Consider the following 108,750-nt stretch of genomic DNA (forward strand, 5'->3'; position numbering starts at 1 on the left):
AATATCGGACACCAAGCGAGCCGGGTTGCGTTTGCGGGTATATCCTGCCCGCGCTGTCTGGATGTATGAGAAGCGCGTGAAGGGTGGCGCGAAGCGCAAGCACACATTTGGCACCTATTGCACATGGTCCCCCACGGGAAAGCGCGAGGATGGGGCGCTTGGGCTGGCTGAGGCGCGCGCGTTAGCCCTTGAGATAGAGGCCGAGGCCGCGCGGGGGTTTGACCGCGTGTTGGAGGCAAAACAGACGCGCCGGGAACAGGAGCGGGCCGCTGCTACGGCCCAGACGCTGCAAGACGTGCTGGACGCATATGACGAACTGCATCTCTCCAACTTGAAGCGTCAGGGGGAGAGAAAGCGCCAACTTGAGGATGCATTTAGAAAACACCTTCTCCAACCCATCGGGGATCTGACGCGCGCCAACCTACAAAGGCCGATAGATGACAAGGCCAAAGAGGGTAAGTTGTTCATGGCCAACCGGATCAGGGCCGCTCTAAAGCACTTCACGCGCTGGTCTTGGCGGCGGGAGTATCTTGAACAAGACATCGGGGACCGACTGGAGCGGGCGACTAAAGAACAAATCCGGGACCGCGTTCTTAGCCTGGAGGAGGTCCGAGCCATTTGGAAGAAAACCCACGAACTAGGCGATTTATGGGGGCCACCTGTCCGCCTCTTGATGCTGACGGTTCAGCGGCGCACCTCGATCAACAACCTGCGCAAGAGTGAACTGGAGCTTTCAAAAGCTAGATTCAAAAAGGCTGTTTCTCAGGAAAAGAACGACCGTGGACATATCACCCACCTCTCGGCCCCTGCCTTATCCGAGATTGAGGCTTTACTTTTTCACCGCCAACAGATGCTGGACGAAGCCAAAAAGGACAAGAAGTCAGGCAAGTCCCCTGCTACATCCGCTACATCTGCTACATCAGATTTCTTGTTCACAACCACTGGCCGCACTCCAATATCCGGTTGGAGCAAGATGAAGACACGGCTGGATGAGCTTCTTGGTGATGATTTTGAACCTTGGAGATTACACGATTTCAGGACCGCATTTGCGACGCACATGGCCGAGCGCGGCATTTCAGAATCTGTGGTGGATCGAGTGTTAAACCACGCCGCAACCGGCTCAAAGCCAAGCGCCGTGGCCCGGGTATACAATCAGGCCGAACTGCTGGCTGAGCGCGCTGTTGCTTTAGACAAATGGGCAGAACTGGTGACGCAGGAAAGTGCGGATGTAGTAGCGATTGGGGGTGGCAGTGATGTCGGATGAAAACGGTAATTCATACAATCCTGACCTTCGGCTACTAGCCATGGCCAAGCACAACGATTTGGAGCCCCTAGCCGACTACATAGAGCGTGGCGGCACCCTCCATACAGAAACGCGATACTGGCTCGCTGACTTCTTGCGGGGCGAGGTCAGCTTTCCGAACCACAGACCTCGAACACACCAGAGGCGACTTGAGGATTTCAGCATTTGGCGGGCCGTTGAGAAGGAAAAAGCGCTGGCTGGAATTACGACTAACGCCGCGTATGAGGTTGTTGCAGCATTGCGCACTGCGCAAGCACGCGAACAAGACTGCACTCAACCAGAGATAACAAGACAGACTATAAAGAACGCTCATCTTCGGGCGGACAAGGAATTGTCTGAGGCTATACCGGCAGTTAAGAAGTGAAAACTTCCAACCTACTGATAACATTTATTTATTTTTCTGAATAACGCACTCTCAACATGTCGCAACTAACCGCGAGGTGTTGAAAATGAACGCAATCACAGGAGACCGCCTTCTTTCGGTGAAAGATACTGCCGCCATTCTTGGTTGCAGTGTCGCCACCGTTTGGCGCAGGGCAGCAGCCGGGAAAATCCCGCAGCCGGTCAAGTTGGAAGGGACCACCCGTTGGTCTGAATCTGAAATCCAAAATCTTGTTGAGGAAGCCAAGGCGCAGCGCGCCGCCGCTTAAACGAAACCCGCGCCAACGGGCATGTTGGACACGGGAACATTCGTTTTTCAGTCACAGCAAGACTAAGCGAAATTTACCGTGATCCGCCCAAAAGCGCAAGCTTGAGGAACGAGCATGACTTTGATGTATCACTCCGAAAACAAACACCACGACCCGGCCAAACGCTTTGGCGCAGCGCCGGTATTCAACCCCAGCAACGACAACAACCCGCCGCGTGTTCTGCTGCGCGACTGCCCGATTGTGGCGAAGCACTGGTTCGGCGTGAACGTGGAGGCAGTGTAATGACAGAGCAAGTCAATACCCCGACCAAAGAGCCCCGTAACACGCTGTATGTGCAGCGCTGGGCGGACCTGAACACCCTGACCGAACCCGCAGAATACGAGGTAACCAACGACGCGGGCGAAACCCATGTGATCCATGCCGACCGGAACTTGCGCCGTGTGTTGGAGGCGTTGCGCAAGCAACCCATTTACTGCGCTTCGCGCTGCAGGATCAGCCACTATGTAAACCTGTTGCGGCATGAAAAGCGTGTTCAGATCGAAACCGACCGCTACAGCAATGACGCCGCCTCGGGGCGTAAGAGCTACGGCGTGTTTCGCCTGGTGAGCAAGGTTGTTCGGACCCAGCCGGGCGAGGTGTAGCCATGAACGCTGAGACCATCACTTTCAATCTCGGTGGTGTCTGGCGCAATGGACGGGGCTCTGCGCCCTGTCCCGTCTGCCAGCCCGAACGCCGCCGCGACCAAACTGCCCTGTCAATCTCGGAGGCCAGTGGCCGGTTATTGCTGCATTGCTTCAAGAACAACTGCGATTTTCGGGATATTGCCGACGCCGCCAATGTTCCGGCCAGTTCGGCGCGGGTCGATCCCGAGGCGCAGCGCGAGGCTGAACAGAAACGCAAGGAATATGAGGCGAACAAGCTGCGGCAGGCTCAAGGTATCTGGGATGCCTGCCGCCCCATCGAACGCACCAAAGCAGAGTCCTATCTGCGCGGGCGTGGTATCACTTGCGACTTGCCACCGTCTCTGCGCTTTGCGCCGGATATCTTTCACAACCCGTCAACCTCGTGGTGCATGGCAATGGTAGCCCAGACCACAACCGGGGGCATTCACCGGACGTTCTTCGACAAGAAAGGCATCCGCCTGAAGAAAAACGCCAAGATGATGCTGGGGCCGTGTTCGGGCGGCGCTGTGGTGCTGTCACAGGCCGTAGGGCCGCTTGTGGTGTGTGAAGGCATCGAGACCGGCCTATCGCTGCTGTCCGGTCTTTTGGACGGCCCTGCGACTGTCTGGGCCACGCTCAGCACATCGGGAATGAAAGCCGTGCGCCTGCCGGTTCGCCCAACGAGCCTGATTGTTGCGACTGATGGCGATGACGCCGGACGTGAGGCCGGTCACTCATTGGCCAGCCGCGCCAATTCTCTTGGCTGGAAAGTATCGACCATGCCCGCACCTGACGGGCAGGACTGGAATGACGTTTTGCAAGAGGGGGCCAAGGTATGACAGTGATCCAGCCCAAACCATTCATTGAAGAAGGCCCACAACCCTTGCTGCGGGAAATCCCGCGCGGCGTTGAGTATCCTGTAAATGCGCTGGGGCCGCTCAGGGGCGCGGTTCTGGCCGTGCAGCAAGCCACGCAAGCCCCGGCGGCTATCGCGGCACAATCGGCCTTGTCGGTGGCGTCTCTGGCCGTGCAGGCTCATGCTGATGTTGAGACCCTGGCCGGGTATTCACCAACCTCTCTGTATTGCCTGACTGTTGCTCAATCTGGCGAGCGGAAAAGCGGTTGCGATAAGCTGGTCATGAATGGCCTACGCGAGTTTGAGCGCGAACAGACAGCCCAGCACAAAGAAGATATGGCTGATTGGCAGCTCACCCATAAACTATGGGCCGCCAAACGTGACCGGCTGTTGAAAGAAGCGTCTGGTAGCAAGCCAGACAAAGCCGCTGCCGCTGAGGTCGACTTGAAGGCCATGGGGCCAGAACCGCCACAGCCCCTGTCGCCTAAACTGACGGCATCGGAACCCACGATTGAAGGGCTGGTGAAGCTTTACCTTGTGGGCCAGCCCAGCCTCGGGTTGTTCTCTGACGAGGGCGGCGGCTTTCTTGGCGGCCATGCCATGAACAACGATAACCGCATGAAGACAGTCGCCGGGCTGTCTAAGCTCTGGGATGGCGAACCACCTGACAGGGTTCGGGCTGGTGACGGAGCCGTTAGCCTCTACGGGCGCAGGTTGGCGATGCATTTGATGGTTCAGCCGGTCGCAGCACGGCCCCTGCTTTCAGATCCGATTGCATCCGGTCAGGGGTTCTTGGCCCGGTTCCTGATAACAGAACCCATCAGCAATATCGGAGTTCGGCTGAACAGGCCGAACGCGGATGTAGCAGATGTAGCAAAAGTAGCAATGTCCGGGCGTCTGAATCAGCTTTTGACGCACCCGAAACCACTTGATGAAGACAGGCCGCAAGAGCTCAAGCCAAGGGCACTGCCCCTGTCTGCCGCAGCCAAGGACCTGCTGTTTGAATATTACAAGTTCACAGAGGCATCACAGGGCAGCGGTGGTGATTTCGAACATGTCAAATCCTTCGCCTCCAAGTCAGCGGAACAGGCCGCACGGATTGCTGGTGTCTTGACGCTCTGGAGCGATTTGAACGCACACGAGGTCACCGATGATGTCATGACTGATGCAATCGACCTTACACAGTTCTATCTGAATGAGGCCATGAGGCTGGCAGAGACCGCGATGATTACAGAGCGGATCGAGCAAGCGGATTGCCTTCGGAAATGGATTCTGGATGTCTGGCCGGATCATGCCAGCAAACTCGGGCGGGACAGCAACACGATTATGCCGCGTGATGTAGTCGTGTACGGCCCCGGCGCATTCCGTGAAACACCCAAAGCTAAATCCTTGCTGTCTGTCCTGGCAGAGCACCAATGGCTGCATCAGCTTGACCCCGGAACACTTATCGACGGGGCAAATCGTAGCCTTGCTTATCGCATCGTTAGGGGGTGATTCATGACCGCTTTATTCGATACTCGCGCCGCATTGGCAAAAATCAGAAATCAGCAGGGCACCCCTGCTACATCTGCTACTTCTGCTACACAGGGCGTCAAATCCGAGGCTCATGTAGCAGATGTAGCAAAAGTAGCAGCCCCTACCGGCCAAAATGCAAAAAAAGAAGGTGAGCGGAATCCGCACACTTTCGATGCCTCTCAATCACTCCTGCAGCCCCCAAATCAGGGGCCAGTGCCTGACAAGATTGGCGTCGGCGGCAGGCCGGTCACATGGACCGGCAAGGTGGTCAGCCTGGATGACTGGCGGAACCTGCCGGAATGGGAAAGGCACGGGCCGAAGGGGCGGGTGTGGAATGGCAAAACTCGACAGTGGGAGCGGGCAAGATGAGCAGTGATGACAACCGTAAATACGGTGCGAATACGGATGAACGGAACCCGGACGGAACATTTGCAACGGGGAACTCAGGTAGGCCGCGTGGTGCCCGCCACCGGGTTACACGGGCTGTCGAGGAACTACTGGAAGGCCAATCAGAGGCAATCACTCAAAAGGCTGTGGAACTGGCGCTGGAGGGTGACAGCACGGCCCTGCGTCTTTGTTTGGAGCGTATCGCGCCATCCCGAAAGGACGCACCTGTCAACTTCGACCTTCCCCCCATCAAATCCGCTGAGGACGCCTCAGAGGCCGCTCAGGCGGTGCTACAGGCCGTTTCTCAAGGTGATGTCACGCCGCTTGAAGGGGCAACGGTCATGGGGCTGGTGGAGCAGTACAGGCGGGTGCTGGAAACGACCGAGTTGGAACGCCGGATTACAGCATTGGAGGCAGCGAAATGACTGTTGGTAAAACTATCGGGAACCTAGAGGTACGTTTCTTGGAATCCGAGCTTCATTACACTTGGGTACAGGCAGGCCTTTCTGAGCGTGAATTGAAAGCTCTTGAGGAAAATGTTCGGCGCGAACTCGGTTTGCCGGAAAGCGCTCAAATCATTGCGCTTCATCTGAGCGAACCCCCAGATTATCTTCCCTCAATACCACAGAACCGGTCGACATTCGTTTCCGAATCTGCGGCAGAACCACAGGAGAAGACCCTATGAGTTTGAACACAAGACTACGGAAAATAGAACAACACTTTGGTCGTCAATTAGGCGATGATGTTGCGGCTATTATCATATGCTCGGTTGCTCCGAATTACAGTGAGGTTGGGTGTTGTGATCCCAACTATCAGGAAGAACCGGTTCGAACTCCCGTGTTTGCCAACATCCTTAAGGGGCCGCTATCTGGCCAAAAAGTTGTGAGTAAAGAATGCGAATCACTGAATGAGTTCAGCGTCAGAGTGAACCAGATTGTGGAGGGCTTATTATGAGCATTCGAAACCGGATCAAGAAGTTGGAAGGCCAGAACGACAGGTCGGGAACTGGCTTTGTTGTGTTTCAAACCCTGTTCTCCTGCAACAACGTCAGAGCGCACATCATCTGGGGTCGCGGAAGGTCAATTACTGTTGAGCGCGATGAGAATGAGAATCTAACCGTCTATGAAGCAAGGATTGCGAGCTTGAGTAAGTCTCGGTGGGAGCAAGCATTGGAGGGCCAGATATGAGTATCCGCACGCGAGTAGGCAAACTAGAGCAACGCAAGCACGGCGGAAACGCTGAGGTGTTTATCAGCGTCCTGATTTACGAGGCCCCACTCAATGGTGGCGAAGACGAAGAAATCGTCACGGCCCATGTCATGTGGGGGTTGGGCAAAGTCGCGGGCTTCAAACGTGAAGAAGGTGAAAGCACTGAATCTTTCACTGAGCGGATGCATCAAATCGGTCAGTTGTCATGGCCAGAGGCGAAGCAAAAATACGTTCCGGAGCAAAAGCGATGAACATCGGCCGATAGCTCATGCGCCCGCAAAACTGCCATTATCGATCAAATTATGCTAGTTTGATGCAATTATTTCAAATTGTGCCGATTCTACATCGAAAGAAGATAGGACATTATTGCCATGGTAGAAAACAACAATTCACCAAAAGCCACTGATTCTAAATGGGAAGATTTCGTTGCCGTTGAATCTGATGATGTTTCGCAATTGGAAGACAGTGAGGAAAGGGAGGTTCTTCTTTGCAGCAAGCTGCGGATCCTGCCTGCTAGGATACTACTCTCCGCCTCAGATTGCGCCTCTCATTTAGAGGTTGTGGTTCGTTGGACAAGAGCGACGGGCGATGAGGACCGTCGATATAGAATGACACGTAGATATGCTCGAGACCTTAGGTCAGCAGGGGCCAGCAATCCTCGAATTGTATTACAACATGCGGGTTTGGATTGGTCCCACGGTGAGGATGCGCCCGAATCTTCGTTGACTTACTTGGGCTCTAAAAATGATGGGGTTATTTTCTGGCATGAATATCGAAATGACTCTGGCAGGTATCTTGGTCTCCACTGGGAAACTCTGAGAGACGGAAACCGCCGACACGTTTGGGTACAAATCTCTTCACCTAATCAAGTTGTAAGATGTCCGATTGATCCATTTGTCGATCCAACTCTCCCGGGTGAAGTGAGGTTCATTCACATTAAATTTGAAGCTGAGTAATCAGACATGTTAGCAACATCTCTACTCAAGGATCGCGCTTCATTCGATTGAATCTCTAGGGTGGATGTATTGGGCGAGCGCATTACCTGGCGAAGGACGCCCAATCTCCATATCCATGCTGACACCTAGTGCATTAGGGGTCCATTTAGTTCTCGCAGTTCGAGGAATTATTCCTTGCGAGGACCTCAAATCACCAACACTCCTCCCAAGCATCAAAACCTGCTCTTGCAACCTAGATATTTGATTGGACATTTCTGCTATCAATCGGTCTTTTTGGTCACCGCTTCTAGAAAGTTCACTGAAGCCATTGGCAACAGTGACAGGGTTACTAACAGTCACATCGGCCTGAAACGAATTTACCTGATTCATGATCCTTGAAATTGCATCCCGATGCGAATTGGGGTCGTCGTGTACGTACCGAATAATGTTGGTTCCGCCTACATCGAAAGGTGGTGCGGGTTCCCAGTTCGACAACATGATGCACGGCCGCTGAAAGGCGTGCCGGATGCCTAGTTCGTAGAACACATTGGCATTCGACCCCGACAAATCCGCAATTACCAAATCTGCGTTTATAAGCTGCTGTACAATCTCGGTCGTAATGTGAGTTGGCTTGTCGTGCTTGTCCACACGTACTGGTTCGTCATAGTCGAGGTCCGCCAGTGATGGCTTAATGATGTATTCAAGCACACAGTCGGCGCGACGTCTGGTATCGCTTCCTTCATCACCTATGGGAGAGACCACAAAGCAAGTCTTACTTGTCATTTATTCCTACCGCCTATGGCATCAGTACTCGCTTCGAGTGCATCAGATTTTCATTTGGACTACAATCACAGTACAATACAACTGAATTGATGTGAGTTGGATTATCCCATTTTTCTTTGAATGTGCTTTTGCAAGAAAGGACAACATATGAAACGCTATGAGGACAGAGACCACCCAGATTGCTGGATCGAGTGTGAGGGGTCTGGCACAGCAGTATATGCGGATCCACCGGGGCAGTGCTTCACGAGTTGTGGTGAGGAGGGTCTAGCTCGCTGCCTTGGTGAAGCTTTGGATTACATTGTCGGCGGTATGGAGTTCAGACTATCAACCTCAATTCCCTTCTTAGGAATCCATGACATTCTTCAGCTGCGCTTTGAAAACTATGTTGAGTCTGCAGAGTATTATTCCGTACTTGATAGGCTTCAAAGCGCAAAAGATACTCAGCAAGCCGATGCCTTCGAATTCTCAGGGGAAACAACGCTTATCGAATTGCTCAACGATATTGCCGACCACTTTGCAGGTGAGCAATTGGCCGAAGCATAGCAATGGCTTGTTTGCTCAACAGAATCCCACGCGACTGGCGTACAATCAATACTGTTCGCTCATCATTCGTTAGCCAAGCGTTGACTGCTGCGTCGATATCAATTGTTATTTTACCAAAGTCAGGGTTTATCGAGCTAGTTTTTGGAGAAGATTGGCGATATTACGTTTCCCTTATCGGTGCTATAGTGTTCCTTTTGGGTTATTTACTTCCATTTTTTATCGCGACGCCTGAATTTCGTCAGCCGCGTCCGAGAAGTGACTATTTAGAGTATTGGAAGTCCATAGCGACCATTGATTTTTTTAAGAGCCGTCGTCAGTTGATGAAAAAGCTCTCAGATCGACTTGCTGATAATCCCCCACCGGACCTCCCTAAATCTGTGAAGATTAACGCTCAATCCAAATTGAGTGCTGCTACGGCACTCAACCAATATGCCGGGTGGCCCTTGATTCAAGGCGGAATGTATGATGCGGATTTAGAGCTTCGCGCCTATGACCAACATGCCAAGCGTTGTATCGTGTCGTTTCTGCTCTACGCTGGAATAGTGACAATTGTTTCGCCTAACGTGTTGCATTTTATTTATTATCTCGCGTGTCGCGGCGGATGATGAGTGCTCCCAATGTGAACGCAATCATGTTTGCGTCATTAGAGTCCGCTGCATGGCTAACTTCTAGAAGTTTAGGTACGACGCGCCGAACTCGTACCCCCTCATTGAAATCGCTAATCCCCATCAAGGCGCGCCGCATCACACTGCTACATGTGTTAAGTGTTTCAATTGAGGCCCTGCGGTGAATAAACTAGTGACATTCGGACATGCGAATATCTCATTTCTGTTTCTCGCCAATTGTTGGGAAATTCGCGGGGCGACACGCCGAACTAACTAACCCCCTCAAATCCAGTTGGAAAAACCAGAACGTTCTAAAATCAAGACATGCCGCCCACGTTGTCAGGATCGCATTGTGGCAAATTTGTGTCTACGATTCTTTTTGAATCTCACGGTTCGCGATAAGGAAACAAACCGTTTCGATTTATCTGTAAGCATTACGGGAATCCCCCAATTTCGGGGAAATCGCTCAAACGCTAGGTTGTATCTAACGGAACAACACTACCACACCGTATACCCCCTCAAGAAAGAGGGGCTGGCCAAGACCCCCTCATCCAGCCCCTCACCACCTTCACTCTCAATCATTTGTGAGACGGTGGATCTTTCCCCTGCCCCCAGAGCGGAAAGATACAAAACTCTAACAAAGCCCTCGTCTTTTTCAGCCCGCTATAAATGGGGGGGTACACGGCAGGCCAACTGTCAGAAAGCTATCAGTTCCGCGCCATCACACCAGTATAGTCGAATGACGGCTCTGAGCCCAAGTCGGACCTTCAATTTCGGCGTCGCCAAGGCCTATTTCCTTCCGTATTATCATTGATGTAGTCGCAAGCGGCATTGTCCGTCTCACGCGCAGTTTCAGCAATACGAACCCTGTAGTCGTCTCGTAGGGTATTCAGCCTTACGTAATCCGCGTCTGATCCCTTATGTGCAATCTCCCCTCGCACACTCACGAAATCGTTGATGTAATCAGGACCGCAAGACCAACACTCTGTCAAATTGGCCCAGCCTGTGAGCCTTTTGAACAACAAACTAATTGGGTTTGCTTTTGGGGTGTTTAACCCAGTCACAAGCTCTTTTGCATGACTAAGGTAAACAAGTCGCCAGCCTTCTCCCGCCAAATCCAAAGGCTTGAGTTCGTGGGAATGCACCTTCACGTGCTTCGAAAGCTCTTTGCGCACGTCCTTTGGCAAGCCGTTTGGAGCGCGCGCTCTTTCCGCCAAACAGCTTGCAACCTCAACCACAAGTTCTTCGATGTAAAGTTCCCAAGCTGCGCAAAGAAGGAACGTCCCGCTTCTTGTAATGTGCCCAAGCCCATGTCGACCTTGAGCGTTGTGGCTAAGAGCTTGATGACTTTCGATAAGTCGGTCGACATCAGTCAACATTCGGTTTTCAAAATTTTGTAAAGGCGGAAGATGGCATAACCTACGAGTCAATCTCGATTGTTCAAATAAGTTAACATCACATAGAACTGAGCGGCAGGAAAGTCCGCACCGCTGCCGTTAGTCTCGTCGCCAACCATCAATTAGTTCACCAAACGTTCCGCCTGTTTTGCTAAGCTCACCGAATGTGCGGACGACTCGGCAGACCTGAAATGACATGGGCGGAGCTCTTTGCTCTGCAGAACTGGATTGTGAACGGCGTTCCTATCCCAGTTGAGCGTGATCCAAACGCCAAAGACCTATCCATGAGTTGGAACGTCAAACCAACCCAGATGTTGGACGTGGCGTATATCCACGATGACCGCCTAGTGAGCACTACAGCCCGCTGGTGGCTTGTCCCGCACTGGTTCAAGGAAGATGTGAAGGAATGGAAGCCCACCACCTTCAATGCGAAGATAGAAACAGCGCACAAACTGGGTTCGTTCCGGGTCGCGTGGAAGCACAGCAGATGCATTATCCCGGCCAGCTTCTACTATGAATGGACAGGCCCCAAAGGAGCCAAGCAGCCGTGGCTTATCAAGACGGACAGCAACGACCCTTGTATGTACTTTGCGGGCCTCTACAGCCGTCTCTCATCCGGCCTCCACACGTGCACAATCCTAACACGGCCTGCCTTGCATCAAATCGAGCATATCCACGCCAGGTCGCCGGTTATTCTAACCAATGAGAACCTCGTTCCGTGGATGGCTGGAGAGATTGACCACGATGAAGCGCAGGAACTCGGGACTGATTGGGATGGACGGATGCGCTACTACAAGGTTGCCTCGATTGGCCGTGATGATGATGGGCCGGAACTGATTGAAGCAATCGAGGTGTAATGGCCACGCGCAGTAGATCCCCAAAGAAAGCAGCAGACGAAAAGTTTTTTCCCATCAGGGTACGTGTGCAAGTTCCTGAAGAAGGGTTCGGCTATCAATTAGATGAAGTCCACGCTTGGCTAAACACTCATGCTGGTCGTGGACGTTGGGGTTGGAATGCAGATAGTGTACTAACGCGGGGTGCTCGGGATGCGGTGTCGTTCTATCTTTTAGACCCCTCATTGGTTCCTGCATTGATAGAAGAGTTTAGCCTTGAGCTCGCTATTGCGGATAGCGACTTGTGTAGCCAGGGTTCATTTGATGCGAGCAAAGTGCCTGCAAGACAGCAATCTTAGTTGTTGGGGTCTTCTTGGCCGTCTTCGTTTACAACATCGAAGAACAGCCACAATACAACCATCGATCCGAACGGCGACCAACAAAGCGAAATGATCCACCATGGCCAAGGACTATGTCCCCGTGCTCTCGCCATGTCCCCAACAACTGCAAAAATCAGATAGATGACAAACACAAGCAACAGGAGAACGATTAGACCAACAATCGGTTCAAGCAGCACTTGCGAGTCCTCACCTACAATACTTGGCTCGTCTGAGCCGGGATTTAGCCGCTGGTGTCTCAAGATGCCTGTATCTACCACCTGAGTACCTTCGGCAGTCCAGGGCGTGTCCTGAGGCGATTACAGCGGCTCCGATGTCCTGCCCGTCAGCATAGCAAACCCCGACCCATCGGTCGTAGGTGCGTTCACCGTTCAACTTACACTCGATAGATTTGCCGCGAAGATAGTTGACCATCCAGCGTTTGGCATTTTGGCCGGATTGTGATCCAAGTTCAGGCGCGTCGACGCCGTTCAGCCGAACCGGGGTGCCGTCTACAACAATGGTATCAGCATCTCTGACGTGTAACTGAGCCTGCGCTGCGGACGCTATCGTGCCAATCAAGGCGGCGATAAATAATAGGTGGTTCATTGGAAGCCGTAGGAAGTTGAAACTCTTCCCCAATTAGCTATGCACTCACGACATCAACAGCAAGCCGTTTGCACTGAACGAATACTCTTCTTTCTTCCCAATGATAACATGGTCATGAACGACCAAACCCAGAGTTTGGCAGGCACCCAGTATTCGACCCGTCATGTCGATATCGGCTTGGCTGGGAGTGGGATCACCGGATGGATGGTTGTGGATGAGAATTATGGAGCTTGCGTTCAATTCTAGTGCACGTTTAACAATCTCGCGCGGATAAACTGGTACATGGTCGACCGTACCGCGCGCTTGTTCTTCATCGGCTATGAGCACGTTTTTCCTATCCAGAAACATAACACGGAACTGCTCGACCTCACGATGCGCCATGGCGGTTCGGCAGTAGGTGACCAGCGCCTCCCAAGATGACACTACGTCCCGTTTCATAACCTGCGCCTGCGCCATTCTGTGCCCGAAAGCCTCAACAACGCGCAAATGATAATAAACCCAGTCGTTTGCGCCCTCGACTTGCAGAACACGATGCTTTGATGCGGCAATAGCACCGTTCAGGTCTCCGAACTCGGCCAAAAGGCGCTTTGCCAGTGGTTTGACGTCGATCCTGGGGATAGCGTTGAACAGCAGCAGTTCCAGAAGCTCATACTCGGGCATTGGCTGGTGACCACCCTTGAGAAAGCGCTGCCTCAGACGCTCACGATGCCCCCAGTAATGAGGGCGCTTGGCCCCGTCATCCCTTTTGACTAAGCCGCCACCAGCCGCGTTTTTGGGTGACAGGCGGTCCCGATAAACAAATGATGGCGGGTTCGCTGGTTCCACAATTGCATTAGGCGGAGGGATGCGTGCGTCCAAATCCTCTAGACCCTGTAGCGCATCCTCCGAAAAGCCGGTTTGACCATCGAATTTGACCAGCTTTCCAAACCTCTTCTTATCCCCATTAATGACCTGCCTTAGGTGCTCGACCAAATGGCGCTTCATATCTGCACTCGCGTGATGTCCCAATGAGTCGAACATGAGAGGTTCTTGGTTAACGGATGGTAAACGCTGGAGTGTTCAGGTGATGCCGACCACCCTAAGATTACCCTAAGGTTTAGATTGAATGTTGCCGTTTCGTTCTTGCCCTGAGAGGGGTTTTATGATACCTAATTATTGCACGGCCTCAGAAGCCAAAAATCAATACAACCGCAGGAAATGCGGCTTCGTTTGAACTTCTGAGAGGCACGTAAATGCAATCAGCACAAGAAATCGAAAAGGCCCTTAAGCAGAAGGCACAGCGCGTCCTGCCTTCTGATGAACTTGGACAGGACGAATTCGAAGAAATGGCCGGTGAAGCTGCGGCGGGCCTGATCCGCAGCGGCGACGTTCAATACTGGCAACTCCATGGAACGTTCGGAGTCTTCACGCAAAGCACCATTCTGGGTGTCTGGCAATTTGAGGTTCATTTTGATGAGGCCCGACTGGGTGATGATCCTGCAGTTGAGGTCAAATCAGTCCTGACAGCGTTCTGGGATGCAGAGCAGCCCGAGTACATCACAGCGCACACCACTACGGCGTGGCCAGCCGTCTACCTGATGCAGCAATCCGGTTTTCAGAATGTGGGCGTTCTGCCTCTTGCTGATGGACCGCTAATCACTTGGGGGTGGCGCAAATGTCATTGACGCAATCCAAGGCATGCGGAGCCAAACTGCCCGATGGCACTCGGTGCATGGCAACCCCTGTCGAGGGCAAAACACGCTGCCACCGACATGGTGGCACTTCGACAGGGCCGAGAACACCAGAAGGACGGAAACGCAACTCAGACGCGCTCAAAGCGCGCTGGCGGGAAATTCACACAGCATTGGCCAAGGCCCAAGCCAGGGGCCGAACAGATAACGAGGCGCAAACATGATTGGGCAGACAAACAAAAAGCAAACCGGGTTCGTTTTCGGCGGTGACTCCGGAATGAGTTACGAGCAACTGCAGACAAGGCGGCGGATTGCAGAATCCTTAGCGGCCAACATGGGGCGAACACCACGAAACATAGGCGAAGGGCTACACGCCATCGGCGATGCGCTGGCGTATCGCGGCATGATGAACCGGATCGAGAAAGGCGAAGCCCAAGGCAAGGAAACAGCAAAGGGAATGATTGCAAAAGCCCTAAGCGGTCGGGCTTCCCAGTCGCAAGACTTCGGTACCGCACCCGCGCCAACATTTGGCCTTACGTCTCGTACACCCGAGCAAGAAATCGGCGATGATGCTATGGCCGCGCTTGGCAAGGACAATGCCATGTCCAACGAAGGACGTATATTGAAGGGCCTGACAGATAGAGGCTTGCCTGAGCATGTTGCGCAGGGGTTCGTGATGAACTTCAAGGATGAAAGCGGATTGAATCCTGGCATTAACGAGGTAAATCCGATTGTGCCTGGATCGCGTGGCGGGTTTGGTATCGCTCAATGGACGGGGCCGCGCCGCAAGCAGCTTGAGGCGTTCGCAGCCCAGCAAGGTAAGCCGGTATCGGATTTGGATGTTCAGCTAGATTTCCTGATGACTGAGCTTCAGGGGTCGGAGGCCGCAGCAGGGCAAACCATTCTTAGCGCCCGTAATGCGCCAGAGGCGGCAACGGCCATCGTGAACAGTTTCTTGAGGCCCGCAGAAGAACATCGCGCGCGCCGCGTTGCTCAATACGGTGAGGCCACGGCAGAACCGCAACGTTCGGACTTCAGCGCATTCTACGAAGCGCTTTCCAGCCCGTGGATAAGTCAGGAACAGAAAGCCATGCTGATGGCCGAACTTGACGACCGCAGGGCAGCGGATGACCGGGCTTATGACCGCTGGGCGCAAGCAAATGATCCAATGCGTGTATTGCAAATGGAAAAAGCTCATCTTGAGCTTGAGCAGATGCGCAACCCGCAGCCGGGGTTCTCTGTTCTAACGCCTGACCAAGAAGAGCAGTACGGGCTTGATCCGGCTGGTACCTATCAGCAGGGCGCTAATGGCAAAATTTCACAGATTGGCGGCGGCGGCACGAATATCAGTGTCAACACCGGCGGAGAGTTGGACCGCTACCTTTACGGCTCGGACGCGGGATTGCCGACTGGCTGGCGACTGGATCGAACAACTGGTGAGGCAAGTCAAATTCCCGGCGGTCCTGACTTCATCGAAACTCAAGAAAGCGCAGGCAAGGAAGCTAACAAGGACCGTCAGGCAAAATTGAAGCTGGGCACATCGCTTACTTCGATTGGACTGAATCTGGCTGAAATCGAGGATGGTGGATTGCCGGTAACGGGGGCCGTTGGTGACGCTCGGCGGACATGGCTCGGTCAACTTGTCACTGGCTCGGACGCTGTGGATTTCGGTAACCGCACAAACCAGGTCACGGACTCTGCCGCGTTCGCTGAAATCCAGAATATGCGCGATAATAGCCCGACTGGTGGCGCGGTGGGTCAGTTGACCGATAAAGAACGGACTTCAATCGGTAACGCAGTTACGGCGTTGAATAACTCTACGAGCGCCGAGGAATACACCCGAGCGGCCAAGGCTTATCGCGAACTGGCTCTGAACCTTGCGTTTGGCGAGGGCCGGTGGCGAATGCTGTATGATGGATCTTTCGAGGCCGTTCCAGAGGGGGCGACACAGCCGACAATCACGCAGCAGGCCAGCGGAAACGCTCCGCAAGTTGGAACTATCGAGGATGGTTATCGCTTCCTTGGCGGTGATCCGCAGAACCCTGAAAACTGGGAGCAAGTGAACTAATGGCCGGACCATGGGGAAAATACAAAAAGCCTCAAGGGAAACCTTGGGAGAATTACGCCGATAAGGCCGAAGCAGCGCCCAAAGGGGACGGCTCTACAGTCGCCCCCTATGATCCATCTTTGTTTGAACGCGCTATGACTGCCCTACGCCAAAGCGGGATTGTTCCCCGTGCCAATATTCGGGATTTCGAAAGCATCGGCGCAGGCGCTCGGAACGCCGTTGATACCGCCCTGTTTGGATTTGGGGACGAACTCCTGGCGGCAGGAAACACGGCCACGGGGATAGGTGGCGAATTCGGCGATTTCTCAGGCAACCTTGAGCATCAACAGGCGCGCTCAATGGCAGCAGATGTTCACCACCCAACTGCGTCAACCGTTGGCGATGTGGCTGGCCTTGCAACAGGTGTTGCCGGTGTTGGCAAACTCGGGTTGAGCATGGCGGCTAGCGCAAAAACTCCGGGTAAGTTGATTGCTGGCTCGGCTGGCGACGGCTTGCTGTATGGTAGTATTGCCGGTGCTGGTCACACAGATGGTGACTTGTCGGAGCGGGGCATGGGTGCGCTAGAGGGTGGTGCAATTGGCGCTGTCGCGGGTGGCGGCACTATGAGCGTTGCGACCGGAATCCCTGCAACGAAAAACTTTATGGCCCGCCGAGTGGGCAAACCTGCCTCACAGGCGAAAGCGCGCATTGCGCAGGCTCTTTCACCGGACACAGCGGCTAAACTGGATGAACTCGGACCCGATGGCATGCTGATAGACGTTCTGGGCGAACGTGGGCGGGCTCTGGGGCGCTCTGCGGCCAATTCCAGCCCGGAGGCCCGCGAAATGCTGGAAACCGCCTCCAAGGCCCGTATGGCGGGCCAGAGCGACCGTTTGACCGATAGCCTGTTGACTGCGTCCAGGATGGATCAGCCGCAATCCGTTGATGACTTGGTGAGCGCCATTCGCAATCGCACACGACCGAGTATCAATGCCGCTTATGACGAGGCCCGTTCATTGGGGCATGACATCGACATGTCGGCCTTTGATGACTTGTTTCAAAGCGACACTGGGCGCAAAGCTTTGCGAGAGGGTCAGCGTCTCGCGCGGGATCGGATGATTGCAGAGGGCGTCACGGGTGAACCCTCCACGCTGGCGGTTCTGGATGAAGCCAAGAAGGCACTGGACGACATGGCGCGGCCCGCTCTGGGCCAGAGTCAAAACAATCAGCAGTCTATCGCGGGAATGCTGTCCAAACAGGTGCGTCAACGAATTGATAACCTCATGCCTGAGTATGGCGGTGCACGAGAACTGGCCGCAAGCGCTCACAAGCGGGTGGATGCCATCAACATCGGCGCTGAAGGTGCAAAGCCGCGTGTATCGGCGGACTATGCCCGGCGCGCTGAGAAAGCAGCGGTTGCGCACCCTGACGAAGTGGCTCAGGGCTACGCCTCGGGCAAGATAGACGCGTTGCAGAACCGCAGAGACACGCCGGGCGCTGTTGATACCCTGTTTGGCCCACGTCGCCAGCAAGACGCCATGCAAGCCGCTCTGGGGCCAGACGGTGCTAATACTGTACGCACCCAGATTGCCAATGAACGCACCTTTGCAGACACGCACAGAGCTCTTACGGGCAATTCCACGACTGCCCGGCAGTTAATTGAGCAAGGCTTGGTTGGCACAACAGGTGCGGGTGCGGGTTATGCGGTCACTGGGGATTTGCAGGGCGCTGGTGGCGGAGTTGCTGCTGCGCTGCTGGCAAGACGCGGAGGCGCTGCGGCGCTCAATCGAATGAAGGCGGGTAGAGAGGCCAAGGTGGCCACTGTGCTTGCTGAAATGCTGACGAGGTCGGGTGTTCCAGCGCAGGTTCAGAACACAATCACGAAAGCACCGAACAAGATGAAGGAAATGATTGTTCGCGCTTTGATGATGAACGCAACCGGGCCTCAGTTTAGCCCAGAGTAAAGGATATAGGCCCCGTATAGCGCGGGGCCTACAATCCCTATTACCCCAGCAAAACTCAAAGCGCCCCAACCGAGTAATGAAAGCCGACGGTCAGTGTCATTGGCCACAGTCCAAAGTGACCAGCAGATAAACCCGAACACCGACGCAGAGGCCGCAACCACGCAATAGAGTTGGAAAATAGTCAGATCCGCTACAGTCATGCCAATAACATGAGTACCATGGCTCAACCTGTAAAGCCTCAAATTTGATGGTATCAGGATCGGGCGAAATAGTAGCAAGATAAGTCTGTGCCTTGAATTGGCATGCGATAAGATAAACAATGAGTGCAATGAATTTTTTGCAATAGTGCCTGCGTTCTCAGGGGTATCAGATGAGCGACCGTCAAGTCTTGGTTGAACAAGGAGCCGGGATTTGTGCTTGGGGATTAGGGGCGTTAGGTATCACGGTGGGAAACCAATTGGTTGCACCTATCGCGGTAACCGGTGCTGTTATTTATGAAAATCTCACCAACAATCCAAAGTCGCGTTCTAGAGCTGCTGTCAAGCAAGCGTTGAAGGCACTAGAGGATCACCCTGAGATCCCGGAGAGCAGTATTTCCGCCGCTGCTCAACTGTTTAAAGAGCAAGAACGCAAAATCGGCCTAGATGTCGAAACTCTGAAATCAGCAAGCGCACGGAGCAACTTCCCCAACGCACTTTACGAAGCCGTCTTTGCTGGCGTTTCAGTTCCGAAAGACGACTGTGTCGAACAGGTGATCCGTCTAGTATTATCCGCGACGTATGAAGAGATGCGGAAAGAAACGAGTTTTGACACGATTTTCCAGCAAGAAAGCTTGAAGGCAATCGAAGCCCAAATCAGGCACAGTCGCAATGATATAAAGGAGATAAAAGCGTTACAAAAAACTCAAATTCAATTGTTGAAGGATCTGTCTAACCGCGTTGATGGGTTTCCCGAAGCTGTCACTCCAGCTAATCACCTATCACTCGAAGAACTGAAAGCTTTGGCTGCTGCGTTTGATGAACACGCTCTCGACCAGAAACCCGCTCTCGTCGAGTTCCTCACTAAAAAAGCAGAAGATTACCGGAGCTTTAAGACCGAAATCAAAACCATTGGCAAAAATCACAAGCGATTGTCCAAATTAAAGGGCGCTGCTCAAGAAGCGATCGAAAGACTAGATTTCGAGGAGGTAGAAGAGATACTATCCAGTGTCCAGCAAATTGAATTGGAAGAAGCGGCAAGGACCGCTGAGATTCGCGCCAATAATGCATTGCTGAGAGGAAAAGTGCAGCAAGCATTCAATTTGTTGTTGTCTAGCGCGAATAGCTTCGACGCGATTGACCCTAAGGAGCGTATTAAGCGTCTTCTGCATCAGTATTGCGATGTCTTAAGGAACCACGCGCTTCGTTACGGAGGTCCAGGATTACACTACGCCAATAGGTTGGTAACACCATTACTTGATGAAGACAGTGTACTCAACGATGAACAGTTGCACTTGGATGCACTTTGGTGGAACGCGCTTCTTTACTACGAACAAGGAGTAAGAAGCGACGGAGAGGTGGGTATGGAGCTTCTCAGAAATGCTATTTCGCAGTTTCAACAAGCCTTGGTTGCGGCAAAGAACACCGAAGACCACCAGCAAACTGCGCTATTGAGACAAAACCTTGGCAACACCCTGCAGCAACTGGGTGGAAGGTTAAGGGGGGTGGAAGGTGTGCGTCTTTTGGAAAAGGCCGTTGTCACGCATAAAGAGGCACTTGCGGGGCTAGACAAACTGGAACGCGCTCAAGAGTGGGGAAGAGAATGCGTAAATGCCGGGAATACCCTCTTAGTTCTGGCTTCCATGTCCAGTAGTGAAGCCGCAATATCATTGATTTCAGAGGCCATCGACTACCAAAGCAGTGCTTTAATCGTCTTTTCTCCAGAGCAGTTCCCTGAAGACTGGGCGAAGCTTCAGCACAACATCGCGCTCTCTAGAATTTCACAAGCTGCGCAGAGTCAGGGTGCCGCTTCGGTTGCTTACCTCAATATGGCAATAAGCGCGCTTCGATTAAGTTTGGAAATCCGAACAATAGAGAGTCACCCTATAGCCTGCGCAGATTCAAACAAAGGTCTTTCGGAGGCCTACTTTCGATTGAGCGAGCAAGCTAATTCTGAAGACCGGCGTCAACTTCTTGAGGTGGCTCTATCGCATATTGAGGTTGCACATAAAATTTACGATTCTGAAAACCTAAGCTACTATTTCAATCACTCTGTTGATATGCGTGACCGCATCGTTGCAAAACTTGATGCTATTTGAATCTGCTAAACAACACACGAAGAATAGTCCTGAATTAGTTGGTGCTTGGTTCGGAGCCCAGAGGTATTCAATTTCCCGTAGTGCCGCGCGGTAGTCATTTGGGATTCCTGAGTTTTCGGGTTCGACGAAGCAAAGGCAAGAAGTGCGGTATCAAAGTCCTTCCCCCCTTAGATTTCTTTAGCACTGCCGCTGCGGGCCTGATCCAAACCACGCTGGATGGACGGGCTCTGGGATCATTTTCCGTGAGTGCCAACCCGCAGCGACAGGACGCATGTAAGAGTTTCGAATTGAGACGTTAGGGGGAAGAAAACAGCAGCTTGCGTCATATTTTGACCAGCCAGTCAAAAAATCAAGCCATAGTTGACCTTTGCGTCAATCTCTTAATGGTTGCGACTGCAGCAGTGACGCTACGTCAGAATAGTCGCGCTAATTCTAACGCTGACGAAATCGACCGTCAGCTTTGGGAGATTGACGAAAACCTGATGCGGTCGGAACTGACCCCGACACAGATGGCCGAGCATCTGGCGAAGCGAAAGGAACTTTGGGCGGCGCATGCAGTTTCACGACAAGTTGTCGCGAAACTTAAAGGTTGAAGGCCAGAGAGGTTTGCTGGTGACACAACCGCCAATTCTACGGACATGAAAAGGGGGCGTACTCACCACAAGCGCGCCCCAGGGACAGGGAGGAATGTGAAAAAACCTGCGCTCTCAACACAACATGAGCGCTAACTCTTCAACTGTACCCAATATGGCTGATTCCGCAGGGGCGGTCAGTGAAGCGGGTTACACAAGCAAGTGTTCTTTTAAATTCAAGCACATGGCTGATAGAAAGCTGCTAGTTACAGGCTGATTGCCCTGCATACATCCCTACGCCCGCGCCCGCTGCTGTCGCCAGGGTCTTGCCTGTTCCGCCACCGAACCGATTTCCAACCACTCCCCCAAGAGCAGCGCCACCAAGGATACCTGCAGCACAGCGAGCATCATGCTGTACCTGTGCCTGAGTTGGCGTCGTCGGCGCTCCGCATGCAGCCAGGAGCAGTGAAATTCCAAATGCACATGTCAACACTGCTTTGTTCATCTCGATTGCCTCTCAAATTACCAAATGAGTTATCTGAGTAGGTGGCTGGTGGCCGTCCTTTGTACAAGGCTTCAACACCAGTGCGAGTTGAGGTTAACCAAATTTTAACAAAGGAAATACTGGGGCAGTTTCCTTGTGCGGCGACTTAGCCGCTCTCAACAGCGCGATTTTCGTCAGGCCGACCAAATGCTTCATTTTGGGGCTCTCTTAAGAAGCGTCACCCCAACACCATTGGCTGTGTCACCCACATCCAGGAACTGAATGCCTTGGGCTTCAAGAGCTGTTTGAATAGCCTTGATGGCTTTGTCTGCCGGGAATGGTGAGCCTGTACCTTCAGCCCGTTTAACCGTCATTGATGAGACTCCAGCGGCCTCCGAAAGGGTCGCTTGAGAGATATCTAACAGTCCTCGTGCAGCTCGAATTTGCCCGGAAATGAATTTTTGCTCTTGTTCCAATTTAGAACATTTCCTATGTTACTTTTTAGAACAATATCACAACCGGAGGAAACAGCAATGTTTGAACAACGCGCATGCGCGAACAATGCGTCTGTGCCTAAGGCCAGAGACGAAATCGTAACCGACGCGTTGACCCTGAAAGGGCTGACGAGCGCGTTAGATGCCTTGACATGGCAAGGGGTTGAGCATGGGGGATGGGCCAGTGTCGCCGCCCTGATCCGCACCATCAACACACAAGCAATCGAGTTGTCTGACGCCATTGCCCGCCTGCCTGAAGAAGCCTGAAAGGAGCCATCATGATTGACCGCCGTACCTTCATCCAGTCCGCGCCTGTTACAATGGTCGCGTCTGCTTCTTTAGCGGCAGAACCTGACCGAATAGACTACAACGCCGCTGCTGAGCGAGTGCGCTATTTTGCAGGCATCATTGGCAGGGACGCACCGCAACAGCTGCTTGACATTAACGACGCTCCATCGCTCGAATTGCTGACCTTCTGTGACGAAACCGGCATGTCACTGGATTGGGTCTTTCTGGGCGACCTGAAACCGATGGTGCTTGCCACCTATCGCGACCGCACCGGTGCACCTGCTGACGGGACACCGATTGAGGCACTGTACGCGCGTTGGGAAAAGGCAAACGCGAAATACAACCGCCTTGCCGACGAGGGCGAAGCCCTGCTCAAAGCAGCCCATGCTGCTGGCAACCCCGATGCTAATTTGAATGACCGGGACCATGAACGCAGGTTTGTCGATCCGGCCTATCTCGCGATGGTGGAAATTGAGACCCAAATAATGGAGCAGCCCATTGAAGGCCCGCGCGACTTAGCCGTGAAAGTGGTTATCGCCCTGCGCGTCGAAGGTGCCCACGACGACGAGCAATACCGCACCTTGAACACAGACGCGCTGCGCCTTCTGAGCGTCTGAGATATGAAAGGGGGGAGAAATGCCGGACTTTCCAACAAACCTAACCGACATGAATGAGAAGCCCATCTCTGACAACTTGGTTGATGAAATCATTGAGCGGATGAGCGAGCTTGATGTCGAAGACTCTGCGCTAATGGCGTTGAAAATCTATGCGCTGCATCGAAATGATGAAAAGCTTAACGAAGGCCTAGACAACTATGCTCTCACGCCCAGGCAGGACAAAGACGATGTGTCATGCGAAATCGATTTTGACTTGCTCGCACGTTTGAAGTCGATATGCGGCGAGAACGAAGTATTGAACTGGGGCCGCGTGATTTGTCATAGCGCTATGCGCGGCGACGAACGTCGTGTCGAAGCAATTCAGGGTTTGATGCGTTGCCGGGTTGCAAACTGAGGCTGCGCAGCACTGGGCGCGGGACTACCTGCGCCCGTTTTCTTTTGTGAGATTTGATATGAGTTGTTACAGCGTCAATCGGCATTGGTCCGACCAGTTCTTGCCCGAGATAAAGAGCATCATCGGCAGTCACATCCTACAGGCTGCGCCAGATCCGCTGGACCACTTTCAGGCCACCGACTTGTTGATGTTGGACGCCAAGGACATGCGCATTGCCGCCAGGGTCAGGCGGCACGGATATGCTGCCAGATACCCGCATCAGTTCACCATTAGGGCCAAACTGCCAACTGGCGCTGAGACCGAGCTATCCAAGATTGTAAACGGACACGGAGACTGGATGTTCTACGGCCATGCGGGGCCTGACGGGCAAACCATCTTGAATTGGTGGTTGATTGACCTACGAGCGTTCAGAGCAGCGCTGATACGGCACAGGACAACAGGTGCTCGGCTTCTCATGGGCGACAAACGCAATGCAGACGGTACGTGTTTCAAGTGGTTCGACATTCGGTCGTTTCCGAAGGAGCCGCCATTAGTTGTGGCCAAGAGCATAGGCAATCCAAACTGACTGCCCCAGCCCAACAGGAAGCCGCCCCTTGGACCGGGAGATTTCGTTGTTATTAAACTCCGCTGTTATGGCTACGTTAAGCCTTGTAGTTCTACAATGAGGAGTAGAGAGCTGGCTGATACCCGAACCATAAGTTTGCTAACGCTTTTACCCGCGTTAATGACATTGGCAGGATGCCACGGCGATAATTCTCAGGCTCAGTGGGAATCCGGTACGAGCAGAGCCCCGTCATCCACGCCCACATCGATACCTGAAAAGCCTGTTTCCATCGGTATGACGAGGGCTGAAGTTCTTGAGATTCTTGGACCTCCCAAAGAAACTGAAAAGGCAACCATTCGCCCGGCCATATGTGATTTTTTTGCGATAAATGACGGCGGTTCCGAAAGACATCTAATAGTCTTTTACTTAGACGAAATCGCCAAGAGCGTGGTCTGGACATCTCCCCAAGGCTGTTACCTCATCATTGAGTAAGTGCTTCTGAGCGGACAAAGCGCATTCGAACCGCTGCATAGTCGGGAACAGCACAATCACGCCATACTGCCTGGACATGGACGATGTGAACGAACACCATCGTGAACTAAGCTGAATGCCCCAGCTTGCAGCCGGTCCAGCAACGGGTCAGTTATTTCGTCAAGGACCTTTTGTTGACGGTGTATAAAAGTGAACCCCGGACTATCTAACTTGGAGCTTGGTGATTTTGTGAAACTGATTTTAACCTATGAGGGTGAACTCCCTTCCCTCCAAAACAAAAAAGGCAAAAGGGGCAACGAGAGGCTACATGCCATCCGACAGCAGTTTCACCCGCAATTAAAAGAACATTGGCAAACGGACAAGTTCCTCAGCAAATGGGCAATAAGCCCAGTTTCCTTTGAACTTCAGCACCCACAGCTCCCAAGACCAGTCTTAAAGACTTCGACTAACGACAAACCTGTTCCTATGGTCGAGTTGTTGCCCGAAGCATACAAGGCCGGTGGATTTAGATTTTTGCCGTTGGTTCGCGATAAACTGCATCTCCACTGCTCGTTGGACATTTTGTTTCTCAGACGCGATCCACCGGGCTCTATCACTAATCATGGTGATATTGATAACCGGATCAAAACACTTATCGATGCCCTCCGATTGCCTGACATAAACCAACTGTCTGACGGAATGAAGCCTGAGAGCAGCGAAGACCCGTTTTATGTACTGATGGAAGACGATACGCTTCTGACGCGGCTGAACGTCGAAACGCAAAGACTGCTGACACCCGCAACTTCCCCCAATGACAAGTCAGTGAAACTCGTAATTCATGCTGAGGTAAAACCGTTCTACTACACGATGACGAGCCTTTCATTCGGGTGACTTGAACAGACCGTTGTTCGCCCCTTCCAGCCTGCAGTAAAGAATCGGCGTTTTTGATGGTTTCTGATGGATGCCGATACGTCGTCACCAAGTTAGGCGCTGTTTCCCGGAGAAGGGCCTTAGGGCAGATTAGGTGCAAAAACTGTGTGCCTTGTCCCCCATATGTCCCCCAACGCAGATATTGCAGCGCAGATACGGGCGAGAAATACCTTGCAAGTCATTGATTTTGAAGTGGTGCCCCCACACGGACTCGAACCGCGGACCTACTGATTACAAATCAGTTGCTCTACCAGCTGAGCTATAGGGGCACTCATAACTTTGCCTTGTGATCATGCGAGATCCATTCTTGTCTACGGATCAAGCCAATCGCGCGGCTATGTTACAAAGTTCAGGCGCAACTTGGGATACAATTCTTGATGTTCCTTAGGCCGCGCCTGACTGGATGAGCAGGCATATATGGCAAAATTTTCAAGCTCGCAACCCGCTAATTCACCGGCTCGGAAACTCTGTTCTCCAGCTCTGATTTCCACCTTTCAGGCATCAAGGATGCAAGCGGATCATCCCTGTCAAACCCACATATGTAGAACCAGAAATCCGTTGTTGGCCTATGCCGAAGGGACGCAAGCACGACTGCGTTAGCCTTGGGCGGCAATCCCTACGATCAACAAATTGCGCTTTGTATGAAGGTAGCCAGGAAACCACTAGAACTGGGTTCGATCAGAGCCGTATGACCTCAGACATGGTCTGATGGCCCAGATGATCACTCCCCCGGATATAAAGGATTCACCGGGCGCCTTCTTCCGTCCCAGTCTCCAAGAATCAGGCCATGACCGCTTTCAAATTTTCGACCTATATATTCGCCATATTAGCAATTTGACTGTATTGATCGCAGATTGTAACCCAATCAGCATGACCGCCGGATGGAAGGACATATAACGATGCAGGTGGCCATCCACGCCGGTGCGCACTTCACTGACGAAGGCGGAGTGCTCGGGCTGCTCAAAGCGAACACGCAGGCTATTGGCCAGAACGGGGCAACCTTCTGGGGGCCACGTGCCTACAAGAATACCTTTCGGCCCGCCCTAGGGCCAATTGGCGACCGGCCTCCTGCAGAAGACACAATTGGACGTTTCCAAAACCTGATCCCTAAAGGCCGGTCTCTGGATCGCGGCATACTGTCTTGTGCCGATTATATCGGTGAACCCGCCACTGCCATTATGGATGGGCAATATTACCCGCATGCCGGCAAACGGATCGCGCAGATGGATCAGCTTTTTGCGGACGCATCGGTCGAGCTATTTGTGAGCCTGCGCAATCCCGGAAGCTATATCCCCAAAGTCCTGATGTCCCTCTCCGAGCCCGAGCGGAAACGGGTAATGACGACCACCGATCTCAGCTGCCTGAGCTGGCTGACCATGATCGAAGACCTGCGCGATCTGGCGCCGGAAGTGAACATTACATTGTGGAGCAACGAGGATTCACCCCTGATCTGGGGCGATATCGCGCGTGCTCTGGCCGGATTTCCGGAAAGTGAGCTTTTGACGCAAGAGCACGGCCTGTTGTCGTCGCTCGTCTCCGAGGCGGGGCAGCACGAAATCCGGCAGCTGGAACAACTGAACCTGCCCCCGAATGACCCTCAGATGAAGGCTGGTCTGGCGGCGATCTTTCAGGAATACGCGCTGCCGGACGAAATTGAGGAAGAAGTTGACCTGCCCGGCTGGGATCAGGATGTGGTCAGCGCCTTCACAGAGCTTTACGAACAGGATCTGGCACGATTGCAAACCATGCCAGACATTCGCTTTCTGAAGCCCTGAGAGGATGCGCTACATGCCCAGCGCTTCTTTGTACATCTCCAGAACCGCCTCTTCTTCGGCGATATCATCCTTGTCGCGCTTGCGCAGCGCGATGACTTTGCGCATCACTTTGGTGTCGTAGCCTTTTACCCCCACCTGGCTAGGGTCAGGATTCATAACCAGTAGATGACGACGGCTGCGAGCGCGATGGCCGAGAGGAAGACCTTGGGACACCTGTCGTAGCGGGTTGCCACGCGTCTCCAGTCTTTGAGCCTGCCGAACATGATCTCAATGCGGTTGCGCCGTTTGTATCGGCGCTTGTCGTATTTCACGGTCTTCTTGCGCTGTTTTCGTCCAGGGATGCAGGCGCGTATCCCTTTGTCTTTCAACGCATCTCTGAACCAGTCGGCGTCGTAGCCTCGGTCTCCGAGCAGCCATTCGACCTTTGGCAAACCGCCCAGCAATGCCCGTGCGCCGATATAGTCACTGACCTGTCCGGCGGTGATGAAGAGGTCGAGCGGTCGTCCCTGGCTGTAGCAAATGGCGTGAAGCTTGGTGTTCATACCACCTTTGGTCCGGCCAATCAGGCGACCGCGCCCCCCTTTTTAGCGGCCATGCTGGTCGCTGTTCGATGTGCCTTCAGGTAGGTCGCGTCGATCATGACTGTCTTCTGTTCGCCGTGCTCGGCAGCTAGCCCCACCATCATCCGCGCGAATATGCCCTTTTCGCTCCAGCGCTTCCAACGGCTATAAAGCGTCTTGTGTGGGCCATAGGCTTCAGGAGCGTCGCGCCACCTTAACCCATTGCGGTTGATGAAAATTATCCCGCTCAGAATCCGCCTGTCGTCGACCCTTGGCTTACCGTGCGACTTTGGAAAGTAGGGTTTCAGACGCGCCATCTGTGCGTCGGTCAGCCAGAAAAGATTGCTCATGTCACCGCTCTGTTTTCGGAGCCGTGAATCACGCAGCGCTCGGGAAATCAATGCATCCTGACCCTAGACGTCTCCTCCATCAGATTGTTAACGGAGTACGGCTAATGACCGATGTAGATATCTCAACCTTGATGGAGGTTGCGGCCGGGAAGCACTCTGGTAATCCAGAAATCTTTGTTGTTCAGGATGTAAGCGCGCAAGACCGGAAGGAGGTCAGAAACTTGTTAGCGCGCTTTCGAGACGAAGAGAGACTGATCGGGTTGGGGCTGCAATGCGACGGCGGAGACATAGTTACTCCTCAACAAGCCGAAATTGTCTTGAAGAGTGAGCTTAACGCATTGGAGCGATTGCTGACCCTTGCGAACACCAGTTCTTGAACTTTAAATTCACAAAAAACCAGAACTTCGAGCCAAAGCTTTGACAGTCGCATAAGCAATGACTTTGTGGAAGTTAGGACGATCACATCATTCGAGAACAAGGATGAGGTCTTCATCAACATGGATTGGTACTTCAGCAAGCTTCGCGTGGTCTCGTTTATCGTTGTTAAACCAAACGTCATCTACCGAAACCTAACTCGATCAAGTGCCGTACGCCCAAAAGCTACTATAACAAACTTCGTTTCAACGTGCGAAACAGCTCAAAAGAACATGAGGCAGTCAGTCCAAAAAGCCCGAAGCCGCAATCAAGTCAGCGGTCGCACCACTACAGGCCATGGGCACGTCATAAACAACGGCAAGTCGGCTCAAGGCTTTGACATCAACGTCATGGGGATGAGGCGACAAAGGATCTGTGAAGAAAATCAAAAGATCAATCTGTTCTTCTGCGATCATTGCTCCAATTTGTTGGTCGCCTCCGAGAGGACCGCTCTTTGTTACGTTGATCTGGAGTTGAGAACATCTCTCTTGAATAATGCCGCCTGTCGTCGCTGTAGCAAAAATCTTGTGGCGTTTCAGTTTGGTTTGGTTGTTGAAGACCCACGTGGCAAGAGTCTTCTTCTTCAGATCATGCGCGATCAGAGCAATTTTCTTGGGCTTCGGTTTTGACACGACACCTATTCCTTGAGTTGCGAGGTCAGTTGCGCTCGGCTCTCGATCTCTTTCCAGTTTTTCGAAGCGACCAAGTCTTTGGGAGCAATCCATGAGCCACCAACACACATAACATTATTCAGACTAAGGTAGGATTTTGCTGTTTGCGGAGTGATACCGCCTGTGGGACAGAACATCGCCTTTGGTAATGGTTCACCCAGTGATTTGAGCGCGGCTTGCCCTCCGCTGGCTTCGGCGGGGAAGAATTTCTGTGCCATATAGCCCTTTTCCAACAACGCCATCACCTCGCTTGCGGTGGCGGCGCCGGGCAAGATCGGCAAATCCTCGGCTTCGCACGCAGCCAGTAGGGAATCCGTCGCGCCTGGTGATACTCCGAAGGTCGCACCCGCTTCCTTTGCCGCTCGAACATCCTCGGGTGTTCGCAGAGTTCCCGCACCAACCACCGCACCCTTGATCGTAGCCATCTCAGAAATCGCCGTTAGCGCATCAGCGGTGCGCAAAGTTACTTCAAGCACCCTGAGCCCACCGGCCAAGAGGGCTTGCGCGAGTGGGCCTGCATCTTCCGCGCGCTCAACTTCCAGAACCGGGATAACCGGACATAGCTTCCAGATTTCCACCAATTGCTCGCTTTTTGGCTGGGAATGATGGCTCATAACTTGCCTCCTTCGTGCCGAAGCAATGCAAGCACAGCCTCACGTTTTGGGATCGACTTTGCGGCACCATGGCCTTGAACGGACAAGGCGGCCGCCGAGGCGGCATAGATCGCGGCTTCTGAAACAGTGCGGCCCTCGATCAATTGCGAAAGAAATGTGCCATCGAAGCAGTCTCCGGCGCCGCTCGCATCGACGGCTTGAACCTTCGGCGCAGGAATGTGCCGCACCTCATCCTGAAAGGACACCAGAACACCCTCTTCACCCATGGTCAGTGCAATAATTGATGGACCAAGATCCTTAAAACATCGAATAATGCCGTCCGGCTGCTCCAGACCCGTCAGAACGCGCGCGTCATCGAGGCCAGGTAGCAGAATGTCCACCTTTTTGATGGTTTCCAGAATGACCCGGCGGGCTTGCTGTAACGGCCAGAGTTTTAGTCTTAGATTTGGATCATAAGACACCCGTCCGCCACTGAGTTTTGTTTTCTCAATAGCTTTTTCTGTGGCCGCACGGGTGGTTTGGCTGATCGCCTGGGATATGCCCGAAAGATGGACAATCGGGACATTTTGAAAGACCTCGTCGCGAAGGTGTTCTGGTCCAAGTTGTGATGCAGCCGAACCAGCGCGGCGGTACTCAAATTGGTGCTCGCCGTCGCTATGAGTGATGAGATAGAGACCGGTCTGACCATCAGCCAACGTTTCGACGTAGTCATCATTGACGCCTTCCATACGCCAGAAGTTCCGAATCTCAGAACCGAATGGATCATCACCGAGGAAGGATACAATTGCTGAACGCACGCCCTGCCGCGCGGCCGCAACTGCCACGTTAGAGATGTCGCCTCCAATTCCAGACTGCCATTGACCCGGCCCGACGTTGCTCAGCTCGAACAGTGGTTCTCCGACACAAATGAGATCTATTTCAGCCATTCCAGTGCTCAATGGTTGTTGCGCAAAGAAAACCTGCGCGCGATGTCTTGGTACTCGGGGGCACCTTTCATCACCATGCCTTCCGAAAACTGCGAAACAGTGCTTCGGAAAATTTCCTGCCAAGGTGACTGGCTTTCCGGGACAGGATAGCCGCCGTCTGCTTCAAGTTGCTCGCGTCGTTCGGCAAACTCCTGCGGCGTAAGAAGCGCATTGACCGTTCTTTCACGTAAATTCACACGAATTCGGTCACCGGTTCTTAGAAGTGCAAGGCCACCGCCATCTGCGGCTTCAGGCGACGCATTCAGGATCGAAGCTGATCCCGAAGTGCCCGATTGCCGACCATCTCCGATGCAAGGCAGTGCGCGAATACCCTGCTTTATCAGGTAGCTCGGCGGCCGCATGTTAACCACCTCGGCACCGCCAGGATATCCTTTGGGCCCGGCCCCCCGCATGATCAGAATGCAGTTCGCATCTATACTCAATGCGGGATCGTCTATCTTCGCGTGAAAGTCCTCGGGCCCATCAAACACGATTGCGCTCCCTTCAAAAGCATCGGGGTTTGCCGGATCTGACAGGTATCGCTGACGGAACTCTGCGTCGATAACGGATGTTTTCATCAGCGCACTGTCAAACAGATTGCCTTTGAGGTTCAGAAAGCCTGCGTTGAAAAGCAGAGGGTCGTCTGCGGATCGGATGACATCGCGGTTGGTGGCAGTTTGCCCAGTATAGTTTTGGGCCATGGTTTTTCCGTTCGCGCCCTTTGCCTCTGGGTGCGGAAGCAACCCGGCTTCCAGCAATTCAGAAACGACCGCAGGAACCCCGCCAGCGCGAAAGAAGTCCTCACCCAAATATTCACCGGCGGGCTGCATGTTCACGAGCAATGGGACTTTGAAGCCGAACCGTTCCCAGTCGTCGTTGCTCAACTCAATTCCCAAGTGGCGCGCGATGGCGTTCAGATGAATCGGGGCGTTGGTCGATCCACCTAACGCGGACCCGACCACAATTGCGTTTTCAAAGGCCTCACGCGTCATAATATCACTGGGACGGATATCTTCACGGACCATTTCGACGATACGTAAGCCAGTGGCATAGGCCATCTGTCCACGCTCTCGGTAGGGCGCCGGAATGGCTGCGGATCCGGGCAGTTGCATCCCCAGCGCTTCAGCAAGGGAATTCATCGTGGACGCCGTGCCCATCGTGTTGCAGTACCCTACGGACGGAGCAGATGCCGCCGCGATTTGCAAAAACCCTTTTGCGTCGATTTCGCCTGCGGCGAACTTTTGCCGCGCCTGCCAAATGACGGTTCCCGATCCCGCTCGCTCGCCTTCATGCCAACCATTCAGCATCGGTCCCACTGAAAACGCGATAGTCGGGATATTGACTGTCGCAGCCGCCATCAACATAGCTGGAGTTGTTTTGTCACATCCGATTGTGAGAACAACGCCGTCTATTGGATAGCCATACAGTGTCTCGACCAGGCTCAGGTAAGCAAGGTTGCGGTCCAGCATCGCCGTTGGCCGCTTGCCCGTTTCCTGAATAGGATGAACCGGAACCTCCAGTACGATCCCACCCGCTGTGCGGATCGCTTCACGCGTGCGGTGCGCCAACTCCAGATGGTGTCGGTTACAAGGAGATAGATCGCTCCCCGTTTGTGCGATGGCGATGATGGGACGATCAGATGTAAGTTCTTCGATTGTTAGCCCGTAGTTCAGGTAGCGCTCAAGATAGAGGGCCGTCATCTCGGGGTCGTCAAGATTGTTGAACCAGTCCTGTGACCGCAGCTTTGTTTTTTTCATTTCATGCCTCACCAGCGACCGGTTACACCGGGGAACGCAATCAGGATCGCCAGCGCCAACACCTGCATTGCGATGAAGGGCAACAAGGAACGGAAAATCTCTCCGAGCGATATTCCCTCGGGCGCGACTGATTTCAGATAGAATGCGGCCGGACCAAACGGTGGAGACAAAAAGCTGACTTGCATATTCATTGCAAAGACCACGCCAAACCAAACCGGATCCAGACCAAGGTCACGCACGATGGGCACAAAGATTGGCATCGTCAGCAAAGCAATCCCGACCCAGTCGAGGAACATGCCCAACACAAACAGGATCAGCATCATCAGCAGTACGATGACCGTAGGGTTCTCCGAGACGCCGACGATAAGTCCCGAAACAAAGTTGATGCCGCCCATCAAGTTGAATACGCCGACCAGAGCGGATGCGCCGATACCGATCCAGACGATCATACCAACGGTCGACAAGGTTTGCAGCGCAGCGCCCTTTAGCAATTCCCACGAAAATTCTCCGCGGATCACAGTAGACAGAGCAACACCGAACACGCCCATTGCCGAGGCTTCAGTAACTGATGCAATCCCTCCATAAATGGACCCGAGAACGACAACGACCACGATAATCGGGAGTATCAGCCCCTTAAGCAGGCGCAGCTTTTCTTTGGTTGAAATTTCATCGGGTTCCGGTACTGGCGCGACTTCGGGGTTGAGATAGGCCCGAACCAGCACATAGGTGATGTAGAAGGATGCCAGCATGAGGCCCGGCAGGAATGATGCAGTAAACAGGTCGCCAATCGAGACACTTGCGGTCAAACCGTAGATGATCAACACGATGGAGGGTGGGATCATTGTCCCAAGCGCTCCACCGGCGCAGCATACGCCGATAGCAAGTCGTTGATCATACCCCAAACGCAGCATTTGCGGCAGCGCCAGAAGGCCCAACAGGACGACTTCGCCACCGATGATGCCTGACATCGCGGCAAGAACAACAGCCACAAGCAATGTTTGGATGGCAACACCACCGCGCAGCCGACCGCCGACCACACGCATCGCGTCAAATAGATCCTTTGCGATGCCTGAGCGGTCCAGGATCGATGCCATCAGCACGAACATTGGCACCGAGACGAAAACAAAGCTGTTTACGAAGCTGAATATTCGCGAGGTGATAAGGGGAACCGCCATTGGGCCGAACCACCCAAGGGCGAAGATCAGGGCAACAAGCAGGGTCACGAACGCCAGCGGCATGCCCGTCAGCAACAACCCTAGCAACATGACGAACATGACTAAAGTTGCCCATTCAATGCCCATGGCCTTGAAGTCTGTGAGCAGTGACAAAAATTCCATGGATCAGCCGTCCTGTTTTCTAAAGTAGTTGAAGGCGAGGACCGCAAACTGGACAGCAAGCAGTATAAGAACGACGAACAGAAAAACTTTTACCAATCCGGCGGTGGGCGGGTCCCAGGCACTGCCGGTTGTTTCGAGCCGGAAATCACCCGCAGGGGTCCAGACGGCCCGGACCACACTCTGCCATGACGCCCAAGCAAAGAACGCACACGCAAAACTGCAAATGAGCGATATTACGACGTCAAAAACCCGGCGTTTCTTTGGACTAATCAGGTCATAGATCAGCACAACCCGAATGTGCGCGTTGCGTGCAGCTACGTAGAGACCGCCAAAGATAAAGGAGCTTGCCGTCAGGAAAATCACGGTCTCATGCGCCCAAATCGTGGGGCTATTGAAGACGTAGCGAAGAAGTACTTCGAGAAAGAGAATTGCTGCGGACGACAGAATTGCGACTCCAAACACAATTCCCAGTGTGTTTACTGCCTTCCCCAGGAACCCCGCTTCGGGAATTGCGCCGGTTGAGCCTGCCCTTTTGGGCGTGTGTTCATCACTTTGATTTGCCATTTCTACCCCTCCCCCAAAGGCGAAAAAAAAGCCCCCGATAAAACCCATCGGGGACGTTATGCTCGATTTTGGCTTTTAGTTCAGCAAACCGTTTTCGTTGAGGTAGGTGGTCAGGGCTTCATAGACCTGCGCGGAAGCTTCCGAAGAACCAGCCGCCGCTTCCCACTCGCCCTTTGCGATTGCGCGGAAGCGCGCGCGTTCCTCGGCCGACCAATCGTGGACGGTTACGCCTGCTTCAGCGGCTTCGGCGACGGCGACGGCATCCCGCTCGGCCAAAGTGCTGACCTGCATCCGCGCGAAGTCAGAGACGCTCTGTTCCAAAGCGGCCTGAATATCGGCAGGCAGCGAGTCCCAGGTGTCTTTGTTTATGCTGACCTCAACCAGCGGCATCGAGTGGAAGCCCGGATACACAGGGTGCGTTGCGATGTCATGCATGCCCTGCTCGTGGTTGGTCGAGAACACAGTGTAGTCGGCCGCGTCGATTACACCTTTGTCGAGCGAGGTGAACACCTCACTGCCCGGCAGATTCACCGGAGCCGCACCGGCCGCTGCGAACACACGTTGCACCATGCCTTCCGGAGCACGCATTTTCAGACCCGCCAGGTCATCCACGCCGTTCAGCGGGACTTTGGACAAAAACGCTTCGAGGCCAGGAGTGGTGGCTCCGATGAAGTGCAGACCATAAGGTTCAAGCAGCGAGTTCATAAGCTCTTTGCCACCGCCGTTCTCCATGAAGTCGAACATTTGTTCTGGGTCTGACCATGCACCAACCGGGTTGGCGATGAGGCCGAACGCCGGCTCTTTGCCTGCAAAGTATGATGTGTCGGTAAAGTGGCCGTCCAGAATTCCGCCCGCCACGGCGTCTTGGGTTTCGGTGTGCGCGACGATTGTGCCGACGGGAAGCAGTTCGATGGCGACCTTTCCACCCGTCCGTTCACTTACATCTTCAGCCCAAGACTGTTGAAGAATGAAGTTCGCATTGCCCGCCGGGTCCGAAGACTGGAAGCGGAAGCTGTAATCCTGAGCCGCGGCCGCTCCGGCCAAAGCTACACCGATCACCGTCAGCGCGGTGAGTTTTGTAATGTGACTACGCATGTTTCCTCCCAAAGATGGTCTAGCGTTTAGATTCGACCGTAAAATGATTGCGCAACCATTCTTGTAATGATTGCGCAATCATTTGTCAACTATTGCAGAGCATACGTTTTCTGTTATGTACTTAAAGCATGAGAAAAACGAAGGAAAAGAGCAATATTACCCTCATTGATGTAGCCAATGCAGCGGGTGTTAGCGCAATCACTGTTTCACGTGTTTTGCGAACACCTCATGTCGTGTCAGCAAGGTCGCGTCAAAAGGTTCAAGCCGCAGTCGACCAGCTGGGGTATGTCCCTGACGCCGCCGCTTCAGCGCTCGCCTCCAACCGTACCGACATCATCGGTCTATTGATCCCATCGCTAACAAACAGCGTGTTTTCAGATGTCATTCGAGGCATATACGACGAAGTTGAGGATAAACCCTATTCCATCCAGATCGGTAATATTCGCTACAGACCGCTTACTGAAGAAAAGCTGATAAGAAGGTTTTTGCGTCAAAAACCAGCGGGCTTAATCGTGTCGGGGTTGGATCAAACCAAGGTGTCCAAAGACCTGTTGCTTGCCGCGAGCTGTCCTGTCGTCCAGATTATGGATTTCGACGAAGACGCTGCGGGCAATATGATTGGGTTTTCTCACTTTCAGGCGGGTGCAGCAGCTGCAAGGCATTTGCGAGATCGCGGTTACGAACGAATTGGCTTTTTGGGTGCGCGAATGGACCCGAGAACGCAACGACGCCTTGCAGGTTTCGAGAAGGAACTGAGCAACAACGCCAGTCTCTTTTCTTCGGATCGAGTCGTTGTCACGTCCGCGTCTTCCTCCGTAACTCTAGGCACCGAACTGTTGAGCGAACTTCTTGCGCGTGCCCCTGATTCAGATGCCATTTTTTGCAACAACGATGACCTTGCCATCGGTGCTTTATTGGAGGCACAGCGACGCGGCATCCGTATTCCGCAAGATCTGGGCATCTGCGGTTTCAATGACCTAGAAATGAGCAAACACCTGAGCCCTGGATTAACTTCAATTTCAACGCCCCGTTATGAGATAGGACGCAAAGCTGTCAGTACGATTGTTGACGCGTTGGAGGCAGAAACGGTCGAGTTGAATACGAAAGTTGACCTCGGTTTTGAGATGGTTTCGCGTGGCTCCACAAACAGAGAGCTCCTTTAAGGGCTATTTTATGCACGCAACACAATTGTATCACCATTGATGCGGCCAACTGTGTTTTGTGGTGGCCTTTTGGATTTAGACGCAGAAGCGAATAGCTGGTTCACCAATAGTCCACCAATGTGCAAATTGGTGCGACCAATGGCAGGTACGAGTCAAAAATCAGCCGATGCCGGCTTTCCAGCGGTTAACTGAAATTTGTGTTTATTGCAGCCTTTGTCAGTTTGGGCTAAGTGTGGCCATTCTACGCAGCAGGCATGATTGGCCGGTGGCAGCCCAAACCAGACATTCAACAGCGATGTTTGTTGATCCCGAGGAGCGGATTGGTCCGTTCATGCAACGATGCTACCAAAAGTGGAAACCGCGCATACAGCCAGTATCCGGGATATGAAAACCTTTCTATTCGGGCAATCCACCAGCAACCATCGCACCAAAATACCGGTCCTGGTCCTCAGTATGCATAAAGGGTGTGTTTCTGTGTGTAGAAACACGGAAGTCCGGCCGGATTTCGAGTAATTTCTTTGCTTCAACCTGTGCATCTTCCAGACGTCCCATTTCAGCAAGAGTTGCGACCAAGATACGGCGCGGAGGAAGCGACTTTGGATAAGTTGAGATACCGGTTTTTGCCAGCAGAATTGCCTGTTTGTAATCTCTGATTAAGAAATGAGAAAGGGCCGCGTTAAAATTGTACCAGCCGGGATAACGCGGGTTGACCTTTTTTGCCTTGTTGTTCCACTCAATCGCTTCGGCTGGCTCACCCATAAGCGACCGTAGAAAGCCCATACCATATAGAACCTCAGGATCATTGGGGTTCTCCCGTATTGCCCGCTGAAATGCCTGGTATGCGAGTTGATGATCGTGGTCAGCAAACAAATGTAGCTGGCCCAAGCGGTGTTGAACGCGATAGTCCGATTGATCCAGTTCTAACGCACGCTGTGCGTGCCTGCGGGCTTTGTTCAGCGCGGTTTCTGGATCGTCCGACCCACCAAAGCGCCAAAGACTAAGGTAGCGACCGCTCAATTCAATATGTGCAGAAAGGTAGTCTGGATCGAGCACTATGGCTCGTTCCAGTAGTTCAATTGCCTCTTGCCGACTCGCAGTATTCAGCAGCTTGCTTTTGGCGACAGCCCTCAGAAAAAGTTCATACGCTTCTAGATCATCGGTTGGCCGTTTCCTAAGCGAAGCGATTTCTTCTTCCTCAACTACAATTTTTAGGGTGGATGCGATTTCCCGAATAAGGTCGGCCTGAGCGGAAAACAATTCTTCGACGCCAACGTCATATTGTTCCGACCATAGAGCGTGCCCCGACTCTGTCTCTATCAGTGTTGAGTTAATCGAAATATTCTCGCCAACGCTCTGAACGCTACCTGACAGAACATATCGCACACCGAGCTCTCGACCTATTTCTCGCGGTTTGGCCAAGCTGTCCGCAAAGGTAATCGAAGTAGAACCAGCAATCACAAATAGCTGTGGAAACTTCGAAAGCTGCGTCGTGATTGCTGCTCCAAAACCTTCTGCCAGATAGCCGACCTCTTCAATTTTTGAGCGGTTCTCAAAGGGCAAAACGACGATGGACGGTTCGTCTGGGATGGCAAGCGCAAACTCCTCTTGTTCGGTCAGGGGTGCCACATCTCTGGATCGCCACCATACGACCGAAACCAGCACCAAACAGATGCATGCTGCACCGATTAGAGTTGGCGCCCACTTGGATATCGTTGGTTTCGTATGCGCAATTGGTTTTGATAAAGCCAAAGCCTTGGCCTTGTCATCCAGAACGATTTCGAAGGCTCGGACTGGTCTCTCTATGTTTTTGACTTCGGTCTCACCCAGATCCTCGAAATTCAGATCCAGCTTGTCCTGTACCTGGTCCCTTACGCTGCGGTGAATGCAAATACCTCCAGGCTCAGCCAAGCCTTCAAGTCGAGCGGCGACATTGACGCCATCACCATAAATGTCTCCATCCTCGGCAATCACATCTCCGATATTGATGCCGATCCGAAACACAATTCGTTCGCTTTCTGGAACGTCCGAATTTCGAGAGAGCATTTCGTTTTGAACAGAAACGGCAAATTTCATTGCCTGTACGGTGCTTTCGAACTCCAGTAGAGCACCATCACCTATCAATTTGATCGTCTTGCCACCATAACTCGCCGCAAAGGGGTCAATGAGTTCAGACCGATGCGACTTTAGTGCTGCCAGCGTCGCTGCCTCATCGCATTCCATCAGTCGCGAGTAGCCCACGACGTCAATACTCAAGATAGTGGTAAGGCGGCGTTCCACTCCCGTTCTCCCCTAGACCCAAGATTATCCATCCTGATCTATTGAATCCATAGTTCTGCTATTCGCCCTATACCAAATCGCATATTTGAGGCGCCGGTCAGGCTTCGACAAAGTCAGATTTTTCATGACGGAGACCAAGCATGGTAACCAATAGACGCTGACACTGTGTGGGCGATGAGGTGGTGCGTGGCGGTGTGGAGTATTCGTCATGCAAGCTTTAAATCTACCCGTCATTCGAGTTGGCCGATCTGCGTGGAACAAAGGTCGGGTTATTGGCCAGAAGCGCCCGCTTTTGCCAAGGCATGTCTGGGCAATACGCGTTCGCTTAAAAATTTCAGAAGATCATAGGAACTTAGCACTCTTCAATTTAGCAATAGATAGTAAGCTCCGTGGTTGCGATCTTGTTCGCCTTAAAGTTGCAGACGTATTTGCCGCTGGACAAGTAAAGGAACGCGCGTCTGTCAACCAAAGCAAGACAAAGATACCCGTTCGTTTTGAAATTAGTAGTGGTACGCGAAACTCGCTTTTGAATTGGCTGAAACAACCTGCGATGAAAAGATCCGAGTACTTGTGGCCAGGGCGTTTTCAGCATCGGCTGCATATTTCTACTCGTCAGTACGCGAGGTTGGTTCAGTCATGGGTCGCTTCGATTGGGCTTGATCCCAGCCAATATGGGACCCATTCAATGCGACGCACAAAAGTGGCGCAGATTTATCGTAGAACAGGTAACTTGCGAGCAGTGCAGCTATTGCTTGGTCACACCAAGATGGACAGTACAGTGCGTTACCTGGGTGTTGACATCGAAGACGCACTCGCCATCGCGGAAGCCACCGAGGTGTGATCCATCAGGCCGCTTTCGAGCGGCCTTTTTTGCGCGAACCCCGAGAGTAGAACTATCAGCCCAAACCGGACCTTCATCGTCGGGCTTTGCAAATCCCGAGAAGCGGACTTTGCCGACCTTCGATTTCGGGCCCTCGCTGACGCAGCATGCTTTCGCAATCGCGGCATGCCCATTACTGCGATGCAGCGTATGTCGCCGAAGCAGCCGTTCGAAGGCGTCGATCTGACTCGAACCGAGACCGCACCTTCGCTGCTGGCAGAGCCGACCATCGAGGAGCGGACGAAGCGGACAACGAAATTGCTCTGGTTAACGGTCTCTCACCAGTGAACCGCCTGATCCAAGATAGATCACCGAATTCCACATCTCTTCCGTCACTTTGCAGTTGCCGGTTCCTCTTCCTTGGTCGTCTGTTGGGCTGAGTCCCCCTGAGGCGGACCTCTTTGGGAAAGTCTGCTTTTCAATGTCGAAAAATATACTCCAAACTGCGTTCATCTTCATTAATACCTCCAGCGGGCTAGGTGCCCTTGAAGACTGCGCGACATTTTTCGTTGGGCGTGAGTGGCGGAACAGCTAAAAAGGGGGCAAATTCACCACTTTGGGAATTTTCCCGATGCCATTTTCGGTTCAGATCGTTGCCACCCCAGAAACCAGCGCCTCCAGCGTGTTTGGCCTGTATGACACTTTGGTGGCCGCAGGGCGGGATTGGGAACACCTGGTGAGCGGTGAGGAGCCTGATCCGGTGTTTGACGTTAGCCTCGTTGGCCCAGACACCGAGGGATTTCGTTGCGGAAGTGGCGTGTGGATCGCGCCAGACAAGACATTTAAGAACGCAGGCGACGCTGATCTTATTGTAGTTCCTGGACTGACAATTTCACCGCACGACCGGTTCGACCCCCAACAACATCCTTGTTTAGCGTGGCTTGCTAAGCGCGACTTGGCCAAGACGCGTATCGTGTCAGCCTGTACAGGGGCGGTTTATTTGGCGGAAATAGGTATTTTGGATGGGGTTGAAGCGACCACACATTGGGCTTGGGAAGGCCTTTTTCGGAGGTTTTATCCGAATGTGCGGCTTCGCATCGACCGTGGTCTTTGCTTTGCTGATGCGTCTCGCGGACCCGTAACGTCGGGTGGGACAACCGGGTGGCAGGAACTCGCTACGTTCCTGATCGCGCATTACGGCGGCACGCAAAGGGCGGTACGGGCAGCAAAAGTCTGGCTTATGGCCAACCGCGGAGAACTTCAGTCACCATTCAGTTCAATGATCACTACGGCACCCCATGCAGACGCCATAATCTCACGGGCTCAATTATGGATTTCTGAAAATTACGCCATCGATAACCCAGTCGCAGAAATGGCTAGACGTTCCGGGTTGCCGCCAACTACGTTTGCACGACGCTTTCGCAAAGCAACGAGTAAGTCACCGCAAGATTACGTTTTGGCGCTGCGTATTGAAGAGGCCCGTCAGTTGCTTGAAACTACCGACTGCTCCGTCGCGGAGGTTGGAGAAGCGGTTGGTTATACTGATACGCCGTCGTTTAGGAGATTGTTCAAGCGAAAGACAGGACTGAACCCTGTCGAACACCGCAAAATGTTCGGCCTATCTCGATTTTCTAGCTACACCTGACGGACGGCGTTCTAGATTGGTATTCCTATTGAATGCTAAGGGCTCGAAGCAGTTATTTGGTGACTTTATGATTAAGGTGTATTGGAGAACTCGGTCGCTGCCGTAGTTATTTCCAACCGGAAAGGAAACAGATTGGCCGATATCTTCCAAGCACTCGATCAATTGGATCGTGAAAGCGTGCAGAAAATCGCGGATCGTCTTGAATTTCGAGGCACCTTTCCTCCGTTTATTGCAATGCGAGAGCGGTATTTCTTTTGAATTCAGATACTTAACAGGGATTGCCAAGGACAACCATGCCACAATCTAGGGCTGCGATGATTGAGGTCTCCGCCCCAGATAGCAATGCTGTGTCTCTCGCCATGGCGTTCGCCAGCCCCACTCACTACTCCATGCGCAATTAGTAAGAGTTTCGGGGCTGGCTCATCGACCCGGCTTTAGGTCATACCAAGCGCTTCTTTGTACATTTCAAGAACGGCTTCTTCCTCGGCGATGTCGTCCTTGTCACGCTTGCGCATGGCGATCAGTTTCGTGAGCACACGAACATCGTAACCTCTGCCACGCGCTTCCGCTTTAACTTCTTTGATCTGATCCGAGAGGTCCTTTTTCTCGATTTCCAGCCGTTCTATCCGCTCTACAAACTGACGAAGTTCACCTGCGGTTACGCGATAGTTTTCTGATTGTGTGTCTTGATCCAAAAACCCGACCCTTTTTTGAGCTGCTTTCCGTTTTGCCCGAAAGCAAAGACTGTGAGTTGTTTATTGCTTTAACACCTAGAGTTGGCGTTAAGTCACATGTGTCCTAGTTAACTATTTGATTTTCCATCATGGTCACACAAAAATGGGGGTAAAAGTAGCCACGCGCCTTGGCTTCGGCCATGACCTCTTTTTGTTGATCGGCAATGTCTTTCTTTTCGGCCTCCAGACGTTCGAACCGTTCTACGAACTGGCGCAGCTCGCCTGCGGTCACGCGATAGTTGGCTGCGGCCTGATCTTCGGTGATGTCTTCCATCTACGTCTCTCCCAAGGGCTGAAATTGAGGTGCCGGATCACCGGGCAGTTTGCCGGATACATCGCTGCCCGTCTGACCGCAAGCTTGCATTCGGTACGGCAGGCTTGTCTGCCGCGCACTGATCCGCTAAGCGCGGTCACAGTTCACAAAGATGGTGATGGAAACCATGTTCGACATGATCGTCTGGGGCGGGGCCGCCCTGTCTCTGGCCGGGTTGCTTGGTCTTGTCTGGTGCATTCTGCGCGTGATGAAGGCGCGCAAATCCGGCCTGTCCGATGACGAATTACGCGCCGCCGTTCAGGCTGTTCTGCCCTGGAACCTTGCGTCTTTGTTCCTGTCCGTCATCGGATTGATGCTGGTCATCCTTGGCATTTCCTTTGGATGACCAACCGGGTCAAACCGGCATATTGTCGAACCGCGCTTCCAGCGCATCCTCAGCCAGCGCAGCATCCAGCCGCCGCAGCCGCGACGGGATCTGAACGCCCCGCGCCCGCATCTTGTCCAGCACCTTGCTGACACTGGGCTGCAGTGCCAGCCGCGTGTCCAGGCATGCACCGTCCAGCTTTTGTTCGAGTCGCTTTGCTTCGGTGTAGAGATCTTGAGCAGTCATTTGCGTCCTCCCACTTAATGCCACTCTGACTGATATACGTAACAGAAATAAGATCAACATGAGACCCGATCGAAGCTTCGCAAATTCTTGCCGAGAGACAGCAGAAAACCGGCGATGCATCGCGCCTCGCTTATAGGATAGGCAAACAAAAAGCGGTTTGCCTTGACAGACATCAATTCGTGATTTGGAACTCGCGTCACATTCGGCTATCAATATATGAAATCATCCCCACGGAGATCCTCATGACGCCCATTGTGAAAGCCTTCTTCGACCCACAGACCTTTACTGTGTCATATGTGGTGCAAGAACCCCAAGGTCAGGCCTGTGCCATTATCGACAGCGTTCTGGATTTCGATCATGCCTCTGGGCGCACCGATACGCATTCGGCGGACCAGATCATTGAGTATGTGCAAGAGCAGGGTCTCAAGGTCGAGTGGCTACTGGAAAGCCATGTCCACGCCGATCATCTGTCTGCCGCGCCCTATCTGCAGGAAAAGCTGGGCGGCAAAATCGGGATTGGCGAGAATATCGTCGTCGTGCAGGACACGTTCGGCAAAGTCTTCAACGAAGGGACCGAGTTCCAGCGCGATGGCAGCCAATTCGACGCGCTGTTTGCCGAAGGGTCCAGCTTTCACATCGGGCAGATGCGTGGGGATGTTCTGCACACGCCCGGTCATACTCCGGCCTGTATGACCTATGTCATCGGCGATGCCGCATTTGTGGGGGACACGCTGTTCATGCCCGATTTCGGCACCGCGCGCTGCGACTTCCCGGGGGGGTCGTCTGCGGATCTGTATGCCTCGATCCAGAAGATCCTGTCGCTGCCGGATGAGACGCGCATCTATGTCGGCCACGATTACAAAGCACCCGGTCGGGATGAATATGCCTGGGAGACCACGGTGGGCGAGCAAAAGGCGCTGAACATCCATATCGGTCAGGGCCGCAGCATCGAGGAATTCGTTGAAATGCGCGATGCCCGCGACGCCACACTGTCGATGCCGCGCCTGATCCTGCCCTCCTTGCAGGTCAATATGCGGGCCGGTCAGATGCCGCCTGCTGATGAAAAGGGCGATATCTTCATGAAAATTCCGGTCAACAAGCTGTAAGACCCAAAGAAAAGAGGAACCGACTATGATGATCGAATGGTTCTGGGGCCTTGCAGGAGGGCTGCTGATCGGCCTGGGTGCCGCCGTCTACCTGCTGTGTAATGGGCGCATCATGGGCGCCAGCGGCATTCTCGGCGGGTTGCTGGAACGCAGCGACCGCAGTGTGATGGCCGAACGGCTGGCGTTTCTGGCCGGGCTGATCGGGATGCCGTTTCTGCTGCGTCCGTTGATCGCACCGCAGACGCAAACTCATCTGACGGGCGATCTGGCCATTGTGATCATGGCCGGGCTGCTGGTGGGCGTGGGGACCCGTATCGCCAATGGCTGCACGTCCGGGCATGGGGTCTGCGGCATATCCCGGTTCTCGTTGCGGGGCATTGTCGCTACCGTGTTCTACATTCTGGCAGGCGGGCTGACGGTCGTCCTGTTTCGCCATACTTTGGGGGTGATCTGATGCGCGGTCTGTTTGCATTTCTCGCCGGATCTCTGTTCGGCACCGGGCTTTTGATTTCGGGCATGACCGACACCACCAAAGTTCAGGGCTGGCTGGACGTCTTCGGCAACTGGGACCCGACCCTGGCCTTCGTCATGGGCGGTGCGATATTGCCGATGCTGGTGGCCTGGCGCCTGACCCGCAAGGGTGCGCCAGTGGTGGGCGGTGCCTTTCCAACGCCGCCCCGGGTCGAACTTGATCGGCGGTTGATCGTCGGCTCGGTGCTGTTCGGCGTCGGCTGGGGATTGGCCGGTCTGTGCCCCGGCCCGGCGATGGCCTCGCTCAGCTATGGCGGAGTTGGCGGGATTGTGTTCCTGAGTGCGATGATTGCGGGCATGTTTGCTGCTCCGAAAGTGGGGGCGCAACTGGACAGGATGGCAAACGCGGCCTAAGCAACTGTCATGGAGATTCGACCGATTACCCCCCGCTATGCCGTCTCGCCTCAGATCACGATCGAGGACGTGCCAGCCATTGCCGAGGCAGGATTTGTCAAGGTGATCTGCAACCGTCCCAATGTCGAGGTACCACCAGATCAGCAATCCGATGCGATCGGTCAGGCCGTGCGTGACGCCGGGATGGAATATGAGGTGCTGGAACTGACACACCAGACGATGACACCGGAAAACGTCGCCCTGCAGCGTGACATGGCCGAGAATTGCAGCGGGCCTGTGCTGGCCTATTGCGCCTCGGGCACAAGGTGTTCGGTGGTCTGGGCATTGGGACAATGCGACCGGCTGAGCACGGACGATATCCTGGATGCGACCAGCAAGGCGGGCTACGCGCTGGATGGCCTGCGCCCGGCGCTGGATCAGATGAGAGGTCAGGGCTGAGGTCCTCAGCCCTCCCCTTCCTCGCCTGAAATACGGGCGAGTTGCGAAATCTCCGAAATCAACTGATCTGAGCCCATCGCCAACATGTCCCCTGCATCGGATGGATGGGCAATATCCAGACCATCCACCGTCTCGACGCTGTTCAATGCGGATTGCGCACTTCCGGTATCATGCAACGCGCCGGTCTGGCTGGCCATAAATGGCTGCGGCTCAACATGGGTCAGAGCCGCAGCCTGATGTTCGTTGATCCGAACGGCCCGCATACCGCCGCATTGCCCCAGCCGCCCAACCGCCAGCCGGCCCCGTTCGATGGTCAGAACCTGAACCTTGTCCAGCTTTGAGCCGGTCAGCCGCAGAACGTCTCCAACCGCCAGCGCGGACAATTCGGTCAATGGCAGAGAGATGCGGGACAGCACGGCCGTCAACTCGGCCCGCATTACCCCGGACGCCTGCTCCAGATTTCGTCCCGCGGGATCCGCTTGCGCGGCCTGCCCGTCGTCAGATGGCGGTGGGTCAGGCAGCACAAAGCAGATCTCGCCTTGCTGCGCCCCGCCGGCCAGTTCAACCGTCAGGTCCGCCACGCGATATCGATCATCCGCCATGGCAAGCGTCAACGCACGTACAGTCTCAGCCCGGGTACTATATTCAAAACCCGGCAGTATTTCCGCATCCACCGGGGCCTCAACAAGCGCGCAGGCACGGCCCATCATATCTTCGAACAGCGGTGCCGCCATCGCCGCATCCGTATCGGTAAAGGCGCGATCAGAGGGTGGGCCAGAAGTCACCATCCCGATTGTCTGCTGCTGAACAATGGCCGAGACACATCCCGGGTCCAAGCATATCGCCGCCGGCCCCGCCTGTGTGGTTGAAAAAACCAACAACAACCAGCCGTCCGGCACCTTATCGGCCAAATCCGCCTGTGCACGGCTGGACTGCTTCGCACCGATCACCGAGAGGGGCAGCCCAAACCCCTCACCCGCAGCCCGTGCCAGACTCAACCGCAGGGCACGCAGAATAGAACGCGGCGGCTCGGCCACACCTTCCTGACCTGCCGAAAGCTTCCGCGCCAAAGCTGTGTTGGCCTGACCTGTCATCGTTCGATTCCGCCATCTGTCGATCTTCAACCCTAGGTGTAGACCGCCGAGCGTTACGAATATCTTTATACGGTCGTTATTGCGCTGCCTGCCGATAGGCCAGCGGCAGGCTGACCCGGAAACCCGCACCGCCCTGCCCCGGCAGATAAGCAACCTCACCCCCGAGGCGCTGCATGATCTCGCGACAGATCGCCAGACCCAGCCCTGCACCGCCCGCCTTGTCAGATCCGACGCGGGCGAATTTCTCGAAAACCATCGATTGCGCCTCAAGCGGGATGCCGCTGCCATTGTCGATGAAATCGATCACCACCTGCCCGCCCACGTCATGAGCGGAAATGGTCAGCACCGGTTCAGCCGCATTGCAATATTTCTGCGCGTTCGAGATCAGGTTGATGAACACCTGCCCCAGTCGATCCAGATCGGTGTGCAGTTGAATGCGTTCGGTCGGTCGCACGCGTTTGACCGCCAGTTTCCGCTCGCCGCCCGCCAGCGCGCTCGACACTGCACGATCCAGAACCTGGCTCAAAGTCGCATCGCCCATGTTCAGACTGACCTGACCACTTTCCAGCACGCTCAGATCCAGAAGGTCATCCAGAAGGCGGGTCAGACGCAGCGCCTCGTCATGAATAATCGCGGCATAGCGGGTCTGCTCCGCATCGCTCAGACCATCGCTGTCGCGCATGATTTCCGAGAACGCGCGGATCGAGGTCATCGGAGTTCGCAATTCGTGACTGACCTGACTGAGAAAGGCATCCTTCTGCATCGAAACCTGAGTCAGTTTCGCATTCGCTTCACGCAATTGCCGGGCGGTGCGGCTGAGCTCGGTCGATTTCGCCTCAAGCTGGCCGGAATATTCAAGCAATTGGGCGGATTCGTCGGCCACCGCCAGCAGGTCCTCGACCGAGACCGAGGCACCGCCAACGATCTGACCGATCATCGCATGCGCGGTTGCCGCACCGACCGAGCCGCTCAACTCACGCTCGAGGCGTTCCAGAAACTGCGGCGTGGGTTCCGGCAGGCGTCCGGGGCGGCCATTCTGGCGTTCGGCCTCGGCCTGAAAGAACTCCTGCGCGGGCAGCGTGCCCAGAATCCGCTGGGTCATGATCATCAGGTCTTCGCTCTGCGCCACCGATCCGCTCCAGCCTCGCGGGGCAACAGAATGATCGAAAACATTGACGAATTGCGCGCCCTGCAGACGCTCAAGGGGGCTGGGGAAACTGAGCATCGAAGCAACGCAGAAGGCAATGGTATTCAACGACAAAGACCACATGACCGTGTGCACCATCGGATCGATTCCTTCGATCCCGAACAGGGCCTGCGGGCGCAGCCAGCCCCAGCCGAAGGGGCCGTTCTCGATCACCGACAAGGGGATCAGCCCACCGCCCATGCCGGGCAGCAGCAGCGTGTATATCCACAGAAGGAACCCGACGCTCAGCCCGACCAGCGCGCCGGTGCGGGTCGCCCCGCGCCAGAACAGACCACCCACGAGCGCAGGCAAAATCTGTGAAATCCCAGCAAAAGCCACCAACCCGATTGACGCCAACGCCGCACCGCCACCGGATAGCCGATAGTAGAAAAAGCCCAGCGCCATGATGACGGCAATCGACACCCGCCGCGCCATCAACACGATTGTCCGCACATCCCCCGAGATCGAGCCCGTGCCCTCTTGGGTATTCAGCCAGATCGGCATGACCACGTGATTTGACACCATGGTCGACAGCGCCATCGCCGTCACGATGACCATCGACGTGGCCGACGAAAAGCCACCAATGAAGGACAGCATCGCCAGCCAGTCATTGCCCTGAGACAGCGGCACCGTCAGCACGAACAAATCCGGGTTCGACCCTTCCGGCAACAGGTCCAGCCCGACCACGGCAATCGGCACCACAAACAGGCTCATCAACAGCAGATACAGCGGAAAGGCCCAGGCTGCGGTGCGCAGATGGCTCTCATCGTCGTTTTCAACGACCATCACCTGAAACATTCGCGGTAGGCAGACGAAGGCCGCTGCCGAAAGGAATATGAACGTGGTCCAGCGCCCCGCATCCACATGCCACTGACCGATTTCCGAGGCATCGATCCGGTCCATCATCGGCCCGATCCCACCGGCAATGCCCCAGACCACGAAGATACCAACCGCCAGCAGGGCAAACAGTTTGACCACCGATTCCAGCGCGATGGCCGTTACAACACCATGGTGCCGCTCATTCGCGTCCAGATTCCGGGTGCCGAACAGGATGGCAAACACCGCCAGCCCCGTGGCCACCCAGAACACGCTGGACCCTTCGCGATACAGACCGGTTGGGTCTGCCTCGGCAAAGATCGAGAAGGACAGCGTGATCGACTGCAACTGCAGCGCGATGTAGGGCGTACCGCCCAGAACGGCCAGAATGGTCACGCAGACCGCCAGCGTATTGGACTTGCCGTAACGAGATGAGATCAGGTCAGCGATTGAGGTCACACGCTGGCTGCGTCCAATCCGCACCAGCTTGCGCAGACCCCACCACCAGCTGACCATCACCAGTGTTGGCCCCAGATAGATGGTTACGAATTCCAGCCCCGACCGTGCGGCGTTTCCGACAGCGCCGTAGAAGGTCCAGGCGGTGCAGTAGATCGACAGCGACAGGGTATAGATCAGCGGTGAACGCAGCCACTTCCCGCCGCCGCGCGCGGCAAGCCGGTCAGCGGCAAAGGCTACACCGAAAAGCAGCACGACATAGCCCAGACAAACCAGAATCAGAACGTTCAGCGTTGCCATGGCTCTGCCTCGGGTTCGGCATTTTCACGCGCCGCCATACGTCTGGCGGCAAATCCGAAGATCAGGCTGATCAGGATCAGAACACCCCAGCACGCGAAGATATAGAACATCGCCGCCGACAGCGGCAGCGCCTCGGCCTCCTGACTGCTATCCGGCCACAGCAATGGCAGCGCCAGCATCGCCGCGCCCAGAAACGGCAGCAGCCGTGCCGCATCGGCCAGCCTGCGCCGGCGATAGCTTTGGCGTTCCAGAAACAGCGACGGCCGAACCGGCGCGGCGGACTCCTTGCCCTCGTCTGGCAGGCTCATGACCGCGAGGCCTGAGCGTGCAGGTCGCGCACCGCCGTCAGAACCTCGGTATTCGAGAACGGTTTGGTCATGAAGCGACTGACCCCGGCCTGTTCGGCCATCTCGCGGTCGCGGGATTGGCCGCGCGCGGTGAGCATCAGAACCGGCAGGCCCCGCATCTCATCGTGCTCGCGCAGATCACGCAAAATATCCATCCCGCTTTTGCCCGGCAGCATCACATCCAGAATGACCAGATCGGGCCGGGCGGCCAAAACTACCTGCACCGCATCCGTACCCTCGGCATGGGTTTCAACCTGCCAGCCCTCGCGCGTCAGCAGAAACCGGATCGCCTCGGTGATGTTGGGCTCATCCTCGATCAACAGAACCTTACGGCTCATATTTGCAATTCCTCCCCATGACCGATCGCACACGCGGCCACCTGTCCCGCCCAGATTAAGCGCTCTGTCTGGAAACTGTCAAAACCCTTCGCTCAGGATCGAAGGTTCGCGGCGGACGTTGCAGTCACGTTTCGGACAGATGCGGCAACTCGCCCCCGCCTGCGCCGAAGACTCGGACGGTTGCATCGTATCTTCGATTGGCAGCACCAACATGGTCGAGCGATACGCCGGCTCCTGCCCGAAAACGGTGACCGGTTGGGGTGTGGCGATGGCAAAGCACTCGAACTCAGCCGCCGTCCTCCCCAGCTGAACCATACGTTTGCGGATCGGCACCAGAGGGCGGTTCAGGGCCGTGAACAACGGCCACAGCGGGCAGGCTTCGCCATGACGTGGCAGCGCAAATCCCGGCGTCGGCTTGTAGAACAACACGCTGCCCGATGCGTCACAAATGACCAGACCCGCCGGGCGCGCCAATGTCCCCTCGGGCAGAAACGCCAACCGTCGCAGCACCGTCGCCAGATCGACGGAAAACGCCGCGGCAAGGGCCAGCGGGTCAGTGCTGGACGCATCCAATGCGGCCTCGACCTGCTCCAGCGGCATGGCCCGCGCATCCACGGCGTAGAGATCCAGCAGCTCGGCGGCAACCGTCCGGGCTGCGGACGATTCCAACTGCTCCAGAGACACATCAACGCTTAGCGCCCCGGCTTCGATTTCCGGGAAGTGAAACCCTTGCTCGGCAAAAAACGCCTCGACCGCATCCAGCGGGACACCTCGCAGGTCGCCCTGCCCCTCGCTGTCGTCCAGATAGGTCACCAACGCCTTGGAGCTTTCAGCCAGCCGTTCCGCATCCTGATGCAGATTGCTGTGAAAGCGGTCGCGCCACGCGGCCTCGATCTCACCGGGCTCGGCCAGAATGGCGGCGGTGGAGCGGATCGCGGCGGCGGTCGACAGCACCTCGTGCATGGATGCTGCCAGGTGCGGGTCGTGGGTCAACCGGTCCGACAGGGTTTCGACGGTGCGCTCAAGCGAAACCACGCGGCGGTGCATCTGCGCCAGAACACCTGACCAGCCGGGGAACCGCCCGGCAAACTCCTCAAGCGCATCCAACTCGGCCTGCTGGCCGACCGCATCCGCCGCCGCCTCGCGCAGCGCGGCGATCAGCGTCGTCTCGATCCCTTGCGTCAGCAGTGACGGCTCGACCGACAGCGCCGAGGCGATATCAACCAGCAGCTTGCCCCCGATGCGGCGGCGATTGTGCTCGATCAGGTTCAGATATGAGGCCGAAATCCCCACCTGCCGCGCCAATTCGGCCTGACGCAACCCCGAAATCTGCCGCCTTTCGCGTATCCGGCTGCCGGTCAGAGTGTCTCGCATCGCCGCTGGACCTTTGAAACTGTCACATCTTTTTGCAGAATTAGTGTATGATTTTTATCAGTTGCATCGGTATTTTCAAAGCTAATTTACAACCTTAACAAATCCCGACGAACGGAGGCGACCAAACCTGCGTCCCTCCCCTTCTCTTTCTGCAAAATACGCGTCACCATAGGTATATGAGCGATCCCGCCTTCGAATATGCCCCCATCGGCCTTGTCGAGTTGGAAAACCGGATTATCCGCCGTTGCAATCTGCAATTCGCGCGGACCTTCGGCGGCGATGAGGCCGACTATCGCAACATGCCCCTGCTGCACCTTTACCCATCGGTCGCCGACTGGGAGCGGATCGGTGCGCGCAGCCTGCAGGTGATGCGCGATACCGGCTATTACACCGACGAACGGGTCATGCGCCGCCGCGATGGAGATCTGTTCTGGTGCCGCGCACGCGGGCGGTCGCTGACACCCGATGATCCCTTCCGCCACGGAATCTGGAGCTTCTCGGACATATCCGAAGAACGCCCGCTGGTCGAACTGACGGCGCGCGAGCGCGAAGTGGCGATCCTGTCCTGCCGGGGCCTGTCGGCCAAGGAGATCGGCGCTGAACTGGGGCTGAGCTATCGCACGATCGAGGCCTACCGTGCCCGGTTGCTGGAAAAATTCGGTGCCCGGAAACTACCCGAACTGGTGGCCAAACTGTCAGGGACGCCTTTGTAAGCGCCAGCGCGTTCGAAACCGACCGCGAAACCCCCGGATTTTCAGGGTGAAACGACGCTTTTCATGGCGGTCCGCTTAGCATATAACCCAGCGTAATCAAACCAAGCCCGCGAAAACAGACGGGCATAGGGGAACCTTCGAGGACACTCATGACAGATACCAAACACGAAGCGGATGTGGCGTTCATCAAGGCACTGGCCGAATTGCTGCGCGAGAACGATCTGACCGAGCTGCAGGTCAAACGCGAATATGGCGAGGAAGACAGCCTGAATGTCCGCGTCAGCCGTATGTCGCAGACCGTCGCTGCCCCGGTTCAGGTTGCGGTTCCGGCTGCAGCACCCGCTGCGCCTGCCGCAGCACCTGCACCGGCCGCCGCCGAGGCGCCCGCAGCAGTGGATGATCCCGCCAGCCACCCCGGCGCGGTCACCTCGCCCATGGTCGGCACCGTCTACATGCAGCCCGAACCGGGCGCGCCCGCGTTTATCAGTGTCGGGGCCTCAGTCTCGGAAGGTGACACGCTGCTGATCGTCGAGGCGATGAAGACCATGAACCACATCCACGCGCCCAAATCGGGCACCATCAAACGCATTCTGGTCGGCGATGGCGACGCTGTGGAGTTCGGCACGCCTCTGGTCATCGTTGAGTAAGGCGGGCCCATGTTCGACAAAATCCTGATTGCCAACCGAGGCGAGATTGCCCTGCGCGTGATCCGCGCCGCGCGCGAGATGGGTATCAAGACGGTTGCCGTGCATTCGACCGCCGACAGCGACGCGATGCATGTGCGCATGGCCGACGAATCGGTCTGCATCGGCCCGCCGCCCAGCCCGCAAAGCTATCTGTCGGTGCCCGCGATCATCTCGGCCTGCGAAATCACCGGCGCACAGGCGATCCACCCCGGCTATGGCTTTCTGTCAGAGAATGCCGAGTTCGTGCAGATCGTCGAGGACCACGGCATCACCTTCATCGGCCCCACCGCCGAACATATCCGCGTGATGGGCGACAAGATCACCGCGAAGGACACGATGAAGGCGCTGGGTGTGCCCTGCGTTCCGGGCTCGGACGGTGGCGTTCCCAATCTGGCCGAGGCCAAGCGCATCGGTGAGGAATTCGGCTATCCCGTCATCATCAAGGCCACCGCCGGTGGCGGCGGTCGCGGCATGAAAGTCGCGATGAACGCCGATGAGATGGAAAGCGCCTTCATGACCGCACGCGCCGAGGGCAAAGCCGCCTTCGGCAATGACGAGGTCTATATCGAGAAATACCTGACTACACCGCGCCACATCGAGATTCAGGTCTTTGGCGATGGCAAGGGCAAGGCGGTACATCTGGGCGAACGCGACTGTTCGTTACAGCGCCGCCACCAGAAGGTATTCGAAGAGGCCCCCGGCCCCTGCATCACCCCGGAAGAACGCGCCAGGATCGGTAAAATCTGTGCCGACGCCGTGGCCAAGATCAACTATATCGGCGCGGGCACCATCGAGTTTCTGTATGAAAATGGCGAGTTCTATTTCATCGAAATGAACACCCGCCTGCAGGTGGAGCACCCCGTCACCGAAGGCATCTTCGGCGTCGATCTGGTGCGCGAGCAAATTCTCGTCGCCGCTGGCGAGGACATGTCGTTTGGGCAGGATGATCTTGAGATCAACGGCCACGCCATCGAGGTTCGGATCAACGCTGAAAAACTGCCCAACTTCTCGCCCTGCCCGGGCAAGATCAGCGCCTATCACGCGCCCGGCGGTCTGGGTGTGCGCATGGATTCAGCGCTTTATGACGGCTACTCGATCCCGCCCTACTATGACTCGCTGATCGCCAAACTGATCGTTCAGGGCCGCGACCGGGCCGAGGCGCTGGCACGTCTGGACCGCGCGTTGGGAGAGCTGATCGTCGACGGCATCGACACCACCGTTCCCCTGTTCCACGCGCTACTGCAAGAGCCTGATATCCACAGCGGAAACTATAACATCCACTGGCTGGAGAAGTGGCTTGCGGAGAACATGGCCCAATAAGAACACGGGGTTGGAGGGCGATCGCCTTCCGGCCCCCGGGCATCCGGCATGAGCCTTTCCCCCGAACTTCTGCTGCATGGCTATTCCATCGGAATATTTCCGATGGCCGAACACCGTGACGACCCCGAACTGTTCTGGGTCGATCCCAAGTTTCGCGGCGTGTTCCCACTGGACGGTTTCCATATCTCGCGCAGTCTGGCGCGGCGCATTCGCACATGTGGGTTCACGATCAGCATCAATCACGACTTTGCGGGCGTGGTGGATGGCTGCGCCGACCGTGCGGACACCTGGATCAACCCCGAACTGCGTCGGCTTTATCAGGAACTGCACAACAGCAGCCATGCCCACTCTCTGGAGGTCTGGGACCAGGGTGTCCTGATCGGCGGGGTTTATGGCGTGGTTGTGGGCGCTGCTTTTTTCGGCGAAAGCATGTTCTCGCGCCGCACGGACGCATCAAAAATCGCACTGGCATATCTGGTAGACCGACTGCGTCAGGCCGGGTTTGTCCTGTTTGACACACAGTTTCTGACCGCTCATCTCGCCTCACTGGGCGCTATCGAGATCCCGCGCGCAGCCTATCACCGCGAATTGAAGCGGGCGCTTGAGGTCGATGCGGATTTCACCGCCGAACTACGGCAAACCCCTCAGGGCGTCATACAGCGGATCACCCAGACATCGTAACGCGCATGATCCAGCGCGTTCAGCGCCGGAGAAGTGGCGATCATCCAGCCATCGAACAGTTGCTGCGCCTTGCCCTGCTCCCAAATGGTCAGATAGGCAAAGGCGTCGCCGGTGGGGTTCTCTGCCGGATAGCGGCAATCACCCAAGGCGACATCCAGACCGAACACAGTCGCTGTCTGCCCGTTCAACACCTCGACATCGACCGTCTGGCCGCTGACTTTGTCCAGTCCGCGCAACATCGCGCCTGGTCCGGATTCGACCTTCTGCTGGGCCGAGGCCACACCAGCCGACAGTAGTACAGCCATCAGAGCCGTGCGGATCATTCGCTGCCGTCCCCGGCCACGAACTTCACCAGCAACGAGATCAGGCTCACCGCACCTTGCGTGTCCGTAATCTCGTCACCTGCCTCGAAATAGAACGGAGAGCCGCCCGGCATTACCTCGACAAAATTGCCACCCAGCAGCCCCTCGGACGAGATAACAATCGCGCTGTCATCGGGGATCAGAATACCATCGGCCACGGAAAACCGTGTATCCGCGCGATAGGTATCAGCGTTCAGTGTAACACCGGTCACCGTCCCGATCTTGACACCTGCAAGCCGCACATCCGTGCCGACCCCCACGCCCTCAAGCGAGCGGAAGGACGCGCCAAGCTCATATCCGGCACTGGATTGGGACAGGCCGGTGGACTGGCTGGCATAGACGCCAAACGCGACGGCGCAGGCCAGCACGATCCCGCCGACAACAACTTCGGTCTTGGTATGAGCAGACATCGCTTATTCCGGGCTCCACGCCTCGTAATCGCTGCGTTCAACCGGGTCGGGACGACGCAGCGACCCCGCCGGTGCATAGGCCAGCGCAGTTCCGGTCAGGTTTTCCTGATGCGGCTTTTCCCAGGACTTGTGCGCCAAGGGCTTGTCGGTGGGCGGCTCGACCCAGGTGCGGTGCAGCCAGCCATGCCAGTCAGGATCAATCCGGCTGGCCTCGGCCTCACCATTGAAGATCACCCAGCGCTTGCTGTCGTCGGCAGTGCGATAAAACACATTACCTTCATTGTCTTCGCCGACCTTCACGCCCTTGCGCGCAGTGAAGATCTGCGTATTCAGGGTGGCTCCGTTCCACCAGGTCACGGCCCGCAAAAGACTGTTCAGGATACCCATCGGCTGCCTCCGGCATTTCTGTTCCCGCAGATATGGACCAAAGGCACGCCAAGGTCCAGTGCCTCGGGGCTGCTCTGCGTCATTCCGGCAGAATAGCGGTCACTTCAATTTCGATACGGTACTTGGGGTCGATCAGACCGCACTCAATCATCGTCGCTGCGGGCGGGTTTTCTCCGAATGTCTCGGCCAGCAAAGGCCAGCAGGGTGCAAACTCGGCACGATCCGGCAACATGTAGGTCACACGCACCACATCCGCGAACGAAGCCCCCGCTTCGGCCAGCGCGCCTTGGATAGTCGCCAGCGCCGAACGGCACTGTTCGACAACCGTATCGCCCTGCCCCACGGTGCCGGCCACATGCACCCAGCCGCCCGCCACAACGGCCCGGCAATACCCTACCTTGGCCTCAAACTCGCCGCCGGAAGATATGCGCCTGATTGTCATGATGCACCTCTCAATAAACGCATGTGATTGTGGAAAGCGCGCTGCAATTGCGAGGCTCTGCCTCGCGCTCCGGAATACTTTTAGCCAGATGAAGAACGAATCCCCAGCTTCATCTGGCCCCAAATATCTTGGGGGAGTCGCGGCTTGCCGCGGCGGGGGCAGAGCCCCCCTACCCGCACTATTCAAGGCTATCCAATGGGATGCTGCAACCGATCAGCCAGCCGACGCTGATTCAGCTGTATCCGCATAGATGATCAACGGCTGGGACTCGGATGTCACGGCCTCTTCATTGACCACCACTTCGGTCACGTTCTTCATGCCCGGAAGTTCAAACATCGTGTCCAGCAGGATGTCTTCGAGGATCGAACGCAGGCCGCGCGCACCGGTCTTGCGCTCGATCGCCTTCTTGGCAATCGCCTTCAGCGCATCATCGGTAAAGGCCAGTTCTGCATCTTCCAACTCGAACAGGCGCTGGTATTGCTTGACCAGAGCGTTCTTCGGGCTGGTCAGAATGGTAACCAGTGCATCCTCGTCCAGATCTTCCAGCGTCGCCAGAACCGGCAAGCGGCCGACAAATTCCGGGATCAGCCCGAATTTCAGCAGGTCTTCCGGCTCCAGATCCTTGAAAATCTCACCCACGCCGCGTTCATCATTGTCGCGCACATCGGCACCAAAACCCATGGCCGAGCCCTTGCCACGTTGTGCGATGATTTTGTCTAGCCCCGCGAAGGCACCGCCGCAGATGAACAGGATATTTGTGGTATCCACCTGCAGGAATTCCTGCTGCGGATGTTTGCGCCCGCCCTGCGGCGGAACGCTGGCGACTGTGCCTTCCATCAGTTTCAGCAAAGCCTGCTGTACGCCTTCGCCCGAAACGTCGCGGGTGATCGAAGGGTTCTCGGATTTGCGTGTGATCTTGTCGACCTCGTCGATATAGACGATGCCACGCTGCGCGCGTTCAACGTTGTATTCGCTGGCCTGCAGCAGCTTGAGTATGATGTTCTCGACATCCTCGCCTACATAACCGGCTTCGGTCAGAGTGGTCGCATCCGCCATGGTGAACGGCACATCCAGAATGCGGGCCAAGGTCTGCGCCAGCAGCGTCTTACCGCAGCCGGTGGGGCCGATCAGCAGGATGTTGGATTTCGCCAACTCGATGTCGCTGCCCGCCTTCTGAGCGTGATTCAGGCGTTTGTAATGGTTGTGCACCGCAACCGACAGAACGCGCTTGGCGGTGGCCTGTCCGATTACGTAGTCGTCCAACACCTCACAGATATCCTTGGGCGTCGGCACGCCGTCCGAGGATTTCAGGCCGCTGGCCTTGGTCTCTTCACGGATGATATCCATGCAGAGCTCGACACACTCATCGCAGATGAACACGGTTGGGCCCGCGATCAGCTTCCGCACCTCATGCTGGCTTTTGCCGCAGAAGCTGCAGTAGAGCGTATTTTTGCCGTCACCACCTGAATTGGTCGCCATGATTTACCCCTCGGGCTCCGTCTCAGCGGCCCTCTGCAGGGCCGCGCTTGCCGTCAATGCCTGCAGCTTAGGCCAGCGGTCTGGCAGCTACAATCTCAAAATCATCCCTCACGCCGGAAGCGCGCGGTTTTGAACTCAGTCTTCGTCACCGTCCATCTTGGCCCGATTTTCGACGATCTCGTCGATGTGACCCCATTCCTTGGCCTCTTCCGGGCTCATGAAATTGTCACGATCCAGCGCTTTTTCAACCGCCTTTTTGGTCTGCCCGGTATGACGCACATAGATATCATACAGGCGATCCTTCAGTTTTTGCGTCTCGGCCGCGTGGATCATGATATCGCTGGCCTGACCCTGATATCCGCCGCTGGGCTGATGCACCATGATGCGGCTGTTGGGCAGCGAAAAGCGCATCCCCTTCTCACCACCGGCCAGCAGAACCGACCCCATCGAGGCCGCCTGACCGATCACCAATGTGGAACATTTCGGCTTGATATACTGCATTGTGTCGTAAATCGACAGGCCGCTGGTCACCACGCCGCCGGGAGAATTGATGTAGATCGAGATCTCTTTGCTCGGGTTTTCCGCCTCAAGATGCAGCAACTGCGCCACGACCAGATGGCTCATGCCGTCATGGATCGGACCGTTGATGAAGATGATCCGCTCTTTCAGAAGGCGCGAGAAAATGTCGTATGCGCGTTCCCCCCGGCTGGTCTGCTCGACGACCATGGGGACGAGTGTGTTCATGTATGTGTCAACTGGATCGAACATAGGGAACCTGCCTGCTTTGGTGTTGATCGGGACATTACCCGAAGAAGAGTTACCCGAGTCTTAGTGCTGCCACCGGGGGGCCGCAAGGGGGGCTGCTCGTTCATCGGTGTCCGTGACATTTAAGGCCGGCATGCCATGCCGATCATGATCACGGCGTGCACGCGCATTCGTGTTCCAAACATCACGTTATTTTGATCTGTGCATATAGAAAATCATGTCTGAAATCTGTACTTAAAAATCTACCGCGATGGATGCCCCGGCTGTCTGAAAGTGGTGCGGAACTAAGGTAAGGAACACGAATATGGCTCTTTTGCAGCTGACCAAGGATATGTCGCCCGAAGATCTGAACCAAATGGTTGAAAACGCGACACGGGCGTCGAATTTCCTTAAGGCAATCAGCCATGAAGGGCGCCTGATGATCCTCTGCCACCTCGTGTCGGGCGAGAAATCGGTGACCGAGCTGGAAAACCTTCTGTCCGCCCGGCAGGCCGCCGTATCACAGCAGCTGTCGCGCCTCAGACTCGAAGGCCTGGTTATGCCCCGGCGCGAAGGTAAAGCAATCTACTATCGGCTGGCAGACGATCGCCCTGCCCGCATGCTTGAGGTGGTATATGAACTGTTCTGCGGTCCCACACAGCCCTGACCGTCCACAAAATTTTCCCTGTCCCGGGAAGAATTTACCTCTCAATTCCGGTCAATTGCAGGGCAAATTTGTCTGAGTCAGCCCGCCCGGTAAAACCTGTGGCCGTGTGTTTGAAAAGCTGCTAGGCAAAGCGAAACAAACACTTATGGAGTTCTCGATGATCCGTGCATTCATGATCGGCCTGGCCCTGTTCACTCTGACCGCCTGCGAAACTGCAAAAGGGGCCGGCAAAGACATCGAAAAGGCCGGCGACGCCATTCAAAACGCGGCTGCGGACGTTCAGGAGAATATCTGACCCACTCCAACATATTGCGGCATTGATGCAACACGCCGCAATATGCTGTTGCCGCAGCATCGAAATGCGATTATTCTATCGGCACAGGTGCATAGACGCGGCATTGCATTTCTGACGATCAAACGGGGATTTTTCGCTCATGCGAAAAATCCCCGTTCTCATTTGAAGGGTGGTGGTGCGTGGTAGCCTGTAGGAACCTGTGGTTCGGGAAAAGGAAAAGGCGTCAGGTGCTCAGACGCGGTCTTTGCATGCATCCTTGCGGACACTCCTGACGCCTTGCCGGTTCGATCCGCCCGAGGGGCATCTCGATCCAGTTGCCGCAATCCCCGAAAGGACATTGGCCACTGCCACACGCGCTATGTCGCGTCGCAGTCCGCTTGGACCTTCTGAGAGGCTGATCACCTGACCCGAACCGAAGCCCGGACCACCTGATCCACCACCGGTAAGCCTTTGCAACCAAGAACAAATCCTAAAATCCGTCTTCGCCGCCGTGGCCCCCTTGGCCTTTGCGTCCCACCCCTGTTCCGAAGAACTGAAGCAGTGATCAGACTGTTGCATCGACGCTCTGATCCGACAAGAAAATAGCACTGCAGCATGAAAATTAGACGGGGATAAACTGTTGATATCCGGCGGGAGAACCATGTGGACAACTTCGAAATCCATGCAACCCGGCAGGGTTGTCCGGGGATAAGTCCAGACTTTACAAGCCACCCCAAATTTCAACACTTTCTGCACCTGCAAAGGCCCCGCGTGGCCCGTTTGGGGCGAATTGTCCGAGTTGTACAACACTCAGACCCCCAATCTTTCGAATCGTACAACCAGAGATTCGCCGATGGGCCTGACCATTTCACAAGCCCGCGCCCGTCTGGGAGAGATGGCCACCCTCTCGCACGACCCCCGTCAGGTGATCGTGCTGACCCGTTACGGCAAACCGCTCGCCGCGCTGGTCTCGATGGCCGAGGCCGAGCGGATCTGGCAGTTGCAGGATGACGGCCGGATCGGACGTAAACACCCGCTCAGCGGGCTGCGCGGGTGGTGGTCGAAAGGGCGTGGCATTCCGGGGATGGAACCTGGGCCGGACGGTTCTTACTTCACCGCGCGCGACGCCGCGCTGAAGGTCCGCGAGATCCAGATGACCCGCGCCGAGGAACGCCGCATCCTCAGGCGCGGGGGACTGGATCCTGTCGCAGGCGGCGAGATCGCCGTCCGGCCCGCCTCCTCCCTGTGGAGGCGCTTGTTCCTGAGAAGCGCTCCGGCCTGATCGGGGTACTGATTACGCCTGCCGCAGTCACAAGTCTCAGCGGCAATACCCCCTTTAACATCCCGTCAGGCCGAAGACGCTTCAGTTCACCTGACGTTCCAGAACGGTGCTATAGGTCGTTCCACGACGCAGGCTACGGAAATCAGCGTAAATCTTGCCGTCCTGATAACGGGCATCGATCAGGGCGTTGACGCCGATCTCGGGATTGGCCGAACTTTCCACGATGCTGACCCGGGTCGGATCATCCAGCGAGATGGTCCCGGTGGCATCCATGACGCGCCAGTCCTGAGCCGCATTCGGACGCCACTTGCTGGGCCCCCAGAACACGTTGTCCTGCTGCTTCTGGATGTCCAGCACCCACTCGGCATTGTTGAAACGCGGCGCATCCCCGGTTGTGGTCCGGTTCGGGCCAACGGTGGTATAGCTGCCCACCCATGTTCCGCGCAGGTCCGGCGTATCGGCCATCGCGGCGGTGGCAAGGGTGAGGCTCGTGGCCAGTGCGGCTGCTCCGGCAGTCATGTATCTGGTCATGGGGATCTCCTCCTGAAAGCGACCCTTTGGAGTTCAAAAACGAACATCCTTGCTGTGGGATACAGATTGGGCGGAGGTGTGCCGGTTACAACTTACCTAAGGGAAACTTCATAATCGGTTAATGTTTGCGTCAGGCCCAGGCCAGCGCGGTGCCAAGTATGACAAGGCCGATGCCCGCGACTTCGCGATACGAGAAGTTCTCGCCAAACAGGAAGAACGAGGCGATGGCGATCAGAACAACCTCGGCCCCCAGAATGCCGGTATAGATGATGCCCAGCCGTTCCTCGCGCAGAGCGGCGAGTTCGAGTGTTGCCCCGGCCAGCAGGGTCGCGACGATCAGCAGGCCAAGACCCACGCCGGGGAGCTTCCACCAGAACTTCATCGCGATCATGGCCACTGAATAGAGACCCGCCGACCCGAGGGCGATGATGGGGATCATGGATGTGGACATTTGGACCTCCTGCAGAGGGTTCCGTTGGGTCAAGTGTAGCAGGTGTGAGGGGTTGGGGCTGTGAGGTGGGTCACAGACAGTTATTCAGCAGAACTGAGGGCCGCGACCGACCCGAGGGGTGGCGCAAACGCGCCGCCCCATGGGGGCGGGTCGGCGCGGCCCGGCGGTGCCGCCGGGCGAGAAAACAATTGATAGAATTAGAAGAGTTACAACCTAATCAGTTGCTTCAACAGGTTTTTCGCTAGCTTCTGAGTTCATGACCAATCGAGAAAGCAATGTGAGTTCTTCGCACCAGCATCAACAGAGTTAGGAAGAAATGACTAACAGCGATTACTAGGATTGCGCCTTCAAACGTCTTACCAAAGTCGAAAATCTCGAATGCTAAGAACATCAACAAAGATAAGCACGACCAACAAATGAGATAAGATGTGTTGAAATTAACTTCCTTGAAGAATTTCTTTTGGCGCTCAAACTGCTTTTTTCTTTTGTCATCAATTATTGTGTCACCAACGGATTTTGGTTCAACAGGGGACAATGAATAGAGAGCAATTTGCGCGCTAAATAGCAAAGCCGAGAAAATTGAAAATATTGCGATTAAAGGCGTCACGATGTCAGTCGGCAGCTTAAATGGCTTAAAGTAGTATATCAGGCCTAGTACAGCTGGAGCACCATAAAATAAGACAAAGTCGGCAACTGATAGCTTACCCGTCTCATCGTTACGAAGCGTCGAAAAGTGGTCTCGAAATATTACAACTATATCAAGTTTTTGCATTTCTACCCCGACGCTATGTCTAAGAAAATATGCTCTACTTCACTTGAAATCGATGCGTATGCCGGGTGCCCATTCGGCAACCTCGCTACATCTTCCGAAAGGTCGATTTTGCCAGCGTTCTTACTCATACCAACGATTACCACTTTTCGTGTTTTCCCACCGACTTGAACGCGAGCGGTCGCTTCGTCGAAATGAGTATCGCTATACGTTAGGCTAGCATCAGGACCTCGGCTGGACTTTACTCTATTGAGAACTTGCGAAAGCTTACCCAAGGATGCTCTTGGCTTTGCCTTGAAAGAAATATCCAGATCGACAATCTCGTTAGGTGTAACCAGCGCATTGTCAGCGGCGTCCGTCGAATACTCCCTTTTCACCAAGCTAATGGATTTCACGTCGCCTTCCAAATAGCTTTTCATGGACGAAGGGTGCACTGGGTTCATGTCGAGCATATGGTTTTCAGAAAGAGACCTAAACTTGTCCGATAGCGCTTGTTGCACCCGGTTGACGCATGACTTTTGCCCAAAAGTCTGAAGGGCCAACAAGCCAAACTTTCCTTGATCTGGTACCCAGATACGAAAGTACAAAGGTATTACATCTAGATCAGTAACTGCGCGCTTGTACTGCAAAGTACGCGTTCGTCCGTCTACAATCTCCGACTCATATCCAGAGCTTCCGTAACGGATGATTCCACTATGTGAAAAGCCGTTCTTCGCGTGCTTCTCAAAGTACCAAGCTCTAGGCCTCCCGGATTCGGGATCAATTGGATCTTTGTGATAGCCTAACAACAGAGGCACTGACCTCTGCAGCAATGATCCTTCACCGCTAGGACCTAAATCAATTACTTCGAATTTTCGTTTTCGCCGAATTTGAAGCGAGTAAATGTGCAAACCAATAGAGTTATCGGGCATACTGTATTTTAACTATCCATTTTCAACGCTGAGATGAACGCCTCCTGAGGTATATCAACCTTCCCGAACTGGCGCATCTTCTTTTTCCCGGCCTTCTGCTTGTCCAGCAGTTTGCGTTTCCGCGTGGCGTCGCCTCCGTAGCATTTGGCGGTCACGTCCTTGCGCAGTGCCGAGAGAGTCTCGCGGGCGATGACCTTGCCTCCGATGGCGGCCTGGATCGGGATTTTGAACATGTGGCGCGGGATCAGGTCTTTGAGCTTTTCGCACATCGCCCGGCCCCGCATCTCGGCCCGGTCGCGGTGAACCATGGTCGACAGCGCGTCGACCGGTTCGTCATTCACCAGCACCGACATCTTGACCAGATTGTCCTCGGTATAGCCGGTCATCTGGTAGTCGAACGAGGCATAGCCCTTGGTCACCGATTTCAGGCGGTCGTAGAAGTCAAAGACGACCTCGTTCAGCGGCAGGTCATAGACGACCATGGCGCGGGTGCCCGCATAGGTCAGGTCCAGCTGGATGCCGCGGCGGTCCTGGCAGAGTTTAAGCACGTCGCCGAGGTATTCGTCGGGCACCAGAATGGTCGCCTTGATGCGCGGTTCTTCGATATGGTCGACCTTCGAGGGGTCGGGCATGTCGGCGGGGTTGTGCAGCTCGATCATCTCGCCGTCTTTCATGTAGACGTGATAGATCACCGACGGCGCGGTGGTGATGAGCTCGATATCATATTCGCGTTCGATGCGGTCGCGGATGACCTCAAGGTGCAACAGCCCGAGGAAGCCGCAGCGGAAGCCAAAGCCAAGGGCTGCCGAGGTTTCCATTTCAAAGCTAAAGCTGGCGTCGTTCAGCGCCAGTTTGTCGATCGCATCACGCAGGTCTTCGAATTCGGAGCTATCGACGGGGAAGAGGCCACAGAACACCACCGGCTGCGCGGGTTTGAAGCCCGTCAGAGCCTCTTCGGTGCCGTTGCGGTCATTGGTGATGGTGTCACCAACGCGGGTGTCGCGGACTTGTTTGATCGAAGCGGTGAGAAAGCCGATCTCACCGGGACCGAGGCTGTCGACCATCTCCATCTCGGGGCGGAAGACCCCGACGCGATCGACATGGTGCAGGGTGTTGTTCGACATGAACTTGACCCGCATGCCCTTTTTCAGCGTGCCGTCCATGATGCGGACCAGAACGATGACGCCCAGATAGGCGTCGTACCACGAATCCACCAGCATCGCCTTGAGCGGCGCGTCGAGATTGCCCTGCGGTGCGGGCAGCTGCTGTACGATGGCCTCAAGCGTCTCGTGGATGCCCTGCCCTGTCTTGGCGCTGACCTGAATGGCGTCGGTTGCGTCGATGCCGATCACATCCTCGATCTGTTCGGCCACGCGGTCACAGTCGGATGCGGGCAGGTCGATCTTGTTCAGCACCGGAACGATTTCGTGGTCGGCGTCGATGGCCTGATACACGTTCGCCAGTGTCTGCGCCTCGACTCCCTGGGTCGAGTCCACAACCAACAGAGAGCCTTCGACCGCGCGCATGGAGCGGCTGACCTCATAGGCAAAATCCACGTGGCCGGGGGTGTCGATCAGGTTCAGCACGTATGCCTCGCCATTGTCGGCGGTATAGTCGATGCGAACCGTGTTGGCTTTGATGGTAATGCCACGCTCGCGCTCGATATCCATGCTGTCGAGCAGCTGTTCCTTCATGTCGCGATCCTTGACCGTTCCGGTCTCTTGAATGAGCCGGTCAGCAAGGGTGGATTTGCCATGGTCGATATGCGCGACGATGGAGAAATTGCGGATATGAGCGAGGTCTGTCATGGGTTGGGGATATGCGTCGGAAATGGGCTGTGGTCAAGGTGGCAAGACGCGCTGCGAAACCCGCTATTTGCGACGCCGCAGCCCGGTCAGACCAGCCCGTTTTTGACCAGTTGCGCGTTCATCCAATGTATCTCACTTTGCACATGACCCTCACGCACGTATTTCGCGAGATGAGTGGGCATGTCTTCTTCCTTGAATGCTGCTGTTGTTCGGACGACAAACCCCTCTTGTGTGTCGAGATTCAGGTCTGCAATCACATCCGTCAGGATCTGAGTGGTGAAGCGCCCGCGATACAGTTCAGGAACAGGCGTGATCCCAAGCTCGGCAAAACGAGAAAGCGTTGCATTCCAAGATTGGACCACGTCCCCTTTGACCCAAGCAAAACCCAGAAAATAGGTCGGCAACGCCGAATACGCGATGGAGTGACGCGCGAACAAGTATTCGCCGACAATACGTTCATCCTGAGCAAGTTGAGGTGCGATACCGGCAGCAAACGCCTTCATCCAGTCTCGCGACGGGTGGTATCTTGCGTCGATACTGCGAGGATGACAGCCTTGGCTGTGAATAGTCGTGTTCTCACCGTCCATCTTTTCGGTGAAAACCACCTCGTCCGCCGATGCGAGTTCATCGACACGGGACATAATCTTGTCATCACTGGTGGCACCGGGAGACTGAGGCAGGTGAAAAGTGCGCCCGTATTTCTTAAGCATCTCGGTCTAACAGAACTTTCTACACTAAGGTCACGCCAGAAAACGCGACATGCCAGCCGTGCGCAATCACTTTTTCGCAACGTATGATTGATCCCTTCCCCCGTTTGATTCATACTCCGCCGCAGATCGAGAGGGGCTTCAGATCCCTCCGGGCAGGCAAAAACGAGGCTCGAGCATGAAACAGTTCCTTCTCATCGCATTTTGTGCGGCATCGCTGACGGCGGTTGCTCCGACTGCGGACGCGGCGCAGATCAAACGGGCGTGTCTGGCGTCGGATCGTGAGGCGGCGACGCGGGCGCGGTGTGGGTGCATTCAGCGGGTGGCTGATCAGGCGCTGACGCGCAGTGATCAGAAAACCGTCGCCAAGTGGTTCACCAACCCCCATCAGGCGCAGGAGTTGAAGATGTCGCAGACCGCGCGCGATGATGCGCTGTGGGACCGGTATCAGAACTTTGGCCAGATGGCGCAGGCGATCTGCAGCTAAGTCCGAGGCAATCCTTGACCTGATGCACGCTGCGCCCCAGAAATGGCGCAGCGAAAGGTAGTGCTATGGTGATGAAAGGGCTGACCCTGCGGGGCCTTGAGGTGTTCGAGGCACTGGCGCGAACCGGATCGGTGGCGCAGGCGGCCGAGATCACGGGGCTCAGCCAGCCGTCGGTGTCTCAGCAGTTGCGCAATCTGGAAAAGGCTTTGGGCACCGATCTGGTGGATCATGGGCGGCGACCGATGCGGCTGACGCAGGCGGGGCGCAGCTTTCTGACGCGCGCGCAGGCGGTTTTGGCCGAATTGCAGGTCGCACAGAGCGAACTGGCGGTGATGGATCTGGGGCATCTGACCACGCTGTCCATCGGGTTGATCGACGATTTCGACAATGATCTGACGCCGCGGCTGGCCACCCTGCTGGCGGACAGCCTGACCCGGTCGAAATTCAAGCTGACCACCCTGCCCAGTCTGGACCTGTTCGAGGAACTGGAGGCCCAGCGTCTGCATCTGGTGGTATCGGCCCATTCCGGCGAGGTTCTGGAAGGCGTGGTCGAATACCCGCTGGTGCAAGATCCCTTCATCCTGGTCGCGCCCAAAGGGGCCGAGCAGCCGATGCAGGATCTGCCCTTTCTGCGCTATGCCCGCGAGCAGCTGATCAGCCGTCAGATCGAAAGTCATCTGGCCCGGCAGCAGCTGGAGTTCGAGGAACGGTTCGAGATCGGCTCGCACCTCGCGCTGATGGCGATGGTGGCGCGGGGCCTCGGCTGGGCGATCACCACGCCGCTGGGCTATATGCGCGCCGCCCGGTTCCATGACGGGCTTGAGGCGCACCCAGCCCCGTTCGGCGAGTTTGCCCGCACGATCTCGCTGTTTACCCGCGCCGACTGGTCGGATCAGGTGCCGCAGGAGGTGGCGGATATGATCCGGCGACTGATGCAGAGCCAGATCATCGACCCGGCGATTGCGCAGCTGCCCTGGCTAAGCGGGCAGTTGAAGGTGATGAGCTAGCGCGAGCATCTGCGGTATTCGACAATCCCAATCGTCAGCACATCGGGCAATTCGGATGGACCTTCAAACATGACCGTTCCTCGGCCAGCGGTGCGATCCAAAACTTCTGCTGAAGCAATGCAGGCAAGGTCAGTATTGATGTGGACCCTGATTGCCCGCACAGACGCTTACTGCGCACCACAATCCAACGGGCGGAGTGATCTAGTCGTTCGACGCTGTCAGCAAAGGCACTGCAGGGACGACCCTGACCTGAGCCCCGCCTTCATGCTCGCAAACGTAAATCACATGCGGCGTTCTTTCCTCATCGACCGCGCGAACAAAGTCTACCGAGTGTGCGCCGCCAGCTTCGGTGCAAGCTGTTTTCCAGTTTTCAAGAGCCTGATCTTCCGTCATCGAAAAGCACATTCCAGGTACAGCCGTCAGTGCCAAAACAAGAAGATTTTTCATGATCGTTACCCCATTCATACCTATAAACCTGGACACCGAGTCTCTGCACGCGCGCGTGCAGATGGGCCAAACCGGTCAACTCACCAGTCTTGTAAGATTGTCTGACGCGCACGTTGCAAATGTGTCGGCCATTTCCGACCCGGCTTGCGATGCGTCAGCGTCCTGCCGTGCCTCTAAAAGCTGTCCGGCCTGATAGACACAGATTGCACGTTGGAATATTTTCTCGGCCAACAACGATGGAGCGTCGGCTTGTTCGCAAGCGTCCAGTTCTTGCGACAGTTGCTTCAGAACATCGGAAGGTAGACTTTTCAGCACGAGATTCAGAGCTGAACTCAATCCGGTGTGCCCTCGGTCCAGACCCTGCTGGTACGACGCACTTGCCACCAAACTGGTAGGCACAAAAAACTCAATACTCACGACACAACACCCGTTTACTTATCCAACGCCAGACACACGACGTTGCTTACTCATTACATATTCAATTTTTAGAAATATTGTGGCGAATTGATGTCTGAATTCGCGGATTACGCAAAATAACATGAAATTTCACGCAACGCTGTGTTTACAGAACCTGGACAATCCAAGCCTGCCCGAGTTTCTAGCGCCAAGACTGCAAATGTGTCTCAAGCCCCTTCACCGCCACCTCGATCAGATCCAGCGCACCATCGAAATCGCGCGTGTAATAGGGGTCGGGCACGTGGTCTGCGCCGCTGTCGAGCGCAAAATCGGTCAACAGGCGGACCGGGGTGGCGTTGCCGTCGGGGCGCAGGGATTCGATATTGGCGATATTGTCCGCGTCCATGCCGATGATCAGATCGAAGCGGTGGAAATCCTCGGCCACGAATTGCCGGGCGCGCAGGTCGCTGAGGTCGATATCGCGGGCACGGGCGGCCTTTTGCATGGGGCCGTAAGGCGGATCGCCGATATGCCAGCCCGAGGTTCCGGCGCTGTCGGTGCGGTGCTGCGGGGCGCGGGCGCGAAAGACGCCCTCGGCGGCGGGGGACCGGCAGATATTGCCCAGGCAGACGAATAGGATACGCTGTGTCATAAGAATGGTTTAGCGCGTGGGGCGGGTATGGAAAAGATCGTCATTCTGACCGGGGCCGGGATTTCCGCCGAAAGCGGGCTGGGCACCTTCCGCGACGAAGGCGGCCTGTGGGCGCAGCACCGGATCGAGGATGTGGCCACACCCGAAGGCTTTGCCCGCAATCCGGCGCTGGTGCATCAGTTCTATAACGCCCGCCGGGTGCAGGCCGCCAAGGTGCAGCCTAATGCGGCGCATCGGGCGCTGGCCCGGCTGCAAGGCGGCTGTCCCGAAGAGGTGATCCTCGTCACTCAGAATGTCGACAGCCTGCACGAAGCCGGAGGGGCCGCGCGCGTGATCCATATGCATGGCACCTTGGCCGGGGCTTTGTGCGCGGCGTGCGGGCATCGCTGGGTTTCGCCGCCCGAAATGGAGGTCGGCGAAACCTGCCCGTCCTGTCACCAGCCCTCGGCCCGGCCCGACGTGGTCTGGTTCGGCGAGATGCCCTATTTCATGGATGAGATTTACCACCATCTGACCGAGGCCACTCTGTTCGCCTCGATCGGCACCTCGGGGCAGGTCTATCCGGCGGCAGGCTTTGTGCAGGAGGCGCGGGCCGTGGGCGCGCGAACGGTCGAGTTGAACCTTGAGCCATCCGCCGGGATTTTTGATGAGGTCCATCTGGGGCCTGCATCCGAGGTGGTACCGCGCTGGGTCGACGGGTTGCTGGGCACGTAATAAGGGCAGACAGCAGCGCGCGTTCGCGTCTATGGTGCCGAAAACGAAAGCCGAGTGAGTGACATGACCGATCTACCGCCAAAAGACGGAGAAATCCTGGACGACAGCAGCATCGACGCCCGCGATACGCTGAGTTCCAATCTGGCCAACCTGTGGTGGACCTTTCTGCTGCGCGGTATTCTGGCCGGTCTGATCGGGATTGCGGCGCTTTTCTGGCCGACCGGCAGCATCTCATTGCTGCTGCGGCTGGTGGGGGCGTTGCTGATTCTGGATGGCGCGCTGACCTGGCTGGGATTCGGACGGCGCGGGCTGGTCGGCGGCGTTGGCATCGGTGCCGCGCTGATCGGGCTGGTGCTGCTGATCTGGCCGCAGGGGGTGGCGTGGCTGGCCTTTACGCTGATGGGGGCGATGGCGCTGTTCGTGGCCATCGGCGCGCTGATGGCGCTGCCGCAGATGCACCCACAAGACCCCGAGCGGGCGACGGTGCGCAATTCGGGCATCTTTGCGCTGATCATCGGGATGGTGCTGATCTTCTGGCCCGGCAGCGGCATGGTGGCGCTGGGCTGGGCAATTGCCTTCTTCGCGCTGGCCTCGGCGGTGGTGATGTTCTTTCTGGCCGCACGGTTCAAAAAGGCCGGCGACCGGTTGGGAATGAAAACCGTCAACCGCTGACGCAACAGGCCGGGCAATGCCCGGCCTGACACATGGATGATGGCTGTAGAACAGCCTGAAGACAGGTGTTAGTTCGAGTGGGCGCCTTTGTCCTGACGCTCCAGATCGACCGGAATCTCGACCGCGACCTCTCCGGCATTTTCGAAGATCAGAGTGACGGGAACGGTTCCGCCCTGTTCGAAAGGCGCTTTCAGGCCCATGAACATGACGTGATCGCCGCCGCGTTTCAGCATGTGGGTCTCGCCCGCCGGAATGGCAAAGCCTTCCTTGACATGCACCATCTTGGCGACGCCGTTTTCGTCAACCTTGTGGGTGTGCAGTTCCACACGGGCAGCCACATCCGATTCCACCCCGATCAAGCGGTCGTCTGCGTCGCTCTGATTCTGGATCATCATGAAGGCAGCGCCCGCCTTCGCGGTTTTACCCGACGACCGGGCATAGGAATCGTCAACCACAATCAGGTCGGCTGCCATGGCGCCGGTGGCAAAGGCCAGAGTGGTCAGGGTGGCAAGCAGGGTGGATTTGAGGGTCATTGTGCCTCTCCTTGGTAACTGTCTGATAGAGTTTGGAAACTGGAATCAGGCAGAGACCGGCGGCGCGCGGGCCGGGTGTCGCGGCAGCGGCGCGGCAATCAGGTTCTGCGACAGCGGAGATGGTGTCGGCAGCACCCGCGTCGGGGCCGGAGGTATGGCAACCGAGGCCTCGTGGATCGCGCCCAGTAGGTTCAGCGCATAGTCCGGGCAGTAATGCGGTGCGCGGGTCGGCTGACCCTCGTCATCCATATAGACGACGACAGGCCCAGACCCGGTGCACAGCACCATCTGCCCCACCGCGCGATCCATGCCGCGCGACGCAGCCAGCCCCTGTCCGGTGAAGATCACCAGCAGGGACAAGGCATAAGGCAGAAATGTGCGAAAAAAGCCTGTCATGTCAGCCTGATATATACGCCTCGCGCTGAACCCGCTTCAAGCGGAAAGCAATGGCTGAGACAGTATGGCCCGGCTTAGCCTTTCGGCGACCTGATCGCCTCGGCATTCATCCCCGTATGCAGACGATTCACTCGGCGCTGCATGCGGGTGCAGCGGATCACGGCCTTGGCAAGCGACCTTGGCAACAACAACAGTAATTTCTTTGCTTTAATTGACATGATGACCCCCTCAACATGAATAAGCATAAACATATGCGATATTCAGCGGGCGTTCTGTGAACAACGTCACGAAACAGGTCATTTTATCGCCATGCCAGGAACAATCGCTTGCGCTAGTATCGACCGCAAAAAAGAAAAGCCCCGCACCGCAGGGTGCAGGGCTGAATTCTTGCGTGAGAAAGCGCTTAGGCCGTAGCTTGTGCCTTGGCGATTTCTTTCTTCACTTTCAGAGCGTTCGCCGACAGCTCATCGTCCTTGGCTTTGGCCAGGAACGCGTCCAGACCACCGCGGTGGTCAACCGAGCGCAGGGCAGCCGCCGAGATGCGCAGCTTGACGCCACGGCCTAGGGTTTCCGACTGCAGGGTGACGTCGTTCAGGTTGGGCAGAAAACGACGACGAGTTCTGTTTTTGGCGTGGCTGACATTGTTGCCAGTCATCGGGCCTTTTCCGGTCAGTTCGCAACGGCGCGACATGGTTTCTTCCTTTGTTTCTGGAGGCCGGGTACAAGACCCGCGGCCAAATCACAAGGGGCGCAACCCGTGGTCGCGCCCGAAAACTGGTTGGATGCGTGTAGTGGGAATCGCGACTAGGGTCAAGACGGCTGCAGCGAAATCTTTACCTGCGCATGGATTTCCTTTTCGCCTACATCACCGGGCCTAGCGACAGAGGTTTGTCGCTCTTCAAACGAGGCACGCACATTCCATACGCATCCTGGGAATAAAGCCCGCCCAACAAAACGCGTCGGATGACCGGTCAGGCCCGTTCCTGCATCAGCGTGCTCAGCATCTGTTCGGCGGCTGCAGAGGGGCTGAGATGCCCGTCGCTGACCTCGGCCCCGAGGCGCTGCATCTCGGCACGGGATTGCGCGGTCGACAGGCGGGCCAGCAGGGCGGTGCGGACTTCCTGCTCGAACCAATACTGGGCCTGTGCGGCGCGGTTGCCGGTCCAGTGCCCGGCCTCGCGCCGCCATGCGGTCAGCTCCTGCATCTCGGCCCATGCCTGATCCAGCCCGTGTTCTTCAACCGCCGAGACGGTCATGGCCTTGGGAAACCCTTCGGGGTCTTGCGGACGTTTGCGCAGCAGGCGCAGCGCGCCCGCGTAATCGGCGCAGGTGCGGGTGGCCGTGGCCTTGAGGTCGCCATCGGCCTTGTTGATCAGGATGATATCCGCCATCTCCATGATCCCGCGCTTGACGCCCTGCAACTCATCCCCGCCCGCAGGCGCAAGCAGCAGCAGGAACAGGTCAGACATCTCGGCCACCACGGTTTCCGACTGTCCAACACCGACGGTCTCGATCAGCACCACATCAAACGCCGCCGCTTCGCACAGCGCGATGGCCTCGCGCGTGCGGCGGGCGACCCCGCCAAGGTGGCTTTGACTGGGAGAGGGACGGATAAAGGCGTTTTTCTCGCGGCTCAGACGCTCCATCCGGGTTTTGTCGCCCAGGATCGAGCCGCCCGATCGGGCCGAACTGGGGTCGACCGCCAGCACCGCAACGCGCAGCCCCTGCCCCGTCAGCATCATGCCAAAGCTTTCGATGAAGGTGGATTTGCCCACGCCGGGCGTGCCGGACAAGCCGATGCGCAGCGACTGACGTCCGGCCTTGGCCAATTGATCGAGCAGCGCGGTGGCCTGCGCGCGATGATCCGCGCGCCCGCTTTCGACCAGCGTGATCGCGCGGGCCAGCGCCCTGCGGTCTCCGTTCAAGATCCTGTCGCCAAGCTCGGCAGTGTTCATGGGTAAGCCCCCGGCTGGAATTTGCCTTAGATGAGGGGCGATGCGCCGGTTTGTCCAGCCCCAACTCTGACGCATCCCGGGGTGCTGGACCTTGGCGGGGGCTTTGGCGATAAGGCGATATGACCCGCTTGCCCATCGATGACGCCATTCCTGACCTTCTGAACGCCCTGCGTGCGCATGGGCGCGCTGTGCTGCAGGCGCCGCCGGGCGCGGGCAAGACCACGCGGGTGCCGCTGGAGATATTGCAGGCGGGGCTGTGCGAAGGCCGGATCGTGATGCTGGAGCCCCGGCGGTTGGCCGCACGCGCCGCCGCCGAGCGCATGGCCGAAACGCTGAGTGAGCCGGTGGGACGGACGGTGGGCTACCGTGTGCGCGGTGAGGCGAAACTGTCGAAGGCGACGCGGATCGAGGTGGTGACCGAGGGCATTCTGACCCGGATGCTGCAGTCCGAGCCCGATCTGCCCGGCGTCGGCGCGGTGATTTTCGATGAATTCCACGAACGCTCCCTGAACGCCGATCTGGGGCTTGCGCTATGTCTTGAGGTGACCGGCGCGCTGCGCGATGACCTGATCCTGCTGGCAATGTCTGCCACGCTGGACGCCGAACCGGTCGGGCGCCTGATGGATGCGCCCTTGGTGACGTCCGAGGGGCGCAGCTATCCGGTTGAGACGCGCTGGCTGGAGCGACCCTTGGGCGCGCAGGCGCGGCGGCTGGATGCGCTGTTCGATCTGGTGGTGCAGGCTGAACGGGAAACAGAAGGCGGGATGCTGGTCTTTCTGCCCGGCGAGGGTGAAATCCGCCGCGCCGAGGCGGCGCTGAGCCGTCGCTTGCCCGACACCTGCGCCCTGCGGCCTCTGTTCGGCGCCCTGCCCTTTGCCGCCCAGCGCGCAGCCATTGCGCCGGTTGAACGGGGACGCAAGGTGGTGCTTGCCACGTCGATTGCCGAAACCTCGCTGACCATTCCCGATATCCGCGTGGTGGTGGATATGGGACAGGCGCGGCGGGCACGGTTCGATCCGGGCTCAGGCATGTCGCGGCTGGTGACCGAACGTGTGACGCGGGCCGAGGCCACCCAGCGCGCGGGTCGTGCGGGCCGCGTGGCCGAAGGGGTGTGCTATCGCCTGTGGGCCAATGGCGAAGAAGGCGCATTGGCCGCCTACCCGCCTGCCGAGATCGAGGCGACCGACCTGACCGGGCTGGCGCTGGAACTGGCGCTGTGGGGCGCAGAGCCGGGGGATCTGGCGTTCCTGACGTCGCCGCCCGAGGGGACGATGGCCGAGGCGCGGGGTTTGCTGCGGATGCTGGGCGCTTTGGATGGCAACGGACGGATCACGGATCATGGACGTGCGCTGGCGGCGCTGCCCCTGCATCCGCGTCTGGGGCATATGCTGGTGCAGGCCGGGCCGGACGCCGCGCCGCTGGCGGCGCTGATGGCGGAGCGGGACCCGCTTCGGGGGGCTCCGGTCGATCTGTCGCTGCGGCTGGAGGCGATGCGGGATCTGCGGGCGTTTCAGCGCAACCGGGTCTGGCAGGTCAATCCGGGGGCTTTGGATCGGATCAAAAGTGAATCCAAGCGTTTGAAGACGCAGGCCAAGGGCTCAGGCAACCTGAGCTCGGCAGCAATGGCGGCGCTGGCATATCCCGACCGGATCGGACAGCGGCGCAAGGGCGATGTGCCGCGCCATGTGCTGTCGGGCGGCAAGGGTGTTGTGCTGGCGAGCGACGATACGCTGGCAGCCGCGCCTTATCTGGTGGTGACGGATACGGATGGGAACCCGCGCGAGGCACGGGTGCGGATGGCGGCGCAGATCACTGAGGGTGAAATCCGCGATCTGTTCGGCGATCAGATCGAATGGGTCGACAGCTGTGACTGGTCCAAGCGCGAACGCCGCGTGGTGGCCCGGCGGCAGGAGCGGTTCGGGGCGATCACGCTGGACGACCGCATCTGGAAGGACGTGCCCGAGGACAGGATTGCACAGGCGATGCTGGACGGGGTGCGCGATCTGGGGATACGGCTGCAGGGCGCCTCGGCCCGATTGGCGGCGCGGGTAGAGCTGGTGCGCGCAGGCGGGGCCGACCTGCCCGATTTCTCGGAACAGGGATTGCTGGACGGGGTGGAGGAGTGGCTGTTGCCGATGCTGTCGGGCGTGCGCAGCGCCGAGGACTGGAAGCGTTTCGATCTGCTGCCCGCGCTGCGCGCCCGGCTTGATTGGACGCAGACGCAGGAACTGGACCAGCGTGCGCCGGGATCATTTGTGACGCCTTTAGGCCGCAAGGTGCCGATCGACTATGGCGGCGCGGTGCCGGAAATCTCGGTCCGGTTGCAGGAGCTGTTCGGGGTGACGCAGCATCCGGTAGTGGGGCGCGAGCCGTTGAAGATAACGCTGCTGTCCCCGGCGCAGCGCCCCATTCAGATCACGCGTGATCTACCTGGTTTCTGGGCGGGGTCCTATGCGGATGTGCGCAAGGACATGCGGGCGCAATATCCCAAACACCCCTGGCCCGAGGACCCGACACAGGCCGACCCGACCCTGCGGGCGAAACGGCGCAAGGACTGACGAATACTCTCGTTGCTGCGGAATTTGAGTAGTTTTTTCTGAAAATTCGATGAAATAGCCGCAAATTCATCACATTAACCGGCTATTCGGTCATGAACACGCATATCTCGGCGGTGTTATTGATAAATGCGCTATACATAATTACTTAAGGTCTCGAAATAAGAATAAACACGTCCGAGCAGGCGATAGATGACGAAATGGTTGCGTAATATCTGGGAAGAGGTCGCCAGACCCTTGTTCCTGCGCCCCAGCCGGGTACAGGTTGCGGCACTGTGCACCCGAAACGCGGGGTCAGGTGAGGATGTTCTGCTGATCACCAGCCGCGATACCGGACGCTGGATCATTCCCAAGGGCTGGCCCATTGACGGGCTGGACGGGGCCGAAACCGCACTGCAGGAAGCATGGGAAGAGGCCGGTGTCCGGGCCTCGGACGTGCGGAAAGAGCCGGTTGGCCAGTTCTCGTATGACAAGATTCTGAAAGATGGTTCGGCGCAGCAGGTGCTGACCAGCGTTTATCGCATTCAGGTGAGTGAACTGGCCGAGGACTATCCCGAAGCGGATCAGCGCAAACGATGCTGGGTAACGCCTGAGGTCGCGGCAGAGCGGGTGCAGGAACCCGAATTGCGTGATTTGCTGCGCCGAATGTAACAATATTGTAAAATCTTCATGACTCCAGTTGCTGACCTGTCACGAACGGGGTAGCGGCACGTGCTGAAACACATAGGCACTGCAAACCGATGTCTGATCCGACTCCCGAAACCCGCTGGCACGCGCTGGACACCGATCTTCACCGTATCTCGCGCGTTGAACACGCCAATGCCCATGTGGCCCGTCCATTGCTGGGCCCCGGCATCGCGCTGGCCTTCATCGCCTTGGCGGGGTTGGCAGCGGCGGTGCTGTTCGGACAAGCCGATGGCGGGCTGATCGTTGCCGCGGCAGCCGCGTTCGGGGCTTATATGGCGATCAACATCGGCGCCAATGACGTGGCCAACAACATGGGCCCGGCAGTGGGCGCAAATGCCCTGACCATGGGCGGCGCGATCCTGATCGCCGCCATCGCCGAAAGCGCGGGCGCGCTGCTGGCGGGGGGCGATGTGGTCTCGACCATCTCCAAGGGGATCATCGACCCGATGTCGGTGCAGAACAGCAACGTGTTCATCTGGGCGATGATGGCGGCGCTGATTTCGTCGGCGCTGTGGGTCAATCTGGCCACCTGGGTTGGCGCACCGGTATCGACCACGCATTCGGTTGTGGGCGGCGTGATGGGCGCGGGCATCGCCGCAGCGGGGCTGAGCGCGGTCAGCTGGGGCACGATGGGTGCGATTGCAGCCAGCTGGGTGATCTCGCCGGTTCTGGGCGGGGTGATCGCGGCCGGGTTTCTGGCGCTGATCAAGACCAAAATCCAGTATCAGGAAGACAAGATCGCGGCGGCACGCCGCTGGGTGCCCATTCTGGTCGCGGTGATGGCCGGGGCCTTTGCAACCTATCTTGCAGTCAAGGGGCTGAAGCGGATCGTCAAGATCGATCTGCAGATGGCGCTGCTGATCGGTCTTGCCGCAGGCGGTTTGGCCTGGGCCGTAACCGTGCCCTGGGTGCGGCGCAAATCCGAGGGGTTGGAGAACCGCACCCGTTCATTGAAAACGCTGTTCGGGCTGCCGCTGGTGATCTCGGCCACGTTTTTGAGCTTTGCCCATGGGGCCAATGATGTGGCCAACGCGGTGGGACCGCTGGCCGCCATCGTACATGCGGCAGAGTTCGGTGATTTCGCCTCGAAAGTTTCAATCCCGACTTGGGTCATGGTGATCGGAGCCTTTGGCATCTCGTTCGGTCTGTTCCTGTTCGGGCCCAAGCTGATCCGCATGGTCGGCAGCCAGATCACCAAGCTGAATCCGATGCGCGCCTTCTGCGTGGCGCTGTCGGCGGCGATCACCGTGATCGTGGCAAGCTGGCTGGGACTGCCCGTCAGTTCGACCCATATCGCAGTGGGCGCGGTGTTCGGCGTGGGCTTCTATCGCGAATGGCATGCGGACCGGCGGTGGAAATACTCGAACCGTCAACGTCCGGCCGAACTGCGGCTGGCGCGGGAAGAGCATCGGCGGCGCAAGCTGGTGCGGCGGTCGCATTTCATGACCATCGTGGCCGCCTGGGTGATTACCGTTCCGGCGGCGGCGCTGATGTCGGCGGTGATTTTCTGGGTACTGACGGCGTTTGGTTGAACCCTGGGGTTTTGTGAGGCTCTGCCTCGCGCTCCGGGATATTTATGGCCAGATGAAGCAAGGGCGTTTCGCCTCTGAACCCTCGATTGGTGTTTCAGGGATGGTTTGCAGGGTCGCGTTATGCGGCGTGAAGTCAGACACGGGCCCGTCTTGGGCGGGTGCGTTCGAGTTCTTCTGATATCGCGATGAAGTCCTGATCGTCTCCGGACGGCAGCTGGAATGCCCCGTTGGCCCAGTCGGCGGTTTTCCATTCGCGGGTGGCGGTTTCGATCTTTTCCTTCGAGGATGAAACGAAATTCCACCAGATATAGCGATCCTCGTTCAGGGTGGCGCCGCCCAGCAGCATCAGCCGCGCGCCCAATGGCCCGGCCTTGACCGAGAGCGGGTCGCCGGGGCGGAACACCATCATGCGGCCTGTGTCGAAACTGTCGCCTGCGATTTCGACTGATCCTTCGGTGACATAAACCCCCCGGTCCTCATGGTTGTCGGGCAGCGGGAAGGAGGCACCCGGATCGAGTTGGACGTCGAGATAGAAGGTCTCGGACAGCATGGTGACCGGGCTGGTTTCGCCATAGGCCGAGCCGAGGATCAGGCGGGCGCTGACGCCGGTGTCCTGAATATGGGGCAACGCGGCCTGTTTGTGGTGTTCGAAATCAGGGGCCATGTCCTCATGCGCTTCGGGCAGAGCAATCCAGGTCTGGATGCCGAACAGGCTGTGTTTCTTACCGCGCGTTGCATCGCTGGTGCGCTCGGAATGGGTGACGCCGCGGCCTGCGACCATCCAGTTGACCTCGCCGGGATAGATCATCTGGTGGGTGCCAAGGCTGTCGCGGTGCTCGAATTCACCCTGATACAGGTAAGTCACGGTGCCGAGGCCGATATGAGGGTGCGGGCGAACGTCGATGCCGCCTTCGGTGATGAATTCAGCCGGGCCCATCTGATCGAAGAAGATGAACGGGCCGACCAATTGCCGTTTGACGGAGGGCAGTGCGCGGCGCACCTCGAACCCGCCCAGATCGCGGGCGCGGGGGATGATCAGCGTGTCCAGCGCGGGGTTCTCGGACTGACAATCGGGGGTGTGGGTTGGGTTCCAGCTCATCGTGGATCTCGCTTGGGCATTTGTATGTTTGATAATGTCGAGTATAGGGCGATTTCCTGATGAACATAGCGCACAAGCGCACATACACGGTGCAGGCCAACGGGTAACCGGCGGCAGCGCTCACGAGACGGTGATGGAATGACCTGTTCTTCAGGCCGCCCGAGCTCGGTTTTTGCGACAAACGTGCTAGGTTGGTGATCAGACAGACAGCAAGCTGTTATCGAAAGGAGACCCGCCCATGTCGCACGTTCTTCTTACCCGTCGCAACGCGCTGATCACGGCGGGCTGTTTTGCGGCGTTCGGCGCGACCGGTCTAAGCATGTCTGCGCAGGCCGCAGGTCTTGCGCCGACCCGGTCGATGCGGGGCGGGTCGAACAATTACCGACCAGATGCGCCGATCGTGGAACGCATCGGCGGTGGCGGGTTCTGGATGACCGGCACCGTGCGGCGCGCGGGCGACGGAGCCCCCCTGCCCGGCCAGCGTATCCAGATCTGGGCGCATACGACCGAAGGGCACGAGCGCGACCCGCAGAGCCATGGCGCGACCCTGACCGATGCCAACGGGGCCTTCCGGCTCGAGATGCCGCAGATCGTGCCCGCCTTTGGTCAGCCGCATGGGCATCTGGCCTATGACAGCGGCGAATTCGAGACGGTGTTTCTGCGACCGGTGATGTCGAGCGCGGGTGACAAGACCCTTGCCGCGCATTTTGTTTTACAGCCTGTCTGACGGGTGCTGAGGTGCGTTGCGATCTGGGCGGCGTTGAGCACCGCCCTGTTGGTGCCGGTCATCGCGGCGGCGTTCAGCCCTTATCTGGCATGGCGCGCGCCGATTTATATCCTCGCCGGGTTTGCCGGCATCCTGGGGATGTGCCTGCTGCTGATGCAGCCGTTGCTGGCCGGGCGCTGGTTGCCCGGGCTGTCGCCGATGCGCAGCCGTCAATGGCACAGGCGGTGCGGTCTGGCGCTTGTCGTCGCCATCGTGCTCCATGTGGGCGGCTTGTGGATCACCAGCCCGCCGGATGTGGTGGATGCGCTGTTGTTTCGCTCTCCGACGCCGTTTTCGGTGTGGGGCGTGGCCGCGATGTGGGCGGGGTTTGCCGCAGCTTTGATGGGGGTATTGCGCCAACGTCTGAACCTGAGGTTCCGGGTCTGGCGGTTGGGTCATGCCTGTTTGGCCGTGGTGACCATTCTGGGCAGCGTCGTGCATGCGCTGCTGATCGAAGGCACGATGGAGGTCATGACCAAAGCCGCGCTCTGCGCGCTGGTGGTTTTGGCGAGCGCCGCCACGCTCGCCAAAATGAGGGTTTGGCAGATCAAGCGTTAGACGCCCGATGCGCGCTACCGGATCAGCATCAATCTGATAGACGTTTGGCATAGGTTGTGCGGGTCATTTCAACATCCCGCACAGTAATGCTGCCGACCTCGGGCATTGTCTTGGCCAGAAAGTCCAGAATGATCGTATTGAGCTCGGCGCGTGTCGTCTCATCCCGGCCCTGCATCAGCAATAGCGTGGCATGGACGAAGGTCTGCGGTTCGGTCCCGATACGAGAAAACGGAACCGGGGCGGCGCGGATTTTGAGCGTTGGCGGGTCAAATTCTTCATGCCCGGCGAGAACGGTATAAAGCTGTTCGCAGATGTCTTGAAAATCATGAGACTGTTCAAGACCTGCAGAGAATTCAAGGGTAACGTGCGGCATGGGAGGCTCCGAGATTCAAGAGAGCCATTTGGCTCTCTCGGTATTTTCAGTGTGTCTCAGACGCCCAGACACCAGCGCATCACTGCCTTTTGCGCGTGCAGCCGGTTCTCGGCCTCATCGAAGATGACCGAGTTGGGGCCGTCCATGACCTCGGAGGTGGCCTCTTCCTCGCGATGCGCGGGCAGGCAGTGCATGAACAGCGCGTCGGGTTTGGCGTGGGACATGAGGTCGGTGTTTACCTGATAGGGGCGCAGCATGTTGTGGCGGCGTTCCTTGGCGGATTGGCTGTCATGCATCGAAACCCAGGTGTCGGCGACCACCAGATCGGCGCCCTCGACCGCTTTGTAAGGGTCGCGCTCGATCGTGATTTTCGAACCCTTCTGGCGGGCGAAACCCATGAATTCTTCTTCTGGGTCAAATTGCGCAGGGCCGGTGAAGGTCAGATCAAAGCCAAACTGACCGGCGGCGTGCAGGAACGAGGCGCAGACATTGTTGCCGTCTCCGGTCCAGACCACCTTTTTGCCCGCGATGGGGCCGCGATGTTCCTCGAAGGTCAGCACGTCGGCCATGATCTGGCAGGGATGGGTGCGGTCGGTCAGACCGTTGATGACCGGCACGTCTGAATATTCGGCCATCTCGGTCAGGATGGTTTCGTCGAAGGTCCGGATCATGATCATGTCGACATAGCGCGACAGTACCCGGGCGGTATCGGCGATGGTTTCGCCGTGGCCCAGCTGCATGTCCTTGCCCGACAGCACCATGGTCTGCCCGCCCATCTGGCGCACGCCGACGTCAAAGGACACGCGGGTCCGGGTCGAGGGTTTTTCGAAGATCAGCGCGACCATGCGGTCTTTGAGGGCCTGATCATCGTCCGGGGCCGCTTTGGGGCGGCCCAGACGGGCCTGCTTCATCGCGCTGGCCTGATCGATCATGCCCCGCAGGGCAGTGGCGTCGGTTTTGTGGATGTCGAGGAAGTGGTTCATTTTATTTCACTTTTCAATCAGGCAAATTCAGGCCGAAGCCATTGCGCTTTCAATTTGCTTGGCAGCCTTGTCGAGACGGATGAGAGCCTGCGCGATATCATCCTCGGTCAGGGTCAGCGGCGGCAGCAGGCGGATCACGTTGTCGGCGGCGGGGACGGTGATGACCTGATTGTCATATCCTGCGTTGACCACGTCGATATTGGTGGGCTTGCATTTCAGGCCCAGCATCAGGCCGCTGCCGCGCACCTCTTCGAACACTTCGGGGTGGTCGGCGATCAGGCCTTCGAGTTTCTGGCGCAAGAGTCCCGCCTTGCGGTTGACGCCTTCAAGGAAGGCCGGGGTAGCGACCTGATCGATCACCGCACAGCCCACCGCGCAGCCAAGTGGATTGCCGCCATAGGTCGAGCCGTGGGTGCCTGCGGTCATGCCGGATGCCGCGTCTTCCGTGGCCAGAACCGCGCCCAGCGGGAAGCCACCACCAATGCCTTTTGCGACCATCATGATGTCGGGGGTGATACCTGCCCATTCATGGGCGAAGAGCTTGCCGGTGCGCCCGACGCCGCATTGAACCTCGTCCAAGATCAGAAGCAGACCGTTGTCGTCACAGATCTGGCGCAGTGCTTTGAGTTCGGCGTCCGGGACCGGGCGAATACCACCTTCGCCCTGCACCGGCTCAATCAGGATCGCCGCCGTGTTCTCGGTGATGGCGTTGGTGACGCCGTCGAGGTCGCCGAAGGTCAGATGCACGAAGCCGGGCAGCAACGGGCCAAAGCCTTTGGTCATTTTCTCGGACCCGGCAGCGGCGATGCCAGCCGACGAGCGGCCGTGGAAAGAGCCGTCGAAGGTGATGATCTCGACCCGTTCAGGCTGACCTTTGTCATAGAAATACTTGCGGGCCATTTTCACGGCCAGTTCGCAGGATTCGGTGCCCGAGTTGGTGAAGAACACGGTGTCGGCGAAGGTGTGCTCGACCAGCTTGTCGGCCAGCGCCTGTTGCTGCGGGATGTTGTACAGGTTCGAGACATGCCACAGCGCATGCGCCTGATCGGTGAGCGCGGCCACCAGCGCCGGATGGGCATGGCCCAGCGCGTTCACGGCGATACCGGCGCCAAGGTCAAGGAAACGTCGGCCATCCGCCTCGGTCAGCCAGGCGCCTTCGCCCTTCACGAAAGTCAGGGGCGCGCGATTATAGGTCGGCAGAACGGACGGGATCATCGGATCATCCTTTTCGAATAGCTTGAGCCCTGTGAGTGATACACCGGGGCCATGGTCGTCAACTGATTTGGTGGAGTTTGCGCGGATTTGAACAGCGCAAATAGATCAAACGGGCCGGTTACGCGGTTTGGCGTCGGCGTCGGAGGCGCAGGATATGTGCGGTTTTGATCATGCGGGCCGTATAGCGGGGCGTATCTGATCTGAAAACCCTGTTTTTGTCGAACTGGTACATTTCATTCTGTGACCGGGATTTGCCGCTTGCCATTTGTCCGGCGCTGGCGCACGGGTGGGCGATGTCTCCGATCCGTCAGAACCCTGCCCTTGCGGCGCTGCTGATCCTCGTGGCAAGCGCCTTTATCGCGGCGACGACGCTGCTGGCCAAGGCGCTGGGGACAGATACGCTGGGACCGGCGCTGCATCCGATACAGATCAGCCATGGGCGGTTTCTGTTTGCCTTTCTGGTGATCGTCAGCGCGGTTGGCATTCTGCGCCCGCAATTGCGCCGACCACATTGGGGGCTGCATATCGGGCGGACGAGCTTTGGCTGGCTGGGCGTCACCCTGATGTTTTCCGCAGTTGCGTTCATACCGATTGCGGATGCGACGGCGATATCCTTCCTGAACCCGGTCTTTGCCATGGTGCTGGCAATTCCATTGCTGAAGGAAGGCGTCGGCCCGTGGCGCTGGCTGGCCGCCATCGTGGCGCTGATCGGTGCGCTGGTGCTGTTGCGCCCGACCCCCGCCAGCTTTCAACCCGCCGCGTTGCTGGCGCTGACGGCGGCGGCGATCATCGGGATGGAGCTGATTTTCATCAAGAAACTCTCGGGGCGCGAAATCCCGATTCAGATTTTGCTGATCAACAATGCAATGGGCCTGACCATCGCCTCGGTCGCCGTGAGTTTCGTGTTCCAGATGCCGACGCCGCAGCAATGGGCGGCACTGGCGGGGATTGGCGTGCTGATGGCCTGCGCGCAGGCCTGTTTCGTCAACGGCATGGCACGGGCGGATGCCTCTTTTGTAGCTCCGATCAGCTATGCCACTCTGATCTTTGCCGCGTTCTACGATTTCGTCGTGTTTGGCGCGATCCCGGATGGGATCAGCCTGATCGGATCAGCGATTATCCTGACCGGCGGCCTGATCCTGGTCTGGCGCGAGGCGCGGCTGCGCCGGGTCTAGGCGGTAAATTTCTCAGGAGCGGTGTCCGGGCGCGACACCCATGTCGCAAACCCTCATGAAATCGGATCCAACGGGCGCATTCTGTTCACAGTTGATTAGAGAGTTTGCCCTATGCATGAACGCCGAATTCCCGAATGGGTGCGCCATGCCCCTGCTCCGTCAGTCCGCGATTTCGGCATCCTGGCAGGGTTCGAAGCCATTGTCCGGGGCATCCTGATTTCAGTTTTTCCGCTGGTGATGTATCGCGCGCTGGGCGATGCGTCCTCGGTGTCGTTCGTGTATTTTCTGGTGGGAGTCGCTTCGCTGGTCTCCGGACTGATGGTTCCGTTCGTAATCCGGTACATCCCGCGGCGCTGGGCCTATACGGCCGGGTGCGTCCTGTTTGTGATCAGCGCCGCCCTGGCGATCGAAGGAAGCCCCGGCGCCATCATCTCGGCACTGGCCCTCAACACGGTGGCCACGGTCATCACATTTGTCTGCTTCAACGCCTATGTGCTGGATTATATCAGCAAGATCGAACTTGGCCGGTGCGAGACCAGCCGCATGTTCTATAGCGCTCTGGGCTGGACCGGAGGTCCCGTGATCGGTGTGCTGTTGATGGAATACTGGGGGCCCGCCCCCTTTGTCATCAGCGCCGCGGCTGCGATTGCGATGCTGGTTCTGTTCTGGCGTATGCGTTTGGGCAACGGCAAGCTGATCACCAAGGCGCAAGGGCCGACAAACAATCCACTGGCTTTTCTGCCGCGCTTTTTCTCGCAGCCGCGACTGGTGGCGGGCTATCTGTTTGCCATGATCCGATCATGCGGATGGTGGATCTATGTCGTTTATCTGCCGATCTTTGCCATTCAGAACGGGTTGGGTGACCAATTGGGCGGTATCCTTCTGTCGAGCACCAACGCCATGCTGTTTGGTGCGCCATTGATCCTGCGCTGGGTGCAGGGACGGTCGCTTCGGGCGGCTGTACGGACAGGTTTTGCTGCGGGTGGTGCCTGTTTCGTTGCCGCCGCAGCGATGGCTGGCTGGCCGGTCGCATCGGTTGCGGCGCTGGTGCTGGGTTCGGTATGGCTGATCGTGCTGGATATTTGTGCGGGGCTGCCCTTTCTTATGGCAGTGAAGCCTTCGGAACGGACCGAGATGTCAGCAATCTATTCCAGCTATCGCGACGTGTCGGGCATTCTGACACCCGGCGTGGCGTCGCTGGTTCTGTTGCTGACGCCGGTTGCGGGCGTGTTTGCGGCTGGTGGTCTGGCCCTGTTTGGTGCCTGGGCTGTGGCGGGACGGATGCACCCGCGCCTCGGCCGCCCGCGCGTGGCCCTGCAACCCGGATCGCTGGCCGAGGCGACTTAGGCCTTGAGCCGGTAGCCGGTGCGCAGCATCTGCCAGGTCAGCGCGCCGACCAGCAGCGTCGCACCCAAGCAGATCACCATGCCGAGCCACGGAGAGCTGTCAGAAACGCCGATCATCCCGAAACGCAAGCCGTCGATCAGATAAAAGACCGGGTTCACATGGCTCAGCCGGTTCAGCACCGGCGGCAGCGCCTGCACCGAATAAAATGTGCCCGACAGGAAGGCCAGCGGGGTGACGATGAAATTGGTGATCGCCGCCATCTGGTCAAACTTGTTGGCAAAAATCCCGGCAAACAGGCCAAGCGCCCCCATGAAGGCGCCGCCCAGGACCACAAAGATCAGTGCGACAGCCGGGTTCTGCGGGACGATACCCAGAACCAGCGCCAGTGCTATGGCCACAACCAGTGCAATCAGGACGCCGCGGGCGATACCCCCCGCAAGATAGCCCAACAGAATTTCCAGCGGCGACAAGGGCGGCATCAACGTGTCGACGATATTGCCCTGCACCTTGGCGATCACCATCGAAGACGAGGTGTTAGCAAAGGCGTTCTGGATCACTGTCATCATCATGATACCGGGGGCCAGAAAGGTCAGGAACGGCACGCCCATCACGTCCGACCGGCTGGGTCCGATGGCGATGTTGAAAATCAGCAGGAATAAACCCGCCGTTACCAACGGGGCCAGCAGGGTCTGCGTCCACACGGCCAGAAAGCGCAGGGTTTCGCGCTGCGCCAGCGTATAGAGGCCCATCCAATTCACCGCACCAAAGCGGCGCGCGTCCTGATCCATGAGATTCTGCATGATCTGCCCCATACCTGATTCGAAGACCGCTTGTAACTCGGGCCGCAGTGTTTAGAATAGGGCGCTGAGACGAATTCCCAAGGCGGCCCGAATCCGGGGCCGCTTTCCGCTTTTGAAAGGCAAATGATGTCCTGGACTGACGAGCGTGTAGAGCTGCTGAAAAAGATGTGGGGCGAAGGCCAGTCGGCCAGCCAGATCGCCAAGGAACTGGGTGGCGTGACCCGCAATGCGGTGATCGGCAAGGTGCACCGTCTGGGCCTGTCGAACCGCGCCACCGGCGCAAGCCCGGCCAAGGCCGAGCCCAAGGAAAAACCGGCACCCGCGCCCAAGGCCGAAGCCAAGCCCAAACCGGCGCCCAAAACCGAACCCGCTCGCCCAGCCCCTGCGCCCGAGGCGAAACCGGCCGCCCCGGCCCGCCGTCAGATCATCCCCGCCGGCCAGCCGCTGCCGCCGCAGCCCTCGGCCAATGAAATCAGCCCCGAGGCGCTGGCCAAGGTCAACGAGGTCGAGAAGAAGGCCAAGAAGCTGACGCTGATGGAACTGACCGAGAAAACCTGCAAATGGCCCGTCGGCGACCCCGCGACCGAGGATTTCTGGTTCTGCGGCCTGCCAGTTGAGGCAGGCAAACCCTATTGCGAGGCGCATGTGGGCGTGGCGTTCCAGCCGATGAGCTCGCGCCGGGATCGTCGGCGGTAATTGCGAACACAAGAACCTAAAGCATGACTATTGAACGTGAAAAGGGCGTAGGCGTTTCACCACGCCTCTTACCGGAAGTGTTGCATAGTCAAGAACGACGCAAGACGTAACGAGCTCTTACTAAGAAAACACCCTCGCTGAATGCTGCGAGGGTGTTCTAATTCGGAGCGTCAGCTTTGCGGGACGAAGCTGACTTTTCAGGTCCGGCTATGCGTTCCTTTCCTAGCAATAAATTTCGTAGGCTCTATCATGCTGGCTTTGCCCCACTGTCGAAGGAAACAACATGTTGCGTTCAATGCTAGTCCCCGCAGTTCTCATTGCACCTCATTGTCTGACTGCTGCAGAGAAAGTGTCGGCAACGAACTTCTATGTCGTCAACCAAGAGCAAATTTCCGCGGGCGAGGACGTGTTCTGGAAAGAGGACAACTATGGGACTTATACCGTTGACGAGGGACCAATCGATCCTGGTTTTGTCCGGTGCGTGGGCTCGGGTTTCGGCGGACCCAGCGGTGTCAGCGGCGGTGGCGTCTGTGTTTATGGTGAAGAAGAGGACACGTTCACCATGAGATGGGAGGTTGTTGCCTTCGGCGTCAACAACTGGCGGATAGTTTCCTCTACCGGCAAATATTCGGGGATGACTGGAAGTGGAACGACCAAAACACGTGTGGCGTCAAAATTCCTGGCGCTACCGCACCGTATTTCTGACTGGGAAGGCGAGGTTGCCTTGCCCGCTAGGGATTGAAACTCGAACTGAAATCGTCGGGGATGATGCTGATTTGAAAGGTTGGCAAAGCCCGCATTGGGCTCTATGCGGCCATTCTCTGCGGCTTGCATGATCGACTGGTCGCAGCCCAAACCGGACGTTGGCGCCAAAATTTTGCAATTCCTGAAATCCAGACAAGTTGACCAAAAATCCTTTCGGCTAAGATGTTCAAGGAACTTGCCACAGCCGCACACGAAAGAGTTCATGTTGGACGGATTTACGTCCTAACTTATCGGGATAGGACAGCGGACCAAAATGCCATTACACTAAGTTTGCAACGGGTTGGAGGTGTCTTTGTCAAATGAGATTAGAAGACTTTCCGCAATAGTGGCTTTCGACATGGTTGGCTACAGCCGACTAATGGAGTTGGACGAGTCCGGAACCCTCGCGCGGCAAAGAACTGTCCTGGATAAGATCATTAACCCAAAGGTGATCGAGTTTGACGGTCGAGTAGTGAAGACCATGGGAGACGGTGCACTGATTGAGTTTGCTAGTGCCGTAAACGCGGTTTCATGGGCGGCTTCGGTACAACGCGCGATGATTATTCACGAACGTGATCAGGATGCGGATAAATGAATCTCTTATCGTATTGGGATCAACCTCGGTGACGTTCTCGTCGAGGGAGACGACATTTTTGGGGAAGGAGTGAACGTCGCTTCCCGCCTGGAAGGATTGGCTGAGCCCAACGGGATTAAGATCTCGGATACGGTATTCAAAAGCGTGAAAGGCAAACTGGATCTTGGCTTTGCCGACGTCGGGCTCAACAAGGTCAAGAACCTTTCGGAGCCAATACAAGCATTCAAAGTGCTTCTTGACCCAGGTGATGCCGGCAAAATTCTTGCCGATGCGTCGACCCTTTCATCCGGCGTGGCTACGCTGTGATTATGCCCAGCGGGCAGCCCAGTATTAATGACAAAGACCTCGATTGGGGCGTGGCTGACGGGTATGATCTGGCGCGATGATGTCGCCTTTATCGACGCCGTGCGCGCCGACGCGGTCGAGCGCTTTGGTATTGACCCGTCGAGAATACTGATCGCAGGCTTCTCCCGCGGCGGCTCGATGGTCTGGGACCTAGCGTGCCAAGCGCCAGAGTTGGCAAGTGGCTTTGCTGCGGCAGCTGGAGCATTCTGGGAACCCATGACCACCGAGTGCGATGCGCCAGTTCACCTGTTTCACGTACATGGCTTCAAAGACCGAATGGTGCCGTTCGAAGGCCGAAAGCTGACATGGGAGGGTGTTGATTTTCACCAGGGCAACGTCATGAAGGGCTTGGATGTCTGGCGCCGAGAGAACACCTGCCTGGGTAGCGCGGAAAACAGCTTTGGCGATGACGACTCGATGCAGAAGGATTGGATGGACTGTGAGGCAGGCTCCATCCGGTTAAAGGTCACCAAAGGCGGGCACGGTGTGCCAGAGGGCTGGCGGGACGCGGTGCTCGACTGGTTCGAAGCTCTACCTTGAGCACTTGAGTGCCCGCCGACCCTCCGCGAATTTTGATCTGATGGGCATTCAGTAGCATTCAACATGATTGGCAACAGGGGTTGAGAATGAGAGAGCAAGTTTCCGACCACTATGGCCGCGGCCGTAGCCTGATCGACCAGATAGCAGATAGCCTGAAGGCCGCGGGCATTGACCCGAAGAAACTGTGCGCCGCTGACTTCGAACCAATCGACGAGTTCCATTTCCGAGGCAGACAGGCGACTTTGCAGTTGCTGGAGGAGCTGGAGTTGGCACCGGGCGCGAATGTGCTTGATATTGGTAGCGGACTGGGCGGGGTCTCCAGAACAATTGCCGAAGAAGTACAGGGCAAGGTAACTGGCATAGATCTGACGCAAGAGTTTTGCGACGCAGCCAAGACCATTTCAGATTGGGTCGGTCTCAATGAACAAACCACGTTTATTCAGGGAGATGCCACAAAGCTCCCATTTTCGGACAGCAGTTTTGACGGTGCGGTAACTGTCCATGTCGCGATGAACATCCCGGACAAGCTTTCGGTGTACAAAGAGGCCCACCGTGTCCTGAAGCCGGGAGCACGATTTGGAGTTTATGACATTCTACAGGGCGAAGGTGGTGACGTCGTTTATCCGACACCTTGGGCTATGGACCCTTCGATCAGTTATCTCGCTGCCCCGAAAGAAATGGCCAGCTTTCTGCAAAATGCGGGCTTTAAGGTATTGGACGAAGAAGATTCGACGACTGAGAGCTATGAGTGGCTTAAGGCGAGAATTTCGAAGCCCAAGTCTAAGAGCACCATGCCTGTTACGACACAGATTCTCTTTGGGGACATCGCCAGCGATATGGTTCAGAACCAACTTCTTGCTCTGGATGAACGTCGGCTATTGACATACCGCTTCATTTGCATGGCCTGACGCGATTGTTGCATCGACGCTCGACCCGATCTCTCTGCTGGACCTGTAAGCTCGGGCATGACCGAGGCTAACTTGCGTGAATAGCGTCTGTAGCCATCTGGCCCACGAAACGAAATTGCCGCTTTTCCCTGTTGAACACCCACCTTTGTTCAATTCAGGGCGTTCATTTTCTCCGAGTTCGCAACCATCTTGGCAAAACTCTTTCTGACGATGCAGCCAACTCTTCCTCCGTTGGCTGGTCGAAGTATATATCGAGTTCTTCCGCTACGTTGATGAAAAGCCTTCACTGCCGTTTTGTGCAAAAGAGTTTGCCCGCGTGCCAAAAAGCAAAGTCTCAGCCTATTTTCACTGGATCACGACTTGTAGATCGCAGCGTAACGAGGTGCGAAAAACTTTACGAAAGCTCTGACTTCCGGCCGACGATAGGCTTCAGGCGAAATGAGCATTAGGTGCGGCACCGCAAGTTCCGGGATTTCGTCGAAGCATCGGATAAAGGACACGTCTGTTTCAACCAACTTCACATTGCTGATCCCAAGACCTTGTCCTGATCTAATCGCCGCGTGCATGAGCTCTAGTTCGGTAAAAGACATGACGATCTGTTCCGGTGCCACGTGATCGGTCAGCCATTCGTGGAATACATTCGGGACATCGTCCCGCTGAAAGGTAACAAACTGATGCCCGGCCAGATCATCGGGTGACCCCGGCAAGCCAAATTTGTCCGCGTAATTTTTGCTGCCGAACAAAGACCAGCGCGCCGTGCTGATCTTACGACAGATAAGGTCAGGATCGGGGTCGGTTCTGGCAAGGCGCAACGCAATGTCGGCTTCCCCAGCCATCAGGTCCAGTGCCCGAACGCTGGATAAGAACTCGAATGCGACATCCTGATTGCTGGCGGAAAACTCATTTACGATTTCGATCATGCGTGCGGAGAAGTTTGCCGAATAAGCGGTGATACGGATGGGTTGTGTCGACGTCAATTCTTTCGCGCAATCGGCAAATTCGAGGGCTGAAGCCTCGATTGCCTCTGCGAGGGGAACGAGGCGAAGGGCTTCTGGGGTCGGTTTGAACCCGTGCGTACCGCGTTCAAAAAGCGTCAAGCCTGTTTCTCTTTCGAGAACATCAATGCGTCGGGCAACCGTTGGTTGGGAGACCTTTAGCTTTCTAGAGGCCGCAAGCGTCGATCCTTCCCTGAAGACAGAGAGGAACACACGAATATCCGACCAGTTTCGGAACCCGTTCTGCATTTTTGTAGAACAGCACAATTTTGTGCCGGATACCAGAAAAACAGGTGGACAGTTACTGTTGTTGCGACAGCGCAAGTAACTCGGAAAGGACCATGAGATGGCTTCCCATACAATGTCACCCAGCATCTGGACCGTATTTGGTGGACTGTTCGGTTGGACCAAAAGAGACTTCCCCGAAGCCCGGAAGCCGCGGCCTACAGCTGACGATCTTCACGCGCAACGCGACTATATTAATGACGTGATCTGGAGTAATCCTGATGCGTTTTCGAGTGAGCTTGACGTACAGAACATGATGAATCTGTATCCAAGAAGGTTCTGACGACACTTGGTGACAATCGGCCGAATAAGGCGATTAGATCATATCCAAGGCAGTTGCGAGCTGTAAGTGACAGCCACGTACCCATGTTGTAGCCTTCTCCGCTATGCGTCGTCGGCAATGATTGCATCGACTTCGATCTCGACCAACCATTCAGGGTTCACAAACCGATTGATCGCCATAATTGTGTCGACGGGTCGTGCATCGACGCAATACTTCTTCCTTGCCTCGATGGCTTCTTTCCAATTGTCGATATCTGTCAGTATGACTCGCGTCCGAACAATGTCTTGAATTCCGGAACCTGCCTGTTCGAGAGCCGCCTTGATGATTTCAAAGCACTGGGTTGTTTGGGCAAATACATCTCCGACCCCTACGGTCTTGCCTTCAGCATCGACAGGTGCGGTGCCGCCAACAGATATGTGGGGACCAACCCGAACTGCTCGGCTGAACCCAACGATTTCTTCCATCGGATTTCCATTTGAAACGAGCTGACGCATGGCATGAACCTCCTGTTTGTCCCAAGTATACCCATTTTGGCACGGCTTGTTCTTGGTTCAGGTGATGCTAGGGTTTTTGGTAGAAAATACTGAGCGTTAATGGAGGGTGGTTGGGATGGCTGATCCGTTTCAAGATGTAGATGCTGCGGGTGCGGAGTTCATTTCCGCATTTGCCGACTCGATGGACGCGCGTCAGGCCGACCCCACAATGGAAAAGATCGTTTCAAACTATCTGGCCAAACTTGAGTTTGCCAAAGATAGCCTGACGGTTGAAGTCGGGTGCGGTGCGGGAGCTGTCACGCGCCGCATTGCGGAGAAGGCCAAACCCGCGCGGGTCATTGGTTTCGAGCCGTCTGTAGGCTTTGTGGCCGAAGCAAGAGCGCGGGTCGGGAGCCACGACTATGTGGAATTTGAGGTCGCAGATGGAGCGTCGCTACCCCTGAATGATGGCTCGGTTGATAACGTGATAATGCACACAGTGCTTACCCATGTGGAAGATCCGGCACCTCTTCTGACCGAGGCAAGGCGCGTTCTAAGGTCGGGAGGGCGTCTCGTGGTGTGTGACGCTGACTTTTCGAAAGCGTCACTAGGAAACGTGCCAGACGATCCTCTGGACGCCTGCGCCAAGATATTTGTGAACGAGTTTGTCACCGACCCATTTGTTGTCGCCAAGCTGAGGAATCTGGCCTCAAACGCCGGCTTCACAGTTGAAGAGTTCAGTCTTCAAAGCAGAAGTATACTGGACAATGACCAAATGCTCCCCTGGGTCGAAGAAACGGGAAAAGTGCTGATGAAACGCGGTGAAATTGGAGAGGATCTGCACAATGGATTGGTCGCCGAGTATCGCCGTCGAGCAAGAGAGCGCACACTTTTTGGCTATCAGGTATTTGCAACACTGATTGCGAGGCGGCCTTAAACTCTTGGCATTCGAGTCGCGACAGTTAACCGATGCTAGCCACGAACCTTGCTCCACAACGATGGATTAGCGAGCGTGGCCGAGGTCAAGTGGCGCGTTGTAGAACGATCAATCCTTTTTGCGCACCACGACGATTAATTGGGTCATGGAGAAAAAGAAGCGTCCAACTTTTGCAAGGCTGAACTGTTCGTCAAACCACGATTGCGCAACAGCGGGATCAACATGGTCATTTGCGACAGCGTATTGCTTGATAAGGTGCATCATCATGATTGCGAGGCCATCGGGCTTTAGCTGGTGATCCGTCATTGTGAACGACAAGACATCTTCCACATGGTCGCCACGCGCTTTTATCAGTGCAGGCAGTCTTTCCGGGACGGAACCACTCACAAAGTGCTGGTTCCAGGAAGTCAGCATCTTTTGCATTCTGTCGGGCTCTTCGCTGAACCAAATCAAGCTCCCAAAGTGTAGATCGCTGATGACGAGGCGCCCGCCGGGTTTGACGCACCGCAGCGTGTCAGCCAATGCACCGTCTACGTCTTCGATGTACTCAAAGACCTGTACCGAGACGGCCTTGTCAGCACTCTCATCCTCAATGGGCAAGCTATTCGCGGCCCCAGCACGAAACTCCACGTTTGCGTAGTCGCTGCACCGTTCTTTAGCAGCTGCTGTCATATCCTCGCTTGGGTCGATCCCGATGACATAGCCGTCCGAGCCAACTGCCTGGGCCAACTCAGCTGTTAACATCCCGTTGCCACAACCGACATCCAAAATAGTCTCACCAGGAGCCGGGCGCAGCGCATCAAATGAAGCCTGTCTTCGCCGTGTCAATTCAGCTCCCTGATAGGCGATTTCAAGCAATCTCGTTGTTTCAGCGTCAAATTTAAGCAACTCGCTCCCCTTACAAAGACCACATGTCCCCAAAACCTTATCAGAAATTGGGTTTTCTACGAAAAGCAGGATGGATCGTTGAGGCTTAAACATGGATCCACCAACAATAAATGAATGCGTCGACTTGATCCGACGAATGATTTAACCCCGAGAGCGAAGGACGCATCTGCCGCTCTATCGGACCAGCTTTTCGTAGCGTTTCGAACGTTAGTACAACATCAATTCAAGGGATGTTGAGGCCGTTCTCTCGTCCGAAATCGGTATAGAAGCTGTCACTGCGGCATCGGTTTAAAGTGGCTTCGTCCGCTTCTCTTGGGTCGGTGCCAGGGCTTTGGACACCTGTTCCTTCTATGAAGCGGTTCACGAGATTAAAGACACCGCATACTTGGATAGCATCAAACAGCGCACTCTCCGACCAGCCTGCCGCGTAGACTGCTCTAGCGTCGGCTTCTGTCATTCGGGATGGCGAGACAGTGAGCTTTTCAATGTATGCCAGCAACGGTTTGAGGTGATCCTCGACCGGTGCCGTATCACGGTCTTCCATCAGTGCCTCGATCGTCTCGACCTCAATGCCGTAGGCTTTGGCGAAAACAATGTGCGCCCCATGGCAATACGCACAAGCATTCAGTCCCGAGACATAGGCCGCAATGAGTTCACGTTCAGCAACCGAGAGGTCGCTCTCGCCCCTCATCACAAGGCTTTCGTACGCACAAAGCGGAGAGAGTTTATCTGGAAAGGCTTGATAGACACTTCCAAGTGTCGCGTTCTCCGGCAGAGATGGAAACAGGCGTTTCATTTAATTCTCTTTCAATCTTGCTATGGATTACGTTTTCTCAAAGTGAGGAACCAACGTTGTTTACGCAACCTTAACGCAATTCCGGGTTCCGCACAGAATTTCCGTTGGAACACTAAGAACGGCAGATTTGCCTAACGAGACCCCAGCAAGTTCGTCGTTTGGTTAAAGGCGATTTCATTTGAGCCGTCTCGTAAGTCTTCAAAGTATGGATTGAGCTCAAAACCGGGGCTTCACATCCAAGCGTGGTGACTTCCGCCTTGCGGACAAAACTGACCTTGGAGTCTACACCTTCGCTGACGCAGGATCCACCGCACTGGCAGCAACAGTTTTTCCCTTCAACAAGGAAAAATCGCCAAAGCGGCCGTTCCATAGAGAGCTTGGGAGCTCCTTGATCGCTCTTTGACCAGATGGCGCTCCGACATGGAAACTAAGGGACTTGGCCCAGCCCATAACCAGAGCTGGCAAATAGGCGTCAGGATCATAAAATTGGGCTTCTTCGCGCAAGGAAAGCGAACACAGGCAACATTGTTACGATCCAGACCACGCTATAAATTGCGGATGGGATGGCATATTCGCTTAACCCATTGGTGTTAGGCAACAGCAAGGTGGCAATTGCGATCCCCAAAGCTCCGTTTTGAACGCCGGTCTCAATTGAAATCGTCTTCGCCTCGATGTCTGTGCATCCGAGCATCCCTGAACTCATGATGCCAATAAACGTGAGTGACGCACCTACAACCAAAAGTGCGGGTCCAAGCCTAAGGAAGTTATCCGCGACCACCACCCAGTTTGAAATGATCGCGCCTCCAATGACCAGTGCAAAAAGTAACATAGAGACCTTGCTAAAGACTGGTTCGACAGCGGCTACAATCCGCGGCGCCAATGACCGCGCGGTCACCCCGACTAGGATTGGAGAAGTTGTTAAAAAAAACATTGCTAAAGCCGTCGAAGAGATGTCGATAGCGGGCGCAGTTGCCCCCATGAACATCTGCATCGAAAACCCCAGGATAAGCGGTACGGTAACGACACAAGTCAGACTGAAGACTGCTGTAAGAGTAACGGACAAAGCAACATCCCAATTCGAAAGCTTGGTTATGATGTTACTGATCGCCCCGCCCGGACAGGCCGCTAAAATCATAATGCCAACGGCTGTCTCGGCGGAAATCCCAAAGATAAAGATCACCATCAAAGCGATGCAAGGCAGCAAAATGATCTGGTTGAGAGCCCCGACGCAAAAGGCACGTGGACGTCGTCCGATGCGTTGAAAGTCGGCCGCCGTGAGTCCGAGGCCAAGGCAGAACATGATGACAACAACTGCGAGCGGCAGCAGCACAGATATAAAAATTTCGCCCATCTATCATGACCTCTATGACTGCATGCTTCCGCACGCTTTCGGACGATACCGTTCAGAAAACCTGATGACGAGTTTTATCAGTTTGGCGCATTTATCCTCAAGCGCCCGAAGATCGAGGCTGTCTTTATTTATTATACCTATCACAGGGTTGGACGATCTGGTGTGAAAGAGCTTTCCAGTGCTAATCTCACTGTATGGCAAGTGTAACTTACGCATTCGCCCGCGCGATGGCCAACGCCGCCGGGATGACGCTGAACGACGATGGCGCCCTGATTTCGAATGGCGCTGTCGTGCTGCGTTTACCAGAAGCTCAAGACGGCCAATTGGCGGATGATGCGTATTTCGATTTGATAGATTGGATTCGTGCGCAACAAGCGGACGAGGCCGCGTTGGTTGAGGCCTATGCAAACGCGATTGCGACCGATGATCTCGGCGTACTTGGCTTGGCCGTTAAGACAGCTCCGACCTTGCGGCAATCATTGCAACGGATCGAGCGCTATTTTCGTCTCGTCACGGACACCGCAGTTTACAAACTTGATGAAACCGGCGACCCGGTTCTTTGGATTTTTGAAGGACAAACACCACATCGCGCCGCCTTGGAGCTGCGCAACGAATGCGCGCTTGCGGCCTTTGCGAGGAACATGCATCGGTTTGTGGGTGATGGGTTGTCGCTCGCATATGTCACGTTTCAGCATGCATGCAGACAAGAGCCAGAACATTACGCCGAATATTTCGGGTGCCCGGTTCGATTTGGGAGCGCCCACAACGCCATTGCTATGCGCCCTGCTATGCTGGAAAGCGAAAATCGTCTTGGCGATCCGGGCTTGTCAGATTTCATGACGAAGCACCTGGATGAGGAGTTCAACTCTCGCGATGACGACACCTCACTGAGCCAAGCAATTGTCCACCGGCTTACGCCAGCCCTAAGTAACGGCGCACCGCAGGCGGCGCATGTCGCCCAAGAGATGGGAATGAGCGAGCGCACTCTTTACCGCAGGTTGGCCGAAGAAGGGCTGACCTATCGCGACGTTCTTGGTCAGGCACAAGTTGCACTCGCTCGTGACCTGCTCCGTGACGGTAAGGCTTCCATAGCCGAGATCGCCTTTATGACCGGGTTTTCGGAACAGAGCACGTTCAGCCGCGCCTTCAAGCGCTGGGTTGGCCAGGCTCCGGCACGATTCAGGCAGCAGGCGACCTCCGACTAGGCACACACCTCAAGACCACATGGCAGGTTCGGCCAAAACCTTGGCAGAGCGGGCCGATACCTCAATCGATGTGGCGCCTAACTTCTTCTTTGTCAGATCCACCTGGGGCGCTCCCGAGTAAAGCAAACCCATTTACCCTCTCAGACAAAGGAAATTTGCAATGAGCAATCATGACCACAAACATGGAGCAAGCTGCGCTTGCGACGTCACGCCCGAACGCGTTGATATGGCGCGCCGGCGACTCTTGCAACAAGCCGCCGGTGCGGCCGCGGCAGGTACAACAATAGTGGCTGGCGGGCAGGCCCTTGCCGCGACCGACGAAGCACGCGCCTACTATGCTGACCCGGAAAATCCAGGCCTTCCCCAAATCGACATGACCATTGAGCCGGGGCGTACTGCGCTTGTGGTGACCGACCCCCAGATTGATTTTTTGTCAGAGGACGGTGTGACGTGGGGTGTCGTTGGCGAAAGCGTCACCGAACAGGGCACGGTCGACAATATCGAACGGCTTTTCATTGCCGCCAAGGCTGCGGGGATGCCGGTCTTCATCTCGCCCCACTATTACTACCCGCATGACCACAAGTGGGAGTTCGAGGGCACTCTGGAAGCCACGATGCACAGCATCGGCATGTTTGACCGCCTGGGACCGCTCAATTTGGACAACTTCGAGGGCTCAGGTGCCGACTGGATGCCGCAATACAAGAAGTACATCGAGGATGGCGAAACCATCATTTGCTCGCCACACAAGGTTTATAGCCCTGCTCAGAATGACCTGAACCTGCAATTGCGTAAACGCAAGATCGACAAGGTGATCCTCGCGGGGATGTCGGCGAACCTGTGTACGCAGGCGCATCTCTACGAGCTGCTGGAGCTGGGCTACGAAGTCGCTGTCGTTCGCGATGCCACAGCCGGGGCCAAGGTGCCTGAAGGTGACGGGTATCTCGCCGCCATAATCAACTTCCGAATGGTCGCCAACGGCGTCTGGTGGACCGACGACGCGGTTGAGCGCATTGGCCAATCGGCCTGACCCAAATCGATCTTCAAATTTGATCCTGACATCCTGAAAGGACATATCATGACACGCATCTTTACATTTACCGCACTTACAACAGCGTTGACTCTCGCCCTGGCGGCGGCGGCATTGGCTGACGATGAATACAACGTTTCGAACAGTCTTACCTTGACCGGGCAGCCCCTCGGCATGCATGGCGTCGATCCTGTATCGATGTTTGAAGCCGAAAAACCCGAAATGGGCAACGCCACTTTTACATCGGCCCATGATGGAGTGGACTACTATTTTGCGTCGCAGGCAGCGCAAGCCACATTCGAGGCGGATCCGACGGCACATCTGCCTCAATTCGGCGGGTTCTGCGCCTTTGGCGTCTATGTAGGCAAGAAGCTTGATGGCGATATTCGGTATGCCGATATCGTGGACAACAAGCTCTATCTCTTTGTGAATGAGGACATCTTCAAGAAGTACCTTGAGGACAAAGAGACCGTGATCCAAGGCGCCCATGCCAAGTGGGCAGACATCCACCACACGCCTGTCGGCAGCCTTTGATCGAGGAATTTGGTGGCTTTTGCCGGTCGGAGCCACCGCTGCCTCTCCCCTCCCCAAAAGGCCGGCATTTCTCCAAGACGCCCTGTCCGCAATGACAATTTGCGTGCGTCGAAAACTCTTCCCAAAGGAAACCAGACATGACTGATTTTGAGACCTATACAATCGCCTCAGCCCCTGATGCCGCGAAACCAATTCTAGAAGCATCGCTGAAAGGATATGGTTTTGTGCCCAACCTTTATGCGGCCATGGCCGAAGCGCCCGCAATTTTGGAAGGCTATACGACACTTTCCAACATCTTTGGAAAGACCAGCCTGTCAGAGACTGAGCGCCAGATCATCCTTATGACTAACAACCGGTTGAACGGGTGCAAGTACTGCATGGCCGCCCATACCACTCTTTCACAGATGGCCGGTGTCCCCGAAGACGTGATCGCAGCGTTACGCGATGGCAGCCCTATCGCCGACCCCAAATTGGAAGCACTGCGCAAATTCGCCATCGCGATCAACGAAAGCCGAGGCTGGCCCAGCGACGCACAGGTCGAGGCGTTTCTGACGGCTGGTTACACACGCCAATCTATGCTGGAAGTCATCCTCGGCACAGCGTTGAAAACCTTGTCGAACTATACGAACCATGTGGCGGACACCGCGTTGGATGATGCCTTTGTGCCAAATGCATGGATCGCCCCGGTCGCTGCGGTGGCTGAATAGCGCGACGCCCGCCCATTTGTTAATCTTGCTTTTGGACCTGTGTTTGGTTCCCGACAAGAAGGGGATCTGATTTGAGACGTCCGACAGCAAAGTCAACAAAAGTGCGCACCTTCGCAGACACGGTTCGTCCCTCTTGATGCACAAGATGGATGGGGACTTCGGGTGGTTCATACGACTTTAGAACAGTCTTGAGCCGCCCATCTGCAATGTAGGGTGCGACTTGATAGGACAGAAGCCGCCCGACACCATGACCTTGCAAGGCCAACTCGATCACAGCGTCATTTGTGTTCATGCTGATGCGTGGGCTCATGCGTTTGGTGACAGTCTTTCTGCCCCGTTGAAAATGCCATTGGGCCGATGCATTCAAGGCAGTTGAATTAATGATTGCATGGCAGGGTAAATCGTCGGGCGTATCTGGTTCGCCATATCGGTCAAGATATTTACGGGAAGCAAACACGACCTGCCTCACCGTACCACATCTGACAGCCATCAAACTGGAATCAGCGAGGTTGCCAATTCTGATCCCGACGTCGAGACCCTCATCAATCAGATTGACCACTCGGTCCACATAGAGCGTGCGCGCTGAGAGCTTTGGATACAGATCCAGAAAATCGCCCAAAATTGGGGTAACGAACATACGGCCAAACAGGACTGATGCAGTAACACTAATTTCCCCGGTCGGTTCGGCATAGGAACCGACAGCGGCGCGCTCGGCCTCTTCAAGGTCAGTCAGAATACGTCTGGCATCCTCAAAAAACCTTTGCCCGCTATCAGTCAGCATCACTGAGCGCGTTGTGCGTACCAAAAGACGTAGCCCGAGGTTGTCCTCAAGCATAGAAACCATTCGGGTCACTGTCGGTGGTGACATGTTGAGGTCGCGGGCCGCAGCAGCGAAACCTTTTAGTTCGGCGACCTTCACAAAGACTTTTAACGCGTGAAATCTGTCCAAGACATTATTCCATATTTTTGAATAATATATTGCCAAGTATCCAAATTCCGCAACTTGAATGCCCCAATTAACTTCACCTCAGTCCCAGGGCATCGCCCAGGCCGAGATGGAGAATTCAATGGCACGACCCTTTGCAGAGATCAGCTTCACGCCCTCCGTTCGCGAAACGCAGGCCAAAAAAGGGTCTGCTAACGGCTACGCGAAGTTTCTGGACGGCACGCGTCAGGAGGACTCTATCAGCCCGGTCGAGGCCAGGTTCATCGAGCAAAGAGACGGCTTCTATCAGGCAACAGTCTCGGAAACCGGCTGGCCCTATGTACAATTTCGCGGTGGGCCTGCGGGTTTTCTGAAAGTGTTGGATGAACGGACACTTGCCTACGCCGATTTCCGCGGCAACCGGCAGTATCTCAGCACTGGGAATCTGCTGGGCAATGACCGCATCTCGCTGATCCTGATGGACTACCCCAATCAGAAGCGTCTCAAGATCTGGGGTCAGGCGATGATCATTGGTGCCGAGGACGATCCGGCCCTGATGCAGCGCCTGAGAGCGCCGGACTATCGCGCTCACCCAGAGCGGGCGGTTGTGATCAAGCTTGAAGCGATGGACTGGAACTGCCCACAGCACATCCCCCAACGCCTGACCTTTGAAGAGTTTGAAGATTATCTGGCCCCGTTTCGCACTGAGCTGGCAGCGCTGAAAGCACGAAACGCAAGGCTCGAAGCGTCGCTCGGACAGCAAAACTGACCCGTATCAATCCTGGCGTGTTCAGACGTGCCCCCCATAACCCAATGAAAGGAAACATCCATGTCGCGCAATCTAATATCCGTCCTGAACGCCAGCATTCTCGCACTTTCCATTGCTGGGCCATGGGCACCAGTCGCCGCCATTGCCGCAGAGACTGGAATTGAAGCTACGCAAGCCGTCAGCTTCCGCACGGAAGAAATCGGCGACATCGCTATCGCCTATCGTGAAGCCGGAGATCCAAACAGACCTACTGTCCTGCTGCTTCACGGTTTTCCGACCTCATCACATATGTTCCGCAACCTTATCCCTGAACTGGCCAAGCACTACCACGTGATCGCACCCGATTATCCCGGATTTGGAGCTTCGGAAATGCCAATGGCCGAAGGCTTCGAGTATTCCTTCGCGAATATCTCCGAAATGATGACATCGCTGCTCGACCGGAAGGGAGTCGAACAGTACTCGGTCTATCTGATGGATTACGGTGCCCCGGTTGGTTTCCGTATGTTTGCGGAACAACCCGAACGGGTCACTGGCTTTATCATTCAAAACGGGAATGCTTATGAAGAAGGGCTGCGCGAGTTCTGGGATCCAATCAAAGCCTATTGGGTCGAGCCGTCGCAAGAGAATGGCGACCAGCTTCGTGGGTTCCTCACTCTGGATGCAACCGAATGGCAGTTCACCCACGGTGTTAAAAACCCGGAACTGGTCAGTCCCGACAATTATTGGCATGTCCAATACCTGCTCGACCGCGAAGGTAATCAAGAGGTGCAACTTGAACTCTTCCTGGACTACGGCACCAACGTTGCCGAGTACCCAAAATGGCAAGCGCTGTTTCGCGAGCATCAACCCCCGGCGCTGCTGATGTGGGGCAAGAATGACCACATTTTTCCGGTCGAAGGCGCCTATCCCTATCAACGCGATCTGAATGATCTCGATTTTCATCTGCTCGATACGGGTCACTTCGCTCTGGAAGAATATGGGCCCGAGATTGCGGCGCAGATGACCGCCTTTCTGAACCGCATCACCGCGGCCAGTAACTGACGTAAAACTGGCCGCACCATGCTCAAAGGTGCGGCCGACGCATGGAGAAAACCAATGAATACGCAAGCAAATACTGTCAGACAGGTAACGGTTGAAATCGTTCACGGCTTTGTCGACGGTGGCGCCGGTGGAAATCCCGCAGGCGTCGTCCTGGATGCTGATGAATTGAGCGAACAGGATATGCAAACCGTCGCGGCAAGCGTTGGATTGTCCGAAACGGCCTTTGTGTCGCAGTCCGAGACCCAGGGCTTCAAACTGGATTTCTTCACACCGAACAGGCGCATCGCTCATTGCGGTCATGCAACAATTGCCGCCTTCTCGCGCCTTGATGTGCTAGGCCGGATTCCCAATCCCGACACCTCGAAGGAGACGGTTGATGGGCCAAGGCGCATACTAATGAATGAGGGTGCCGCCTATATGGAACAGCTGGCCCCAAAATACACGATACCAGAGGAATGGGTGGAAAAAGGTGTAAGCATCGACGATGTACTGAACTCCCTTGGGATCGGCAGACATCACCTTGATCGGGAAATACCACCGGTTTTAGTCAATACCGGTAACAGTTTCATTGTCATCGGCCTCGCTGATGCCGATGGTCTTGCCAATGTGAAACCAGATTTTGCCAAAATCACGCAAATCAGCGAACGACTGGATTTGATCGGCTATTACGTCTTCACAAGAGACCCATCGGCGACCAACCGAGACGCGACGACCCGCATGTTTGCGCCCCGATACGCGATTGAAGAAGAAGCCGCGACGGGGATGGCTGCGGGGCCTTTAGCATGTGTATTGCACGACTTTGGCGGATCATCTCGACGATCATTTCAAATCGAACAAGGGGTGTTTATGAACCCGGCGAGTCCGAGCTTGATAAAAGTTGATCTGGACATCGATTATGGAACAATTTCCGGCCTGATGGCGGGTGGCTACGGCAAGGTCATGTGCTCGCATCGAATTGGTTTCTAGCGTTGCGCTCGCGGCGAATGGCTGGCTTGGGACAATACGCTGGGTGTAAACCTATGGGGTCCGATCCACGGCACCCAGGTCTTCGCGCCAAACATGATCGCCCGTGGCAGACCAGGCGCAATTATCAATACAGGGTCCAAACAAGGCATCACGACCCCGCCAGGTAACCCGGCTTACAATGTCTCAAAGGCGGCTCTCAAAGCCTTTACCGAGGCACTGTCCCACGAACTCAGAACGGGTTCAGGTCATCAGATTACCGCGCATCTAATGATCCCTGGATTCGTCTATACCGGCATGATCTCCGCGCCCGAGAAGCCTGCCTCTGCCTGGACCGCAGAGCAGACTGTCGACTTCTTTGTCGCAAGCGTGAACCGCGGGGATTTCTACATCCTTTGCCCCGACAATGACGTTTCACGCGATACTGATGAGAAACGCATCGCTTGGAGCGCTGGAGACATCATTGAAAATCGCCCACCTCTCAGCCGATGGCATCCAGACTATAAGGAAGCGTTCGCGAATTTCATGGCGAAGTCTGGCCAATCAACGCTGTAGTCCAACAATTATGACAAGTTGACGATTGAAGACTGCCGGCAGCTTGACCGGTTGTCGGCAGCCAGAGTTCTGAACAGCCAAAAAGTTCGATATGATGAAACAAATGGTTTTCAGAATGCTCCTTGGCCTGGCGGCGCTGAACAAGCTGCGACTTCTAACGGCTCTCAGGGCTGAGAATCGTGGCGTGTCAATTATTCTCCGGCGGTTGATTTCAGTAGAAATGTTGTCTGTTGTCCTGATCCTGTTTGCAACGGCGACCCTAACCAGTGTTACAACACCTCTCGCCAATCTCTGACGGCTTAAAGTGTTTAGGAAACATCGACTGCAGCACAAACAGGCAGATCTTCAAAGCCTCCGAGGGTTTGAAAATATCTGAGTGCAAATGGTAGTCGGTCCAAAGCCCTTCCAGCAAAGCAACCAACGCGTCTGTTGCAAGTTTGGCGCTTACATCCTCGTACTCGCCTTCGCGCATTATTTGTTCCAACAACTCCAGGATCACCGCGCGGAAACCTTTGTCTCGCGAGTCGATAAAAGGAAATATGTGAGGGTTTGAGAGCGCTTCAGCCCGAAAGGAAAACCAGATCGCGACGTCCCGCGCATTAAGAACCAAGGGGTCGAAATCTGCCTTTATGATAGAGACTAGCTTGTCTGCCGGGTCTAACTCTGGATGGACTGCAATGGCCTTCCACTGCTCCGCGTAGCGGACTGACAACTCCTCAGCCACCGCAAGCAGCAGCTTTTCCTTGGAACCAAAGTGTAGGTTGACCATCCCTTGCGATAATCCCGACAACTCTTGGATTCTTGCCGAAGTTGTTCCGCGTATTCCGTATCTATAAATGGCGTCCGCAGCCGATTGGATCAGCAGCTTTCGGTTCTGCAATTTACCCAGATCTCGGGCATTGGTTGGGGTATCACGCTCGAGAGTAATCTTTTTTCTCCTTCGCTGGGGTAGTCGCCTTTGCCTTCTCGCATTTAGCAATACGACAATTCAAGGATTGACATTGAATGAATGCTTGTTCATTTTGTGATTTATGTTACATTAAGGTGCTGCATGACCCTTTTCAACTCCGACTTTCGGTCCATACGAGAATGGGACAACGAACACTTCCTGCACCCGTGGGAAGGTATGTCACACCTTGGCCAAAATGAACGAACCTTTGCCGAAAGCGGACTTGGCGTTCATGTCGTCACAGAGGACGGAAAGCGCCTGATAGACGGCCCTGCTGGCATGTGGTGCGTTCAATTGGGCTATGGAAACACCGAGATTGCCGATGCGATGGCTCAGCAGGCGAAAGAGATGGCGTATTTTTCGCCCTTCAACAACGCCAACTCAACTCCGGCCCGTTTGGCACATGAAATCGCCAGGAGAACGCCGGGAGATTTGAACCATGTGTTCTTCACGACCGGTGGTTCAACGGCCGTGGATAGTGCGCTGCGGTTTGTACAGTTCCGCAATAACCTGCTGGGAAAACCTCAAAAGAAAATCGTGATATCGCGACAGAAAGCTTATCATGGATCGACTTATCTGGCGGCGTCAGTGTCCGGAAAAGAGCGCGACAAAGGTTGGCTGGACCAGGCAAGTCACCTGACGCGTTTCCTACCGAATGTGAATCCGTATACACGTCGCTCCGATCAGACGGTCGACGATTTTCTGGACGAAAAAATAGCGGATCTGGAAAACATGATCCTGCAGACTGGAGCAGACAAAGTCGCCGCTTTCATCGCAGAACCGATCCTGTGCTCTGGAGGCGTCATCGTGCCGCCGCGGGGGTATCATCAGCGCTGTCTTGAAATCTGCCGGAAGTACGATGTCCTTTACATTTCAGACGAGGTCGTCACCGGGTTTGGGCGACTTGGGCATTGGTTTGCATCCGAAGACGTCTTTGGGGTTAAGCCCGACATCATAACCTGCGCCAAAGGCATGACGTCTGGGTACGTACCCATGGGGGCTTGTATCATCTCTGACCGGCTGATTGCAGATGTAAGCGGAAATAGTGCACAGAACGCTACGTTTTCAAACGGCTTCACTTACTCAGGCCATCCAGTGAGCGCGGCGGCAGGCCTGAAGGCGATTGAAATCATGGAGCGCGACGGCGTTCTGGAACATGTCCGTGCAATCACGCCGCTCTTCGAAGAGCGCCTCCAGGCGCTGGCAGATTTGCCGCTCGTCGGTGATACGCGCGGCATGGGGCTGGTTGGCTGCGTCGAATGTGTTGCAGACGCAAAAGCAGATAATGCACTGGACCTAGATAAATCTGTCGGCGCCCTGATTGATCATCATTGTCAGGAGAACGGGTTGATCCTGCGGCCGATTATCAACATGTGCGTGTTTTCCCCACCTCTGATCATTACGGAAGGTGAGTTGAGCCAGATGTTCGACATCCTCGAAAAAGGTATCCGGCTGGCAACCGAAGACCTAAAGCAGCAGGGTACGTTTAAACCTTAGGAACCACCTCGGCGCGCCATCGCAATTTTCATGGTTGCGATACCTTCGCTTAAGTGCGCTGCGTTTACCCTGCCCGCATCACCTCTGGTGGCAATTTGATCGGGAACTTGGACCGAACCTCCGCATCCGCCTTGCTGCCAAAATAGTTTGGATAGTGATTGGACAGAATATCGTTCACGACTGACCGGCTCCGTTCAAACATATCCTGACGACCGGCTTTTTCCCAAGTATCGGTTAGCTCCCGATCCATCAGGGTTGGATAGACATACTCAGTCTCCATGTATTGCAAGGTCTGCGTGTTGCCGAGGAAATGACCGGGATCAATTGCACATTCGTGGATGACGTCGACCGACAGTGTGTCGTCGCTCACCTCGATACCACGCAGGGTTCGTGAGATCATGCCCGCTGCCTCGTTGTCGATGACCATGGACTCAAAACTGCAACCCATCAGGCTGCCAAGCATACCGCCAAATTCGCAGAGCCTGTTGGCCCCGGCATGGGCCGCCAATGCGAAAGTTAACGCCTTTTCCAGACCGTATTGTGCGTCAGGGATCTTGGAATCCGTCATACCGCAACCGACGCTGGTCGGGAGGTTGTAGAAATTGCCCATTTGGATAGCTGCCGCGGATATCAACGCCTGCTCACCACTGCCACCCGTGAATGAACCAGTTCGCAGATCAGTAATAAACGGCCAAGCTGCAAAGACGACGGGGGTGCCCGGGTTAATCAGATTGGCAATTGCGACGCAAGATAGGGTCTCGGCTACGGCTTGCGCCAAAGTCCCGGCCAGAGGCGCAGGCGACGTCGCCCCAGCTTGTGGCGGAACTGCCAAATCGCAGACAAGCCCCATCTTCGCTGTATCAATCAGGATCTCCAAGTTTTCCCGCCCAAACCGGAGCGGGGATACTATGGGACAACCGCCAAAAATGACCGAGGGTTTCTCGAGGAATTTACCCTCGCCGCCTGATGCCAGATCGAAAAGATGGATTGCGTCCTGAATGTGCTCTCGGGTGCGGAACGTCAGACAAGATGGTTTTTCGCTACCCGCCAGAATGGCGTAGAGCATGCTCATGTCGTGCTCGTAGTCCTGCGGCACATCCGTTGCCAGAACTGTATCACCGGTCATGTGGATGTTGTCGAGCCGGTCAACCAATCGGGTAAAGTCGTAAATGTCTTTGAGTGTCGACGGCCGGTAACTGCGAGTTTCCGCATCAAACGTTGTCACAGCGGTGCCGGAGTTCGCATAGTACACCTTGTCTTTGGTGCAGTGCATGTCATCCTTACCGGCCCGCGATCCGCGTGCATGGACATAGAACTCACTGGCCGCCTTAGCCAAAAGATCTTCCACCAACGCGCGAGGAAAGCACAGTCTACCATGCTCGTTCACCGTCGCCCCTTTAGGCAGCACGAGATCAAGAACTTCCTGCGTTGGATCACCGACGCCCGTACGCTCCAGAATGCTAAGGGCGGCCTCGTGAATATTTGACATGTCAGCATCTGAAAGGGGCTTGTAGCGCCCACCCGAAATGCCCGGCCAGATTGCTTGCGAAGCGACGTTGCTGGTTCGCACGGCTGCACGTGCTTCGCGCCCACCCCCGCGCCGTCTTGATCTGCGCTTCGTTAATTCTGTCATAGTATTTCTCCGAATTCTGAGCGTGTCAGATCATGCTGAAGTAATTGCGATAGAAACCCGGAATACTCCATTCCATCTCGGACAGCGGTCCCGGCACGAAGCGGTGAGAGTTCACGCCCTCTTGGTTGTGACGGATGATCCGCTCATCATCGAGAGACGTGACATGCCAGAGCCATGTCAACGTGTCCTTATCGTAGTCACGACCCTCTTCTGCGTCGCCGCGCACATACCAGACGATCTGAATATCCGTTTCCTGCAGCGCGCGTGGGACGAACCGGTAGCCAACCACGTGATCTGCATAAACAAGGAAGTAGTTCAGCGTCCCGATCCCCAGATCGGTGGCACCGCCATCATGACCTTTCAGTTCACCCAAAGGCGGTGCCAGCGAAGCGCCATCCTTACTACCGGTCAAATAGCCGGGAAACAGCGGGTAGCGGCGCCAATAGACATCTGCACCCGGGGCGAGCGCGTTATCTCCGGTCAGGTCCAGCTCCTCAACGGGCACTCCGGCTTCTTTCATCCGCTCATGAAGAGCGCCGCTGAACTCCAGAACCTGAGCGGGGTCTTTCAACGAATGGCTGCGCGAATAGTCCTGATGAGACGGCGCGCAGTGGTAGCATTCCAGGTAATTCTCCAACGCCAGTTTCCAATTTGCTGGAACCGGGTATGAGGCTTCATGAGCGACCTTCAGGTTTTCAAATTCGAACGGTTTTGACAGTGGGGCCAACTGCACCAAC

129 protein-coding genes, 1 tRNA gene and 1 pseudogene (2 of these 131 only partly in view) are annotated in these 108,750 nt (G+C 56.1%); 71 read left to right on the forward strand and 60 right to left on the reverse strand.

From position 1 onward, the window contains the following. From ACR3E4_RS01735 to ACR3E4_RS01790, 12 genes are all read left to right on the forward strand, one after another. Positions 1–1,264, forward strand: partial view of a tyrosine-type recombinase/integrase gene (locus ACR3E4_RS01735; protein ID WP_480536054.1) — the 3' portion only. The gene continues 65 nt to the left of window position 1, outside the view; the window shows 1,264 of its 1,329 coding nt (coding positions 66–1,329); its start codon lies beyond the left edge, outside the window; it ends in the stop codon at positions 1,262–1,264. After that, entirely contained in the window at positions 1,254–1,667 is a 414-nt protein-coding gene (locus ACR3E4_RS01740) for a hypothetical protein (protein WP_480567045.1), read from the forward strand. Before ACR3E4_RS01735 ends, ACR3E4_RS01740 begins: the two co-directional genes overlap by 11 nt. Before the next feature lie 85 nt (positions 1,668–1,752). Further along, on the forward strand, positions 1,753–1,953 hold the full coding sequence (locus ACR3E4_RS01745) for a helix-turn-helix transcriptional regulator (protein ID WP_480536055.1): 201 nt from the start codon (positions 1,753–1,755) through the stop codon (positions 1,951–1,953). Positions 1,954–2,067: 114 nt separating this feature from the next. Then, positions 2,068–2,235, forward strand: a complete 168-nt coding sequence (locus tag ACR3E4_RS01750; protein WP_480536057.1) for a hypothetical protein — start codon at positions 2,068–2,070, stop codon at positions 2,233–2,235. After that, positions 2,235–2,594 (forward strand): hypothetical protein, encoded by a 360-nt coding sequence (locus ACR3E4_RS01755; protein ID WP_480536058.1) that lies wholly within the window; start codon positions 2,235–2,237, stop codon positions 2,592–2,594. Before ACR3E4_RS01750 ends, ACR3E4_RS01755 begins: the two co-directional genes overlap by 1 nt. Before the next feature lie 2 nt (positions 2,595–2,596). After that, complete coding sequence (locus tag ACR3E4_RS01760; RefSeq protein WP_480536059.1) at positions 2,597–3,454, forward strand: DUF7146 domain-containing protein; 858 nt, start codon at positions 2,597–2,599, stop codon at positions 3,452–3,454. Next, on the forward strand, positions 3,451–4,965 hold the full coding sequence (locus ACR3E4_RS01765; RefSeq protein WP_480536061.1) for a YfjI family protein: 1,515 nt from the start codon (positions 3,451–3,453) through the stop codon (positions 4,963–4,965). Before ACR3E4_RS01760 ends, ACR3E4_RS01765 begins: the two co-directional genes overlap by 4 nt. Positions 4,966–4,968: 3 nt before the next feature. Beyond that, positions 4,969–5,355: a hypothetical protein gene (locus ACR3E4_RS01770; RefSeq protein ID WP_480536063.1), complete on the forward strand. Its 387-nt coding sequence runs from the start codon at positions 4,969–4,971 to the stop codon at positions 5,353–5,355. Next, the gene (locus tag ACR3E4_RS01775; RefSeq protein WP_480536064.1) at positions 5,352–5,798 is read left to right on the forward strand and encodes a DUF5681 domain-containing protein; all 447 of its coding nucleotides are present in this window, start codon (positions 5,352–5,354) and stop codon (positions 5,796–5,798) included. Before ACR3E4_RS01770 ends, ACR3E4_RS01775 begins: the two co-directional genes overlap by 4 nt. Then, positions 5,795–6,058, forward strand: coding sequence for a hypothetical protein (locus ACR3E4_RS01780; protein WP_480536066.1), 264 nt, complete (start codon positions 5,795–5,797; stop codon positions 6,056–6,058). The genes ACR3E4_RS01775 and ACR3E4_RS01780 overlap by 4 nt, the downstream gene beginning before the upstream one ends. Then, on the forward strand, positions 6,055–6,327 hold the full coding sequence (locus ACR3E4_RS01785; protein ID WP_480536067.1) for a hypothetical protein: 273 nt from the start codon (positions 6,055–6,057) through the stop codon (positions 6,325–6,327). The genes ACR3E4_RS01780 and ACR3E4_RS01785 overlap by 4 nt, the downstream gene beginning before the upstream one ends. A gap of 229 nt (positions 6,328–6,556) precedes the next feature. Beyond that, positions 6,557–6,832 carry a hypothetical protein gene (locus ACR3E4_RS01790; RefSeq protein WP_480536069.1) on the forward strand — a complete coding sequence of 92 codons (276 nt, stop codon included), beginning with the start codon at positions 6,557–6,559 and terminating at the stop codon, positions 6,830–6,832. Positions 6,833–7,576: 744 nt separating this feature from the next. Here the strand turns inward: ACR3E4_RS01790 and ACR3E4_RS01795 are convergent. Then, positions 7,577–8,299, reverse strand: a complete 723-nt coding sequence (locus ACR3E4_RS01795) for a hypothetical protein (protein WP_480536071.1) — start codon at positions 8,297–8,299, stop codon at positions 7,577–7,579. Positions 8,300–8,446: 147 nt separating this feature from the next. Here ACR3E4_RS01795 and ACR3E4_RS01800 point away from each other — a divergent pair, with 147 nt between their 5' ends. Further along, a complete protein-coding gene (locus tag ACR3E4_RS01800; protein WP_480536072.1) occupies positions 8,447–8,842 on the forward strand; it encodes a hypothetical protein in 396 nt (131 codons plus the stop codon). Positions 8,843–8,844: 2 nt separating this feature from the next. After that, entirely contained in the window at positions 8,845–9,447 is a 603-nt protein-coding gene (locus ACR3E4_RS01805; protein ID WP_480536073.1) for a hypothetical protein, read from the forward strand. A gap of 767 nt (positions 9,448–10,214) precedes the next feature. On the opposite strand, the gene ACR3E4_RS01810 is transcribed toward ACR3E4_RS01805, so the two are convergent. Further along, on the reverse strand, positions 10,215–10,826 hold the full coding sequence (locus ACR3E4_RS01810; RefSeq protein WP_480536074.1) for a HEPN domain-containing protein: 612 nt from the start codon (positions 10,824–10,826) through the stop codon (positions 10,215–10,217). 182 nt (positions 10,827–11,008) lie between these two features. Here ACR3E4_RS01810 and ACR3E4_RS01815 point away from each other — a divergent pair, with 182 nt between their 5' ends. Next, positions 11,009–11,701 carry an SOS response-associated peptidase gene (locus tag ACR3E4_RS01815; RefSeq protein ID WP_480536076.1) on the forward strand — a complete coding sequence of 231 codons (693 nt, stop codon included), beginning with the start codon at positions 11,009–11,011 and terminating at the stop codon, positions 11,699–11,701. A 331-nt stretch (positions 11,702–12,032) separates the two neighbouring features. Here ACR3E4_RS01815 and ACR3E4_RS01820 read toward each other — a convergent pair whose 3' ends face one another. From ACR3E4_RS01820 to radC, 3 genes are read right to left on the reverse strand one after another with little or no spacing between them, the layout of a single operon-like run. After that, positions 12,033–12,254 (reverse strand): hypothetical protein, encoded by a 222-nt coding sequence (locus tag ACR3E4_RS01820; RefSeq protein WP_480536078.1) that lies wholly within the window; start codon positions 12,252–12,254, stop codon positions 12,033–12,035. Between the two features lie 10 nt (positions 12,255–12,264). After that, positions 12,265–12,663: a thermonuclease family protein gene (locus ACR3E4_RS01825; protein WP_480536080.1), complete on the reverse strand. Its 399-nt coding sequence runs from the start codon at positions 12,661–12,663 to the stop codon at positions 12,265–12,267. A gap of 45 nt (positions 12,664–12,708) precedes the next feature. Beyond that, entirely contained in the window at positions 12,709–13,647 is a 939-nt protein-coding gene (gene radC / locus ACR3E4_RS01830) for a RadC family protein (RefSeq protein ID WP_480536100.1), read from the reverse strand. 248 nt (positions 13,648–13,895) lie between these two features. On the opposite strand from radC, the gene ACR3E4_RS01835 reads away from it, so the two are divergent. The 6 genes from ACR3E4_RS01835 (at position 13,896) to ACR3E4_RS01860 (ending at position 21,233) form a co-directional block, all read left to right on the forward strand. Continuing rightward, on the forward strand, positions 13,896–14,327 hold the full coding sequence (locus tag ACR3E4_RS01835; protein ID WP_480536081.1) for a hypothetical protein: 432 nt from the start codon (positions 13,896–13,898) through the stop codon (positions 14,325–14,327). Beyond that, positions 14,318–14,557, forward strand: a complete 240-nt coding sequence (locus tag ACR3E4_RS01840) for an HGGxSTG domain-containing protein (RefSeq protein WP_480536083.1) — start codon at positions 14,318–14,320, stop codon at positions 14,555–14,557. Before ACR3E4_RS01835 ends, ACR3E4_RS01840 begins: the two co-directional genes overlap by 10 nt. Further along, positions 14,554–16,401, forward strand: coding sequence for a phage tail tip lysozyme (locus ACR3E4_RS01845; protein WP_480536084.1), 1,848 nt, complete (start codon positions 14,554–14,556; stop codon positions 16,399–16,401). The genes ACR3E4_RS01840 and ACR3E4_RS01845 overlap by 4 nt, the downstream gene beginning before the upstream one ends. 134 nt (positions 16,402–16,535) lie before the next feature. After that, the gene (locus tag ACR3E4_RS01850) at positions 16,536–18,344 is read left to right on the forward strand and encodes a hypothetical protein (protein ID WP_480536086.1); all 1,809 of its coding nucleotides are present in this window, start codon (positions 16,536–16,538) and stop codon (positions 18,342–18,344) included. 370 nt (positions 18,345–18,714) lie between these two features. Next, the gene (locus ACR3E4_RS01855) at positions 18,715–20,640 is read left to right on the forward strand and encodes a hypothetical protein (RefSeq protein WP_480536088.1); all 1,926 of its coding nucleotides are present in this window, start codon (positions 18,715–18,717) and stop codon (positions 20,638–20,640) included. A gap of 317 nt (positions 20,641–20,957) precedes the next feature. Next, positions 20,958–21,233 carry a hypothetical protein gene (locus ACR3E4_RS01860; RefSeq protein WP_480536090.1) on the forward strand — a complete coding sequence of 92 codons (276 nt, stop codon included), beginning with the start codon at positions 20,958–20,960 and terminating at the stop codon, positions 21,231–21,233. Between the two features lie 241 nt (positions 21,234–21,474). Here ACR3E4_RS01860 and ACR3E4_RS01865 read toward each other — a convergent pair whose 3' ends face one another. Both ACR3E4_RS01865 and ACR3E4_RS01870 read right to left on the reverse strand, forming a co-directional pair. Next, a complete protein-coding gene (locus tag ACR3E4_RS01865) occupies positions 21,475–21,717 on the reverse strand; it encodes a glycine zipper 2TM domain-containing protein (RefSeq protein ID WP_480536091.1) in 243 nt (80 codons plus the stop codon). A 191-nt stretch (positions 21,718–21,908) separates the two neighbouring features. Continuing rightward, complete coding sequence (locus ACR3E4_RS01870) at positions 21,909–22,172, reverse strand: helix-turn-helix domain-containing protein (protein WP_480536092.1); 264 nt, start codon at positions 22,170–22,172, stop codon at positions 21,909–21,911. Between the two features lie 57 nt (positions 22,173–22,229). Here ACR3E4_RS01870 and ACR3E4_RS01875 point away from each other — a divergent pair, with 57 nt between their 5' ends. The 5 genes from ACR3E4_RS01875 (at position 22,230) to ACR3E4_RS01895 (ending at position 25,395) form a co-directional block, all read left to right on the forward strand. Next, entirely contained in the window at positions 22,230–22,457 is a 228-nt protein-coding gene (locus ACR3E4_RS01875; RefSeq protein ID WP_480536093.1) for a hypothetical protein, read from the forward strand. An 11-nt stretch (positions 22,458–22,468) separates the two neighbouring features. Further along, positions 22,469–23,095 (forward strand): hypothetical protein, encoded by a 627-nt coding sequence (locus tag ACR3E4_RS01880; RefSeq protein ID WP_480536094.1) that lies wholly within the window; start codon positions 22,469–22,471, stop codon positions 23,093–23,095. Positions 23,096–23,114: 19 nt separating this feature from the next. Further along, the gene (locus ACR3E4_RS01885) at positions 23,115–23,489 is read left to right on the forward strand and encodes a hypothetical protein (protein ID WP_480536095.1); all 375 of its coding nucleotides are present in this window, start codon (positions 23,115–23,117) and stop codon (positions 23,487–23,489) included. Between the two features lie 58 nt (positions 23,490–23,547). Further along, on the forward strand, positions 23,548–24,054 hold the full coding sequence (locus ACR3E4_RS01890) for a hypothetical protein (protein WP_480536096.1): 507 nt from the start codon (positions 23,548–23,550) through the stop codon (positions 24,052–24,054). Positions 24,055–24,735: 681 nt separating this feature from the next. Beyond that, positions 24,736–25,395 carry a hypothetical protein gene (locus tag ACR3E4_RS01895; RefSeq protein ID WP_480536097.1) on the forward strand — a complete coding sequence of 220 codons (660 nt, stop codon included), beginning with the start codon at positions 24,736–24,738 and terminating at the stop codon, positions 25,393–25,395. A gap of 232 nt (positions 25,396–25,627) precedes the next feature. Here ACR3E4_RS01895 and ACR3E4_RS01900 read toward each other — a convergent pair. Further along, positions 25,628–25,703 (reverse strand) — tRNA-Thr (locus ACR3E4_RS01900). A gap of 612 nt (positions 25,704–26,315) precedes the next feature. Between ACR3E4_RS01900 and ACR3E4_RS01905 the strand changes: the two genes are divergently transcribed. Beyond that, positions 26,316–27,209: a hypothetical protein gene (locus ACR3E4_RS01905; protein ID WP_480536098.1), complete on the forward strand. Its 894-nt coding sequence runs from the start codon at positions 26,316–26,318 to the stop codon at positions 27,207–27,209. A 9-nt stretch (positions 27,210–27,218) separates the two neighbouring features. Here ACR3E4_RS01905 and ACR3E4_RS01910 read toward each other — a convergent pair. Both ACR3E4_RS01910 and ACR3E4_RS01915 read right to left on the reverse strand, forming a co-directional pair. Then, positions 27,219–27,335 (reverse strand): annotated as a pseudogene (locus ACR3E4_RS01910) (GapR family DNA-binding domain-containing protein); the annotation flags it as partial. A 26-nt stretch (positions 27,336–27,361) separates the two neighbouring features. Continuing rightward, positions 27,362–28,119, reverse strand: a protein-coding gene (locus ACR3E4_RS01915) for an IS5 family transposase (RefSeq protein WP_480536684.1) whose coding sequence is annotated in 2 segments (ribosomal slippage) — positions 27,362–27,795 and positions 27,795–28,119 — 759 coding nt in all. Because the reading frame shifts where the segments join, the coding sequence is not laid out codon by codon here. A 104-nt stretch (positions 28,120–28,223) separates the two neighbouring features. Here ACR3E4_RS01915 and ACR3E4_RS01920 point away from each other — a divergent pair. Continuing rightward, a complete protein-coding gene (locus ACR3E4_RS01920; protein ID WP_480535965.1) occupies positions 28,224–28,496 on the forward strand; it encodes a hypothetical protein in 273 nt (90 codons plus the stop codon). 279 nt (positions 28,497–28,775) lie between these two features. Here ACR3E4_RS01920 and ACR3E4_RS01925 read toward each other — a convergent pair whose 3' ends face one another. The 7 genes from ACR3E4_RS01925 to ACR3E4_RS01955 form a co-directional block, all read right to left on the reverse strand. Next, positions 28,776–29,165 carry a methylglyoxal synthase gene (locus ACR3E4_RS01925; RefSeq protein WP_480535964.1) on the reverse strand — a complete coding sequence of 130 codons (390 nt, stop codon included), beginning with the start codon at positions 29,163–29,165 and terminating at the stop codon, positions 28,776–28,778. 5 nt (positions 29,166–29,170) lie between these two features. After that, positions 29,171–29,818: a bifunctional 4-hydroxy-2-oxoglutarate aldolase/2-dehydro-3-deoxy-phosphogluconate aldolase gene (gene eda, locus ACR3E4_RS01930; protein ID WP_480535962.1), complete on the reverse strand. Its 648-nt coding sequence runs from the start codon at positions 29,816–29,818 to the stop codon at positions 29,171–29,173. Beyond that, positions 29,815–30,744, reverse strand: coding sequence for a sugar kinase (locus tag ACR3E4_RS01935; RefSeq protein WP_480535960.1), 930 nt, complete (start codon positions 30,742–30,744; stop codon positions 29,815–29,817). Before ACR3E4_RS01935 ends, eda begins: the two co-directional genes overlap by 4 nt. Positions 30,745–30,752: 8 nt before the next feature. After that, the gene (locus ACR3E4_RS01940) at positions 30,753–32,540 is read right to left on the reverse strand and encodes an IlvD/Edd family dehydratase (RefSeq protein WP_480535958.1); all 1,788 of its coding nucleotides are present in this window, start codon (positions 32,538–32,540) and stop codon (positions 30,753–30,755) included. A gap of 8 nt (positions 32,541–32,548) precedes the next feature. Next, positions 32,549–33,877, reverse strand: coding sequence for a TRAP transporter large permease (locus ACR3E4_RS01945; RefSeq protein ID WP_480535957.1), 1,329 nt, complete (start codon positions 33,875–33,877; stop codon positions 32,549–32,551). Positions 33,878–33,880: 3 nt separating this feature from the next. After that, the gene (locus ACR3E4_RS01950) at positions 33,881–34,441 is read right to left on the reverse strand and encodes a TRAP transporter small permease subunit (protein WP_480535956.1); all 561 of its coding nucleotides are present in this window, start codon (positions 34,439–34,441) and stop codon (positions 33,881–33,883) included. Between the two features lie 75 nt (positions 34,442–34,516). Continuing rightward, on the reverse strand, positions 34,517–35,536 hold the full coding sequence (locus tag ACR3E4_RS01955) for a TRAP transporter substrate-binding protein (protein ID WP_480535955.1): 1,020 nt from the start codon (positions 35,534–35,536) through the stop codon (positions 34,517–34,519). Positions 35,537–35,664: 128 nt separating this feature from the next. On the opposite strand from ACR3E4_RS01955, the gene gntR reads away from it, so the two are divergent. After that, positions 35,665–36,699, forward strand: a complete 1,035-nt coding sequence (gene gntR, locus ACR3E4_RS01960) for an HTH-type transcriptional regulator GntR (RefSeq protein ID WP_480535953.1) — start codon at positions 35,665–35,667, stop codon at positions 36,697–36,699. A gap of 396 nt (positions 36,700–37,095) precedes the next feature. Here gntR and ACR3E4_RS01965 read toward each other — a convergent pair whose 3' ends face one another. Further along, the gene (locus tag ACR3E4_RS01965; protein ID WP_480535952.1) at positions 37,096–38,976 is read right to left on the reverse strand and encodes a tetratricopeptide repeat protein; all 1,881 of its coding nucleotides are present in this window, start codon (positions 38,974–38,976) and stop codon (positions 37,096–37,098) included. 208 nt (positions 38,977–39,184) lie between these two features. On the opposite strand from ACR3E4_RS01965, the gene ACR3E4_RS01970 reads away from it, so the two are divergent. The 3 genes from ACR3E4_RS01970 (at position 39,185) to ACR3E4_RS01980 (ending at position 41,699) form a co-directional block, all read left to right on the forward strand. Continuing rightward, positions 39,185–39,817: a tyrosine-type recombinase/integrase gene (locus tag ACR3E4_RS01970; protein ID WP_480535950.1), complete on the forward strand. Its 633-nt coding sequence runs from the start codon at positions 39,185–39,187 to the stop codon at positions 39,815–39,817. Positions 39,818–40,427: 610 nt separating this feature from the next. Further along, positions 40,428–41,441, forward strand: coding sequence for a GlxA family transcriptional regulator (locus tag ACR3E4_RS01975; protein WP_480535949.1), 1,014 nt, complete (start codon positions 40,428–40,430; stop codon positions 41,439–41,441). Between the two features lie 132 nt (positions 41,442–41,573). After that, the gene (locus ACR3E4_RS01980) at positions 41,574–41,699 is read left to right on the forward strand and encodes a hypothetical protein (RefSeq protein WP_480535948.1); all 126 of its coding nucleotides are present in this window, start codon (positions 41,574–41,576) and stop codon (positions 41,697–41,699) included. A 176-nt stretch (positions 41,700–41,875) separates the two neighbouring features. On the opposite strand, the gene ACR3E4_RS01985 is transcribed toward ACR3E4_RS01980, so the two are convergent. Together ACR3E4_RS01985 and ACR3E4_RS01990 are read right to left on the reverse strand one after the other, a co-directional pair. Then, the gene (locus ACR3E4_RS01985) at positions 41,876–42,136 is read right to left on the reverse strand and encodes a DUF2312 domain-containing protein (protein WP_170804684.1); all 261 of its coding nucleotides are present in this window, start codon (positions 42,134–42,136) and stop codon (positions 41,876–41,878) included. Positions 42,137–42,239: 103 nt separating this feature from the next. Then, the gene (locus tag ACR3E4_RS01990; RefSeq protein ID WP_480535947.1) at positions 42,240–42,449 is read right to left on the reverse strand and encodes a DUF2312 domain-containing protein; all 210 of its coding nucleotides are present in this window, start codon (positions 42,447–42,449) and stop codon (positions 42,240–42,242) included. 166 nt (positions 42,450–42,615) lie between these two features. On the opposite strand from ACR3E4_RS01990, the gene ACR3E4_RS01995 reads away from it, so the two are divergent. After that, complete coding sequence (locus ACR3E4_RS01995) at positions 42,616–42,834, forward strand: hypothetical protein (protein WP_480535967.1); 219 nt, start codon at positions 42,616–42,618, stop codon at positions 42,832–42,834. A 9-nt stretch (positions 42,835–42,843) separates the two neighbouring features. Here ACR3E4_RS01995 and ACR3E4_RS02000 read toward each other — a convergent pair whose 3' ends face one another. Continuing rightward, positions 42,844–43,059 carry a hypothetical protein gene (locus ACR3E4_RS02000; RefSeq protein WP_480535945.1) on the reverse strand — a complete coding sequence of 72 codons (216 nt, stop codon included), beginning with the start codon at positions 43,057–43,059 and terminating at the stop codon, positions 42,844–42,846. A 242-nt stretch (positions 43,060–43,301) separates the two neighbouring features. Here ACR3E4_RS02000 and ACR3E4_RS02005 point away from each other — a divergent pair, with 242 nt between their 5' ends. From ACR3E4_RS02005 to ACR3E4_RS02020, 4 genes are read left to right on the forward strand one after another with little or no spacing between them, the layout of a single operon-like run. Further along, positions 43,302–44,165, forward strand: a complete 864-nt coding sequence (locus tag ACR3E4_RS02005; protein ID WP_480535944.1) for an MBL fold metallo-hydrolase — start codon at positions 43,302–43,304, stop codon at positions 44,163–44,165. A gap of 25 nt (positions 44,166–44,190) precedes the next feature. Then, complete coding sequence (locus ACR3E4_RS02010) at positions 44,191–44,619, forward strand: YeeE/YedE family protein (RefSeq protein ID WP_480535943.1); 429 nt, start codon at positions 44,191–44,193, stop codon at positions 44,617–44,619. Further along, entirely contained in the window at positions 44,619–45,050 is a 432-nt protein-coding gene (locus tag ACR3E4_RS02015) for a DUF6691 family protein (protein ID WP_480535941.1), read from the forward strand. Before ACR3E4_RS02010 ends, ACR3E4_RS02015 begins: the two co-directional genes overlap by 1 nt. Positions 45,051–45,059: 9 nt before the next feature. Continuing rightward, positions 45,060–45,488 carry a protein tyrosine phosphatase family protein gene (locus ACR3E4_RS02020; protein WP_480535939.1) on the forward strand — a complete coding sequence of 143 codons (429 nt, stop codon included), beginning with the start codon at positions 45,060–45,062 and terminating at the stop codon, positions 45,486–45,488. A 5-nt stretch (positions 45,489–45,493) separates the two neighbouring features. Here ACR3E4_RS02020 and ACR3E4_RS02025 read toward each other — a convergent pair whose 3' ends face one another. The 5 genes from ACR3E4_RS02025 to ACR3E4_RS02045 all read right to left on the reverse strand — a co-directional run bounded on the left by ACR3E4_RS02025 (position 45,494) and on the right by ACR3E4_RS02045 (position 51,399). Further along, positions 45,494–46,582, reverse strand: a complete 1,089-nt coding sequence (locus ACR3E4_RS02025; RefSeq protein ID WP_480535938.1) for a FliM/FliN family flagellar motor switch protein — start codon at positions 46,580–46,582, stop codon at positions 45,494–45,496. A gap of 76 nt (positions 46,583–46,658) precedes the next feature. After that, the gene (locus ACR3E4_RS02030) at positions 46,659–49,340 is read right to left on the reverse strand and encodes an ATP-binding protein (RefSeq protein WP_480535937.1); all 2,682 of its coding nucleotides are present in this window, start codon (positions 49,338–49,340) and stop codon (positions 46,659–46,661) included. Next, on the reverse strand, positions 49,328–49,648 hold the full coding sequence (locus ACR3E4_RS02035; RefSeq protein WP_480535936.1) for a hypothetical protein: 321 nt from the start codon (positions 49,646–49,648) through the stop codon (positions 49,328–49,330). The genes ACR3E4_RS02030 and ACR3E4_RS02035 overlap by 13 nt, the downstream gene beginning before the upstream one ends. Then, on the reverse strand, positions 49,645–50,025 hold the full coding sequence (locus tag ACR3E4_RS02040; RefSeq protein ID WP_480535935.1) for a response regulator transcription factor: 381 nt from the start codon (positions 50,023–50,025) through the stop codon (positions 49,645–49,647). The genes ACR3E4_RS02035 and ACR3E4_RS02040 overlap by 4 nt, the downstream gene beginning before the upstream one ends. 78 nt (positions 50,026–50,103) lie before the next feature. Further along, the gene (locus ACR3E4_RS02045) at positions 50,104–51,399 is read right to left on the reverse strand and encodes a helix-turn-helix domain-containing protein (protein ID WP_480535934.1); all 1,296 of its coding nucleotides are present in this window, start codon (positions 51,397–51,399) and stop codon (positions 50,104–50,106) included. A 176-nt stretch (positions 51,400–51,575) separates the two neighbouring features. Here ACR3E4_RS02045 and ACR3E4_RS02050 point away from each other — a divergent pair, with 176 nt between their 5' ends. The 4 genes from ACR3E4_RS02050 to aat all read left to right on the forward strand — a co-directional run bounded on the left by ACR3E4_RS02050 (position 51,576) and on the right by aat (position 54,799). Next, positions 51,576–52,112 (forward strand): LuxR C-terminal-related transcriptional regulator, encoded by a 537-nt coding sequence (locus ACR3E4_RS02050; RefSeq protein WP_170671697.1) that lies wholly within the window; start codon positions 51,576–51,578, stop codon positions 52,110–52,112. Positions 52,113–52,261: 149 nt separating this feature from the next. Beyond that, a complete protein-coding gene (accB, locus tag ACR3E4_RS02055; protein ID WP_480535932.1) occupies positions 52,262–52,759 on the forward strand; it encodes an acetyl-CoA carboxylase biotin carboxyl carrier protein in 498 nt (165 codons plus the stop codon). Positions 52,760–52,768: 9 nt separating this feature from the next. Then, positions 52,769–54,118: an acetyl-CoA carboxylase biotin carboxylase subunit gene (accC, locus tag ACR3E4_RS02060; protein WP_480535931.1), complete on the forward strand. Its 1,350-nt coding sequence runs from the start codon at positions 52,769–52,771 to the stop codon at positions 54,116–54,118. A gap of 48 nt (positions 54,119–54,166) precedes the next feature. Continuing rightward, on the forward strand, positions 54,167–54,799 hold the full coding sequence (aat, locus tag ACR3E4_RS02065; protein WP_480535930.1) for a leucyl/phenylalanyl-tRNA--protein transferase: 633 nt from the start codon (positions 54,167–54,169) through the stop codon (positions 54,797–54,799). Here aat and ACR3E4_RS02070 read toward each other — a convergent pair. The 6 genes from ACR3E4_RS02070 to ACR3E4_RS02095 form a co-directional block, all read right to left on the reverse strand. Then, entirely contained in the window at positions 54,763–55,122 is a 360-nt protein-coding gene (locus ACR3E4_RS02070) for a DUF2155 domain-containing protein (RefSeq protein ID WP_480535928.1), read from the reverse strand. The two genes, aat and ACR3E4_RS02070, sit on opposite strands and share 37 nt — an antisense overlap. Continuing rightward, a complete protein-coding gene (gene mlaD / locus ACR3E4_RS02075) occupies positions 55,119–55,571 on the reverse strand; it encodes an outer membrane lipid asymmetry maintenance protein MlaD (protein ID WP_480535927.1) in 453 nt (150 codons plus the stop codon). The genes ACR3E4_RS02070 and mlaD overlap by 4 nt, the downstream gene beginning before the upstream one ends. A gap of 3 nt (positions 55,572–55,574) precedes the next feature. Continuing rightward, positions 55,575–55,958, reverse strand: a complete 384-nt coding sequence (locus ACR3E4_RS02080; RefSeq protein ID WP_480535926.1) for an NADH:ubiquinone oxidoreductase subunit NDUFA12 — start codon at positions 55,956–55,958, stop codon at positions 55,575–55,577. 79 nt (positions 55,959–56,037) lie between these two features. Next, complete coding sequence (locus tag ACR3E4_RS02085) at positions 56,038–56,400, reverse strand: RidA family protein (RefSeq protein WP_480535924.1); 363 nt, start codon at positions 56,398–56,400, stop codon at positions 56,038–56,040. A gap of 213 nt (positions 56,401–56,613) precedes the next feature. After that, complete coding sequence (gene clpX, locus ACR3E4_RS02090) at positions 56,614–57,879, reverse strand: ATP-dependent Clp protease ATP-binding subunit ClpX (protein ID WP_480535923.1); 1,266 nt, start codon at positions 57,877–57,879, stop codon at positions 56,614–56,616. A 135-nt stretch (positions 57,880–58,014) separates the two neighbouring features. Further along, positions 58,015–58,647: an ATP-dependent Clp protease proteolytic subunit gene (locus ACR3E4_RS02095; protein WP_480535922.1), complete on the reverse strand. Its 633-nt coding sequence runs from the start codon at positions 58,645–58,647 to the stop codon at positions 58,015–58,017. 301 nt (positions 58,648–58,948) lie between these two features. Between ACR3E4_RS02095 and ACR3E4_RS02100 the strand changes: the two genes are divergently transcribed. The 3 genes from ACR3E4_RS02100 (at position 58,949) to ACR3E4_RS02110 (ending at position 60,846) form a co-directional block, all read left to right on the forward strand. Beyond that, the gene (locus tag ACR3E4_RS02100; protein WP_480535921.1) at positions 58,949–59,290 is read left to right on the forward strand and encodes an ArsR/SmtB family transcription factor; all 342 of its coding nucleotides are present in this window, start codon (positions 58,949–58,951) and stop codon (positions 59,288–59,290) included. Positions 59,291–59,447: 157 nt separating this feature from the next. Continuing rightward, positions 59,448–59,585, forward strand: a complete 138-nt coding sequence (locus tag ACR3E4_RS02105) for an entericidin A/B family lipoprotein (RefSeq protein ID WP_480535920.1) — start codon at positions 59,448–59,450, stop codon at positions 59,583–59,585. Positions 59,586–60,354: 769 nt separating this feature from the next. Beyond that, positions 60,355–60,846, forward strand: a complete 492-nt coding sequence (locus ACR3E4_RS02110; RefSeq protein ID WP_480535919.1) for a hypothetical protein — start codon at positions 60,355–60,357, stop codon at positions 60,844–60,846. An 81-nt stretch (positions 60,847–60,927) separates the two neighbouring features. Here ACR3E4_RS02110 and ACR3E4_RS02115 read toward each other — a convergent pair whose 3' ends face one another. The 6 genes from ACR3E4_RS02115 to ACR3E4_RS02140 all read right to left on the reverse strand — a co-directional run bounded on the left by ACR3E4_RS02115 (position 60,928) and on the right by ACR3E4_RS02140 (position 65,957). Continuing rightward, positions 60,928–61,377, reverse strand: coding sequence for a hypothetical protein (locus ACR3E4_RS02115; protein WP_480535918.1), 450 nt, complete (start codon positions 61,375–61,377; stop codon positions 60,928–60,930). Between the two features lie 130 nt (positions 61,378–61,507). After that, the gene (locus tag ACR3E4_RS02120) at positions 61,508–61,828 is read right to left on the reverse strand and encodes a hypothetical protein (protein ID WP_170685911.1); all 321 of its coding nucleotides are present in this window, start codon (positions 61,826–61,828) and stop codon (positions 61,508–61,510) included. A 241-nt stretch (positions 61,829–62,069) separates the two neighbouring features. Then, positions 62,070–62,600 carry a hypothetical protein gene (locus ACR3E4_RS02125; protein ID WP_480535917.1) on the reverse strand — a complete coding sequence of 177 codons (531 nt, stop codon included), beginning with the start codon at positions 62,598–62,600 and terminating at the stop codon, positions 62,070–62,072. A 2-nt stretch (positions 62,601–62,602) separates the two neighbouring features. Next, entirely contained in the window at positions 62,603–63,508 is a 906-nt protein-coding gene (locus tag ACR3E4_RS02130; RefSeq protein ID WP_480535915.1) for a hypothetical protein, read from the reverse strand. Positions 63,509–63,516: 8 nt separating this feature from the next. After that, positions 63,517–65,316: a translation elongation factor 4 gene (gene lepA / locus ACR3E4_RS02135; protein WP_170397199.1), complete on the reverse strand. Its 1,800-nt coding sequence runs from the start codon at positions 65,314–65,316 to the stop codon at positions 63,517–63,519. Between the two features lie 86 nt (positions 65,317–65,402). Then, positions 65,403–65,957 (reverse strand): RNA ligase family protein, encoded by a 555-nt coding sequence (locus tag ACR3E4_RS02140; RefSeq protein ID WP_480535914.1) that lies wholly within the window; start codon positions 65,955–65,957, stop codon positions 65,403–65,405. Between the two features lie 244 nt (positions 65,958–66,201). Here ACR3E4_RS02140 and ACR3E4_RS02145 point away from each other — a divergent pair, with 244 nt between their 5' ends. Beyond that, complete coding sequence (locus tag ACR3E4_RS02145; RefSeq protein ID WP_480535913.1) at positions 66,202–66,510, forward strand: hypothetical protein; 309 nt, start codon at positions 66,202–66,204, stop codon at positions 66,508–66,510. Positions 66,511–66,575: 65 nt separating this feature from the next. Beyond that, positions 66,576–67,517: a LysR family transcriptional regulator gene (locus ACR3E4_RS02150; RefSeq protein ID WP_480535912.1), complete on the forward strand. Its 942-nt coding sequence runs from the start codon at positions 66,576–66,578 to the stop codon at positions 67,515–67,517. 201 nt (positions 67,518–67,718) lie between these two features. Here the strand turns inward: ACR3E4_RS02150 and ACR3E4_RS02155 are convergent, their stop codons facing one another. From ACR3E4_RS02155 to ACR3E4_RS02165, 3 genes are all read right to left on the reverse strand, one after another. Next, positions 67,719–67,964: a hypothetical protein gene (locus tag ACR3E4_RS02155; RefSeq protein ID WP_480535910.1), complete on the reverse strand. Its 246-nt coding sequence runs from the start codon at positions 67,962–67,964 to the stop codon at positions 67,719–67,721. 75 nt (positions 67,965–68,039) lie between these two features. After that, the gene (locus tag ACR3E4_RS02160) at positions 68,040–68,381 is read right to left on the reverse strand and encodes a hypothetical protein (protein WP_480535909.1); all 342 of its coding nucleotides are present in this window, start codon (positions 68,379–68,381) and stop codon (positions 68,040–68,042) included. Positions 68,382–68,562: 181 nt separating this feature from the next. Continuing rightward, the gene (locus ACR3E4_RS02165; RefSeq protein WP_480535908.1) at positions 68,563–69,012 is read right to left on the reverse strand and encodes a low molecular weight protein-tyrosine-phosphatase; all 450 of its coding nucleotides are present in this window, start codon (positions 69,010–69,012) and stop codon (positions 68,563–68,565) included. Between the two features lie 27 nt (positions 69,013–69,039). Between ACR3E4_RS02165 and ACR3E4_RS02170 the strand changes: the two genes are divergently transcribed. After that, on the forward strand, positions 69,040–69,726 hold the full coding sequence (locus ACR3E4_RS02170) for an NAD-dependent deacylase (RefSeq protein ID WP_480535907.1): 687 nt from the start codon (positions 69,040–69,042) through the stop codon (positions 69,724–69,726). A gap of 63 nt (positions 69,727–69,789) precedes the next feature. Then, on the forward strand, positions 69,790–70,398 hold the full coding sequence (locus ACR3E4_RS02175) for an HdeD family acid-resistance protein (protein ID WP_480535905.1): 609 nt from the start codon (positions 69,790–69,792) through the stop codon (positions 70,396–70,398). A 68-nt stretch (positions 70,399–70,466) separates the two neighbouring features. On the opposite strand, the gene ACR3E4_RS02180 is transcribed toward ACR3E4_RS02175, so the two are convergent. From ACR3E4_RS02180 to meaB, 5 genes are all read right to left on the reverse strand, one after another. Continuing rightward, positions 70,467–70,931 (reverse strand): copper chaperone PCu(A)C, encoded by a 465-nt coding sequence (locus ACR3E4_RS02180; protein WP_480535902.1) that lies wholly within the window; start codon positions 70,929–70,931, stop codon positions 70,467–70,469. 45 nt (positions 70,932–70,976) lie between these two features. Further along, on the reverse strand, positions 70,977–71,327 hold the full coding sequence (locus ACR3E4_RS02185; RefSeq protein WP_480535900.1) for a hypothetical protein: 351 nt from the start codon (positions 71,325–71,327) through the stop codon (positions 70,977–70,979). Between the two features lie 74 nt (positions 71,328–71,401). Beyond that, positions 71,402–71,545, reverse strand: coding sequence for a hypothetical protein (locus tag ACR3E4_RS02190; RefSeq protein ID WP_480535899.1), 144 nt, complete (start codon positions 71,543–71,545; stop codon positions 71,402–71,404). A 185-nt stretch (positions 71,546–71,730) separates the two neighbouring features. Beyond that, a complete protein-coding gene (gene rpmB, locus ACR3E4_RS02195; RefSeq protein ID WP_170362546.1) occupies positions 71,731–72,018 on the reverse strand; it encodes a 50S ribosomal protein L28 in 288 nt (95 codons plus the stop codon). A 280-nt stretch (positions 72,019–72,298) separates the two neighbouring features. Further along, positions 72,299–73,282, reverse strand: a complete 984-nt coding sequence (gene meaB / locus ACR3E4_RS02200; protein WP_480535898.1) for a methylmalonyl Co-A mutase-associated GTPase MeaB — start codon at positions 73,280–73,282, stop codon at positions 72,299–72,301. Positions 73,283–73,401: 119 nt separating this feature from the next. Between meaB and hrpB the strand changes: the two genes are divergently transcribed. From hrpB to ACR3E4_RS02215, 3 genes are all read left to right on the forward strand, one after another. After that, the gene (gene hrpB, locus ACR3E4_RS02205) at positions 73,402–75,840 is read left to right on the forward strand and encodes an ATP-dependent helicase HrpB (protein WP_480535896.1); all 2,439 of its coding nucleotides are present in this window, start codon (positions 73,402–73,404) and stop codon (positions 75,838–75,840) included. Between the two features lie 189 nt (positions 75,841–76,029). Next, on the forward strand, positions 76,030–76,488 hold the full coding sequence (locus ACR3E4_RS02210; RefSeq protein ID WP_480535895.1) for an NUDIX hydrolase: 459 nt from the start codon (positions 76,030–76,032) through the stop codon (positions 76,486–76,488). 89 nt (positions 76,489–76,577) lie between these two features. Next, positions 76,578–78,056: an inorganic phosphate transporter gene (locus tag ACR3E4_RS02215; RefSeq protein ID WP_480535893.1), complete on the forward strand. Its 1,479-nt coding sequence runs from the start codon at positions 76,578–76,580 to the stop codon at positions 78,054–78,056. A 133-nt stretch (positions 78,057–78,189) separates the two neighbouring features. On the opposite strand, the gene ACR3E4_RS02220 is transcribed toward ACR3E4_RS02215, so the two are convergent. After that, positions 78,190–79,155, reverse strand: coding sequence for a pirin family protein (locus tag ACR3E4_RS02220; protein ID WP_480535892.1), 966 nt, complete (start codon positions 79,153–79,155; stop codon positions 78,190–78,192). Positions 79,156–79,393: 238 nt separating this feature from the next. Between ACR3E4_RS02220 and ACR3E4_RS02225 the strand changes: the two genes are divergently transcribed. Both ACR3E4_RS02225 and ACR3E4_RS02230 read left to right on the forward strand, forming a co-directional pair. Beyond that, positions 79,394–79,882, forward strand: a complete 489-nt coding sequence (locus ACR3E4_RS02225; protein ID WP_480535890.1) for a twin-arginine translocation pathway signal — start codon at positions 79,394–79,396, stop codon at positions 79,880–79,882. 33 nt (positions 79,883–79,915) lie between these two features. Further along, entirely contained in the window at positions 79,916–80,479 is a 564-nt protein-coding gene (locus ACR3E4_RS02230) for a ferric reductase-like transmembrane domain-containing protein (protein WP_480535888.1), read from the forward strand. 28 nt (positions 80,480–80,507) lie between these two features. Here the strand turns inward: ACR3E4_RS02230 and ACR3E4_RS02235 are convergent, their stop codons facing one another. The 3 genes from ACR3E4_RS02235 to ACR3E4_RS02245 are packed head-to-tail and all read right to left on the reverse strand — an operon-like array spanning position 80,508 to position 83,050. Then, positions 80,508–80,852 (reverse strand): 5-carboxymethyl-2-hydroxymuconate Delta-isomerase, encoded by a 345-nt coding sequence (locus ACR3E4_RS02235; RefSeq protein WP_480535887.1) that lies wholly within the window; start codon positions 80,850–80,852, stop codon positions 80,508–80,510. A gap of 56 nt (positions 80,853–80,908) precedes the next feature. After that, positions 80,909–81,835 (reverse strand): ornithine carbamoyltransferase, encoded by a 927-nt coding sequence (gene argF, locus ACR3E4_RS02240; RefSeq protein WP_480535886.1) that lies wholly within the window; start codon positions 81,833–81,835, stop codon positions 80,909–80,911. 27 nt (positions 81,836–81,862) lie between these two features. Further along, on the reverse strand, positions 81,863–83,050 hold the full coding sequence (locus ACR3E4_RS02245; RefSeq protein WP_480535885.1) for an acetylornithine transaminase: 1,188 nt from the start codon (positions 83,048–83,050) through the stop codon (positions 81,863–81,865). A gap of 293 nt (positions 83,051–83,343) precedes the next feature. Here ACR3E4_RS02245 and ACR3E4_RS02250 point away from each other — a divergent pair, with 293 nt between their 5' ends. Both ACR3E4_RS02250 and ACR3E4_RS02255 read left to right on the forward strand, forming a co-directional pair. Further along, the gene (locus ACR3E4_RS02250) at positions 83,344–84,225 is read left to right on the forward strand and encodes a DMT family transporter (protein ID WP_480535883.1); all 882 of its coding nucleotides are present in this window, start codon (positions 83,344–83,346) and stop codon (positions 84,223–84,225) included. Positions 84,226–84,336: 111 nt separating this feature from the next. Further along, positions 84,337–85,572: an MFS transporter gene (locus tag ACR3E4_RS02255; protein WP_480535882.1), complete on the forward strand. Its 1,236-nt coding sequence runs from the start codon at positions 84,337–84,339 to the stop codon at positions 85,570–85,572. On the opposite strand, the gene ACR3E4_RS02260 is transcribed toward ACR3E4_RS02255, so the two are convergent. Beyond that, complete coding sequence (locus tag ACR3E4_RS02260) at positions 85,569–86,372, reverse strand: ABC transporter permease (RefSeq protein WP_480535880.1); 804 nt, start codon at positions 86,370–86,372, stop codon at positions 85,569–85,571. The two genes, ACR3E4_RS02255 and ACR3E4_RS02260, sit on opposite strands and share 4 nt — an antisense overlap. Before the next feature lie 126 nt (positions 86,373–86,498). Between ACR3E4_RS02260 and ACR3E4_RS02265 the strand changes: the two genes are divergently transcribed. The 6 genes from ACR3E4_RS02265 (at position 86,499) to ACR3E4_RS02290 (ending at position 90,200) form a co-directional block, all read left to right on the forward strand. Beyond that, on the forward strand, positions 86,499–87,068 hold the full coding sequence (locus tag ACR3E4_RS02265; protein WP_480535966.1) for a GcrA family cell cycle regulator: 570 nt from the start codon (positions 86,499–86,501) through the stop codon (positions 87,066–87,068). 283 nt (positions 87,069–87,351) lie between these two features. Beyond that, entirely contained in the window at positions 87,352–87,810 is a 459-nt protein-coding gene (locus ACR3E4_RS02270) for a hypothetical protein (RefSeq protein WP_480567046.1), read from the forward strand. 315 nt (positions 87,811–88,125) lie between these two features. Then, a complete protein-coding gene (locus ACR3E4_RS02275; protein WP_480535278.1) occupies positions 88,126–88,407 on the forward strand; it encodes a hypothetical protein in 282 nt (93 codons plus the stop codon). A 12-nt stretch (positions 88,408–88,419) separates the two neighbouring features. Continuing rightward, on the forward strand, positions 88,420–88,713 hold the full coding sequence (locus ACR3E4_RS02280) for an adenylate/guanylate cyclase domain-containing protein (RefSeq protein ID WP_480567105.1): 294 nt from the start codon (positions 88,420–88,422) through the stop codon (positions 88,711–88,713). Between the two features lie 27 nt (positions 88,714–88,740). Continuing rightward, positions 88,741–89,292, forward strand: a complete 552-nt coding sequence (locus ACR3E4_RS02285) for an alpha/beta hydrolase family protein (RefSeq protein ID WP_480535277.1) — start codon at positions 88,741–88,743, stop codon at positions 89,290–89,292. 86 nt (positions 89,293–89,378) lie between these two features. Further along, positions 89,379–90,200 carry a class I SAM-dependent methyltransferase gene (locus ACR3E4_RS02290; RefSeq protein ID WP_480535276.1) on the forward strand — a complete coding sequence of 274 codons (822 nt, stop codon included), beginning with the start codon at positions 89,379–89,381 and terminating at the stop codon, positions 90,198–90,200. A gap of 353 nt (positions 90,201–90,553) precedes the next feature. On the opposite strand, the gene ACR3E4_RS02295 is transcribed toward ACR3E4_RS02290, so the two are convergent. Both ACR3E4_RS02295 and ACR3E4_RS02300 read right to left on the reverse strand, forming a co-directional pair. Further along, positions 90,554–91,444 carry a LysR family transcriptional regulator gene (locus ACR3E4_RS02295; protein WP_480535275.1) on the reverse strand — a complete coding sequence of 297 codons (891 nt, stop codon included), beginning with the start codon at positions 91,442–91,444 and terminating at the stop codon, positions 90,554–90,556. A 420-nt stretch (positions 91,445–91,864) separates the two neighbouring features. Next, positions 91,865–92,257 (reverse strand): RidA family protein, encoded by a 393-nt coding sequence (locus ACR3E4_RS02300; protein ID WP_480432013.1) that lies wholly within the window; start codon positions 92,255–92,257, stop codon positions 91,865–91,867. A gap of 115 nt (positions 92,258–92,372) precedes the next feature. Between ACR3E4_RS02300 and ACR3E4_RS02305 the strand changes: the two genes are divergently transcribed. After that, on the forward strand, positions 92,373–93,173 hold the full coding sequence (locus ACR3E4_RS02305) for a class I SAM-dependent methyltransferase (RefSeq protein ID WP_480535274.1): 801 nt from the start codon (positions 92,373–92,375) through the stop codon (positions 93,171–93,173). Between the two features lie 108 nt (positions 93,174–93,281). Here the strand turns inward: ACR3E4_RS02305 and ACR3E4_RS02310 are convergent, their stop codons facing one another. The 3 genes from ACR3E4_RS02310 to ACR3E4_RS02320 all read right to left on the reverse strand — a co-directional run bounded on the left by ACR3E4_RS02310 (position 93,282) and on the right by ACR3E4_RS02320 (position 96,208). Continuing rightward, complete coding sequence (locus ACR3E4_RS02310; RefSeq protein WP_480535273.1) at positions 93,282–94,061, reverse strand: methyltransferase domain-containing protein; 780 nt, start codon at positions 94,059–94,061, stop codon at positions 93,282–93,284. Between the two features lie 223 nt (positions 94,062–94,284). After that, the gene (locus tag ACR3E4_RS02315) at positions 94,285–94,857 is read right to left on the reverse strand and encodes a carboxymuconolactone decarboxylase family protein (RefSeq protein ID WP_480535272.1); all 573 of its coding nucleotides are present in this window, start codon (positions 94,855–94,857) and stop codon (positions 94,285–94,287) included. 478 nt (positions 94,858–95,335) lie between these two features. Next, the gene (locus ACR3E4_RS02320; protein ID WP_480535271.1) at positions 95,336–96,208 is read right to left on the reverse strand and encodes a bile acid:sodium symporter family protein; all 873 of its coding nucleotides are present in this window, start codon (positions 96,206–96,208) and stop codon (positions 95,336–95,338) included. 227 nt (positions 96,209–96,435) lie between these two features. Here ACR3E4_RS02320 and ACR3E4_RS02325 point away from each other — a divergent pair, with 227 nt between their 5' ends. The 4 genes from ACR3E4_RS02325 (at position 96,436) to ACR3E4_RS02340 (ending at position 99,681) form a co-directional block, all read left to right on the forward strand. Beyond that, positions 96,436–97,413, forward strand: a complete 978-nt coding sequence (locus tag ACR3E4_RS02325) for an AraC family transcriptional regulator ligand-binding domain-containing protein (protein WP_480535270.1) — start codon at positions 96,436–96,438, stop codon at positions 97,411–97,413. Between the two features lie 160 nt (positions 97,414–97,573). Next, entirely contained in the window at positions 97,574–98,440 is an 867-nt protein-coding gene (locus ACR3E4_RS02330; protein WP_058282012.1) for a cysteine hydrolase family protein, read from the forward strand. 48 nt (positions 98,441–98,488) lie between these two features. After that, a complete protein-coding gene (locus ACR3E4_RS02335; RefSeq protein WP_480535269.1) occupies positions 98,489–98,974 on the forward strand; it encodes a YHS domain-containing (seleno)protein in 486 nt (161 codons plus the stop codon). A gap of 137 nt (positions 98,975–99,111) precedes the next feature. Beyond that, entirely contained in the window at positions 99,112–99,681 is a 570-nt protein-coding gene (locus tag ACR3E4_RS02340; protein WP_480535268.1) for a carboxymuconolactone decarboxylase family protein, read from the forward strand. Positions 99,682–99,700: 19 nt separating this feature from the next. Here ACR3E4_RS02340 and ACR3E4_RS02345 read toward each other — a convergent pair whose 3' ends face one another. Next, on the reverse strand, positions 99,701–100,630 hold the full coding sequence (locus ACR3E4_RS02345; protein ID WP_170626294.1) for a LysR family transcriptional regulator: 930 nt from the start codon (positions 100,628–100,630) through the stop codon (positions 99,701–99,703). Between the two features lie 118 nt (positions 100,631–100,748). On the opposite strand from ACR3E4_RS02345, the gene ACR3E4_RS02350 reads away from it, so the two are divergent. The 4 genes from ACR3E4_RS02350 to ACR3E4_RS02365 are packed head-to-tail and all read left to right on the forward strand — an operon-like array spanning position 100,749 to position 103,934. Then, positions 100,749–101,375, forward strand: coding sequence for a pyridoxamine 5'-phosphate oxidase family protein (locus tag ACR3E4_RS02350; protein WP_480535267.1), 627 nt, complete (start codon positions 100,749–100,751; stop codon positions 101,373–101,375). Positions 101,376–101,435: 60 nt separating this feature from the next. Next, positions 101,436–102,416, forward strand: coding sequence for an alpha/beta fold hydrolase (locus ACR3E4_RS02355; RefSeq protein ID WP_480535266.1), 981 nt, complete (start codon positions 101,436–101,438; stop codon positions 102,414–102,416). A gap of 54 nt (positions 102,417–102,470) precedes the next feature. After that, entirely contained in the window at positions 102,471–103,382 is a 912-nt protein-coding gene (locus ACR3E4_RS02360; RefSeq protein WP_480535265.1) for a PhzF family phenazine biosynthesis protein, read from the forward strand. A 21-nt stretch (positions 103,383–103,403) separates the two neighbouring features. After that, positions 103,404–103,934 (forward strand): SDR family NAD(P)-dependent oxidoreductase, encoded by a 531-nt coding sequence (locus tag ACR3E4_RS02365; protein ID WP_480535282.1) that lies wholly within the window; start codon positions 103,404–103,406, stop codon positions 103,932–103,934. Between the two features lie 259 nt (positions 103,935–104,193). Here ACR3E4_RS02365 and ACR3E4_RS02370 read toward each other — a convergent pair whose 3' ends face one another. Then, positions 104,194–104,814 (reverse strand): TetR/AcrR family transcriptional regulator, encoded by a 621-nt coding sequence (locus ACR3E4_RS02370; RefSeq protein WP_480535264.1) that lies wholly within the window; start codon positions 104,812–104,814, stop codon positions 104,194–104,196. Positions 104,815–104,985: 171 nt separating this feature from the next. On the opposite strand from ACR3E4_RS02370, the gene ACR3E4_RS02375 reads away from it, so the two are divergent. Then, positions 104,986–106,380, forward strand: coding sequence for an aminotransferase (locus tag ACR3E4_RS02375; RefSeq protein WP_480535263.1), 1,395 nt, complete (start codon positions 104,986–104,988; stop codon positions 106,378–106,380). 64 nt (positions 106,381–106,444) lie between these two features. Here the strand turns inward: ACR3E4_RS02375 and ACR3E4_RS02380 are convergent, their stop codons facing one another. Then, positions 106,445–108,013 (reverse strand): trimethylamine methyltransferase family protein, encoded by a 1,569-nt coding sequence (locus ACR3E4_RS02380; protein WP_480535262.1) that lies wholly within the window; start codon positions 108,011–108,013, stop codon positions 106,445–106,447. Between the two features lie 25 nt (positions 108,014–108,038). Then, positions 108,039–108,750, reverse strand: the 3' portion of a protein-coding gene (locus ACR3E4_RS02385; RefSeq protein WP_480535261.1) for an aromatic ring-hydroxylating oxygenase subunit alpha. The gene runs 488 nt beyond the window's last position; the window shows 712 of its 1,200 coding nt (coding positions 489–1,200); the start codon falls outside the window, past its right edge; it ends in the stop codon at positions 108,039–108,041.

The organism is Ruegeria sp. AP11 (assembly GCF_056535865.1).

Coding starts and splice junctions, on each gene's coding strand:
- ACR3E4_RS01740 (WP_480567045.1), top strand. CDS start 1,254: ATGTCGGATGAAAACGGTAATTCATACAATCCTGACCTTCGGCTACTA.
- ACR3E4_RS01745 (WP_480536055.1), top strand. CDS start 1,753: ATGAACGCAATCACAGGAGACCGCCTTCTTTCGGTGAAAGATACTGCC.
- ACR3E4_RS01750 (WP_480536057.1), top strand. CDS start 2,068: ATGACTTTGATGTATCACTCCGAAAACAAACACCACGACCCGGCCAAA.
- ACR3E4_RS01755 (WP_480536058.1), top strand. CDS start 2,235: ATGACAGAGCAAGTCAATACCCCGACCAAAGAGCCCCGTAACACGCTG.
- ACR3E4_RS01760 (WP_480536059.1), top strand. CDS start 2,597: ATGAACGCTGAGACCATCACTTTCAATCTCGGTGGTGTCTGGCGCAAT.
- ACR3E4_RS01765 (WP_480536061.1), top strand. CDS start 3,451: ATGACAGTGATCCAGCCCAAACCATTCATTGAAGAAGGCCCACAACCC.
- ACR3E4_RS01770 (WP_480536063.1), top strand. CDS start 4,969: ATGACCGCTTTATTCGATACTCGCGCCGCATTGGCAAAAATCAGAAAT.
- ACR3E4_RS01775 (WP_480536064.1), top strand. CDS start 5,352: ATGAGCAGTGATGACAACCGTAAATACGGTGCGAATACGGATGAACGG.
- ACR3E4_RS01780 (WP_480536066.1), top strand. CDS start 5,795: ATGACTGTTGGTAAAACTATCGGGAACCTAGAGGTACGTTTCTTGGAA.
- ACR3E4_RS01785 (WP_480536067.1), top strand. CDS start 6,055: ATGAGTTTGAACACAAGACTACGGAAAATAGAACAACACTTTGGTCGT.
- ACR3E4_RS01790 (WP_480536069.1), top strand. CDS start 6,557: ATGAGTATCCGCACGCGAGTAGGCAAACTAGAGCAACGCAAGCACGGC.
- ACR3E4_RS01795 (WP_480536071.1), bottom strand. CDS start 8,299: ATGACAAGTAAGACTTGCTTTGTGGTCTCTCCCATAGGTGATGAAGGA.
- ACR3E4_RS01800 (WP_480536072.1), top strand. CDS start 8,447: ATGAAACGCTATGAGGACAGAGACCACCCAGATTGCTGGATCGAGTGT.
- ACR3E4_RS01805 (WP_480536073.1), top strand. CDS start 8,845: ATGGCTTGTTTGCTCAACAGAATCCCACGCGACTGGCGTACAATCAAT.
- ACR3E4_RS01810 (WP_480536074.1), bottom strand. CDS start 10,826: ATGTTGACTGATGTCGACCGACTTATCGAAAGTCATCAAGCTCTTAGC.
- ACR3E4_RS01815 (WP_480536076.1), top strand. CDS start 11,009: ATGTGCGGACGACTCGGCAGACCTGAAATGACATGGGCGGAGCTCTTT.
- ACR3E4_RS01825 (WP_480536080.1), bottom strand. CDS start 12,663: ATGAACCACCTATTATTTATCGCCGCCTTGATTGGCACGATAGCGTCC.
- radC (WP_480536100.1), bottom strand. CDS start 13,647: ATGAAGCGCCATTTGGTCGAGCACCTAAGGCAGGTCATTAATGGGGAT.
- ACR3E4_RS01835 (WP_480536081.1), top strand. CDS start 13,896: ATGCAATCAGCACAAGAAATCGAAAAGGCCCTTAAGCAGAAGGCACAG.
- ACR3E4_RS01840 (WP_480536083.1), top strand. CDS start 14,318: ATGTCATTGACGCAATCCAAGGCATGCGGAGCCAAACTGCCCGATGGC.
- ACR3E4_RS01845 (WP_480536084.1), top strand. CDS start 14,554: ATGATTGGGCAGACAAACAAAAAGCAAACCGGGTTCGTTTTCGGCGGT.
- ACR3E4_RS01850 (WP_480536086.1), top strand. CDS start 16,536: ATGACTGCCCTACGCCAAAGCGGGATTGTTCCCCGTGCCAATATTCGG.
- ACR3E4_RS01855 (WP_480536088.1), top strand. CDS start 18,715: ATGAGCGACCGTCAAGTCTTGGTTGAACAAGGAGCCGGGATTTGTGCT.
- ACR3E4_RS01865 (WP_480536091.1), bottom strand. CDS start 21,717: ATGAACAAAGCAGTGTTGACATGTGCATTTGGAATTTCACTGCTCCTG.
- ACR3E4_RS01875 (WP_480536093.1), top strand. CDS start 22,230: ATGTTTGAACAACGCGCATGCGCGAACAATGCGTCTGTGCCTAAGGCC.
- ACR3E4_RS01880 (WP_480536094.1), top strand. CDS start 22,469: ATGATTGACCGCCGTACCTTCATCCAGTCCGCGCCTGTTACAATGGTC.
- ACR3E4_RS01885 (WP_480536095.1), top strand. CDS start 23,115: ATGCCGGACTTTCCAACAAACCTAACCGACATGAATGAGAAGCCCATC.
- ACR3E4_RS01890 (WP_480536096.1), top strand. CDS start 23,548: ATGAGTTGTTACAGCGTCAATCGGCATTGGTCCGACCAGTTCTTGCCC.
- ACR3E4_RS01905 (WP_480536098.1), top strand. CDS start 26,316: ATGGAAGGACATATAACGATGCAGGTGGCCATCCACGCCGGTGCGCAC.
- ACR3E4_RS01920 (WP_480535965.1), top strand. CDS start 28,224: ATGACCGATGTAGATATCTCAACCTTGATGGAGGTTGCGGCCGGGAAG.
- eda (WP_480535962.1), bottom strand. CDS start 29,818: ATGAGCCATCATTCCCAGCCAAAAAGCGAGCAATTGGTGGAAATCTGG.
- ACR3E4_RS01935 (WP_480535960.1), bottom strand. CDS start 30,744: ATGGCTGAAATAGATCTCATTTGTGTCGGAGAACCACTGTTCGAGCTG.
- ACR3E4_RS01940 (WP_480535958.1), bottom strand. CDS start 32,540: ATGAAAAAAACAAAGCTGCGGTCACAGGACTGGTTCAACAATCTTGAC.
- ACR3E4_RS01945 (WP_480535957.1), bottom strand. CDS start 33,877: ATGGAATTTTTGTCACTGCTCACAGACTTCAAGGCCATGGGCATTGAA.
- ACR3E4_RS01950 (WP_480535956.1), bottom strand. CDS start 34,441: ATGGCAAATCAAAGTGATGAACACACGCCCAAAAGGGCAGGCTCAACC.
- ACR3E4_RS01955 (WP_480535955.1), bottom strand. CDS start 35,536: ATGCGTAGTCACATTACAAAACTCACCGCGCTGACGGTGATCGGTGTA.
- gntR (WP_480535953.1), top strand. CDS start 35,665: ATGAGAAAAACGAAGGAAAAGAGCAATATTACCCTCATTGATGTAGCC.
- ACR3E4_RS01970 (WP_480535950.1), top strand. CDS start 39,185: ATGCAAGCTTTAAATCTACCCGTCATTCGAGTTGGCCGATCTGCGTGG.
- ACR3E4_RS01975 (WP_480535949.1), top strand. CDS start 40,428: ATGCCATTTTCGGTTCAGATCGTTGCCACCCCAGAAACCAGCGCCTCC.
- ACR3E4_RS01990 (WP_480535947.1), bottom strand. CDS start 42,449: ATGGAAGACATCACCGAAGATCAGGCCGCAGCCAACTATCGCGTGACC.
- ACR3E4_RS01995 (WP_480535967.1), top strand. CDS start 42,616: ATGTTCGACATGATCGTCTGGGGCGGGGCCGCCCTGTCTCTGGCCGGG.
- ACR3E4_RS02000 (WP_480535945.1), bottom strand. CDS start 43,059: ATGACTGCTCAAGATCTCTACACCGAAGCAAAGCGACTCGAACAAAAG.
- ACR3E4_RS02005 (WP_480535944.1), top strand. CDS start 43,302: ATGACGCCCATTGTGAAAGCCTTCTTCGACCCACAGACCTTTACTGTG.
- ACR3E4_RS02010 (WP_480535943.1), top strand. CDS start 44,191: ATGATGATCGAATGGTTCTGGGGCCTTGCAGGAGGGCTGCTGATCGGC.
- ACR3E4_RS02015 (WP_480535941.1), top strand. CDS start 44,619: ATGCGCGGTCTGTTTGCATTTCTCGCCGGATCTCTGTTCGGCACCGGG.
- ACR3E4_RS02020 (WP_480535939.1), top strand. CDS start 45,060: ATGGAGATTCGACCGATTACCCCCCGCTATGCCGTCTCGCCTCAGATC.
- ACR3E4_RS02025 (WP_480535938.1), bottom strand. CDS start 46,582: ATGACAGGTCAGGCCAACACAGCTTTGGCGCGGAAGCTTTCGGCAGGT.
- ACR3E4_RS02030 (WP_480535937.1), bottom strand. CDS start 49,340: ATGGCAACGCTGAACGTTCTGATTCTGGTTTGTCTGGGCTATGTCGTG.
- ACR3E4_RS02035 (WP_480535936.1), bottom strand. CDS start 49,648: ATGAGCCTGCCAGACGAGGGCAAGGAGTCCGCCGCGCCGGTTCGGCCG.
- ACR3E4_RS02040 (WP_480535935.1), bottom strand. CDS start 50,025: ATGAGCCGTAAGGTTCTGTTGATCGAGGATGAGCCCAACATCACCGAG.
- ACR3E4_RS02045 (WP_480535934.1), bottom strand. CDS start 51,399: ATGCGAGACACTCTGACCGGCAGCCGGATACGCGAAAGGCGGCAGATT.
- ACR3E4_RS02050 (WP_170671697.1), top strand. CDS start 51,576: ATGAGCGATCCCGCCTTCGAATATGCCCCCATCGGCCTTGTCGAGTTG.
- accB (WP_480535932.1), top strand. CDS start 52,262: ATGACAGATACCAAACACGAAGCGGATGTGGCGTTCATCAAGGCACTG.
- accC (WP_480535931.1), top strand. CDS start 52,769: ATGTTCGACAAAATCCTGATTGCCAACCGAGGCGAGATTGCCCTGCGC.
- aat (WP_480535930.1), top strand. CDS start 54,167: ATGAGCCTTTCCCCCGAACTTCTGCTGCATGGCTATTCCATCGGAATA.
- ACR3E4_RS02070 (WP_480535928.1), bottom strand. CDS start 55,122: ATGATCCGCACGGCTCTGATGGCTGTACTACTGTCGGCTGGTGTGGCC.
- mlaD (WP_480535927.1), bottom strand. CDS start 55,571: ATGTCTGCTCATACCAAGACCGAAGTTGTTGTCGGCGGGATCGTGCTG.
- ACR3E4_RS02080 (WP_480535926.1), bottom strand. CDS start 55,958: ATGGGTATCCTGAACAGTCTTTTGCGGGCCGTGACCTGGTGGAACGGA.
- ACR3E4_RS02085 (WP_480535924.1), bottom strand. CDS start 56,400: ATGACAATCAGGCGCATATCTTCCGGCGGCGAGTTTGAGGCCAAGGTA.
- clpX (WP_480535923.1), bottom strand. CDS start 57,879: ATGGCGACCAATTCAGGTGGTGACGGCAAAAATACGCTCTACTGCAGC.
- ACR3E4_RS02095 (WP_480535922.1), bottom strand. CDS start 58,647: ATGTTCGATCCAGTTGACACATACATGAACACACTCGTCCCCATGGTC.
- ACR3E4_RS02100 (WP_480535921.1), top strand. CDS start 58,949: ATGGCTCTTTTGCAGCTGACCAAGGATATGTCGCCCGAAGATCTGAAC.
- ACR3E4_RS02105 (WP_480535920.1), top strand. CDS start 59,448: ATGATCCGTGCATTCATGATCGGCCTGGCCCTGTTCACTCTGACCGCC.
- ACR3E4_RS02115 (WP_480535918.1), bottom strand. CDS start 61,377: ATGACCAGATACATGACTGCCGGAGCAGCCGCACTGGCCACGAGCCTC.
- ACR3E4_RS02120 (WP_170685911.1), bottom strand. CDS start 61,828: ATGTCCACATCCATGATCCCCATCATCGCCCTCGGGTCGGCGGGTCTC.
- ACR3E4_RS02125 (WP_480535917.1), bottom strand. CDS start 62,600: ATGCAAAAACTTGATATAGTTGTAATATTTCGAGACCACTTTTCGACG.
- ACR3E4_RS02130 (WP_480535915.1), bottom strand. CDS start 63,508: ATGCCCGATAACTCTATTGGTTTGCACATTTACTCGCTTCAAATTCGG.
- lepA (WP_170397199.1), bottom strand. CDS start 65,316: ATGACAGACCTCGCTCATATCCGCAATTTCTCCATCGTCGCGCATATC.
- ACR3E4_RS02140 (WP_480535914.1), bottom strand. CDS start 65,957: ATGTCCCGTGTCGATGAACTCGCATCGGCGGACGAGGTGGTTTTCACC.
- ACR3E4_RS02145 (WP_480535913.1), top strand. CDS start 66,202: ATGAAACAGTTCCTTCTCATCGCATTTTGTGCGGCATCGCTGACGGCG.
- ACR3E4_RS02150 (WP_480535912.1), top strand. CDS start 66,576: ATGGTGATGAAAGGGCTGACCCTGCGGGGCCTTGAGGTGTTCGAGGCA.
- ACR3E4_RS02155 (WP_480535910.1), bottom strand. CDS start 67,964: ATGAAAAATCTTCTTGTTTTGGCACTGACGGCTGTACCTGGAATGTGC.
- ACR3E4_RS02165 (WP_480535908.1), bottom strand. CDS start 69,012: ATGACACAGCGTATCCTATTCGTCTGCCTGGGCAATATCTGCCGGTCC.
- ACR3E4_RS02170 (WP_480535907.1), top strand. CDS start 69,040: ATGGAAAAGATCGTCATTCTGACCGGGGCCGGGATTTCCGCCGAAAGC.
- ACR3E4_RS02175 (WP_480535905.1), top strand. CDS start 69,790: ATGACCGATCTACCGCCAAAAGACGGAGAAATCCTGGACGACAGCAGC.
- ACR3E4_RS02180 (WP_480535902.1), bottom strand. CDS start 70,931: ATGACCCTCAAATCCACCCTGCTTGCCACCCTGACCACTCTGGCCTTT.
- ACR3E4_RS02185 (WP_480535900.1), bottom strand. CDS start 71,327: ATGACAGGCTTTTTTCGCACATTTCTGCCTTATGCCTTGTCCCTGCTG.
- ACR3E4_RS02190 (WP_480535899.1), bottom strand. CDS start 71,545: ATGTCAATTAAAGCAAAGAAATTACTGTTGTTGTTGCCAAGGTCGCTT.
- rpmB (WP_170362546.1), bottom strand. CDS start 72,018: ATGTCGCGCCGTTGCGAACTGACCGGAAAAGGCCCGATGACTGGCAAC.
- meaB (WP_480535898.1), bottom strand. CDS start 73,282: ATGAACACTGCCGAGCTTGGCGACAGGATCTTGAACGGAGACCGCAGG.
- hrpB (WP_480535896.1), top strand. CDS start 73,402: ATGACCCGCTTGCCCATCGATGACGCCATTCCTGACCTTCTGAACGCC.
- ACR3E4_RS02210 (WP_480535895.1), top strand. CDS start 76,030: ATGACGAAATGGTTGCGTAATATCTGGGAAGAGGTCGCCAGACCCTTG.
- ACR3E4_RS02215 (WP_480535893.1), top strand. CDS start 76,578: ATGTCTGATCCGACTCCCGAAACCCGCTGGCACGCGCTGGACACCGAT.
- ACR3E4_RS02220 (WP_480535892.1), bottom strand. CDS start 79,155: ATGAGCTGGAACCCAACCCACACCCCCGATTGTCAGTCCGAGAACCCC.
- ACR3E4_RS02225 (WP_480535890.1), top strand. CDS start 79,394: ATGTCGCACGTTCTTCTTACCCGTCGCAACGCGCTGATCACGGCGGGC.
- ACR3E4_RS02235 (WP_480535887.1), bottom strand. CDS start 80,852: ATGCCGCACGTTACCCTTGAATTCTCTGCAGGTCTTGAACAGTCTCAT.
- argF (WP_480535886.1), bottom strand. CDS start 81,835: ATGAACCACTTCCTCGACATCCACAAAACCGACGCCACTGCCCTGCGG.
- ACR3E4_RS02245 (WP_480535885.1), bottom strand. CDS start 83,050: ATGATCCCGTCCGTTCTGCCGACCTATAATCGCGCGCCCCTGACTTTC.
- ACR3E4_RS02250 (WP_480535883.1), top strand. CDS start 83,344: ATGTCTCCGATCCGTCAGAACCCTGCCCTTGCGGCGCTGCTGATCCTC.
- ACR3E4_RS02255 (WP_480535882.1), top strand. CDS start 84,337: ATGCATGAACGCCGAATTCCCGAATGGGTGCGCCATGCCCCTGCTCCG.
- ACR3E4_RS02260 (WP_480535880.1), bottom strand. CDS start 86,372: ATGCAGAATCTCATGGATCAGGACGCGCGCCGCTTTGGTGCGGTGAAT.
- ACR3E4_RS02265 (WP_480535966.1), top strand. CDS start 86,499: ATGTCCTGGACTGACGAGCGTGTAGAGCTGCTGAAAAAGATGTGGGGC.
- ACR3E4_RS02270 (WP_480567046.1), top strand. CDS start 87,352: ATGTTGCGTTCAATGCTAGTCCCCGCAGTTCTCATTGCACCTCATTGT.
- ACR3E4_RS02285 (WP_480535277.1), top strand. CDS start 88,741: ATGACAAAGACCTCGATTGGGGCGTGGCTGACGGGTATGATCTGGCGC.
- ACR3E4_RS02290 (WP_480535276.1), top strand. CDS start 89,379: ATGAGAGAGCAAGTTTCCGACCACTATGGCCGCGGCCGTAGCCTGATC.
- ACR3E4_RS02295 (WP_480535275.1), bottom strand. CDS start 91,444: ATGCAGAACGGGTTCCGAAACTGGTCGGATATTCGTGTGTTCCTCTCT.
- ACR3E4_RS02300 (WP_480432013.1), bottom strand. CDS start 92,257: ATGCGTCAGCTCGTTTCAAATGGAAATCCGATGGAAGAAATCGTTGGG.
- ACR3E4_RS02305 (WP_480535274.1), top strand. CDS start 92,373: ATGGCTGATCCGTTTCAAGATGTAGATGCTGCGGGTGCGGAGTTCATT.
- ACR3E4_RS02315 (WP_480535272.1), bottom strand. CDS start 94,857: ATGAAACGCCTGTTTCCATCTCTGCCGGAGAACGCGACACTTGGAAGT.
- ACR3E4_RS02320 (WP_480535271.1), bottom strand. CDS start 96,208: ATGGGCGAAATTTTTATATCTGTGCTGCTGCCGCTCGCAGTTGTTGTC.
- ACR3E4_RS02325 (WP_480535270.1), top strand. CDS start 96,436: ATGGCCAACGCCGCCGGGATGACGCTGAACGACGATGGCGCCCTGATT.
- ACR3E4_RS02330 (WP_058282012.1), top strand. CDS start 97,574: ATGAGCAATCATGACCACAAACATGGAGCAAGCTGCGCTTGCGACGTC.
- ACR3E4_RS02335 (WP_480535269.1), top strand. CDS start 98,489: ATGACACGCATCTTTACATTTACCGCACTTACAACAGCGTTGACTCTC.
- ACR3E4_RS02340 (WP_480535268.1), top strand. CDS start 99,112: ATGACTGATTTTGAGACCTATACAATCGCCTCAGCCCCTGATGCCGCG.
- ACR3E4_RS02350 (WP_480535267.1), top strand. CDS start 100,749: ATGGCACGACCCTTTGCAGAGATCAGCTTCACGCCCTCCGTTCGCGAA.
- ACR3E4_RS02355 (WP_480535266.1), top strand. CDS start 101,436: ATGTCGCGCAATCTAATATCCGTCCTGAACGCCAGCATTCTCGCACTT.
- ACR3E4_RS02360 (WP_480535265.1), top strand. CDS start 102,471: ATGAATACGCAAGCAAATACTGTCAGACAGGTAACGGTTGAAATCGTT.
- ACR3E4_RS02375 (WP_480535263.1), top strand. CDS start 104,986: ATGACCCTTTTCAACTCCGACTTTCGGTCCATACGAGAATGGGACAAC.
- ACR3E4_RS02380 (WP_480535262.1), bottom strand. CDS start 108,013: ATGACAGAATTAACGAAGCGCAGATCAAGACGGCGCGGGGGTGGGCGC.